Raw genomic sequence first — 115,343 nt, 5'->3', positions numbered from 1 at the left:
CCCACCAGATACAAGCCCATCGACATCTTGCCCTTGCGGTCCTCGCCGATCGCCTCAGCGAGCGTGGCATTCTTCGGGTGGTTCGAAATCAGCCGACGCGCCAGGAACGAATAGGCCGTGGCGCACATCAGCAGCACGAAGCCGTAGGCGGCGGTCGGCGCCGTTTCGAAATGATTTTCGCCCATCCAGCCGGTCACGAAAGGCACCAGCGACAGCCAGAACAGCAGGTGCAGGTTTGCCCAGAGCACGCCGCCGCTGACTTCCTGCACGGCGTGCAGCATGTGATGGTGATTGCTCCAGTAGATGCCCACGTAGATAAAGCTGAGCACGTAGCTCATGAATACCGGCCACAGCGGCACCAGGGCGCCGAAGTCGGGGTCGTGCGGGATCTTCAGTTCCAGCACCATGATCGTGATGATGATGGCGATGACGCCATCACTGAAGGCTTCCAGCCGGTTTTTCCCCATGGGAGTACCTCAAGAATTGATGTTTCGGACATAATGCCAGCATGTCCGAACCGACTCCCGCACCCGACAACGATCCGCTGATCGCGCAGCTGGACCAGATCGCCCAAGGCCTGGCCCAGACCTTCGCGCCATTCTGCGAAGTGGTCGTGCACGACCTGCGCGACCCCGAGCAGGCGATCCTGGCCATTCACAACAATCTCTCCGGCCGCTCGCCCGGCGATCCGGCCACCGAGCTGGGGCTGGCGCGCATTGCCGACAGCGACTACCCGCAGATCGTGGCGAACTACGCCAACCGCTTCGCCGACGGACGCCCGGCCAAGAGCACCTCCATCGGCATCAAGGATGCGCAGGGCAAGTACGTGGCCGCGCTGTGCCTGAACGTGGACATGTCGCTGTTCCGCTCCATGCAGGCGGCCCTGCAGCAGTTCGGCGCCACTGGCACGGCGCCGTTCCAGGAATCGCTGGACCCGGCCAATGCCGAGGCGATCCGGCGGCGCATCGACCAGTACGCGGCCGGGCTGGCCGCCTCGCCGCAGTTGCTGAAGGCGGAGGACCGGCGGGCGCTGATGCGGGAGTTGAAGGCTGCCGGGTTTCTCGAGGTGCGCAGGGCGATGGAGATCGCGGCGGCACATCTGGGGATTTCGCGGGCGACGGCGTATAACGATGTGAAGTGAGCCTGGCGGTGTGCGGGCCGCGCGAATGGTGGCGCGGCAAGCGGGAGCCGGCGGCGGATGAAGCATCGGTGTCCGACATCATTTTCCTTTGGAAAATGGTGTGGGACACCGGTTTTCTCATGAGGCATTGGCAAGCGCCAAGGAAAACCGGTGTCGCACACTTTTTCCGGGAAACGCACCCGGGAAAAGTGTCCGACACCAGCGGACGCCCATGGAGGATGAAGCATCGGTGTCGCCGCGGGCTACATCAAGCCTCGCGGCCCGGGAAATGAAACATCCGAGGCAGCGCCCGCTCCTTCGGGCGCGTGTTGGGCTCACCCGCCGGGTCCACCTCCATCAGCGGCGCCATGTAGTCCCACCACCGCTTCATGACCGGCTGCCCCGGCAGCTCGCCGATCGGCGCGCCGTCGCGTACCTTCAGCACGGCGAACAGCGACAAGGTGTCCTCGTCCAGGAAAATCGAGTAATCGAAGATGCCCGCGTTGTCGAGCGCCTCGGCGAGGTCGGGCCACAGCTCGTCGTGTCGGCGCCTGTACTCCTCCACCACGCCGGGTTTCAGCTGCATCTTGAATGCCTTCGTTGTGTAGCTCATTGGATCGCCATCTTCTTCAGTTCCGCGGCGGCCTGCATGAAGCCGCCGACACCATAGTTATAGCTCGACGACGGCCGGTAGTATGCCGGCTCGGCACCCGTCTGCTGGATGCCGCCCAGGCGGCCATCCGCGTAGATATGCTTCGTGACCAGCGCCTTCCACGCCTTTTCGATCACCGGCCGATACGTTTTCTCGTCCAGGTAGCCGTTGTTCACGCCATAGGCCATGCCATGGATGAACATCGCCGCGCCCGACGTTTCGGCCAGCGGCCACGTCTTCGGATCGAGCAGGCCGGCATGCCATTCGCCGTTCTCGTCCTGGATCGACGCCAGTTTGGCCGACATCTCGCGCAGCTGCTGCACGTAGAACGGCCGGTTCGGATCGTTTTTCGGCGTCAGCTCCAGCACCTTGGCCAGGCCGGCCATCACCCAGCCCTCGCCGCGCGACCAGAAGATCTTCTTGCCGTTCGGCTCGCGCTTGTCCGGCGCCTGGTAGGACGTGTCGCGCGCGAACAGGTGTTCTTCCTTGTCGTACAGCAGGTCGTAGGTCTTCTTCCACTGCTCGTGCACGTAGTCGGCGTATTTCTGCTCGCCGGTGGCCTGCGCCATCTTCAGCCACACGGGCGGCGCCATGAACAGCGCATCGCACCACCACCACGGCAGCCGCGGGTCGCCGGGGCGCAGCGTGTCGAGGTCGATCAGCACGTCCAGGTACTTTTTCAGCACGGCGATCTTTTCCGGGCTCGGCTCCTGCAGGTACAGCTCCAGGTACATCTGGCCGATGCTGATGTCGTCCGCATTCGGGTACTGGCCGGCGCGCAGCGTCCAGTCGAATTCCTTGCCAAGCTTCTGCATCGCGTTGCGGTACTTCGGATCGCCGGTGGCCTTCGACGCATCCATGAAGCCGGCATAGGCCACGCTCGCGGTCCAGATCTGGTCGGTGTATTCCATCGTGCGGCGCAGCTGCCAGTCGGCCACCTTGCGCAGCACCTTGTCGATGTCCTTTTTCGTGATGGCCGGCGACAGGTCGGTGGCGAGCGGGCCCGCATCCTCGGGCGCGTCGCCGAACTTGCGGCGGATATCCTTGTCGATGATCGCCTGCATTGCCGGAGTCGGCTGCGGGTAGTCGTACTTGGCTTCCTGCGCATGCAGCGTGGTGGCGGCGCACAGGGCGAAAACCGCAACGGCGAGGGTCTTGAAGCGTGGTGTCATGCGATGTTTCATGATTTGTCCTGTTCTTCAAAGCTCTTCTTGGAGGGGTCTTCCTTCACGGGGCGGGGCTGCACGACGAAACTGCCTTGCGGAAGGCCGCGCACCGCGCCGCCGTCTTCCATCTCGACCGGCTTGCCCAGCGCCAGCTTCACGTCCGCGAAGGTCCAGTCGGCCACGTCGTGGATATGGCCGCCCTGCTGGGCCTCGATGTCGAGGTTCTTCAGCGTGAAGCGCATGGCCGGCTTTTGCTTGTAGCTGTCCACCTCGAACGCCGTCTTTGCGCCCGTGGCCTTGATGTTCCAGATCTGCACGTCGCGCAGCTGGGCCATCCCCTGCTCCTTCGGCACCGGCGTGGCCAGCACCTTCCAGTACGGCGGAACGTCCTTCGCGTCGTCCGGGATCTTCGCGTAGCTGTAGCTGGGGTTCCAGTTCATCGTCACGCGCAGCACCACCGGCGTGCCCTTCATCGTGAAGTCGTGCAGGCGGATGTCTTCGCCGTAGCCGCCGCGCGTGTGCGCCGACTTGAACAGGATCCCGACCGGCACCTTGTCGAGCACCGTGATGTTGTAGGCCTCGATATTGCGGAAGCCGCCCGAGGTCTCGCTGCCGAACGTGAAGCCGGCCGCGCCGGAACGGACGATCGAGTCGCGCACCACCACGTCTTCCGTGCGCCGTGCAACCCGCAGGCCGTCGGAATCGCGGCCGGCCTTCATGCACAGCGCATCGTCGTTGACGTCGATGTCGGCGTTCTGCACGAGGATCTTGCGCGAGGAATCGATGTCGATGCCGTCCGTGGACGGGCCGAGGCCATCCTGGTTGTTGCGGATGATGACGCCGTCGATGGTCACGCCTTCCGAATAGCAGATGTGCACGGTCCAGAAACCGGCGCGCTTGAGCAGCAGGCCGCCGCCCAGCTTTACGCCCTTCGAGTCGAACACCTGGATCAGGCGCGGGCGCTGCGCGTCGTAGTCCGAGGCCCAGCGCAGGCCGCGCGGCTCGTACTGCTTGCGAAGGGTCCAGTAGCTGTCCCAGAACACCTTGCCGTCGCCGTCGATGGTACCCTCGCCTTCGATCTTCGCGTTGTTTTGTCGATAGACGTTGACCAGCGCGGCCGGCCATTTCATCTCGATGCCGGCAATGCGCGTGGGCAGGACTGGATAGTCCTTGATGTTTTGCGAACCCAGCAGGGTGACGCCCTTGTCGACCCTCAGCGTGACGCCGCTCTTCACGAAGATCGAGCCGGTGAGATAGGTACCCGCGGGGAATGTGACGGTGCCGCCGTTCTTGGCCGCGGCGTCGATCGCGGCCTGGATGGCCCTGGTGTTCAGGGTCTTGCCGTCGGCTTTGGCGCCGTATTTCGCGACGCTGAAATCGGCGGCGTGGGTGATGCTGAACGCGGCTGACAGCATGAGTGCTGCGAGCGCGCGTAGCCATCTGGTCATGGGTCTCCTCCTGTGTTTTTATAGGTGCAGCCAGCCTGGTGTCAGACACCTTTTTCCGGTACCGGAAAAAGGTGTCTGACACCGGTTTTCTCATGCGCTCGCAACAGGGCTCCAGGAAAACCGGTGTCAGACACCATTTCCCCACGGGGAAATGGTGTCTGACACCGATGCGACCTCGGGGTGCTGCTACGGACGTGCCAAGGCCCGCCCGCGAAGCGGGCAGGCTTGCCGACAAGGATCAAACGATCCCGCTGCTGCTCGCGCCAGCCTTGGCAGGGCGCCGCTCGGCGGCGCCGTCGCGGTAGCCGGACGAACGGTAGGCGGCCACGGGGTCGGCCGCGCCGCCGGCGCGCACGCGGGCCATGGCCAGGATCGGCGACACGTCGGTGCGGTAAGCCTTCTTCAGCGTTTGCGCGGCATTCAACACGTCGTTCGATTCCTGGAACGCGCGCAGCGCGTTGCGGTCCACCAGCGCCGCTTGCACGAAGGCGCGCTGCACTTCCACGGCGGAGGACATCAGGCTCTCGATCGGGTCCGTCACATTGTGCGACTGGTCCAGCATGTAGGCCGGCGAGAAGTTGTCGCCGTTGCTCGCGCTGCGTTGCGCGGCGTCGGCCAGCTCGTTAAACACGAGGAACAGCTGGAACGGGTTGATCGAGCCGGAATCCAGGTCGTCGTCGCCGTACTTGCTGTCGTTGAAGTGGAAGCCGCCCAGCTTGCCGAACTGCGCCAGGCGCGCCACGATCATCTCGATATTCGTGTTCGGAGCATGGTGGCCCAGGTCGACCAGGCATTTCGCCTTCGGGCCCAGTTCCTGGGCGCAGGCGAAGCTGGTGCCCCAGTCGGCGATCGTGGTGGCGTAGAACGCCGGCTCGAACAGTTTATGTTCGATGAACACGTTCCAGTCCGCCGGCAGCGCGGCGTAGATGTCGCGCATGCTGTCCAGGTAGCGTTCCAGCGAACCGCGCAGGTTGTGCTGGCCGGGGAAGTTGGCGCCGTCGCCCACCCACACGGTCAGCGCCTTCGAGCCCAGCTTCCGGCCCAGTTCGATGCAGTCGATATTGTGCTGCACGGCTTGCGCGCGCACGGCGCCCGACTGCGCCGTGAGGCTGCCAAATTTGTACGTCTGTTCCTGGCCCTGCTGGTCCTGGAAGGTGTTCGAGTTCACGGCGTCGAAACCCAGGCCGTAGCCGTCGGCCAGTTCCTTCAGCGCTGCCGGATCGTCGGTGCGGTCCCACGGGAAGTGCAGCGACACGGCAGGCGTGGCGCGCGTGAGCTGGTTGATCACCGCGCAGTCTTCCATCTTCTCGAACACATTGCGCGGCTCGCCACGGCCCGGGAAACGGGCGAAGCGCGTACCGCCCGTGCCCGCGCCCCAGCTGGGTACCGCAACCGCGAAGGTGCCGGCCAGCGCCGTCAGCTGTTCTGTGTCCACGCCGCGGCGCCCCAGCATGCCGCCCAGCGCCTCGTAGTCGGCCTGCAGGTCGGCCTGTTGCTGCGCGTTGTGTTCGGCGACCAGGTTAATGTCGATCACCGGGTTTTTAATGTCAGTCATGTTCGTCTCCTTCAATGCGCCCGCCGCGTGCGAGCGCGGCGGGATTGTCTTTATTCTAAGCGGTGATCAGCGGGTGAACGCACCGGCGTTGCCGGCATCCACGTTCAGCACGTTGCCGGTGCTCTTCGCGGCCTTGTCGCTGGACAGGAAGTACACGGCTTCGGCGATATCTTCCGGGAGCACCGAGCGCTTCAGCATGCTGCGGTCGCGGTAGAACGCTTCCACGTCGTCCGCCTCGATCTTGTTCGATGCGGCGCGTTCCTGCTTCCACTTGCCATCCCAGATCTTCGAACCGCGGATGACGGCGTCGGGGTTGACCACGTTGACGCGGATGCCGTGCGGCGCGCCTTCCAGCGCCACGCAGCGCGCCAGGTGGATCTCGGCGGCTTTCGCGGTGCAGTAGGCCGATGCGCCGGCCGAGGCAACCAGGCCGTTCTTCGAGGCGACGAACACCATCGAACCGCCCAGCTGCTGCGTCTTCATCATGCGGAAGGCGGCGCGGCTGGCCAGGAAGTAGCCCTTAACCAGGATGTCCTGGTTGCGGTCCCACACTTCCAGCGTGGTGTCTTCCAGCGGTGCCGAGGAAGCGATGCCGGCGTTGGAGATCAACAGGTCCACGCCGCCGAAGCGCAGCGCCGATTCCGCGAACACGGCTTCCACTTGCTCTTCGCTGGTGATGTTGCCCGTGATCGTGGCCACGTTGTCCTTGCCGGCCACCTTTGCCAGGGAGCTTTTCGCCTCCTCGAGGGCGCCGCCGTCGATGTCGGTCAGCAGCACGCAGGCGCCTTCGGACAGCAGCTGCTTCGCCACCGCCTGGCCGATACCGCCGGCGCCGCCGGTGACGACAGCGATGCGGCCGGCCAGCGACTTCGGCTTGGGCATGCGCTGCAGCTTGGCTTCTTCGAGCAGCCAGTATTCGATGTCGAACGCTTCCTGTTCCGGCAGGCCCACGTACTTGTCGACGCCGTTCGCACCGCGCATCACGTTGATCGCGTTGACGTAGAACTCGCCGGCGATACGGGCGGTCGCCTTGTCCTTCGCGAACGACAGCATGCCCACCCCCGGGATCAGGTAGATGATCGGGTTGGCGTCACGCACTGCCGGCGAATTGTCGCGCTTGCAGCGGTTGTAGTAGGCCGTGTAGTCGGCGCGGTAGGCTTCCAGGGCGGCGTCCAGGCCGGCGGCCACGGCGTCGAAGTCGGGCCTGGTCGGGTCGAAGTCGACGACGAACGGACGGATCTTCGTGCGCAGGAAGTGGTCGGGGCAGGACGTGCCCAGCGCGGCCAGCGGTTCCAGGTCCTGCGAGTTGACGAATTCCAGGATCGTGTCGGAATCCTCGAAGTGGCCCAGCTTGTATTCGGTCTTGCTGATCTTGCCGCGCAGCAGAGGCATCAGTTTGGCGGCGAAGGCGGCGCGCTCGGCGGCCGGCAATGGCTGGTACTTCTGGCCGCCGAACACCGGCTGGGCGATGTTCGCTTCCAGCCATTCCTCGGCGCGCTTGATGATCGCCAGCGTGGTTTCATACGCTTCCTTGGCCGTGTCGCCCCACGTGAACAGGCCGTGGCCTTCCAGGATGATGCCCTTCAGGTGCGGCTGCTCGGTCGACAGCTTTTCCAGGTCCAGGCCCAGGTCGAAGCCGGGGCGCTTCCAGGGCAGCCAGCCCAGCACGCCCTCGAAGATCTTTTCCGTCAGCGCGCGGCTGTTGGCGGTGGCGGCGATGGCGATCACCGAATCCGGGTGCATGTGGTCCACATGCTTCTTGTTGATGTAGGCGTGCAGCGGCGTGTCGATTGAGGCGGCGCGCGGGTTCAGGTTGAACGTGCAGTGCGGCAAATAGCCCACCATCTCGTCTTCGTGCTCCAGGCCGCGGTAGCGGTTCTTCAGGGCGTGCAGCTTGTCCAGGTACAGCGTCGAGAAGCCGTCCAGCTTGATGCTGCCCAGGTCGCCGCCCGAGCCCTTCACCCACAGTACTTCGACCTCTTGACCCGTCAGCGGGTCTTCCATCATCACTTTGGCGGACGTGTTGCCGCCGCCGAAGTTGGTGATGCGCAGGTCCGAGCCCAGCAAATTGGAGCGGTACAGCAGCAGCTCCGGTTCGCTCATCGTTGCGGCCTTCGCGTCATCCCACAGCGACGTGATGGGCTGTTTCTGCTTCGGTTGGTTCATGTGGTCTCCATCGTTGATTTGCATTCGGTTTTGTCCCGCGCCCGGGCCGTGATCGTTTCGCGGTTCGCGTGATCAAGCCGGCGGAACAAGCGGGAGTCAGTAGAAATCAGGGGCCCCAGGGGTGTCAATGCACAAGCGATCAACATCGTGACCAAGAATGAATTAATCATATGGTTGATCGGTTTGAGCAAAACGTGACAAGCAAATTTGGAAAAAATCACACATATGATTACAGGGTGATTGACCTAAGGCTTTCTTAAGGGTTAGCCTTGCCATTAATAAATAGACCACGCACGGCATCCGCCGCGCAGTAGGATCACGACAAGGAGACGGAAACATGGTGAATCACAAGCGCCGTAAACGTTTGCTCAAACTGCTCGCCGAGCACCAGACCGCGAGCGTCCCTCAACTGGTCGAATGGCTGAGCGCTTCCCCCGCCACGGTGCGGCGCGACATCAGCTGGCTGGCCGCGCGCAACCTGCTCACGCGCACCCGCGGCGGCGCGGCCAACCTGGCCCAGAAAAAGCGCAACCTCACCCTCACCAGCGAAACCTTCGAGCACAACATCCAGTGCTTCGCGGACCGCAAGCGCGCGATTGCCCGCCATGCGGCCGGCATGTGCGAGGAGGGCGAAACGATCGTCATCAACGGTGGCACCACCACGTTCATGATGGCGGACTTTCTGGTCGACAAGCACCTGAAGATCCTCACCAACTCTTTCCTGATGGCCGAGCGCCTGCTGCTGTCGTCGGAAAACGAAGTGATCCTCCCGGGCGGCAAGGTGTACCGTGAGCAGAACGTGATCCTTTCGCCGTTCGACAACGACATCACCCAGCACCATTACGCGGCCAAGATGTTCATGAGCGTGTACGGCCTGTCGCTGCTGGGCCTGATGGAAGCGGACCCGCTGCTGATCCAGGCCGAGAAGCGCCTGATCGGCCAGGCCGAGGAATTGATCGTGCTGGCGGACAGCTCCAAGTTTGCCAAGAAAGCCGGCCTGATCCTGTGCGGCCTGGATCGCGTGTCCTGCGTGATCACGGATACCTATGCGTCCGACTCCGCCGTGCAGCTGCTCGAGCAATCCGGCGTGAAGGTCGTGACCGTGGCCCCGGAGCCCGTGCCGAGCCAGGTCGCCTCCATGCAGTTCTCGCACGGCTTCGACCTGTCCGCCAATTCGCTGTTCCACCCGGAGGCTGCACATTGAAACGCAAGACTTTTATCTGCGCGGCGCTGATCGCCGCGTTCGGCGTCACCGGCATCACGGGTTGCGGCGACAAGGGTAGCGCTCCGGCCGCCGGCGAAAAGATCAGGATCGCGATGGTCGTGAAAAGCCTGGGCAACGGCTTCTTCGACGCGGCCCACACGGGCGCCAAGGAAGCCGCCGCGCAGCTGAAGGACGTGGAGATCATCTATACGGGGCCGACCACGCCGTCGGCCGAGGGCCAGATCGAGATCGTCAACTCGCTGATCAGCCAGAAGGTGAATGCGATCGTCATCTCCGCCAACGATCCGAACGCGCTGGTGCCGATCGCCAAGAAAGCCATGCAGCGCGGCATCAAGGTGGTGTCCTTCGACAGCGGCCTGGCGCAGGAAGGCCGGCTCATGCAGCTCAATCCCTCGAACGCCGAACTGATCGCCCGCAAGCAGCTGCAGATGGCGGCCGATTCGATCGGCGGCGAAGGCGAGATCGCCATCCTTTCCGCCTCGGCGCAGGCGACGAACCAGAACATCTGGATCGAGCAGATGAAGGCCGAGCTGAAGAAGCCCGACTTCGCGAAGCTCAAGCTCGTGACCGTTACCTACGGCGACGACCAGTCCGACAAGAGCTACCGCGAGGCGATCGGCCTGCTGCGCAGCTACCCGAACCTGAAGGCGATCATCGCGCCCACCACGGTCGGCATCGTGGCCGCCTCGAAGGCCGTGGTCGACGAGAACGTGGTCGGCAAGGTGTTCGTCACGGGCCTGGGCCTGCCTTCGGAGATGGCCGGCCACGTGAAGTCGGGCGCCGTGAAGGAATTTGCGATCTGGAACCCGATCGACCTGGGCTACGCGGCCACCTATGCCGCGTATGACTTCGTCAAGGGCGCGCCGGACGCGAAGGCGGGCGGCAAGATCGCCGCGGGCCGCATGGGCAGCATCGCGATCGACGCGAAGGGAGAAGCCGCGATGGCCGAACCGTTCACGTACAACCGCGACAACGTCGACCAATTCGCGAAGATTTTCTAAGCCATGCAAGAGACCAAGAACACCCCTGCCGGGAGCACGATCCCGGCAGGTGAGCCCGTCCTGCGCCTCGAGGGCATCTGCAAGCGCTTCGGCGGCATCACGGCGCTGAACAAGATGGCGCTCACGGTGCGCCCCGGCGAAGTGATGGCCCTCCTGGGCGAGAACGGCGCCGGCAAGTCCACGCTCGTCAAGACGTTGACCGGCATCTACCAGCCGGACGAAGGCACCATCACGCTGAACGGCCAGCCGGTGCGGTTCGCCAATGCGCAGGACGCGATGGAAGCCGGCATCACGGCCGTGCACCAGGAAAGCGTGATGTTCGACGAGCTCACCGTGGCCGAAAACATCTACGTAGGGCGCCAGCCGCAAAAGGGCGGCCGCATCGACTGGGGCCGCATCGAGAAGGAAGCCGAGGCATTGTTTGCGCGCCTCGAGGTACCGCTACCGGTGCGCACGAAGGTGAAGGATCTGTCGGTGGCGCAGCGCCACTTCGTGGAAATCGCCCGCGCCCTGTCGCAGGATGCGCGCGTGGTGATCCTGGACGAGCCGACCGCCGCGCTGTCGCAGCGCGAGATCGGTGAGCTGTACCGCATCATCAACCAGCTGAAGGCCGCCGGCACGGCGATCATCTTCATCACCCACAAGTTCGACGAAATCTACGCGGTGGCCGATCGCTACACGGTGCTGCGCGACGGCCAGTACATCACCGAGGGCGTGCTGGCCGATATCACCGAGGGCGAGCTGGTGGCGCTGATGGTGGGCCGCGCCGTGACGCAGGCTTACCCGAAGGCGGACGTGACGCCGGGCGCCACCCTGCTCGAAGTGAAGAACTTCTGCCACCCGACCGAATTCGACGACGTGTCGTTCTCCCTGAGGAAGGGTGAAATCCTCGGCTTCTACGGCCTGGTGGGCGCCGGCCGCTCCGAAGTCATGCAGGCGCTGTTCGGCCTGACGAAGCCTTCGCGCGGCACCGTCACGATCGAGGGCAGGCAGGTGAACATTTCCTGCGCGGCCGACGGCATCGCCCATGGCATTGCCTACGTGCCCGAAGACCGCCAGCACCAGGGCGCGCATCTGACGATGCCGATCCTGCACAACATCACGCTGCCGATCCTGGACAAGCTGGGCTGGTTCCTGCGCGGCCGCAAGGCGAAGCGGGAATCGCTGAACGTGGCGCGGCTGTACAGCGAGCAGCTGGAGCTGAAGGCGCACCACCTGCGCCAGAACGTTGCCGAACTCTCGGGCGGCAACCAGCAGAAAGTCGTACTGGGCAAGTGGCTGGCCACGAACCCGAAAGTGATCATCCTGGACGAACCCACGAAGGGCATCGACATCGGCTCCAAGGCCGCGGTGCACCGCTTCGTCGGCGAACTGGTCAAACAGGGGCTGTCGGTGATCCTCGTGTCGTCCGAACTGCCCGAGGTGCTGGGGTTATCCGATCGCATCGTGGTGATGCACCAGGGCCGCGTCGAGCGCGTGTATGCGCGTGGCGAGGCCACACCGGAGAATGTTTGCGCGGCGGCCTCGGGCGCCGTGCTGGAGGAGGCGGCATGAAGGCCATGAAACGTGAATTGCTGCTGGCGGCGTCGATCGTCGTGCTGATCATTGCCGTGGGCCTGCGGGCCCCGGTGTTCATTACCGGTGCGAGCCTGGCGAACCTGCTGACGGACAGTACCCTCCTCATCATGCTGGCGCTGGCGCAGATGCTGGTGATCGTCACGCGCGGCGTGGACCTGTCGGTGGCGTCGAACCTGGCGCTGTCCGGCATGGCGGCCGCCCTGCTGGCGTCGCACAATCCCGACCTGCCTCTGCCGGTGATCGTGCTGGCCGCCGCCGCGCTCGGGCTCGTGCTGGGCCTCGTCAACGGCTACCTGATCGGCTACCTGGACTTGCCGGCCATCGTCGTCACCCTGGGCACGATGAGCGTGTACCGGGGCATGGTGTTCGTGCTCTCCGGCGGCGCCTGGGTGTCGTCGCACCAGATGCCGGAAGCGTTCATCGCCTTCCCGCTCGCCCGATTCCTGGGCGTGACCAATCTCGTGTGGATCGCTGTCCTGGCTGTGTTGGCCGCGTGGTACCTCGCGGGCCACAGCCGCTTCGGCCGCGACCTGTATGCCGTCGGCAATGCGCCTTCGTGCGCCCGCTACGTGGGTATCCCGATGGCGAAGCGCCTGCTGTGGACCTACGGGATATCCGGCCTGGTGGCCGGCGTGTGCGGCTACCTGTGGGTGGCGCGCTACGCGGTGGCTTACACGGAGATCGCCTACGGCTTTGAATTCACCGTGATCGCCGCGTGCGTGATCGGCGGCATCAATATCGCCGGCGGCACGGGTTCCGTGGCCGGCGCGGTGCTGGGCGCGCTGTTCCTGGCCGTGATCGGCAATGCGCTGCCGGTGGTGAAAGTGTCGCCGTTCTGGCAAAGCGCGCTGACGGGCGCCGTGATCCTCGTCGCCGTGCTGATCAATGCCCGCGACCGCAAGAAGGAAGGCCGGCAGATCCTGCCGCTGCATCTCGAAAATCATTCCGCCCGGAGTGCCGCCGCGTGAATACCATGACCGCCACGACCAATCCAACCAATCCATCGCCATCGACCGGCGGCTCGCGCTACACGATCCTCGACCAGCCGCGCCTCGGCATCAAGGGTGTGCTGGGCAGGTGGGAAACCCTGCTCGCCCTGCTTCTCCTGCTGGCGATCGTCACGAACGGCATGCTGCTGCCGCACTTCCTCGATCCGTACAACCTGGCCGACAGCACGTTCAACTTCAGCGAGAAGGCGCTGATCGCGCTGCCGATGGCCCTGTTGATCATCTGCCGTGAGATCGATATCTCGGTGGCCGGTACACTGGCCTTGTCTTCCGTGGCGATGGGACTGGCGATGAACGCCGGGTTCCCGCCCGCCACGCTGCTGTTCGTGGCGCTGGGAACGGGGGTGATCTGCGGCACGCTGAACGGCGTGCTGGTGACGCGCTTCGGCCTGCCTTCGATTGTCGTCACGATCGGTACCGTGTCGCTGTTCCGCGGCCTCGCATCCGTGGTGCTGGGCGACAAGGCCTTCACCGGCTACCCGCAGCTGATGACGGATTGGGGCCAGGGTTACTTCTTCGACTTCATCCCCCGCGAATTCGTGATCCTGCTGGTGTTTGCCGCCCTCTTCGCCTTCGTGCTGCATGCCACGCGCTGGGGCCGCCGCATCTACGCGATCGGCAACAACCCCATCGCCGCGCGCTTCTCGGGCATCGAGGTGGACCGCTATCGCCTGACCCTCTTCATCCTCACCGGCGCCATGGCCGGCCTGGCCGCCTTCCTGCTGACGGGCCGCATCGGCAGCACGCGGCCGAATATCGCGATGGGCTGGGAGCTCGAAGTGATCACGATGGTGATCCTCGGCGGCGTCAGCATCGCCGGCGGCGCCGGCACCATCGGCGGCGTGATGCTGGCCGTGCTGACGCTGGGTTGCGTGACATATGGGCTGTCGATGGCCAATATCCCGGGGATCTACATGACGATCGTGATCGGGCTGCTGCTGCTGGTGACCATTGCCCTGCCGCGCCTGCTGCGCGGGAAGAAGGTGGCGAAATGAGCGCGGGTGTAAACAACATCGTCGTCCTGGATATCGGCAAGACCAACGTCAAGCTGGCGCTGATCGATGCCGGCGGCAAGCAGCTGGCCGAGCGGCGCAAGCCGAACACCGTGCTGCGTGACGGCCCGTATCCGCACCACGACACGGAAGGCATCTGGAACTGGATGCTCGATACCCTTCGCGAATTCGCGGCGACCGCGCCGGTACGCGCGATCGTACCAGTGACGCATGGCGCCACGGCGGCGCTGGTCGACGACGCGGGCCTGGTGCTGCCGGTGCTCGACTACGAGTTCGAGCCACCCTCCTCGCAAGCTGCCGAGTACCTGGCCCAGCGGCCGGGGTATGACACGACATATTCGCCGTCGCTGCCGGCGGGCCTGAACCTGGGGCGGCAGCTGGCCTGGCTGGCTTCCGCCTACCCTGCCGACTTCGCGCGCACCAAACATATCCTGATGTATCCGCAGTACTGGGCGTGGCGCCTCTCCGGCGTGGCCGCGGGTGAAGTGACGTCGCTCGGCTGCCATACGGACTTGTGGCAGCCGTCGCGCCAGCAGTATTCGCGGCTGGTGGAGCGGCTCGGCTGGCACGACCTGATGCCGCCGCTGCGCAATGCGTGGGATGCCTTGGGCCCCGTGCTGCCCGCGCTGGCCGAGCGCACCGGCCTGCCGGCCGATTGCCAGGTCATCTGCGGCATCCACGACAGCAATGCCTCGCTGTTGCGGCACCTCGACGCCGATGGCAGCCACGCCGCGCCGCCGGCCATCCTGTCCACCGGCACGTGGGTGATCGCCGCCCTGCCCGGAGGCCAGCTCGACGGGCTGAAGGAAGCGTCGGACATGCTGGCCAATTGCAGCGCGCTGGGACAACCGGTACCGTGCATCCGCTTCATGGGCGGGCGCGAATTCGGCGCACTGGCCGGCAATGACGCGGCGCCATGCAGCGTGGCGGACCTGCAGCAGATCATCGACCAGGGCACGTACGCGCTGCCCGCGTTCGCCGAAGCGGGCGGCCCGTTCGCCGGGCGCAAGGGTTCCGTGGTCGGCCCCGCGCTGCCGACGGACGCCGAGCGCACCGCGCTGGCCACGCTGTACTGCGTGCTGATGAGCGACTGGTGCCTGACCGCGCTAGGCTCGGCGGGCGACATCGTCGTCGAAGGCAGCTTCACGAACAATCCCCACTTCGCCCCGCTGCTCGCCGCCCTGCGCCGCGGCCAGCAAGTTACCGTCACCGACGACGCCAGCGGCACCACCAGCGGCGGCTGGATGCTCGCCAACTGGGGCACCGCCCCCACCGTGCGCTCGCACCCCGCCGATCCCATCGCCTTGCAGGGCTGGCCGCAATACCGCGAGCGCTGGCTGGCGCTGTTGCAGGAAACCCGGTGACAGGCACCGCCTTTTTTGAAACATTTCCTGCTCGGCCGATCCGCCTGGTGTCAGACATATTTTCCGGGCACTTTTCCGGAAAATGTGTCTGACACCGGTGTTCCTTTGAGGCATCGGCGAGCGCATGAGAGAACCGGTGTCGCACACCTTTTCCCGAAAGGGAAAAGGTGTGCGACACCAGGCGGATATTCCTACTGCGGTGGTATGAGGTTGATGCGCGTCGCCGTGTCGCGGTCGGCAGAGAGGATGCCGCCCTCTTCCTTCAGTTCGACGACCTGAATGCTGCTGCGCCGCTGCTCCGGCCCGTCGAGCTTTTCGGTGCCGGCGGTGCGGCCGGGGTGGGTGAAGTAGAACAGGAAGGCCCGGCCGCCGCTCACCACCACGTCCGGGTGGCCGCCGATCACGCCATCGTCGAGGCCCTTGCCGGGCGCCTGCAGCAGGTTGTTCGCCTGCCGCTTCCATGTAACCGCATCGTCGGAGCGGTACACGCCCAGGCCGCGCCACACGTCGGTAATCATCCACCACGCGCCGCGCCACTGGAACACCTTCGGGCCTTCGCCGGCCTGGTCGCCGACAACCTTGCCCTTCAGCGTCCACGTGCGCAAATCGGTACTGTCAGCGGCCCAGATCGACTTGCGATCGAGCTCGTTGTTGTACCACATGCGCCAGCCGCCGCCGGGCAGCGCGACGACGGCGGCGTCGATCACGCTGTCCGTGGCCAGCTTCAAAGGCTGTGCGTCGCGCCAGGCGCGCAGGTCGTTGCTGGTGAGATGGACGATGCGCCGCGGGTGCTTCCAGTCCGTGAATACGCCGGGCACCACGGTGAGATACATATGCCACTTGCCGTCCGGCCCGCGCACGATGTCGGGCGCCCAGTGCGTGGATTCGCCTTGTCTACCTTCACCGCCGAATTCGGGCGGCAGCTCGATGTCGGCATTGCCCACGTACTGCCACGTGGCGCCGTGGTCGGCCGATTCGGCGATGCCGATGCGCGTGCCGTGCACCCAGGCGATGGCCGGCAGGCCGGGCGTGTTGGCGCGGCGTGCGGTGTAGAACATCCACCAGCGCTTGCGTTCCGGGTTCCAGACCACCACAGGATCGGCCGCGCCATCCGTGAGCGGATCGCGGAACAGCGGCTTCGCCGCCACTTCGCCCTTGTCGGGGACAGGCGCGCCAAAGTCCGGCGTGCCGTCGGCCCGCCAGCCAATCACCTGGGCACGCGTGTGCCGGTCGGGATTGCGCAGCGGTTCGCCGACGATGTCGCGGTAATTGCGCGCATGGTAGACGAGGATGTCGGTCTTCCCATCGGGCGTGGTGGTGAATGAATTGTGGCCCGGCCCGTACTGGCCGTTCACCGCGCTGCTGGCCAGCACGGGCCGCGGCGACTTCGTCCACGACTTGCGGTCCAGCAGATTGGCGCCCACCGGCGCGGTCAGCATGCCCAGCGCGTAGTTCGCATCGGTGGCCGAAGCGGAATACGTCATGAACACGCGGCCGTTCTTCACCAGCACGGCCGGCGCCTCGTTGACGGCATGACCGGCCTTCTCCCAGTCGTATTCCGGCTCGGTGAGCAGCACGGCCGGGCCGGAGATCGACAGCGGCGTATCCATCGGCGCAATGTAGATGTCGGTCTGCTTCCTGCCGCCGTCCTTCGGCCGCTGCGTCCACAGCAGGTAGCGCTTGTCGTTCAGCGCAAACGTGGTGGCATCCAGCGCGAACGATTCCCAGCCGGTCTTCAACTGGCCGCGCTCCTTCCACGGCCCGCGCAGCGGGTCGCCAGACTCGCATTCGAGCACGTACAGGCGGATTTCCCAGATCGCGTCGGCGCGGCCGGCCGTGAAGTAGATGTACCACTTGCCGTCGATCCTGTGCAGTTCCGGCGCCCAGATGTGCGCGCCCATCTCGCCCTTGTCATGCTTGCGCCAGACGGTGTGCACCTCGGCCTTGCCCAGGTCGTCGAGCGAGCGGGCACGCCGCACTTCGATGCGGTCGTACTCGGGCACCGTGGCCGTGTAGTAGTACCAGCCATCCGGTTGCAGGGTCACGTGCGGGTCGGCGCGCTGCTTCACCAGGGGATTGTCGAATTCCGGCGCAGTGGCGGCGAAAGCCGCGCAAGGCGCCCCAAAAAGAAAAAGCGCCGCCAGTGCGGCAGCGCTTTTGAGTGAGACCTGTCTCGTCATTGTTAGAATTTGTACGATGCGCTCAGGAAGTAACGGCGGCCCGCGAAGGCGAGTTCGTTGACGCGGAACGGATCGCCGGCATCGGTGATCTGCTCCTGGTCCGTCAGGTTCTTGCCTTCGACCGAGAACGTGAGGTTATCGTTATACCGGTATTGGAACTTCGCGTCCAGGAATCCGGTCTTGTTCTGGAATACCGGGTTACCCGACACGTCGTTGTTCCCCGTGAAGAAGCGGTCGCGGTAGGTGTAGGCCACGCGGGCGTTGAACTTGCCCAGGTCGTACCACACGGCCGCGTTGTAGCTGTTCTTCGACAGGCCTGGGTACGGCAGCACGGTACCATCGAGCACGTTCAGGCGCTCGGTGCCCGGCGAATACTTGTACGTCATGCGCGTGTAGTTGCCATCCACGCCGAAGCCGGACAGCCAGCCGGGCAGGAAGGTCAGCGCCGTGCGCGCGGTCAGTTCGATCCCCTTCGTTTCCGCGCCTTCGCCGTTGACCGGCTGTGTCACGTCATACCTGGAGCCGTCCTTGAACAGGTCCACGCCCCTCACCACCGTCTTTTCGAGGATGTAGCTGGTGATCTTCTTCTTGAACAGCGCCAGGCTCACCTGCGAATCCTGGTTCGGGTAGTACTCGAACGACAGGTCCAGGTTCTTGGCGCGGAACGGTTTCAGGTTCGGGTTGCCGGCCGTGCAATCGTCCTCTCCGTCACCGCCGAACAGGTTGCTGCCGCTGCCCGCGATACAAGTGGCGTTCGGCGCCAGCAGGTCGATGCGAGGACGGGCCATCACCTTGCCGAAGCCGGCGCGCACCAGGAATTGGTCGGGGATCGCCCACATCATCACGTTCGCGCTGGGCAGCCAGTCGTGGTACGTGTTGTCGACGGTGGCGACGCTGTTCGACAGCACGAGGTCGGTGTAGCCGGTCGTGCCGCTGCTGGTGGCGACGCGCACCCGCTGGCTGCGCGAACCCGTGGAGATGTCGCGGGTGCGGGTATAGCGCACGCCGATATTGCCCGAGATGCCGCGGTCGAACAGTTCCGTGTCGAAGTCCAGGCGGGCGTAGGCTGCCTGGGTTTTCTCGCGCACCTTCCATGCCGGGATTTGCGCGTACGTCTGGCCGTCGCTGCCGGGCGCGTTGTACAGGTATTGCTGGTTGAAGTTCGACGTGTCGAAGTTCGGCGCGGCCGCGGCGTAGTTCGGCGACAGCCACGACGACGGCATGCCGGAGACGCCATCGAAGCCCTTGAAGAACGTGCCCGGGGAGCGCTCGGAAATCGACTGGATCAGCGACGCCATCTGCTGCGCGTTGATGTAGTTGGTGGCGTTGAACTGGCTCATGAACGCGAACTTGTCCGGCGCGCGGTTCACGCCGGCCGGCGCCAGCGGGTCGAAGACCAGCGTCTGGTTGATGTTCGACCCCACGACCGTCACGTCGTCCGCCGCCGAGTTCAGGTTCGCGCCATTGCTGGCCAGGTAGCCGCCGCCGTTGTAGCGCTTGCCGGCGGTATCGCGCGCCTGGGCGCCGAACCACAGCTTGCTGAAGAACGGAGAATCGAGCTTGTATTTCAGGTCGATCTTGGCCTGGTCTTCCCGGTTGGTGGTTTCATACGGGCGGTACTGGAGCTGCACCTGCGTGTAGGCGCCCGGGTTTTCCGGGGAATACGCCTGCGGGAAGTCGAAGTGCGGCAAGCCCTGCTCGTCCAGCGAGACGCGCAGGCCCGGCGCGTTCTGCGTGATGACGATGCTGTTCGTGTTGTTCGTGTACAGCGACTTCGACGTACCCAGCAAGCCCTCGATTTCCCACTTGCCCTGCTTGTAGTTGAAACCGGTGGTGCTGTACTTCGAATCGATGTCCAGTGCGAAGTCGCGCGCCGACGAGCTGAATGCGCCCTGCCCGCCCTGCCCGGCCGAGTACAGGCAGTTGCCGACCGTGTACTGCGTGACGTGGTGGTTCTCGACGATGACGCCTTCTGGGGTCGTCGTGGTGGACGCCGCCGTGCAGGTGCCGCCAGACGGTACGCCGGCCGCGTTGTAGGTGGGTGCGTTGCCGGCATTGGCCAGGCGGCTCACATTGCCCAGTTCCGTGCCGAAGTTGCGATCGTTCAGCCGCTGTTCCTGCTTGTTGTGCTGGTAGCTCACGTAGGCATTGAAGCTCTTCGAGAACTCGTACTGCGCGGTCAGCTCCGCCGAGGAGCGCTTGTGGTCGCGCGTCCAGATGCCGTAGCGGGGAATGCCCGGCGAATAGTCGTTCCACTGGTTCGTGCAGGCGGTGCGCTGATCGGCCGACAGGCCGGCGGCGGTGGCGCAGCTGGCCTTGTCGGCAATGGCCGCCACGGCCGGGTCGCGGCTCACCACGGTGCGATCGGCCGAGAAATCCCAGTCGCGCAGGAAGCGCCACGAGGTATTGCGGGCGTAATCCTCGCGGGTGAGAACCTTGTCGTAGACGATGTTGGCCATCAGGCCCAGCTTGTTGTCCAGGAAGCGGTCGGCGGCCAACAGGGTCAGGCGCGGCTGCACGCCGCCGCGGCTCGACGACCGCTCGGCCGAGACGGTGGTGGCGATCGTGCGCTTCTTGAAGTCCAGCGGCTTGCGTGTCTTGATGCTGACGGTGCCGCCCACTCCGCCTTCGGTCATGTCGGCCGTAACGCCCTTGAACACGTCGATGGAGGCGATCAGCTCGGAAGCCAGCTCGCGCAGCTCGGCACCCCGCCCCGCTTCGCCATTCGTGCCGAGCACGGACATGCCGTTGATCTCCACACGGTTCAGGTCCGGCTCGACGCCGCGGATCGCCACCTGCGAGCCTTCGCCGAACGAACGCGACAGCTGCACGCCGGTGATGCGCGACAGCGCCTCGCCCACGTTCTTGTCCGGGAACTGGTTGATGTCCTCGGCGATGATCGAGTCGGACACGGTAGCGTTGCGGATCTTGCGGTCGATCGCGGAAGCGACGGACTTGCGGGTGCCGACCACGGTCACCACGGCGCCCGAGTCGACGGCCGGTGCGGGGGCTTCCTGTGCCGAGGGAGTTTGCTGCGGGGTGGGTGTCTGCTGTGCCAGCGCGGCGTTGGCCGCCAGCATCGAGGCGGCAATGGCAAAGACGGTCCTGCGGTCCAGGCGGCCGGGCGCCCGCACCTTGTTCGAGTGCTTCGTCACTTCTGATCTCCTCCGATTGTCGGCCGGGCTTGCTGGCCGGATGCGTCACTATTTTTTTGCCATTCTATGTGACTCATCCTTTTGAAAAATCGCGCGCAGGCAAAGAATCAAAATGATGATTAAGGCCTGGTTTTGATCAATGAAGTGAGCAGTTCGCGCACGATGGTGCGCAGCAGCATGGAAACGCTCCCTCCGCCAAATTACTCATGAAAAACAGGTATGTACGCGTGTCAGCGCCCCGCCTGGGGTGGCGTGCGTCAGGGCACCGCGTGCGAGACGTCGGCCAACGTCGCGCGCCGCCCCGGGGGATGAAAGCGGACCGCGGCCACTACAACGCCAAGGCCACATCGATCTGCCCAGTCGCGGGCAGCGTTTCCGGGTGACCAGCGATGGGCCCCTCGCTTCTGTCGAGCCGGAAGTCACTTTGTGGTCTGCTCGCCGGCCGACCGACGGTAAGAATCGGATCCTGCTTCGAGACGGTGACCAGCGCCTGCGCCATGGTCGCAACCTGCTGCCCATCGACATACCATGCGTGCGAAGGGAAGCGCGATCCATTGCAGACAAGGCGATAACCGGCCGTATTCGAGACCAGCGCGAATTCCTGCCATACCCACGGGACATGGACGGGAGAGCCCGCCTTTTCCACGCCCAGCTTGTCCGTGTCCGGCCCCGCCCGGAACTTGATCAATGCGTTCACGATCACCTTGTCCCCCTGCTTCAACGTGATGCTCGAGCAGGGGTGCAGCCGTGCCGGCACGATCGCCGAGAGCACGCTTTTCTCGCCGGCTGAAAAGTCGGATGGGCCCGGCACCCAGCCTCCTGCGAACGAATTGATCTTGTTGTTGTCGAAGGGCGGCGTGAAGCCCGGGTCCTGGACCGTTTCGGTAATCCGGCCGCCGGCATCCAGGTCGATCACGCAAGCCTGCACCGCCCGGTATTGCCGGCTGCGCACGAACGCACTGATCGAAGGAATCTTCGTTTCTGGCCTGGGATTGGCCGTGGCCACCAGGCCCGTGATCACGGCCTGTGGCCAGCTGAACAACGCACCGACCAGGTTCGACAGCCAGATCTGCGGCAGCGGCGCGCGGTCGATCCAGCTGATACATGCAACAGCAACTTTGGCGCCCATGATGAGTCCTCCGTCCGGCTGTTTTCAGTCTAGGCAGCGGTACCCCGGAAAGCCATCTGATCAGTGTAAGTTCATGCGACGCCGTTGCGCTGCCAACACAGGCGGCGCGCACTGCCACCGAGCGGTCGCGGCGCAAAAAAAAGCCCGCGGCTCTTGCGAGCGGCGGGCTTTCGGTAAAGCAGCCTGAGCTTACGCGCTTTCGCGGGAAGCCTTCTTGCGCTCGTGTTCCTTCAGGAAGCGCTTGCGCAGGCGGATCGATTTCGGGGTGATCTCGACCAGTTCGTCGTCCTCGATGAATTCCACCGCGTATTCCAGCGACAGCTGGATCGGCGTCACCAGGCGAACGGCTTCGTCGGTGCCCGAAGCGCGCACGTTGGTCAGCTGCTTGCCCTTGATCGGGTTCACGACCAGGTCATTGTCGCGCGAGTGGATGCCAATGATCATGCCTTCGTACACCGGGTCGTTGTGCGACACGAACATGCGGCCGCGGTCCTGCAGCTTCCACAGCGCGTAGGCGACGGCCTGGCCATCGTCCTGCGAGATCAGCACGCCGTTGTGGCGGCCGGCCAGTTCGCCCTTGGTGTTGTCGACCGGCGCGTAGGCGTCGAACACGTGGCTCATCAGGCCCGTGCCGCGCGTCAGCGTCATGAACTCGCCCTGGAAGCCGATCAGGCCGCGGGCAGGAATGCGGTACTCGAGGCGCACGCGGCCCTTGCCGTCCGATTCCATGTTCTGCAGGTCGCCACGGCGGCGGCCCAGTTCTTCCATCACGCCGCCCTGGTTCACTTCTTCCACGTCGACCGACAGCATCTCGTACGGCTCATGGCGCACGCCATCGACCATCTTGAACACCACGCGCGGACGCGACACGGCCAGCTCGAAGCCTTCGCGGCGCATGTTTTCCAGCAGGATCGTCAGGTGCAGTTCGCCGCGGCCCGACACTTCGAAGATCGTGTCGTCGTCGGTCGGTGCCACGCGCAGCGCCACGTTCGACTTCAGTTCCTTTTCCAGGCGGTCGCGCAGCTGGCGCGACGTGACGAACTTGCCTTCGCGGCCGGCCAGCGGCGACGTGTTGACCATGAAGTTCATCGTCAGCGTCGGCTCGTCGACGGTCAGCATCGGCAGTGGGTCGATCTGGTCGGGCGAGCACACGGTCGAGCCGATGCCGATTTCCTCGATACCGTTGATCAGCACGATGTCGCCGGCCACGGCTTCATCGACCAGCACGCGTTCCAGGCCCTTGAAGTTCAGCACCTGGTTGATACGGCCCTTGATCGGGGTTGCGCCCGGACCGTCGACCACGACCACGTCCTGGCCGGCCTTGATGCGGCCACGCGAGATGCGGCCGATGCCGATCTTGCCCACGTAGGACGAATAGTCCAGCGACGTGATCTGCATCTGCAGCGGGCCGTCCGGATTGTCGTCGCGCACCGGCACGTATTTCAGGATCGCTTCGAACAGCGGCTTCATGTCGCCGCCGCGCACGGATTCGTCCAGGCCCGCGTAGCCGTTCAGGCCCGATGCGTAGATGATCGGGAAGTCCAGCTGCTCGTCGTTGGCGCCCAGCTTGTCGAACAGTTCGAAGGTCTGGTTGATCGCCCAGTCGGCGCGCGCGCCCGGACGGTCGATCTTGTTCACCACCACGATCGGCTTCAGGCCCAGGGCCAGCGCCTTGCGGGTGACGAAGCGGGTCTGCGGCATCGGGCCTTCCTGCGCGTCGACCAGCAGCAGCACGGAGTCGACCATCGACAGCACGCGTTCCACTTCGCCGCCGAAGTCGGCGTGGCCCGGGGTGTCGACGATGTTGATGTGCGTGCCTTCGTACTCAACGGCGCAGTTCTTCGACAGGATCGTGATGCCGCGCTCCTTTTCGAGGTCGTTCGAGTCCATGACGCGGGTGTCGACCTGCTGGTTTTCCCGGAAGGTACCGGACTGGCGCAGGAGCTGGTCCACGAGGGTCGTTTTGCCGTGGTCGACGTGTGCGATGATGGCGATGTTGCGAATTGCGCGTTTAGTATTAGACATGGTCGTTGTGTTTGCAGTAAAACTGGGAGGCGCCGGAAATTGAGCCTCGAAGCTGAGCCTTGTTGCTGAGCAGGCGCCCCCGGCAGGTGCGGATGCACTGAACCCACTAGTATAGCATGGGGTTGTGACAGCTCAAAGACAGCATTCCATATGTGACCTGGCCAACTGAACGCCCATTGCCTTAATGGCATGCTTGCGCGATTGACCTGGAAACCGATGAGCGATCGAACACCCGACCTGGCCACCGTCTTCGGCGGCCTGCCCGCGCCCTACCTGCTGCTGGCCCCCGACTTCACGATCGTGGAGGCCACGAACGCCTACGTGCGCGCGAACGGCACCACGCGCGCGGAGCTCATCGGCCGCGATGTGTTCGACGTGTTCCGGCAGCATGGTTCCGATTCGCACAAGAATACCGCCACCCTGGCGAACCTGCGCGCCTCGCTGCTGCGCGTGCTGGAAACGAAGGCGCCCGACGCGATGCCGGTGCAGCGCTACGACATTCCCGTGCAGGGCCGGCCCGGCGAGTTCGAGGAAAAGTACTGGAATCCGGTGAACTCCCCCGTGCTGGACGACGCCGGCAACGTGGCCTACATCGTCCATTATGTGAAGGACGTGACGGCGCGCGTGCGCGGCAGCGCGCGCAAGGAAGCGCTCGTACGGCTCACCGATGCCTGGCGCGACCTGAGTTCGCCACGCGAGATCGTCTTTACGGCGCTGAAGGTATTGGGCGAACTGCTGGGCGTGAGCCGGGTCTCCTACGGCCGCTACAACGATGCCACGGATACGCTGTATGTGGGCCCCGACTGGTGCGCGCCCGGCATTCCCTCGCTCGAGGGAACGGTAAAACTGCGCGACTTCGGCAGCTTCGTCGACGAGATGATGCAGGGCCAGGCGGTCGTGGTGGGCGACGTGGCGCAGGACCTGCGCACGATGGCGCATGTCGAACCGTTCCGCCGCCACCACGCGCGCTCGTTCGTCGACATTCCCATCATCGAACATGGCCGGCTGAAAAGCATCCTGATCGTCAGCGACACGGCGCCGCGCCGCTGGGCGCCGGACGACGTGGCCCTGATGCGCGAATTCGCCGAGCGCACGCGCACCGCCAGCGAGCGGGCGCGCAGCATGGAGGCGCTGACGACGAGCGAGGCGAAGTTCCGCATCATCACCAACGCGATGCCGCAGATGGTGTGGTCGACGCTGCCGGACGGCTACCACGACTACTACAACGAGCAATGGTACGAATACACCGGCGTGCCGCCCGGCTCCACGGACGGCGAGGCATGGAACGGCATGTTCCACCCGGACGACCAGGAACGCGCCTGGGCGGCCTGGCGCCACAGCCTGGCAACCGGCGACGTATATGAAATCCAGTACCGGCTGCGCCACCGCTCCGGCGAATACCGCTGGATCCTCGGCCGCGCCCTGCCGGTACGCGACGCCACCGGCCGCATCGTGCGCTGGATGGGCACCTGCACCGACATCCACACGCAGAAGCTGGCCGAGGACGCGCTGCGCGAGGCGGCCGCCCGCAAGGACGAGTTCCTGGCCATGCTGGCGCACGAGCTGCGCAACCCCCTGGCGCCGATCGGCACCGCCGCGCAATTGCTGAAGGCGGGGCTGAGCAATGAGAAGACGCGCGTGGCGGCCAGCGACATCATCACCCGGCAGGTACGGCACATGGCCCACCTGGTGGACGACCTGCTCGACGTGTCGCGCGTCACGCGTGGCCTGGTGCAGCTGAACATGGCGGACCTGGACCTGGTGGAAGTGGTGGCCAGCGCCGTCGAGCAGGCGCTGCCGCTGATCGACGAGCGCCGCCATGCGCTCGACCTGCACCTGCCGGACCACCCGGTGGGCGTGCACGGCGACCGCACCCGCCTCGTGCAGGTGATTGCCAACATCCTCAACAACGCGGCCAAGTACACGCCGCCCGGCGGCCGCATCGCGCTGCATCTCGACACGCCGGACAGCAATGCCCGCGTGACCGTGCGCGACAACGGCAACGGCATCGCGACCACGCTGCTGCCGCACATCTTCGACCTGTTCATCCAGGGCGAGAGGAATTCCGACCGCGCCCAGGGCGGGCTGGGGCTGGGACTGACGCTGGTAAAAAGCATCACCGCGCTGCACGGCGGTTTCGTGACGGCGCACAGCGACGGCCTGGGGCTGGGCAGCGAATTTACGATCAACGTGCCGCTGCGTGGCGTGGTGCCGCCGCTGGCGCCCGGCACCGCGGCCATGGTGCCGCCGCCGGTCGTGCGGCCACTGCGGCTGCTGGTGGTGGAAGACAATCCCGACGCGGCCGGCGTGCTGGCCGAATTGCTGCGCTCCGAAGGCCACGACGTGGCCGTGGCCGAGGATGCCGAAGCCGCGCTGCGCCGCGCCGACCTGGCCGCGATCGACACCTTCATCCTCGACATCGGCCTGCCGGGCATGGATGGCTACTCGCTGGCGCGGCACCTGCGCGCCGATCCTGCCACGGCCGGCGCCACCTTGATCGCGCTCACCGGCTACGGCCAGCCCAGCGACCGCGCGCAATCGCATGCCGCGGGGTTCAACCGGCATTTCGTGAAGCCGGCCGATCCGGCGGAACTGTTGATGGCGTTGCAGGCGGTGTGACCGCGCGCAGCCGGGCAACGCGTGCGTAGCCGAACGCCCGCTATCGCTCGTCCCGGCGCTACCGGCGGGGGCCGGCGGCGTCGATCCATCGCGCAAACGGCTCCGGCGACTGGCCCGGCAGCAGGTAGAACACCTTGCGCGTCCCATCCCAGTGGGCGCCCAGCTTGCGCGCAACGTCCCAATCGTCGCCGTTCGCCCTGAATTCGGTGCGCAATGGCGCGCTGCCGCGCTGGGCATTGCGTTTCAGTGCCGCTTCCGCCTGCTGCTTGTCCCTGTCGAGCTGCATGCGCTTCACGAAGGGGCTGCGCAAGGCAGGATCGCGGGGGCTGATGAGCGTGAGCGCGCCGATCGCGCGGGTGATCGCCACATAGAACAGGTTTTCCTCTTCGCGGCGATCGCCGCCGCTGGCGGGAAACTCGGCCGCCTCGAGGAAAGGCAAGACCACGTGCCCGAACTCCTTGCCCTTGGCGTGATGGACGCGGTCGAGCTGGAACACGTGCCGGTGCCGCTTGCCCTCGGCATACCGGTCGGCTGCCGCGATCCAGTCGGAGAACTGGCGCAGGTTCAATCCCATGTCCTGCGCGGCCTGGATGAAGCCGGCAATCGAGCGGCGCACGACACGTGCCTCGTGCGGATGCACGTACAGGCGGCTGGCCAGCGCCTCGATGTCCATCATCGCGCACATCTGCCGCAGGACCACGTCGGCGGGCGTGTCGGCGGCCGCCTGGCGCAGGTAGGCGATCACCCCGGCCATGCGCTGCTTGACGTCGCCCGCCACCACCTGGTCCAGCTTGGCCAGCAGGGTCAGCGCGCGGTTGCGCATGGTCGCCAGGAGCACCTGTTCATCGATGACCAGCGCGCTGCGTTCCAGGTAGCCGACCATCGTCGTCGCATCCTCGACCACTTCCGCCACCGCGCGCCTCAGCGCCGAATCGGGCCGGTCGGCCAGCGCGGCAGCGAAATCGAGCAAGCCGGCCAGGTGCTGCCGCAGGGCGCCCAGCACCTGGCCGGCCGGCTGGCTGCGCGCGGCCAGCAGCAGGTCGTCGACCACGCGCGCCACCTTGTCGCGCACATCCTTCGACGCCGCCTCTTCGACCCGCCCCGAGAACAGCCATGTGAGCGCGACGGGTTCTTCGATGACCGCCTGCCGCATCCGGGCGACATCCTCGTCGGGCCCGAAGCTCACTTCGGCGAAGAGTGTCACCGCATCGAACACGGCGCCCCGCTTGGCCGGGGCCGTGGCGGCAAAGTCGTCCAGCGCGATGGCGATCATGCCGCGCAAGAAAAGGATTTCGTCGCGGTCGAGATAGCGCGGCATCTCAAGCGTGCGGTAAGGCAGGCCGGCCTGCATCAAGGCATTCTCGATGTCGATCGCATGATAGGGTTCGCGGACCAGTATCGTGCAATCGTCGGCCGGCTTGCCGGATTTCGTCCATTGCTTCAGCGCCGCGACGACCTGGGCGGCGCAGCTGGCTTCGTCCGGCCCGTAATGCAATTCGCGGATTTCGGTGTGCAATGGCAGCAGCGAATCGGCCGGCTTGTCCTTGAATGCCCCGGCGGCGCGCGCCAGGTGGGGGCCGTGGCGGAAGCTGTACGTCAGCGGATACGAGGCCGTTCCCGGAAAGGCGGCAACGAAGCGGCTGCGCATGAATTCATCGCTCGCGCCATGGCGCGAATGGATCACCTGGTCGATATCGCCCGCGCCGATGAAATACGTGTAGCCCTTCACGATCAGGTGCTGCAGCAGGTGGAACGATGCCTCGTTCAGGTCGTGCAACTCGTCGCACAGGATGATGCGCGCGCGCGGCAAGCCGTCCCGGACCGACGGGTCCGCGTCCAGCATGCAGGCAAGGTCGTACGTCGCGTCGAACGGACCGCGGAACAGCACCTCGCCACCGCGCAGGCGGATCTGCTCGTACTCCTTGATGGTCAGCGCGGTCGGATAGCTCACGCCCAGCGCTTCGCTGACTTCGTCTTCGCCAAGGCCTTCGAGGTCCGCTTGCAGTGCCAGCGTCGCTTTCAGTTCCAGCTGGGTGAGGAAGAACTGGCTCAGCGCGCGGGTGGACGCATCCGTCACCAGGTAGTCGATCCTGTCGCCGTACGTATCGCTGACCTGCTGCAGCGCCTCGTGGAAGTAAGGCTTCAGGTCCTTGACGTGTTCGATATGCGTAACCTGGCGTCGATCGAGATCTTCCAGGGCCTGGGCGGAAAACTCCTCGAAGGTTGCGATGCGCAGCCGTGAGGCCACGGCCGCCTGGATGCCGACTTCGACCAGGCGCCGCTTCAGCACATCGCGCGCTTCGGGGGTGAAGGTCAGGGCCTGGATATCTTCCGGTGGCAGCCCGCGGGCCAGCGCTTCGCCGATGCGCAAGGCCAGGGTCGTCGTCTTGGCCGCGCCGGCGTTTGCCCGGATGACCACGATGCGGTCGCGCGATAACTGGATCGCGGCCTGTTCATCGGTGGGGAGGAAGTTCCTGGGAACGAAGCGTGGTGTCTCGGAGGGCGTCATTGGATGGCCATTCACTTGTTCTGGTTATCGGTTGTCGGCAGCGGCGGGGCGATGATTTCCTTGACTTCAACTTCCAGGGTGTGACCCCAGCGTTCGTGTCCAGCCACCGGTTTCCCTTCGCGCTCGCCTGTGCCTCATGAATAAACCGGTGCCAGGCACCGATGCTTCGTGGGCTGCGGGCGGCTATTGCGCCGCGGCGATCAGCCGCTCGGGCTTCAGGATCGCCCACTGCTCGAACAAGCCGGTCCCGAGCAACCGATCGTCGGCATACACCCGTACGCGGCCTTCGTATGGTGCCGGCGTCACCACCTCCGGCTCCTTGCCCAGCGGCAGCCGCTGCCCTTGCAGGAAGCGCTTCGCCAGTTCGGCGGTGAGCACGATGCTCGGGAACGACGACAGCAGCGCATCCACCGGTGCCAGCAGGGACAGGGGCGCGGCATGGGCCTGCAACGCTTCCAGCGTGACCATGTTCGACGCCTTCAGCGTGCCGACACCCGTGCGCCGCAGCGCGTTCAGGTGGGCGCCGCAGGCGAGGGCGGCGCCGATGTCCTCGCCCAGCACGCGGATATAGGTACCCTTGCTCACCGTGGCTTCCAGCTTCAGGAACGGCGCCTCGTAGGACAGCAGTTCAAGCTTGTGGATCACCACGTTGCGCGCCTCGCGCTCGAGCGTGATGCCGGCGCGCGCGTACTCATACAGCGGTTTGCCGTCGCGCTTCAGGGCCGAATACATTGGCGGCACCTGCGCGATCGGGCCGCGGAAGCGCGCGAGCACCGCCTCGATTTCCTCGACCGTGATGGCAGCGGGATCGCGATCGAACGCGGGATCGGCCGCGACGGCCTGCCCTTCGGTATCGCCCGTGTCGGTGCGCACGCCAAGGTGCACCGTCGTCACATAGGTTTTATCGGCTTCCAGCAGGTCTTGCGAGAACTTGGTGGCCTCGCCGAAGCACAGCGGCAGCAGGCCCGTGGCGAACGGGTCCAGCGTGCCCGTGTGGCCCGCCTTCTTCGCGTTCAGCACGCGCTTGGCCTTGATCAGCGCATCGTTGGACGACAGGCCCACCGGCTTGTCGAGCAGCAGCACGCCGTCGACGAGGTCGCGCGGCCGCTTCACCTTCACTTCGGTCATTCTTTGTCTTGCTCTTGCTGTTCTTCGTAGTCGGCGGCGCGCGTGGCGTTCGCCTGGTCGATCAGCGCCGACATCGCCATGCCGCGCGAGGCGCTCGTGTCGTGCACGAAGTGCAGCTGCGGCAGCGTATGGATGTGCAGGCGCTTGCCGAGCTGGTTGCGCAGGTAGCCGGCGGCGGCGTGCAGGCCGGCCAGCGTGTTCTTCACGGACTCGGGATCGTCCTTGAGCATCGTGAAGTAGATCTTCGCGTGCGCATAGTCCGGCGTGAGCTGCACTTCGGCGATGGTCAGCATGCCCACGCGCGGGTCCTTCAGTTCGAAGGCGATCAGTTCGGAAAGGTCTTTCTGGATCTGGTCCGCCACGCGCAGGCCGCGCTGGGGAATCGATTTGCTGTGTTTTGCCATGATGTTCTACCAATATGAAAATGGCGGGTGGCGCCCGCCTCCGCTTCACGCGGAGGGGGCGGCACCCGCCACCATGTTAATCCTTGTCGCATAAAGGGCTCGAGAAACCGTAGCGAGCGGCAGCAGGTCTGGTCGAGACGCGCAGCTGTACTTTAGTACAGCGAGCATCGCAGACCAGAGCTGCAACGCGCAGTAGGTTTATCGGGCCCTTTTACAGGGTACGTGCCACTTCTTGAATTTCAAAGACTTCCAGCGTGTCGCCCACCTGGATGTCGTTGTAGTTCTTCAGCGACAGGCCGCATTCGAGGCCGGCGCGCACTTCCTTCGCATCGTCCTTGAAGCGCTTGAGCGAGTCGATCTCGCCGGTCCACACGACGATGTTGTTGCGCAGCAGGCGAACCGACGAGGTACGCTTGACCACGCCATCGGTGACCAGGCAACCCGCGATCGCGCCGACCTTCGACACCATGATGACCTGGCGGATTTCCACCTGGCCGGTGATGTGCTCGCGCTTTTCCGGTGCCAGCATGCCCGACATCGCCGCCTTCACCTCTTCGATCGCGTCGTAGATGATGTTGTAGTAGCGGATGTCCACGCCGTTGGCCTCGGCCAGCTTGCGCGCCTGTGCATCGGCACGGGCGTTGAAGCCGATGATGACCGCCTTCGACGCCGTCGCCAGGTTGACGTCCGATTCCGTGATGCCGCCAACGGCCGCGTGCACGATCTGCACCCGCACTTCGGAGGTGGACAGCTTCTGCAGCGAGCCCACCAGCGCTTCCTGCGAACCCTGCACGTCGGTCTTGACGATCAGCGGCACGTTCTTCACTTCGCCTTCGGCCATCTGGTCGAACATGTTCTCCAGCTTGGCGGCCTGCTGCTTGGCCAGCTTCACGTCGCGGAACTTACCTTGACGGAACAGGCCGATCTCGCGCGCCTTGCGCTCGTCCGCCATCACCATGGCTTCCTCGCCGGCGGCCGGCACTTCGGTCAGGCCCTGGATCTCGACCGGAATCGACGGACCGGCTTCGGCGATCGCCTTGCCGTTCTCGTCCAGCATCGCACGCACACGGCCGTACGACGAACCGGCCAGCACCACGTCGCCGCGCTTGAGCGTACCGGACTGCACCAGGATCGTGGCGACCGGGCCGCGGCCCTTGTCCAGGCGGGCTTCCACCACCAGGCCGCGGGCCGGGGCTTCCACCGGCGCCTTCAGTTCCAGCACTTCGGCTTGCAGCAGCACGTTTTCCAGCAGCGTGTCGATGCCCTGGCCCGTCTTGGCGGACACCGGCACGAACGGCGAATCGCCGCCGTATTCTTCCGGCACCACGCCTTCGGAGATCAGTTCCTGCGTCACGCGTTCCAGGTTGCCGCCCGGCTTGTCGATCTTGTTGATCGCCACGACGAGGGGAACACCCGCCGCTTTCGCGTGGGAGATTGCTTCCTTCGTCTGCGGCATCACGCCGTCGTCCGCCGCCACCACCAGGATGACGATGTCGGTCGCCTTGGCACCGCGGGCACGCATCGCCGTGAAGGCTTCGTGACCCGGGGTATCCAGGAACGTGATCATGCCGCGCGGCGTATCGACGTGGTAGGCGCCGATGTGCTGCGTGATGCCGCCGGCTTCGCCCGACGCGACCTTGGCGCGGCGGATGTAGTCCAGCAGCGACGTTTTACCGTGGTCGACGTGGCCCATCACCGTGACGACCGGCGCGCGCGGGGTCGACTCGTACTCGGTGTGCTCGCCCTGGTCGGCCAGCAGCGCTTCCGGATCGTCCACCGCCGCGGCGAAGGCCTTGTGGCCCATTTCCTCGACGACGATCATCGCCGTTTCCTGGTCCAGCACCTGGTTGATCGTGCACATCTGGCCCAGCTTCATCAGCTGCTTGATCACTTCGGATGCCTTCACGGCCATCTTGTGTGCCAGCTCGGCCACGGTGATCGTTTCAGGCACGTGCACGTCCTTGACGATCGCCTCGGTCGGCGCCTGGAAGTTCGATTCGCGGTCGTCGTGGTGCGAGTTGCGGCCACGGCCACCACGGCCGCCGCCCGCGCGCCAGCCATCGCGGCCGCCCGTTGGCGCGGCATTGCCACGGCCTTTCATGCCGCCACCCGGCGCGCCGCGCTTCTTGGCGTCGTCGCTCCAGGTCGAGGACACATTGGCCGACTTGATCGACTTGCGATCGCCCGGCTTCTTGTCGTCCTTCTTGTCGGTGGTCGCCGGCTGCGCGCCCGCGGCCGGCTTCTTGTCCGCCGGCTTGTGCAGCGTGCCTTCCGGGGCCTTCGGCTTGACCGGCGCGGGCGCCGGTTCCGGCGCCTTGATCACGCGGCGCGGCTGCGCCATCATGGCCTTGATCTGGGCCACTTCGTCGGCCACGGCCTTGCGGGCGCGCTCGGTGGCGGCCGCGCGTTCGGCGGCTTCCTTGGCGGCTTGCTCGGCCTTCTTCTTGGCTTCTTCCGCTTCCGCGGCGCGCTTCTTGTCGGCCGCTTCCGCATCGGCGCGTTTCTGCGCGTCGATGGCACCGGCTTTCTCGGCGGCGGTCTTCTCGGCCTTCTCGGCGGCGGCTTTCGCCGCTTCCTCGTCGGCACGGCGACGGTCTTCCGCTTCTGCAGCAGCGGTGGCCTTCGCTTGCGCTTCCTTCTCCGCTTCCAGGCGCGCCAGGCGCTCCTGCTTTTCGCGCAGTTCCGCTTCCTGGCGAGCGATCAGCTCGGCCTGGCGGCGCGCCTCTTCCTCGCGGCGGGCGATTTCAGCCGGGTCGATCACCGGTGCCGCGGGTGCGGCATTGGTGGTCGCTGGCAGGTCGTCGCGCTGCACGAAGGTGCGCTTCTTGCGCACTTCAACCTGGATCGTGCGGGTCTTGCCGGAGGCATCGGCCTGCTTGATCTCGTTGGTTTCCTTGCGCGTGACGGTGATCTTCTTCTTTTCAGATTGACCAGCCGCGCCGTGCGTGCGGCGCAGGTGCTCCAGCAGCTTGTCCTTATCATCTTTCGACAATGGATCTGACGCCGAGCTCTTCTCGACGCCGGCAGAACGCAGCTGCGTCAGCAGCAGGTCTGCAGGCATCTTCAGTTCGGTGGCAAATTGGGCTACGTTGTTACTCGCCATTCAGTCCTCTTTTCTATGTGTCGCGTAGATGATAATTAAAAGCGTGGCTGGTGTGGTGACCCGGGCGCTCAGGCCTTGGCCGCCTCGGCCAGCGACCATGCCTTGGCCTGCAGGGCCTTGGCGCGGTCGTCGTACTTGGCATCGACCAGCTTCATTTCATCGTCGGTCACATCTTCAAATTCATTTTTAATCAGTTCAGTCGCACGGTCGGTCGACAGGGCCAGGATGGCGCCGAACTCGTCATACGCCAGGCCGGCGAACTGTTCCAGCGTCTTGATGCCCGCCAGACCCAGCTTGCCCGCCGTGATGCGGTCCATGCCTTCCAGGCCGACCAGGCCTTCTTCCATGCCTTCCAGGCCTTCTTCCGATGCGATCGCCTCCGTGACCAGCGCATCGCGGGCGCGGGTACGCAGTTCGTTGACGGTCTCTTCGTCGAATGCCTCGATCTCCAGCATCTCGGAGATCGGCACGTAGGCGATCTCTTCCAGGCTGCTGAAGCCTTCCTCGACCAGGATGTCGGCCACTTCCTGGTCCACATCGAGCTTTTCCATGAACAGTCCGCGCACCGCGGCCGTTTCCTGGGCAGCCTTGTCGGCCGATTCCTCGGCCGTCATGATGTTGATCTTCCAGCCGGTCAGCTCGGAAGCCAGGCGCACGTTCTGGCCGGAACGGCCGATCGCGATCGCCAGGTTTTCCTCGTCGACGACGACGTCCATCGCGTGCTTGTCCTCGTCGACCATGATCGACGACACGTTCGCCGGCGCCAGTGCGCCGATCACGAACTGCGCCGGGTCTTCGGACCACAGCACGATGTCCACGCGCTCGCCGCCCAGCTCGCCGGTCACGGCCTGCACGCGCGAACCGCGCATGCCCACGCAGGTACCGATCGGGTCGATGCGCTTGTCGGCCGTGTAAACGGCGATCTTGGCGCGCACGCCGGCATCGCGGGCGGCGGATTTAATTTCCAGCATGCCCTGTTCGATTTCCGGCACTTCCAGCTCGAACAGCTTCATGATGAATTCCGGCGCGGTGCGCGACAGGATCACCTGCGGGCCGCGCATATTGCGGTCCACGCGCAGGATGTAGGCACGCACGCGGTCGCCGATGCGCAGGTTTTCCTTCGGGATCATCTGGTCGCGCGGCAGGCGGGCTTCGATCTTGCCGGATTCGACGATCGCATCGCCGCGTTCCATGCGCTTGATCGTGCCGGTCACCAGCGCGTCGCCGCGCTCGAGGAAGTCCTGCAAGATCTGTTCGCGCTCGGCGTCGCGCACGCGCTGCAGCACGACCTGCTTGGTGTCCTGGGCGAAGCGGCGGCCGAATTCAACCGATTCGATCGGTTCTTCGATGTATTCGTCCACTTCGATATCGGGGATCTGCTCGCGCGCTTCGAACAGCAGCACTTCCTGGTCGGGCAGCTGCAGGCCGGCTTCGTCGGGCACCACGTGCCAGCGGCGGAAGGACTCGAATTCGCCGGAATCGCGATCGATCGAGACGCGGATGTCGACTTCGCCTTCATAGCGTTTTTTCGTGGCTTGCGCCAATGCGAATTCGAGCGCGCCGAATACCACGTCCTTGTCGACGTTCTTCTCGCGCGCCAGCGCATCCACCAATAACAAAACTTCGCGACTCATGCTTTGCGGCTCCTAAAATCCACCTGTGGCACCAAGCGTGCCTTATCCATATCCGCGAGCGTGAAATTCAGCACCGCAGGACCATCTTTACTTTCAAATTCAATACCCAGCTGGTCACCCTCGGGTGCCTGCAGGATGCCCTGGTAGGACTTGCGGTTCGCGGTGCCCGGGATCGCCATGCGCAGCTTGACGATCGCCTCGTGGCCGGCGAAGCGCTCGAAGTCCGCCAGCTTGCGCAATGGCCGGTCCAGGCCGGGCGACGAGATCTCGAGCCGTTCATACGGCACGTTTTCCACCGTCAGCACGTGCGACAGCTGGTGGCTCACCGTGGCGCAGTCCTCCACCGTGATCGGGCCCTTTTCCTCTGCGTCCGCCGCAGGGAAGTCGATGTACACGCGCAGCAGGCCGCGCTCGGCGCGCTCGAAGTCGACCAATTCATAGCCGAGACCCGCGACGGTCTTCTCAATCAGTTCCGGCAGTTGCAAAGGAAAATCTCCAGATCAGGTCCGGCGGCGACTAGCCTGCACGAACCCTTTAAAACATTTCACCAAAAAAAAAATGGGCAACTGCCCATCTTTTTGTCATTCCAGCCAGATGAAAGCACTCTCAGCAAACCAACCCTGCGAAATGAACTTTTACTAGGCTGCTTATTATAACGGCTGATTGATTTCGCTGCAATGCCGCATAGGCAAAGCGGACGCCGTTACAACAGTGTCAAGGTTGGTATTTTGGCTGCTGAGGTGATTCCAGGAGAACCTGTGTCGCACACCATTTTCCTGGGGAAAATGATGTTCGACACGAGTGCTCAGCCGCCACGGCGGCGCCGACAGCTTGGTGTCGGACACCTTTTCCCACTGGCGGGAGAAGGTGTCCGACACCGGTTTTCTCATGCGCAGGTCACCGATATAAGGCTCTTGCGCAGGAATTCAAGCACAGTTCCAGTCTCGGCCTTGCAAGGCCGAGCCGTCCGCAGGCGCGGAGCAGTGCTCCGCGAATTCCCTGTCCCTCCCCAGTCTCGGCCTTGCAAGGCCGAGCCGTTCCGCAGGCGCGGAGCAGTGCTCCGCGAATTCCCTGTCCCTCCCCAGTCTCGGCCTTGCAAGGCCGAGCCGTTCCGCAGGCGCGGAGCAGTGCTCCGCGAATTCCCTGCTTCACCCCTTACGCCTTCTCGGCATCCCGTGATCCATCGCCCCACCCCGCGGCTGCCCGCCGCGGCGCGGCTGCTGGCCGGCGAAGCCGAACGTGGTCTGCAGCGGATCCGGCTGGCGCGGGGCGCGGCCCTTACCCTGCTGGGGACGGCTGCTGCCGCCCTGGTCGCCGATGCCCGCGCGGCCCACACCGCCACCCTGGCCACGGCCGGGACGGCCCACGCCGGCGCCGCCGGCGCCGAAGTAGCTGCCGGCACCGCCGCCATTGCGGCCGCCCTTGGCCGGCTGCGGGAACGGATCGGCGTTCTTGTTGGAAATATCCATGCGATTGAAGTTCGGCTCGCGCTCGCGGTTGCCGCGCTTTTCGCCGCGCTCGTTGCCGATGCGTTCGCCGCCCTTGCCCTTCGGCTCGCCACTGGCCACCTTCTTCTCGACACCCACGGCGGCCATCAGGTCGCGCACGGTGTTTTCTTCCATCTCTTCCCAGCGGCCGCGCTTCAGGTTCGACGGCAGCGTGAGCGCGCCGTAGCGGGTGCGGATCAGGCGGGAGACCGTCAGGCCCACCGCCTCGAACATGCGGCGCACCTCGCGGTTGCGGCCTTCGCCGATCACCACGCGGTACCACTTGTTGACGCCTTCGCCGCCGCCATCGGCGATCTTGGTGAATTGCGCCGGGCCGTCTTCCAGCTCGACGCCGGCCAGCAGTTTCTGGCGCATGCCTTCTTCCAGCTCGCCCAGCGTGCGCACGGCGTATTCGCGGTCGATGTTGTAGCGCGGGTGCATGAGACGGTTCGCCAGGTCGCCGGACGTGGTGAACAGCAGCAGGCCTTCGGTATTGAAGTCCAGGCGGCCGACGGCCAGCCATTTACCCACTTTCATTTGCGGCAGGCGGTCGAACACGGATGGACGGCCTTCCGGATCGTCGTGCGAGACGATTTCGCCGGCCGGCTTGTGGTACACGAGCACGCGCGGCGGCTTCTTCGAGACTTTCCGCTGAATCAGTTTTCCGTTGATGCGCACCGCGTCGGTCGGCAGGATGCGCTGGCCGATGTGCGCAGGCTCGCCGTTCACCGACACGCGGCCGGCAACGATCAGCTCTTCCATGTCGCGGCGCGAACCCAGGCCCGCCTCGGCCAGCACCTTGTGCAGCTTCGGTGCGTCGTCTTCGGCCGTCAGGTCGCGGCGCACCGGCTTTTGCTGGGCCTTGCCGCCGCGCGCGCCGTCTTCCTGGTCGAACGCCTCGGAGGTGACGAAGGAGAACACGGCATCGGCTTCGTTCAGCTTGCCGTTGCCGCCGGGGCCGCGCTGGGCGCCCTTGCCCTTGCCGCCACGCGCATTCTGCGCATTGCGCTCGTTGCGGCCGCCTTCGGCACGTCCACCTTCGGCACGTCCACCTTCGGCGCGACCGCCTTCGGTGCGACCGCCTTCAGTGCGGTTGCCTTCAGTGCGGTTGCCTTCGGTGCGGTTGCCTTCGGTGCGGTTGCCTTCGCGCCCTTCACGACCGGCTGCATTCCGGTCGTTACGGGTGTCGTTACGCTTCTTGCCGTTGTTGCGGCCACCTTCCCGGCGCTGCTCCTGCGGCGCGGCATCGGCAGGCACCGGCGCCGACTCGGATGCAGGTGCGGGCTGCTCGGCCGGTTGCGCTTCGATTGGTGCCTGTTCCGCCTTCTGCGCGTCGCGCAGTGCGCGCTGCTCGCGCATCTGGCGCGGACCGCGCGGCGCACGCGCTTTCCCGGGGGCCGGCTGCTCGTCGCCGGCAGGTTGCGCTACCGATGCGGCAGATGCAGCGGCAGATTCGGCGACAGGCGCAACGGCCGCGGAGGCTTCCGCTGCTGGAGTGGCCGCCTCGGACGCCACTTCCGCCTTCGGCTTGCGGGCGCGCGGCTTTTTCACGGCGGGGGCTTCCTCGGCCGCGGCTGCCGGCGCGGCGGCTTCGGCGGCTGGCGCCTCGGCGGCGCTCGCGGATTCGGCCTTCTTGCGGGTGCGCTTCGGCTTGGCGGGTGCCTCGGCCGCCGGTGCTGGCTCGGCAGGAGCAGCGGCGGCCGGAGTGGCGGTGGCGGGGGTGGCGGCGGCAGCAGCCTCGGCGGCGATCTGCGCCTTGGTGCGACGCTTCGGCTTCACGGCCGGTTCGGCCGGCGTGCCGGTCTCGGAAATGTTCTCAGTGTTGTTCATGCGTGTTTTCTTGCGTGGGCTCAGCGTCAGGCGCCTGCACCGCGCCTGTGGCGGATGCTTCCCCGGGCGCTACATTGTCAGTGACATCGGCGGCATGCGCCGCCTTCTCGAAATTCTCCTGCAGCGCCGCTTCGAGCATCTCGATCGAATTGGCGTTCTGCGTATCGCTGATTTGCTGCAAAGGCGGCAGCTGGGCCAGCGACTGTAAGCCCAGATCATCCAGGAACTGCTTCGAGGTGCCGAGGAGCGCCGGGCGGCCCGGCACGTCGCGGTAACCGACGGTGTCGACCCAGCCGCGGTCTTCCAGCATGCGGATCGTCTGCGAATTCACGGCCACGCCGCGGATTTCCTCGATGTCGCCCCGCGTGACCGGCTGGCGGTAGGCGATGATCGCCAGCGTCTCGAGCGTGGCCCGCGAATACTTCTGCGGCTTTTCCGGGTTCAGGCGATCCAGGTATTGCTTCATCTCGGGCCGGCTCTGGAAGCGCCAGCCGGAGGACAGGTTCACGAGTTCGACTCCCCTGCCCTGCCAATCCTGCCGCAACGACTCCAGCAGGCCGCGGATTTCATCGCTGCCGAGGCCTTCGTCCAGCGGCCGCCCGGCCTCGTCGACATCGACGAACAGCTTCTTCAGGCTGTGCATCGGCAACGGCTCGCGTGCGCATAGCAGTGCGGTTTCGAGGACTTTCTTCGCCTCAGCTGTATCCATATGCCAACAATGTGGGCGCCCTGCCCGGCGTACGAAATACCGGCGAACCGCCGGCGGATGGCCGGCGATTCCGGGGCGTGAAGACCACCCGGGGCGTCAGATCAAATAAGGTCAACGATGGAGAGAAGTGTTTTCAAGACCTGAAAACCTTGTCGGCCTTCCCCGGAAGAGTTGCGGGATCGGGTGGCGCCGTTTCATCCAATGACGGGCATTGTACTCCATAAAAGCGTGCGCAGTGCAATTCGCACGCCTATCGTGGCGGATCCGTGTGATGGACGAGTGTAACTGCGCAGTTTAACCGATCAAGCGGCCAACCGCTCGGCCAGGATGGCGGATACGCCCAGGAAAGCCGGATACTCCGCGGTGATCACATAGGTGGGAATGCCCGACAGGTACTGGCGGAAGCGGCCCTTTGCCTCGAAGCGGGCACGGAAACCCGATTTGTCGAAGCGCTCGCCCAGTTTCGGTACGATGCCGCCGCCGATATAGATGCCGCCTTGCGCACCCAGCGTGACGGCCAGGTTGGCGCCGATCGTGCCCAGCATGCCGCAGAAGGCTTCGATCGCCTCGTCGCACAACGCGCAATCGCCAGCCAGCGCGCGGCGCGCGATCTCGGCCGGGGTCAGCGCCTCGGCCGCGAACTTGCGGTAGTCGGCCAGCGCGCGATAAATCAGTTCGATGCCGGCGCCGGACATCAGCCGCTCGGCCGACACGTGCTCGAATTCGCGCCAGGCGAATTGCAGGATCGCCACTTCGGTCTCGTTCACCGGGGAGAAGCTCACGTGACCGCCCTCGGACAGCAGCGCCGTCCAGCCGGAGGCAGACGGGATCAGGCCCGACACGCCCAGGCCCGTGCCGGCGCCGATCAGGCCCAGCGGCGTTTCCGGCACGGCCGTGCCGCCGCCGACCTGGCGCTTGTGCGCGCCCAGGAAAGGCAGGGAACGGGCCAGCGCCGTGAAGTCGTTGACCACGGCCAGCACCTCGAAGCCGCACTCCTGGCGCATGCCTTCGATCGAGAATTCCCAGTGATGGTTCGTCATGCGCACGTAGTCGCCGGTGACCGGGTTGGCGATGGCGATCGCGCCATGGCGCACGGCGGGCGCCGCGGCAGCCACGTCCGGCAACGCCAGGTAGGCTTGCAGGGCGGCGGCCAGCGTGGGGTACTGCGCCCCGGCCAGCACATGGATGTGGCTCACCTGCCCCGGCGCCACTTCCAGCGCGAAGCGTGCATTGGTGCCGCCCACGTCGGCTAGCAGCCGGGGCCCACCCGGGTATGCGGAAACGAGGATCTGCGGGGTGGGAGTCGACATGGCGTTCATGGCAGGCGAGGAAAAAGGTGAAGCCCAATGCTAGCGGATTTCTTGGCGAATGCGCAAGAGCTGTCATGTAGTTTGGGTACAAAGACACCCGCCCGTGTACGATTGCTGCAAATATCTCGCAGTAGTATGACTACTAGACCCCTTTGTTGCCATGTGGGGAATGGCCGCCCGCGACACCGGTCTTCCCATGCCAGCACCGATAACGCGTCAGCGCGGCCCCTCCGCCGCGGGAATCTGCTCCCCCACCACCACCGTCTCCCCCGCCCGGAACGCCGAGTTATATGCCTCCAGCCCGCCATGCAGCGGCCTGGCCAGCGTGTACCCATGCTGGTGCAGCTGCTTGGCGATGCTGGCGGCCGTCACATCGTTCGGGCAGCTGCAATAGACGACGATGTGACGGTCGCGCGGCAGCGCGTCGAGCAGGCTGGCCAGGTTGCCGTCCACGGGCAGCGCGCCCGGCGCCGGCGGGTCGAGCTGGCGGGCGGTGGCGCTGCGGGCGTCCACCAGCACCGGCTCGTGGCCAGCGTCGAGCAAGGCGCGCAACTGCTCGACATTGATGCGTTCCGTCTGCATGGCGCGCTGGAAGCGGCGCCGCTCGATGTACTTGAACAGCACGAACAGCGCCAGCAGCGTGCCCAGCACGGCGAGCGCGGTGCCGCCCATCGTCGAGAAGATTTCCAGCACCTCGTCGATGTTCTTGTTGAAATACACGCCGATCAGGATACCCGTCAGGCTCCACAGCAGGCCGCCCAGCAGGCTGAACGACAGGAAGACGGGCAGCCGCGTGCCCATCGCGCCGGCCATCGGCGGCGCGATCGTGTTGAAGCCGGGGATGAACTTGGCCACGATCATCGACTTCACGCCCCATTTCCTGAAATTGTCCTCGGTCTGGGACACGCAATAGTCGGGTGACAGCGAGATGCGGCACAGCACCTTCAGGATGCGCTTGCCGTAGCGGCGCCCGGCGCTGAACCAGAACATGTCGGCCAGCACGCAGCCCGTCAGTGCCACGGCCAGCACGCCGGCCAGCGGCGTGCCCCCGTTCATCGCCAGCGCGCCCGACACGATCAGCACCGGGTAGGCGGGAATCGGCGCCCCCATCTGCTCGACCAGGACGACGATGAAGACGATCAGCACGCCGTATTCCTGCAACAGATAGATCAAGTTCGCCATAGTTCCGCCATCATAGTTCCGCCATCTTACTCCACGCCACGGGGATATGCCGACAACAGGCGGCGGGTGTACGGATGTTGCGGGTCGCGGTACAGGGTGTCGGCATCAGCCATTTCCACCACGGCGCCGTCCCGCATCACCATCACGCGGTCCGAGATGTACTTCACCACCGCCAGGTCGTGCGAGATGAAGATGTACGACAGGCCGAACTCGTCCTGCAGGTCCTGCAGCAGGTTCAGCACCTGGGCCTGCACCGACACGTCGAGCGCCGACACGGATTCGTCGCAGACGAGGATTTCCGGCCGCATCGTCAGGCAGCGCGCGATCGCGATGCGCTGGCGCTGCCCGCCGGAGAATTCGTGCGGATAGCGGTGGAACGCCGCCTCGGGCAAGCCCACGCGCGCCAGCAGCGCCAGGGCCATGGCGACCCGCTCGCCATCGTCATGCCCGATGCGGTGCAGCCGCATCGGCTCCAGCAGGATCTGCCCGACCGTGAAACGCGGGTTCAGCGAGGCATAGGGATTCTGGAAGATGACCTGCATGCGCCGTTTATACGGATGGAATTCCCGCTCCGGCAGCGCCAGCAGGTCGCGCCCCTCGAACAGCACGCTGCCGCCGGTCGCCCGGTGCAGCCGCAGCAGCGTGAGGCCCACCGTGGTCTTGCCCGAGCCGGATTCGCCGACCACGCCCAGCGTCTTCCCGCGCAGCAGCTGGAACGACACATCCTTCACGGCCTGGAATTCGCGCTTGCCGAACAGCCCTTCGCGCGTCCAGAAGCTTTTCTTCAGGTTGCGCACGTCGAGGATGATATTGGACGACTGCGCGTCATCCGGCCCATAGCCGCGCGTGCGCTGCGGCACCGCCTCGGCCTGCGCTCCCTGTTCCATGTAGTCGGCAATGACGGGCAGGCGGAACGGCCGCGCATGCAGCGACGGCCGGCAGTGGAGCAGCGCGCGGGTGTACAGGTCGCGTGGAGCGCCGAAGACCTGCGCCGCCGGTCCCGTTTCGCGGATCTCGCCGTGCCGCATCACGATCACGTGGTCGGCGATCTCCCCCACCAGCCCCAGGTCGTGCGTGATGAACAGCACGGCCATGCCCCGCTCGCGTTGCAGGCGCGCGATCAGCTCCACGATCTGCTGCTGGATCGTCACGTCCAGCGCGGTGGTCGGCTCGTCGGCGATCAGCAGCTTCGGCTCGCACGCGATCGCCATGGCGATCATCACGCGCTGCTGCTGGCCGCCGGACATCTGGCCCGGATAGCCATCGATCTTCGCCGCCGGATCGGGAATCCCCACCTCTTCCAGCAATTCGAGCGTGCGCGCACGCGCCTGGCGCCGGCTCATTCCCAGGTGCCGGCGCAGCACTTCGCCCACCTGGAAGCCGACCGTGAAAACCGGATTGAGCGAGGACATCGGCTCCTGGAAGATCATCGCGATATCCCGGCCGCACAGCGCGCGGCGCTCCGCGGTGGACAGGCGCAGCACGTCGTGGCCGTCGAAGCGCACCGTGCTGGCCGGGTCGATCAGCGTGGTTTCCGCCGGCAGCAGGCCCATCACCGCCAGCGAACTGACCGACTTGCCGCTGCCCGACTCGCCCACCAGCGCCACCGTGGCGTTGCGCGGGATGTCGAAGGAGATGCCCTTCACGGCTTCGACCGTGCTGCGCTTGTCGACCTTGAAGGCGATGCGCAGGTTTCTCACCTCGAGCAACGGGGCGCCCATCATTTCACCTTCGGATCGAGCGCATCGCGCAGCGCGTCCGCCAGCAGGGAAAATGCCGTCACCAGCACGGCCATCGCGCCGGCGGCCGCCGCCAGCTGCCACCACTTGCCCAGCAGGAGTTCGTTCTGCGCCTCGTTGAGCATCGAACCCCACGACACCACGCCGGCCGGCACGCCGAAGCCGAGGAACGACAGGATCACCTCGGCCTTGATGAAGCCGACGACGAGGATCGACAACTGCACCAGCGCCACGTGACTCACGTTCGGGAAGATGTGCACGAACATCTTGCGCCAGGCGGAGGCGCCGATGGCATCGGCCGCCAGCACGTATTCGCGCGCCTTGTGCCGCAGGTATTCGGCGCGAATCAGGCGGTACGGTCCCGTCCAGCCGGTCAGGCCCAGGATCAGCACGATCGTCGCCACGCCCTTGGCCTGGAGCACCGCCGCCACCGTGAGGATCATCAGGATCGAGGGAATGGCCGTGAACACGCTGTACAGCCATTCCAGCGCATCGTCGACGACACCGCCGAAGTACCCGGCCAGCGCGCCCAGCAGCGTGCCCAGGCCGACGGCCACGAAGGCGGCCACGAGCCCGACGACGATCGACGTTTCGGCGCCCTTGACGGTTTTCAGGATCACGTCGTGCCCCCACTTGTCCGCGCCGAAAGGCAGCGTGGGCCGCCGCTCCGGCGCCGCGCCGCCGCCGGGCGGTGTGGCACGCAGCGAGTCGATATCGGCGGCCAGCGGGTCGAAGGGATTGGCACGCGGGGGCAGCGCGGCGGCCGCCGGTCCCGCGCCGGCCGGTACCGCGGCGCCGAGGAACGACGGCGGCGCGTAGTTGACGCCCACCTCCCGCTCCCAGTCCCCCGCCACCAGCCCGGCGGCCGACAGCGCGACCAGCAGCAGCCAGCCGCCGACAATCGCCAGCGCCGCCATCGCCAGCCGGTCGGCCCGCAGCCGGCGCCAGGCAAGCATCCACAGACCGGCGGAGTGCGCAGCCGTCATGCCGCCTGCACCCGCGGGTCGACCGCCCGGTACAGCAGGTCCGCCGACAGGTTGAACACCATCGTGGCGGCGGCCACGTAGACGGTAATCGCCTTGATGACGGGGAAGTCGCTGCGCTCCACCGCCAGGATCACTTCCCGGCCGATGCCGGGAATGCCGAAAAAGCGCTCCAGCAGGAAGGCACCGATCAGGAGCGCCGGGAGGCTGGCCATCACGTGCGTGATGATGGGAATCGCTGCGTTGCGCAGCACGTGCACCCACATCACGCGCCGTTCCGGCAAGCCCTTGGCGCGGGCGGTGCGCACGTAATCCTGGTTCGCCTCGTCCAGCACGAAGCTGCGGTACAGCCGCAGGGTGGGCGCCACCGACACGGCCAGGCCGATCAGGATCGGCAGCGGCGCATAACGCAGCAGGTTTTCCGCCAGGCTGTCGCCCCAGCCCTGCACGGGAAACAAGCCGAGCCGGTAGGCCAGCCCGTACTGGAACACGATGATGTAGACGAGGATCGAGACCGACATGGCCGCCGTGCAGGCCACCATCACGGCCCGGTCCGTGAGCGAACCGCGCACGAAGGCGATCGCCAGCGCCAGGGCAATGCCGATCAGGGTTTCCAGGACCGTGAGCGGCACCAGCACCGTCAGCGACGGCCCCAGGCGCGAGGCGATGATATGGCCGACCGGCTCGCCGGTGGCCCAGCTCTGGCCGAAGTCGAAGGTGACGATCTGTTTCAGGAAGATCAGCAACTGCACGTGCCAGGGCTCGTCCACGCCCAGCTGGCGGCGGATGTTGGCGATCGCCTCCGCGCTCGACATCTTCCCCGCCAGCACATAGGCGGGATCGCCCCCCACCCAGTTGAACAGCACGAACACCAGCAGCACGACGCCCAGCATGGTGGGCACCATCTGCCACAGGCGGCGCAGGATGAATGAGGGCATGGGCGGGCCGGGAATCGGAAAACCACACGATAGCGCAAAAGCTTGCAGTACGGCAGCGCTAACGGATACGAGGGTTTTCGCCGAATAAAGTTTCTACACGCAAAGTATCGTGCTGAAGTGTATCAATTCATCCACATTGCAGCTTTCAGTCGCTGTTTCATTAACGAAATTTCACGATCGGCGACGATCAATACAAAAGCTACCAAGATAGGAAAAATCCCGACGTTTCGATGTGTGCCCGCCATCGTTGCGATGCTTTCCACGGCGTTTCATGACGACCGGGCTGACAATTTTCTGTTTGACCGTCCCGTCCGCCCGATGCTTACATGCTCGTTCAAGGAAGCCCGGGGCTTCCTGGACGCGAGCAACGGAACACGCACACAACGCAAGCTTTTGTGGCTCATCGGAAATTAATTGTGGAGGTAGCACCCATGGTAGAGAAAATGATGGCTCGTTCGGTTCGCCTGTTATTCACGGGCGGTATCGCGGCCACGCTGGGCATGGCAGGCACGGCCGCGGCCCAGGACAACACGAATATGCAGCGCGTGGAAATCACGGGCTCGAGCATCAAGCGCGCCACTGCGGAGACCGCGTCGCCCGTCCAGGTGATCGGCCGCGAGGAACTGCTGCGCTCGGGCAAGAGCACGGTCTCCGAATACCTGCAAACCCTGACCGTCGACGGCGCGGGCTCGCTGCCGACCGGCTTCGGCAACGGCTTCGCCGCCGGCTCCACCGCGATCTCGCTGCGCGGCCTGGGCGCCACCTCCACGCTGGTGCTGCTGAACGGCCGCCGCATGGCGCCATTCGCCCGCGCCGACGACGGCCAGAAGAGCTTCACCGACCTGTCCACGGTGCCGATGCAGATCGTCGAGCGCATCGAGATCCTGAAGGATGGCGCCTCCTCCACCTACGGCGCGGACGCGATTGCGGGCGTGGTCAACATCATCCTGCGCAAGGACGTGCAGGGCCTGGAATTCAAGGCCGACACCGGCTGGTCGCGCTATGACGACGGCAAGCAGAACAAGGCCTCGGTCACGTTCGGCAAGGGCGACCTGGACGAAGACAAGTACAACTGGGTGGTCAACGCCGAGTACATGCAGTCCGACCGCATCCAGAACAGCGACCGCAAGGGCCGCGCCTATATCGGCAGCGGCGACCTGCGCCCGTACGGCTTCCCGATCGGCACGCAGTTCGCCGGCGGCTACATCAGCGGTACCAACAACGCGAACGCATCGCTCGTCGGCGCCATTCGCAATCCGGTGACGACGAACTACGTGTCGCTGCCGGGATGCTCCACGCTCTCCGCCACCGCCGACCAGACTGGCGCGAACGGCGGCTGCCTGCATTACCAGGACCAGTGGCGCGACATGCAACCGGAGATCGAGTCGATCAACCTGTACACGAAGGGCACGCTGCAGATCAATCCGGCGACCCAGGCCTACATGGAACTGGGCTATTCGAAGCGCTCGACCGCCTTCTCGATGACGCCGCCGTCCATCACGCCGACCGTGGCCTTCCCGCCGAACGCGCAGACACCGCAGGGCTTCATCAGCTACGGCAACCAGAACCTGATGGCCGCCTCGCACCCGCAGAACCCGTTCGGCGCCCCGGCGCGCGTGCGCTACCTGGCCGGCGACATCGGCGTACACGAGCGCAATGCCGACAATGAATTCCGCCGCTTCGTCGTGGGCGTGAAGGGTGCGCTGGCCGGCTGGGACTACGATGCAGGCTACACCTATTCCGATTCGAAGCTGGACCTGCTGTACACGAACATGCTGAACATGAACGTGCTGACGCAGGCGCTGGGCAACCCGGCATCGCAGTACTTCCCGTACTACATCGGCACGGAAGCCTACCGCAACCCCGCTTCGCTGTACCAGGCCCTGGTGGTCAACGCCATGTCGCATTCGAAGACCAGCCTTGCCGTGGTCGACTTCAAGGCATCGCGCGAACTGCCGATCGCCCTGCCGGGCGGTAACATCGGCCTCGCGATCGGTGCCGAGCACCGCCGCGAGAAGGTGTCGAACCCGTCGCTGGCCGGTTCCGAGAACGGCTCGATCAACTCGAGCTACGTGGCCGCCTTCGGCGACTCCAAGGTGTCGGCCGTGTACGCCGAGCTGCTGGCGCCCCTGCTGAAGACGCTGGAACTGTCCGCCGCCGTGCGTTACGACAAGTACGACAACTTCAACTCGACCACGCCGAAAGTGGGCCTGAAATGGACGCCGACCCGCACGTTCGCGCTGCGCGGCACGTACACGGAAGGCTTCCGCGCGCCGGGCGCCGCCGAAGGCAGCAGCTCGTCGCAATCGACCGGCACCTCGACCGTGATCGACCCGATCCGCTGCCCGGGCGGCACGCCGGCCGCCGGCGGCGCCACGGCGACGGACTGCGGCATCCCGGTCGCGGCCGTCAAGGTCGGCGATCCGAACCTGCAGCCGGAAACGTCGAAAGGCATGACGCTCGGCCTGGTGTGGGACCCGTTCGAAGGCACCTCCGTGGCGCTGGACGGCTGGAAAATCAAGCGCGAGAACGAGATCAACCCGCTGCCGTACAACGAAGCGGCCGCACTGCCGACCGCGATCCGCAACGACAACAACCTGGTGCAGAACGGCCAGGTGATCCCGAACTCGGGCACGCTGATCCTCACGCAGGCACCGTACCGCAACTCGAGCTACACCGAAGTTTCCGGCGTCGACCTGGACATCAGGCAGCGCCTGCGCCTGGGCGACTATGGCCGCGCGACCCTCGGCCTGGTGATCACGCACGTGGCATCGTGGAAGCGCCATGAAAGCGCCACGACCGTGTACCAGTACGCCGGCACGCACGGCAACTGCGACACGTCGAACTGCGCGGGCACGCCGAAGAACAAGGTCAATGCTTCCGCTTCGTGGGACATCGGCGCGTGGAACTTCACGGGCAACCTGAACTGGCGCGACAGGATGAAGAACATCTATTTCGAGGGCGGCCTGTGCGCTTCGACGCTGGCCAACGGCCAACCGGGCACGAAGGATTGCGAAATCGCCTCGTTCACGACGCTGGACCTGTCGACCCGCTTTAACGTGAGCAAGAACTTCACGCTGTTCGCTTCCGTGAACAACGTATTCGACAAGATCGCTCCGCTCGATCCGCTGACTTACGGCGGCATCAGTTACAACCCGATGGATGCGTCCGGCGCGATCGGCCGCTACTTCAAGGTAGGCGCGAGCTACAAGTTCTTCTAAGCCGGTCCGGGGATATCAAGGCAAGGCGCTCCGCGAGGGGCGCCTTTTTTGTTGCGTGCTTGCCACAATGAAATGTAAAAAGCGCATGTCGACGCATACGTGACGGCAGTTGCAGTTAGCGCCAGATGAGCGATTTTGTAAATATTTACGGACAGAAAGAACTTTCCTTCGATACATTGACAGAAGGAAATGTCAAGCCGTCACATCTCGTTACAAAGGCTTGGCCAGTTTAACGATTGACGGCTCGGTGCCCGCGGTGGTCTCATCGCCTCCCTGGAGGAACCAACCGGCGTTCCTCCACCTGGGAGCCAAGCAGCACACAAAGCACACACGGCGAAGGCGCACGTCGCTTTCCGGCCGCACGCTTGCGCTCGCTGAACCACTTTTGGAGGCTGTAATAATGATGGAAAAATTGATGGCCCGCTCGGTCCGCCTGCTGTTCGCGGCTGCCGGCATGAGCGCCGCCGCAGTACCCGCCCTTGCACAATCCGACGCGCCGATGCAGCGCGTGGAGATCACCGGCTCCAGCATCAAGCGTGCTACCGCCGAGACCGCATCCCCGGTCACCGTGGTCAATAGCGATGAACTGCTGCGCTCCGGCAAAGCCACCGTCGCCGAATACCTGCAAACCCTGACCGTCGATGGCGCCGGCTCCCTGCCGACCAGCTTCGGTTCCGGCTTCGCCGCCGGGTCCACCGCGATCTCGCTGCGCGGCCTGGGCGCCACGTCCACGCTGGTGCTGCTGAACGGCCGCCGCATGGCGCCGTTCGCCCGCGCCGATGACGGCCAGAAGAGCTTCACCGACCTGTCCACCGTGCCGATGCAGATCGTCGAGCGCATCGAGATCCTGAAGGATGGCGCTTCCTCGCTGTACGGCGCCGACGCGATCGCCGGCGTGGTCAACATCATCCTGAAGAAGGACTTCACGGGCCTGACCGTGCGCGGCGAGACCGGCTGGTCGCGCTACGACGATGCCAAGCAGAACAAGGCCTCGATCACCTACGGCCAGGGCGACCTGGACGAAGACAAGTACAACTGGGTCGTCAACGCCGAATACAGCCAGAGCGACGAGCTGAAGGCATCCGAACGCGCCGGCCGCGACTGGATCGGCCACGGCGACATTCGCCCCTGGGGCTATGGCCTGCCTACGCAGTACGCGGCGGGCTATATCAGCAACGGCGCCGCGTCGCCCTCGCCGACCGGCTCGCTGCTGAACCCGGCCACCGGCCAGTACGTTTCGCTGCCGGGTTGCGCGCAGTTCTCGAATTCCGTGCAGGGCGACCCGCGCGGCGGCTGCGTATGGCACCAGGACCAGTTCCGTTCGATGCAGCCGCAGATCGAATCGCTGAACCTGTACACCCGCGGCACCTGGCAGATCAACCCGAACCTGCAGGCGTTCACGGAACTGGGCTATTCCGAGCGCAAGACCTCGTTCACGATGACGCCGGGCTCCACCTCGTCGACGATCGTGTTCCCGGGCGCGAACGGCGGCCCGAACCAGCTGATCAACTACGGTTCGACCATCCTGATGAATGCGGCGCACCCGCAAAACCCGTACGGCCAGGACGTGCGCCTGCGCTACTCGATGTGGGACGTGGGCCCGTCGGTACGTAACGCGAAGAACGCGTTCAACCGCTTCGTGATCGGCCTGAAGGGCACGAACGCTGGCTGGGACTGGGAAACGGGCTTCACCCGCTCCGAGTCGAAGCTGGACCTGGCGTGGACGAACATGGTCAACATGAACGTGCTGAAGGATGCGCTGTCCAACCCGGCCAGCCAGTACTTCCCGTACTACATCGGCACGGAAGCGTCGAAGAACTCGCCGGCGCTGTACGACGCGCTGCGCCGCACCGCGACGTCGCACTCGACCACCCGCCTGACCACCGTGGACTTCAAGGCTTCCCGCGAACTGCCGGTGGCACTGCCGGGCGGTAACATCGGCCTGGCGATCGGCGGCGAACACCGCGAAGAGAAGCTGTCGAACCCGAGCCTGTCCGGCTCCGAGAACGGCTCGATCAACAGCAGCTACACGGCCGCGTTCGGCGACTCGAAGGTGTCCGCCGTCTACATGGAAGCGCTGCTGCCGGTGTGGAAGACCGTCGAGGTGACGGGTGCGGTGCGCTACGACCACTACGAGAACTTCAACTCCACCACGCCGAAGCTGGGCATCAAGTGGACGCCGCTGAAGACGTTCGCGCTGCGCGGCACGTACACCGAAGGCTTCCGCGCGCCGTCCGCCGCTGAAAACAGCACACTGTCGCAGGCTGTCGGTTCGGCCTCCGCGCAGGATCCGGTGCGTTGCCCGACCGTCAACGGCGTGCCGACCGCACGTCCGGGCGCGAGCCAGGGCGATTGCTCGATCTCCATTTCGTCGATCAAGGTCGGCAACCCGAACCTGCAGCCGGAAGAATCGAAGGGTTACTCGCTGGGCATGGTGTGGGATCCGTTCGAAGGCACCAGCCTCTCCATCGACGCGTTCAAGATCAAGCGCGAGAACGAGATCAACCCGGTGTCGTACGCCGAGGCGGCGCTGTCGCCCACGGCTGTGCGCAACGACAACAACCTGCGCGACGCGAACGGCAATGTGATCCAGAATTCGGGCACGCTGCTGGTGGTGGAAGGCGCGTACCGCAACTCGTCGTTCACGACCGTGGAAGGCGTGGACGTGGACATCAAGCAGCGCCTGCGCCTGGGCGACTACGGTCGCGCGACGCTGGGCCTGACCTGGACCCACATCCGCAAGTTCCTGCGCGCCGAATCGGCCACGCTGCAGTATGAATTCGCCGGCACGCACGGCAACTGCGACACGTCGAACTGCATGGGCACGCCGAAGAACAAGGTCAACGTGACGGCTTCGTGGGACGTCGGCGCCTGGAACTTCAGCGCGACCGCCAACTGGCGCGACAGCATGAAGAACATCCGCTACGAAGGCGCGCCGTGCGCATCGCAATTCGCGAACGGCACGGTCGCCCCGGGCAACTGCGAGCTGGCCTCGTTCACGACGGTCGACCTGTCGACCCGCTTCAACGTGAGCAAGAACTTCACGCTGTTCGCCTCCGTGTCGAACCTGTTCGACCGCGTGGCACCGCTGGACCCGCTGACCTACGGCGGCATGAGCTTCAACCCGCTGGACAACTCCGGCGCCGTGGGCCGCTACTTCAAGTTCGGCGCACAGTACAAGTTCTTCTAACTCCCGTTAGCAGCACAGCAAGCGGCCCCTCGCGGGCCGCTTTTTTTTTGTGCCTTTCACACAACAGGGACAGTCCCCGATTTTTTACAACACTCTCACAACAGGGACAGTCCCCGATTTTTTACAACACTCTTGTCGCGTTAACACAACGGGGACAGTCCCCGCATTTTTGCCACACTTTCTATGGCATCTAGACAACACCTCAAACAGTACATCTATGAAATATATAAAGATGTAGCTACAAATCCTTTCGTACAGACTTTGTCTATTTGACAAAGTCTTGGCAGAACTCGGTCACTTCCGCTTACGTATGCCAAACAAAAATTGACAAAAAGCACGGCTGGATGGTTTGATACGGCCCCCTGTGATTATTTGTGAGAATTGCAGGGGCTAGTGGTCACTGTAAAACAGTTACTTCCAGTTGCAGCACGGGCTGCTCCGGCCTCCGCCCTACCCGAGCGGCGGCCGTTTTGTCGTTCGCAATAACCTGAAAGAAGTTTCATGATTGAGAAAGTATTGTCTCGCTCCCTGCGCGTGATGTTCGCGGGCAGCCTGGCGATGGGCATGCATGCCGCGACCGCGCAGGAAGCCGAGCAGCCCATGCAACGTGTTGAAATCACCGGCTCCTCCATCAAGCGTATCGCCGCCGAGGCATCGCTGCCGGTGCAATCCTTCTCCCAGAAGGACATCAAGAAGACCGGTGTCACCACCGTTACCGATTTCATCCAGCAGATCCCGGCAATGCAGGGCTTCACCGCCGCGGCCCAGTCGGTTGGCGGCGGTGGCGGCGGCATCACCACAGCATCGATCCACGACATCGGCGAGCAGTACACGCTGGTGCTGTTGAACGGCCGCCGCATCGCGCCGTCCAACTCGGGCACCACGATCGACCTGAACTCGATCCCGCTGTCCGCCGTGGAGCGCGTGGAAGTGCTGACCGACGGCGCCTCCGCGCTGTACGGTGCCGACGCCATTGCCGGTGTCGTCAACTTCATCCTGAAGAAGGGTGCTTCCGACTGGCAGATCGATGCCAAGTACAACAACCCGGAACGTTCGGGCGGTGCATCGAACTCCGTTTCCATCTCGAAGGGCTTCGGCGACATCGATGAAGACGGCTACAGCGTGTTCTTCTCGGCCAGCCACGACGAGCAGAAGTCGCTGAAGGCTTCGCAGCGCGATTTCGCCAAGAGCGGCTTCATCAACTTTACCGATCCGGCGACCGGCCGCGACCTGATGTTTGCGACGGGCTCGTCGCGTGCGCTGCCGGCCAATGCCGTGGTGCGCTACAACACCTACGACGCCAACGGGAATGTAACCGCCAACTCGGTCACCCTGAACCCGTATGCCCTGGCGCACAACGGCGCCTGCGCGCCGCTGAACTACAACATCTACGACGATGGCAGCTGCGTGTTCGACTCGTCTTCGACCATCGAGATCAATCCGGAAACGAAGCGTGACGGAATCTTCAGCTCCGGCGAGCTGAAGCTGGGCGGCACCGGCTTCAAGGCGTTCTACGACCTGGCCTTCACGAAGGCCAATGTGCGCTCGTCGATCGCTCCGGTCCCGGCGCAATTCTCGATCGCCAAGGATTCGGCGCTGTACAACAAGTACGTGCTTCCTTACCTGAGCGCCGAGCAGGCCGCCGGCGTGACCTCCGTGGCCGCGAACTACCGCCTCATGGACATGGGCAACCGCACGTACGACTACGGCACCAAGGCTACCCATGTCGTGGCAGGCGTCGAAGGCGCCGCGTTCGGCTGGGACCTGAACTCCGCGTTCACCTGGTCGCGCAACCGCCAGCAGCAGGACCTGGTCAGCGGCTTCCCGCTGGCCGCGAAGTTCAGCGCCGCAGTCGGGGCCGGCCAGCTGGATCCGTTCAGCTACGGGCTGGGCGAAATGCCCGAATCGATGCGCAATACGCTGCTGGGCACCGGCTTCTCCGGCAAGTACCAGACCCAGACCATCATCATGAAGGGCTGGGATGCGCGCGGTTCGCGCGAGGCCTTCAAGCTGCCGGGCGGCACGGCGATGCTGGGTGTAGGCGTCGACTACCGCGACACCAACTACCACTCGGACTACGAGCAGGTCGCCGAAGATGGCGCCATCCTGACTGAAAGCAGCGGTATCGACAGCGGTTACCACCGCGCGAATACCGGCGCCTATGCCGAGCTGATGATGCCGCTGACGAAGAAGCTGGAAGTCACCGCCTCGGCCCGTTACGACCGTATCGGCGCCACCAAGGACAACAACGGCGGCAAGACCTACGGCGACACCGAAAGCGCCAGCACCTGGAAGCTGTCGGGCAAGTTCTCGGCCACGAACAACCTGATGTTCCGCGCCGCCGCCGGCACCGGCTTCCGCGTCGCGACGATGCAGGAGATCGCCGGCATGCAGGAAGACTGGGGCGTCACCGCCGGCACCTACCGCTGCCCGCTGGCCGGCACCAGCCACCCGCTGGCGTCGTACTGCAACGCTGTCACCCGTACGCAATTCGAGGCATTCCGCGCAGGTAACCCGAACCTGGCGCCGGAAAAATCGAAGCAGTGGTCGATCGGCACCGTGTGGGAACCCCTGACCGGCCTGTCCCTGGCGCTGGACCTGTGGAACGTGGAAATCCGGGACCAGGTGAGCGACGTGGCGGAATCGCAGATCTTTGCAGATCCGGCCAAGTATGGGGACCTGTACACCACCAAGTACCAGAGCGCGACGAACTCGAACGTGCTGGCGATCATCTACGCGCCGATCAATATCGGCAAGACGGAAAACCGCGGCATCGACTACGACCTGACCTACAAGATGAACGTGTGGGGCGGCCGCCTGACGAGCCGCCTGGCCGGCACCTACCTGCTGCGCTCCCGATACACGGAGCCGGGCACAGACAACGTCTGGACGACCAGCCTGAACCGTTACGGCATCGATGACGAGGTGAGCTTCCGCCACGTGATCAAGGCGTCGACCTCGTTCGAGACCAAGCAGCTCACGCACACACTGACCGCTTCGTACCGCAACGGCTACGTCGACAAGGCCTGGACGGCCGACGACGGGACCGTGATCGTCGCCGGTTCTCCGGGCGTGTACGCGGACGTGACGCTGGACGTGCCGAGCTACACCACGTTCGACTACCAGGTGGCGTACCGCCCGATGGCCAATGTGGAAATCTCGGCCGGCATCCTGAACCTGTTCGACCGCAACCCGCCGTTCTCGCTGCGTAACGCCGGTTCGCACCAGATGGGCTACAACCCTGCCTACTCCAGCGCGCTGGGCCGGCAGCTGTACCTGTCCGGTTCCTACCGCTTCTGATGGCCTGACGGCCCCAACGAAAGCGGCGCCTCGTGCGCCGCTTTTTTTGTTGCGTATCTGGTACGGGGACTGTCCCCGATTTTTTACAACACCCGCTGTTGTAAAAATTCGGGGACTGTCCCCAAAGTTTATGTTGTTTATTCGCCCTTCAGGCGGCGCTGGCGCACGGCGTCGGCGAGTTGTTCCAGCACTTTTTCGCTCGTTTCCCAGTCGATGCAGCCGTCGGTGACCGATTGGCCGTAGGTCAGTTCCTTGCCCGGCACCAGGTCCTGGCGGCCGGCGACGAGGTGGGATTCGACCATCACGCCGACGATGCGCGTGTCGCCGCCGGCGACCTGGCCGGCGATGTCGGCGCAGACGGGCACCTGGTTTTCCGGTTTCTTCGAACTGTTCGCGTGCGAGGCGTCGATCATCAGCCGGGCGGCCAGGCCGTGGCCGGCGATCGCCTTGGCGGCTTCCTCGACGCTGGCGGCGTCGTAGTTCGGCGTCTTGCCGCCGCGCAGGATGATGTGGCAATCCTCATTGCCGCTGGTGGACACGATCGCTGAGTGGCCGCCCTTGGTCACGGAGAGGAAGTGGTGCGGCTGCGAAGCGGCCTTGATGGCCTCCACGGCGATCTTGGTGTTGCCGTCGGTACCGTTCTTGAAGCCCACCGGGCACGACAGGCCGGAAGCCAGCTCGCGGTGCACCTGCGATTCCGTGGTGCGGGCGCCGATCGCGCCCCAGGCGATCAGGTCGGCGATGTACTGCGGGCTGATCACATCGAGGAATTCGGTGCCGGCCGGCAGGCCCAGTTCGTTGATGTCGCGCAGCAGTTCGCGCGCCATGCGCAGGCCGTCGTTGATGCGGAAGCTGTTGTCCATGTACGGGTCGTTGATCATGCCCTTCCAGCCCACCGTGGTGCGCGGCTTCTCGAAGTACACGCGCATCACGATTTCCAGGTCCGCGCTCAGGCGCTCGCGCACCTTGATGAGGCGCCGCGCATACTCCATCGCCGCCTTCGGATCGTGGATCGAGCAAGGGCCGATCACGACCATCAGACGGTCGTCCTGGCCGTGCAGGATGCGATGCAGCGCCACGCGCGCCTCGGACGCCGTGGCGGAAGCAGCTTCGGTGCAGGGGAATTCGCGGATCAGGTGCGAGGGGGGCGTCAGTTCCTTCATCTCGCGGATGCGCAGGTCGTCGGTGCGTTGCATGGTGCTCTCCTGGAAAAATGCGGCTTGGACAATGTCTTGGCAAAAGTGCAGGTAAAAAAAAACCGCCATCACTGGCGGTCTTTTTGTATCTGCTGGACTCGTTCGCTGTTGCTTTCGCTTACGTGCACCGGCCTGTACTCAACCGCCTGGAGGCAGGGAGCCAAAAGTAAAAAAAGCCGGTAAAGAAAACGAAGCGGTGCATGGAACCAATCCCTATGTGTTGAGTTCACTATATCAACAAGATCTGAGGTTTGGCAAGACATTGTTTGGGAGCTGGCGTGGCTGCACGCCCTCCTTGCCCAGCGGGCCGCAGCCGGGATGGAACGGTTCGAAACATTGCGATGTGTGTCGCGGCAGGCCTACCGGTCACGTCCGGAATGGTGAAATCGTCGCGATACCGGTTTAAAGATGACACCTGCGATGAAGAGACGAATATTGCCGCTAAGTATCAACGATGCAGCGCTTTCGCAACGCTACAGCGCCTAAGTATCATTATTTAAGCAGAATTTAAGTATTCTTCCCGGCGTTTCTCTTTATCTCAACAGGCGGAGCCGAGATTACCCTCAAGAAATGGCAATATACCTCAAATGTGTACCCACCCTGCCGAAAGGCAGATTGGAAGGCGCGAACGGCAGAGTTACACCGATCGCCAAGGCATACGCTCAAGATAACCAAGATCTACCAACTTCTTACATAGTAATTCCATCCTCTTCCAATTCACCATCGAGCACGCCTAAGCTCGAATATATCCATCATTTTCCCAAGAGTATCGCCAATTCCAAGACGGATATATCTCCCTGGCACTAAAGGGCGTGCCTTGTTGCGCACATGAGACATTACAGTTTCGCAAATTCTTTAACTCCTATATAACTTTCCTCTCTCACGAAAACATTGGACACCTTTTCCGGAGATATAACGATGAAACCAATGAAAATACGCGCTGTTCCGGGCGTACTGCGACGGGCCTTCCCCATCGCGGCACCGCTCTTGATGACGGTGCTGTCGGCCCACGCGCAAACCACCACCACGACTCCCCAGACCGGCGCGCAACCCATCCAGCGCGTCGAAATTACCGGTTCGAACATCCGTCGCGCGCAAGCCGAAACGGCTTCCCCGGTGCAAACCGTGAACCGCGCCGATATTGAAAAGTCCGGCAAGACCACCGTGGCCGAACTGCTGCAGACGCTGGCGGTCGACAACCAGGGTTCCGTGCCGACCACGTTCGGCAACGGGTTCGCTTCCGGCGCTTCCGGCATCTCGCTGCGCGGCCTTGGCGCCGCTTCGACGCTGGTGCTGCTGAACGGCCGCCGCATCGCGCCGTACGGCTTGGCCGACGATGGCCAGAAAGTGTTCGCCGACCTGAACATCATTCCCGCCGAAGCCGTCGAGCGCGTCGAGATCCTGAAGGATGGTGCGTCCGCGATCTACGGTTCGGACGCCATCGCCGGCGTGGTCAACGTCATCCTGCGCAAGGATTACGTGGGCACCAGCGTGCGCGTGTCGCAGGGCCTGTCGAACGAGAGCGACGGCGGCGATACCCGCCTGTCCGTCACGCACGGCGTGGGCGACCTGGAAACGGACCGCTACAACTTCCTGTTCTCGGCCGAATACGGCAAGAAGCGCGAAATCTGGAACCGCGACCGTGCCGGCCGTGGCGCCGTCGGCCGTGGCGACCTGCGCGACTTCGGTTTCTCGGCACAGGAATTACTCGGTGGAACGGGTGCGATCGTCAATGCTGGACAGGCCGGCAGCTCGATCATCGGTAACGTTCTCGATCCGACGCCGCCCACGCTCGATCCGGCAACAGGCGAACCCATCCCATCGACAGTCGGCCGTTACTGGAGCCGCGACAGCACCGATCCGAACAATCGCTTCGCACGTACCTTCCCTGGCGCACGCTGCGCGAACCTGACGAACTATCCGCAAGGCGACCCGTTGGGCGGCTGCCTGACGGACGCCACCCAGCAGTACAACCAGATCCAGCCGCGCCAGGAAACGCTGAACCTGTTCGGACGCGGCACCTTCCAGCTGAACAACGACTGGCAGGCTTACGTCGAGCTGAACGGCTACCACAGCGATTCGGAATCATGGACGACCCCATCGGGCGTCAGCGCCAGCGTGGGCTATCCCGGCGGCCCGGTCAACAATGCAACGGTGTCGCTGGGCGCCACGCACCCCGACAATCCGTACAACGCTGCCGCGCGGGTGCGTTACCTGGCATGGGACGTGGGTCCACGCACCAGCGCTATCGAAACGAACTTCGTACGCGCAGTGGCCGGCCTGAAGGGCCAGGCGGCAGGCTGGGACATCGATACCGCCGTGCTGTTCTCGCAGAGCAAGACGAAACGCGACCAGAACGGCTACCTGCAACGCGACGTGGCCTTCGCCCTGCTGAACCCGACTGCAGCCAACGTTGCGGCCGCGCGGGCCGGCAGCGCCGCTTATGCCGCCCTGCCAGCCGGGACTTACTGGCGCATCGGCGAAAACGCGCCGTTGAACTCGCAAGCACTGTACGACGCCCTGTCGCCAACGATTTCCAACGACGCCACCACCAGCATCGCCGTGGCCGACTTCAAGGCTTCGCGCGAATTAGGCCAATTGCCGGGTGGCGCGCTGGGCCTGGCCGTGGGCGCGGAATTCCGCCACGATGAAACCGAACTGGAACCGACGCAAGGCACCGAACGCGGCAACATCATCGGCCTGGGCTACTCGGCCTATGAAGGTCAGCGCAACTCGGCGGCGCTGTATGCCGAAATGCTGGCACCCGTGCACCGCACGTTGGAATTGTCCGCCGCGCTGCGCTACGACCACTTCAACGACGTAGGCAACTCGTACACGCCGAAGGCGGGCTTCAAGTGGACGCCGGTGCGCAGCTTCGCCCTGCGCGGCACGTTCGCCCGCGGTTTCCGCGCACCGAGCGCCGCCGAGAACGGTCGCGGCGGCTTGGCGGCTTACTCCACGTCGGACGATCCGGTCCGTTGCGCCCTGGGTGTCGAGGTTGCGTGCTCGTCCACTTCAGTGGCCGTGATTACGTCGCCAAACCCCAACCTGTCACCGGAACGGTCGAAGAGCTACTCGCTGGGCTTCGTGTGGGATCCGCTGCCCCGCACCAGCATCTCGCTCGACGCCTGGCAGATCAAGCGCAAGAACGAGATCAACCAGGAAACGACCGAAGCGGCGATTGCTGCGGGCAATGTGGTGCGTGACCCAGGTTCCGCAGTGTCGCCGAACGATCCAGGCCAGATCCTGGCCGTGCTGACCAACTACATCAACTCCGCGTCGACCAAGGTCAACGGTGTCGACCTGGATGCACGGACGACGTTCCAGATGGGCGACGCTGGTTCGCTGACGGCCGATATCAAGTGGACGCACCTGTTCAAGTTCGAGCGCACCGATGCGGAAGGAGCCACCGTCGACTTCGCCGGCACCCATGGCAACTGCGACGTGACGAATTGCATCGGCACGCCGGATGATCGCATCAACCTCGGCCTGACGTGGGACCGCGGTCCACTGCGCCTTTCTGGCGTGGTGAACCATCGCGGCAAGTTCGACAACACGGAGTACAAGGATGCCGGCGAGTGCGCATTCGCCTTTGCCGATCATTCCGACGCACCGCGTGGTTGCAAGATCAGCTCGTTCACGACGCTGGACCTGACCGCCCGCTACCGCTTCACGAACAAGGCCGAACTGTTCGCCACGATCCAGAACGTGTTCGACAAGGAACCGCCGCTGGATCCGCTGACCTACGGCGCGGCTGGCTACAACCCGCTGGACTACGCCGGCGCGCTGGGCCGTTACTTCCAGGTGGGCATGCGCTACACGTTCTAAGCGACATCCCTGCAACAAAAATGGGCCTCCGGGCCCATTTTTGTTGTGATGTCGCCGGCCCTCGGCGCACCCGGCAGGGCACCGGCAAGCCAGCGACTCCCCTTAGAGGTATATTCCACATAGACGAGTATCAGCGTGCCGGGGCAAAGCGTCGGATGATCGCCTTCGTCGTTGGTGCGCTGCCCTGCCGTTGCGGCTGCAGCGACGCAAGGTACCATTCCGGCCGCTCGTTTTCCTTGCCATTGAGCGCAGACACGTAATCGACGATCGACTGCGCATCGGCCGATTCAACCACGACCTCGCCGACTTCTCCCGATTGGGCATAGCTGAAGGACAGCAGGGCAACACCCGGCATATCCGCGCCCTCCAGCGTGGCAAAGACGCGATGCCATGGATAAGCCAGTGTGTCCGAGATAGCCTGCAGTCTTGCACGCTCGGCCGCTTGCTCGGGTGTTTCGCGGTCGGCAGCTTCCTGTTCCTGCTGCAAGCGCAGGACGCGTTTTTCTTCCTCGGCCAGGGCCGCAATCTTCGAGTCCAGCGCTTCGCGCTCGACCGTATACTGGGCGAACAGCACCAAGGCGGCCAGCGACGTGACAATGCCGGGCACCCATCGCCACCGCGACGGTCGTTGCGGCACGAATTCCAGTGTCAGCCGCACGCCGCGCTCTCCTTGTCAAACATCAGGTCGCGAAAGTCGGCATGACGCGCGTGCCGCAGATAATCGCCAGGTGCCAGCAAGCGGTCCATCAGGCCATCCAGGATCCATGGAACCGCGCGATACGCGAGGATTAGCAGCTCACCCGCGGCGGCACTGTCCTGATTCAGGGTAAGACGCTGCACTGCGCGCTGCAAGGCTCCCGGCTGTCCATCGTGCGGCAAGGATGCGGCAGCCACGATCTCACCGCCCTCAAACGTGAAACAGTTCAATGCGTCCCTTTCGATTGCGAGTAGGGTTCGCTGCCCAGTGCCCGCGAGTGCCTTCTCCGTCAAATTCGCCAGCACCGCGCCGAACGGGCGCACCGACACCAGCTGCAGTTTGTTGGCAAGCGCAAAAGCTTCTGCCGCAGCGACGGCGTCGGCCCTCACGGCAGCGGCCACCAGCTTTCCGCGGCGGCGGTCATGGTCGCAGGTAAATCGCCAGCGGGCCGCGTCGAGGCCAAGCTCGTGCGCCAGCTTCGCGCGGCCGACCGCGTCGATGTCCGCTGCCTTCACGCCGTCCGGCAAGTCGAAGACGCCGAACCGGCACAAGCCGGCTCCGGCATAGACATGAAGAGGCGCCGCGCGCCAGCGCCCGCGGGGTACCGCGCACGGTGCCTGCAAGCTGCCGCTGCCGGGCAGCCAATCCCAGGCTGCCAGGTCGACTGTCTCGTGCCGCAACGGAGCGCCCGAGCGAACGCGAAGCATTGCCTCGGTTCCCGACAGGTAAAGATGCAAGGATTCATTCATGTGCGATCACCCGGTCGATTTCCTCCAGCGTAGTGGTACCCGCCGCCACCAGTTCGAGCGCGCGCACCGCAAGCGGCGTGACGCCGAGGGAGTGGGCGTGGGCCTTGATCTCGCGCACGTCCGCCCGGCGCAGTGCCATCGCGCGCAACGCGTCGTCGAACGGCAGGACCTCGGCGATCGCGTGCCGGCCCTTGTAGCCGGTACCCCGGCATTGGTCGCAACCCGTGCCTTGCGCCGGTGTGGCCACCGTTTCCGTCAATCCCGCCGCGGCGAGCCGCTCGCGCAACGCCTCGCTGATATCGGCCGGGGCGCTGCATGCCGCGCAGTTGCGTCGGATGAGCCGCTGCGCCACGACGCCGTTCAGCGCGGCCATCAGGCTGTACATGTCCAGCTGCATGTGCGCGAAGCGGCTGATCACGTCGTAGACGCTGTTGGCGTGCACGGTCGTGAACACGAGATGCCCCGTCAATGCCGCCTGCACGGCAATCTCCGCGGTTTCACTGTCGCGGATCTCGCCAACTAAAATCTTGTCCGGATCATGGCGCAGTATCGAGCGCAAGCCCTGCGAGAACGTCAGGCCCTTCTTCTCATTGACGGGAATTTGCAGCACGCCAGGCAGCTCGTACTCGACGGGGTCTTCGATAGTGATGATCTTTTCCTGCACCGAGCGGATTTCCGCGAGCGCGGCATACAGCGTGGTGGTCTTGCCGCTGCCAGTCGGGCCTGTAACGAGCAACATGCCATGGGGCCGGCGGGCGAGTTTCCTGATGCGCTCACGCGCGTCGACATCGATGCCGAGGCTGACCAGCGAAATCTCTTCGGCATTGCCGCGCAACTGCCCCTTGTCGAGCAGCCTGACTACGGCGTCTTCGCCAAAGATGCTCGGCATGATCGAGACGCGGAAGTCCAGCTCGCGGTCGCCCAGCGTCACGCGGAAGCGGCCATCCTGCGGAACACGGCGTTCCGCGATATCGAGCTGGGCGAGCACCTTGATGCGCGAAATGACTTCCTCGGCACGCACACGGTCCGCCAGTTCGACAGTCGGCACCAGCACACCGTCGAGCCGCAACTTGACGTGCACGCCCTGCCGGTCGCATTCGAAGTGGATGTCGCTCGCGCCGGAGCGCCAGGCGTCATAGATGGCCGCATCGACGAAGCGCACCACGCTGCTGGCGCTGCGCTCGATCGTTTCGATGCTGATCACGTTCGTGATCGCATGCGAGCCCTGCCCCTCCTGGGCGCCTCCCGACCGCAGGTCGGTGGATGCCTTGACGCGGCGCTGCGCACCGTCGAGCACAGCGAGAATGGCTTCGCGGTCGGCCCAGGCAACCGTAGGGTAAGCTCCGATACGGTCACCGAGCCAGCCGAGCAGCCGGTCATTCCACGGATCGGCGGCGGCGAAGCATGGTCTTCCGTCGATCCGCAGCGGCAGCACCCCGCGGGTGCTGCAATCGGTGAAGCCAAGCAGGGAGAAATCGGTGGTTGCCTCTTCCAGAGCTCCCAAGGTCATGAATGGAACACCTAGCTGCGCTTCGGCGATGCCTGCCAGGGAATCGACGGAGCAACCCGCGGCGAGCGCAACCTGCCTGGCCAGCGACTCCTGGCCCCCTTCCCGCCTTGCCTTGCGCAGCAGTTCACTCAAATCGATCGTCATAAGCCTCCAGCCAAATCGAATACGGGCATGTACATCAGGATGATCAGCGCGCCGATCAGCAAGCCGACCAGCATCAGGATCACCGGTTCCGCGACCCGGGTCGCCCGTTCGATAAACAATGTGAAATCGTTGCGATACGTTTGCGCGATCATGCCCAGCACGTGGGACAGGTTGCCAGACCGTTCGCCCACTTGCAGCAAGCGCAGCGTCACCGTGTCGGTCAGGCCGCAATCGTCGAACGCCTTGCTGAGGCGCTGCCCCTCGGCCAGCCTGGTACGCGCCCGGTCCATCTGCGCGCGTAACGCATCATCGAGGGCGAGATTCTGGGCCAGCGGCATCGCATCGTTCAGCGTGAAGCCGCCTCGCAACAGCATCGCCATCGTCTGATACAGGCGGGCCAGCTGGTACAGCCGGACATGATGCCGGATGATGCGCACCCTGATCAATAGTCCCAGCACCCTGGTCTGCAAGGAACCGCGCAGGTAGCCGCGCACCAGCAGCGCCGCCCCCACGGCCAGACCGAGCGCCACGGCGCCCAGGTGAGCATCGAAGAACCGTGCGACACCGATCAAGAGCTGGGTCGATAGGCTGATCGAATCGGAAAAATCCTCGTACACGCGGGCGAAGCGCGGGACCACGTACGCCAGCATGAAGAGACACACGAGCATGCCGAATGCAATCACCAGCACGGGATAGATCGCCGCGGTCACGAGCTTGCGGTTCAGGTCCCGCGTGACCCGCTCATAGGCGATGTACTCATCCAGTGCCGCCTCCAGGCCGCTGCTGCGCTCACTGGCCCGGATCGATGCCACGAGCAGGGGCGAGAATGGATGCCGGCACAGCTGCAAGGCGGACGACAAGGCCTTTCCTTCGGCCAGCAAACCTCGCAAGTCGCCCAATACCGCGCGCTTGTAGCCGGGTCCCTCCTTGTCGTGCAATGTTTCGATCGCCTCCACGAGCGACATGCCGGATACCAGCAGGGTGCGCAGCTCGTCGCAGAACAGCACGGCATCGATTGTCTGCCTGCGCGCACGCAGCCCCGTCCAGCGCGCGCGCACGGGAAGGACGTCGAGCACGACGTTCCCCTGCGCTTCCAGCGCGGCACGCACCGCATCGGCATGTTCGCCTTCCGCCGCGACGGTCGTGACCGTGCCCGATGCCGCATCGAAGGTCCGCACGGTAAAGTGCAGGCGTTCGTTCGCTGTCATGGCGTTTCCTTCCGCGGGACGTATATGAATTTCCAGTCCATGTATCGCTGGCCGGCAACCGTGGCGCCACCGGGCAGCACTTGGGCAGCCTTTCGCAGCGGCTCCAGTTCACTTTTGCTGTACACCCCCATGATGCCGCCATCAGGGGCCTGCACGGTGGCGAAGGCCTGCCGCGTCACCGGGTCCCGGTACAGCTGTCGCAGGTGCCGCGTCGCCTCGACGAAGCGCCGGTCGTCCACCAGCTCGTCCAGCTTGGCCGGATACTTGCGCTCGGCGCCGGGCGAGCGCAGGTAGTATTGCTCGATCGCGCGCGCATAGGCATCACCGACGAGCAGCAACTCCCGTTCGCGATCGCGCCGCGACACGCTGCTCCAAGTTTCTCCCAACGCGGCCAGGCCGATACCGAAGATGGCCAACGCCGCCAGCACCATCACATAGGTGAAGCCGCCCGAACGGGCATTACCAGCTGGCATAGTCGGTCCCATCCCGCCCCTTCCCGGGGGCGCCGCTGCGCACGTCGAATACCTTGCCCATCTCCTTGCGGGCGGGTGGCACCACGACCCAGGTATCGTCCTTGTCAGTGATGGGGTCGACGGGAACGCGGCGCAGGTAGCGGCGCTCGGCAAGCTCTTGCAGCGATTCCGGGTACCGGTCATGGTCGCCGAAATACTTGTCGACGGCATCGCGCATCTGCAGCAGGTCTTGCCGAAGCACCGTTTCCTTCGCCTTGTCGACGTGGCCGAAGTAGCGCGGCACCGTCAGCGACAGCAACAGGCCGATCAGCGCCATCACGACCAGCAGTTCGATCAGCGTGAATCCACGCGTCTGCCTTACCATTGGCTGTACGGCACGCCATTCATGCCGACCTCGCTCGAAGTGGAGTGCACGTCATAGACATCCGCCCCCGGCTGCGGCCTGTCGGGCGGCGATGCATAGCTGCGCAAGCCCCAGCTCCGCTCCGCCGCGACATCCTGCGGCGCGAACGGATCGCGCGGCACCCTGCGCAGGAAATAGATACGGCCGGCGCCCGGCTTGCCGGTGTTCTCGACACCATCGACCAGCACCGCAAGAGCGGGCGGATAACCGCTTGGCGTGACGGTTCCGATCAAGCCCCGATCGTGGGCGTTCTTGTATCCGTCGATGGCCTGGCGGATTTCCCAGAGCGCGGCCTTCAGCTCGCGCTCCTTGCCACGCTTTGCGCTCAGCTCGACGAGCGGCATGGCGGCGGCCGCGAGAATGCCCAGCAGCGCCATGACCACGAGCATCTCGACAAGCGTGTAACCGCCGGCTGGCGCGCGCCGCACTTATCTCACCTTTACGGTCAAGGGTTGCGGCAACGGCAGCGAGGGGAGCTCGGCGCCGTCGACCTTCGCGGAATCGAGGCTGACGTGGGCCTCGCCGGGTGCAAGGGCCTTGAACCGGAACCGGGCGACGGCGCCGCCGCCCGCCACGCCGTCCGCGCTGTTACGCATCACTGCGATCGCTGCGAGGCCCTGCTGCTGGTCGAGCGTTTTCGTCTGGCTCAAGCCGCCGTTCTGTGCGAAGAAGTCTCCGGCTTCGGCTTCTTCAACTTGCAGCAGCTGCGCGGGAAAGCGCAACTGAAGCGGCATGCCGCGCACCTGCAGCTGCGAGTCGATCGCCACCTGCACCTCGAATGTCGCGCCGACCGCGACCTCGGCCGGCCCGTTGAGCGACAGGTTCACGGGGCCCGCGCCCGCGCTTGCCGCGGCGGGACTCGCCTCGACCGAGGGTTCGATACCAGCCGCAGGCGTGACCGGCGGTGCCGTGGACGCCGCCGTCTCCTGCTTGCGCGGTGCCACCGCGGCCAGCGGTCGGCTGCGGACCTCGTTTTCCGTTCCCGACCAGAGCTCCGTCTGGTTCAAGTCTGGACGGCGCACATTACGCACGATCCGTGGCGTGACGGACAGTACGATCTCCGTGCGCTGGCCGTCGTCGCGCTGGGAAGCGAACAGACGCCCTACCATCGGCAAGTCGCCCAAGCCAGGGACGCGGTTCGCACTCATGCGCTCCTCATTGCTGATCAAGCCGGCGAGAAGCTGCGTTTCCCCGTCTCGCAGACGCAGTACCGTGTTCGCGCTGCGTGTGCCAATCTGATACACCAGCGAACCGCTGGCGGTCTTGATTTCCCGAACCAGCGAACTGACTTCGAGCGCCACCTTGATCGCCACCTCGTCGTCCAGGTGAATATTCGGTTCGACATCGAGCTTCAGGCCCACGTCCACGTACTGGACGGATTCCGAGATAAACCCGCTGTTCGTGGCATTGCCCGTGGTTGTGATGACCGGCAGCTTATCGCCAATCATGATCTTCGCCTTTTCCCTGTTGCGGGCGCGAATCCTGGGGTTGGCAAGGATGTTGACGTCGCCGACATCGCGGTGCAGGTTCAAGGTCACGTCCGGCAAGCCGATACCGATCGAATTGCTGTTCAAACTGCCCACGTTACCGAGCGTGAAGCCTTTGCTGCCCGTCGGCGGAATCGGCGTCAGCGTGAAGCCGTCCGGATATTTGATGCCGAGCTCCGTCAGGCTGGAGCGCTTCACCTCGAGCACTTCCACTTCCATCAGCACTTCCGATTCGGGCAGGTCGTGCAAGGCGATCATGCGTTCGGCCAGCCGCACCGTCTGCGCGCTTTCCCTGATCATGACCATGTTCAGCTTCTCGTCGACGAACGGCTCGCGCACCTTCAGCATCGATTTTAGAAGGCTCGCCGTCTGCTTTACGTCGGCATTGGTCAGGTAGAAGGCGCGCACCACCAGGTCTTGGTACTCCTTCAGCTTATCCGGAGTACGCGGATAGATCATGACGGTCGTGGCGTCGATGACCTTGTATCCAAGCTGGTTCGTGGACGTCAGCAATTCAAGCACGTCGGGCAGGCGGCTCTGCTGGAGAAACACGGTGGTCTGGATATCGGAGCGGACATCCTTGTCGATGACGAAGTTCACACCGCAATTGCGCGTGATGACTTCCAGCACCGTGCGCAGGTTGGCGTTCCTGAAGTCGAGGGAGATCGGCCTCGTCTCCGAAAGCTGGACCGCTTCCGCTTCAGCCTGCTTGGCGTCCAGTTCCAGCCGGCGCTGAAGCGCAAGCAATTCCGCGTTGCGCGGCTCATCCTTCAAGGCGTTCTCGATGACGATCGACGCGCGCTCGACGAAGCCGTTACCAATCAGCTCGCGCGCGCGGGACAGCGCCACGCGCTGCCGGGCGTCCCGCTCGATGTCCAGCAATATCGCGCGGGCCCGCTCGGCGTTCGGCTTGATTTGCAGCGCCCGCCGCGCCCGCTCTTCCGCCCCACGGGAATCCCCGGCGGTGCGCGCGGCATTGGCCTCGGTCAGCAGACGCGAGACAGCGGCGTCTTCCGCACTGACAAGCCCGGATTTCAAGGTGACGTTTTCGGGATAGCGCGCCAGCCCTTCCCTGTAAAGCTTCAGCGCCTGCTCGTATTCGCCGGCGCGGAATGCTACCTGCGCATCCTCCCGGATCGCTTGCGCGCCGCAGCCGGCCAGCACGACTGGCAGCAATAGTGCCGCGACGGCGCGACGGCATTCTTTCATGTAACGCAAAGACTGGCTCCCTCGATTTACCGCTTACTCATTGCTGCTTATTCCGCCGCCCGGGTATCGATGACGGTGCGCGTATCCAGCGGGACATAGTTGACCACGATTTCCGTGTCGCCGATCGACTCGACCTTGAAACCGCCGTCCAGTTCCATGCCTTGGGTGATCGGGACCAGCGTGTCGTCGCGCGTGAGGTACGTGATGAGCTTTCCGTCTGGGCCGGCCATGCGGCCGAAGTAGCGGAAGGGGAAGACTGCCGCGACTGGGGCGGGCGTTTCGGCTGGGGATGGCGGAGGTGGCTCGGGTGTGGGTGATGACGTTAAATCAACAATCTTGAATGGGTCTACGCCGGTTTTCGCGAACGGTTCTCGTTGATGAGTGCCGGCCTTGTTCTTCGAAATCGCTGCTGAATGCACTACAACTTTGGTCAGCGTCGCCGCCTCCTCAGATTTAGTTGCTGAATCTCCGCTACTCTTAAGCAAAAAGATTGAAGCAACGGCAAGCAGCACTGCCCAAGGCAGCCACGCTTTAGTACGAGTCATTGTCGGGGGTGTAGTAGAAAGTCAGCTGTGCTTCCGAATCAAGAACGGCATCACTCCCCGCACTGCGACGAATCGATAGCGAATTTAGGGCCAACTGGTGATTTCCCTTCAATAGCCCTGCGTAGAAGTCTTTAATTGCTTTATAGTTTCCTTTCAAGCGTACATTCATCAAAAGGCCGCGGTGCGATTCCTTATCTCCTTCAGCAGAAGGAGAAAATGATACCTCTTGAAAATCAACATTCGCTTCGGTGCCGGCTCTAAATAAGCTGTAATTGAGCCTTGTCGCACTAGCATCATGTCTGTCTCGCATAGACTGATGAGTAGTCTCGTCGATAGAATAAACGCGTATTTCCGAGATCCGGGACCGTACATTCCCGAGCAGGTCTAATTCTTTTTCCAACTTACCCATTTTTAGCACGCAAACAAGCATGATGCTCAAGCCAATAAAAAAAAGGCCTGCAGGCAAGAATTTATAGTTAGTAGTATTAGTGCTTGACATTAGTAGTCGAGAGAGAACGGGGAAAATCATTCATACGGCTACGCCAGAGTATTCATTGCTGAGACTCAAGAGCCATCTTCTGACAGCTCCCTACGCCTTCAACGACAGCCTGCCAATGTCACGCCCCGTCTCATTCTTGAGACGCAATCAACTCATCTCATTGAAGAAATACCGAACTTGCCTCAGGCAAAACCGCCATCACTCTTCGAAGTTGGTTTCGCCAACTCGTCTAGCAGGCTGTCCTTGATCTTCTGGATAGACTCTTCCGTGCTCGCACCATATTTCTCATTAAGCGCGTTCGCCAAATGCCGCGCGACATCGGCCAAGATTGTTCCCCAAGCCTCTGTCTCGGGGATACCCATTCCATCCTGATACATCCCAACTTTCATTGAACAATGTAGTTTGCGCTCTGCAATCCACACACGCAGCATTTCCACAGAATTTTCATCCCTTAGTGCAGCGGGTGGAATCGGACGTTCATTCATAGTAAACCTTCCTGCTTAATTAAGGTTGTTAGAGACCAGGCGGCGTAATTCCTCGTTCACCCCATTTGGTCTCACGGACTTCATTTCGACGATTGTCGAGATTTCTGACACCGCCATGATCATTAATCGCTTGCTGCTCCTTGTTTCGGCGCTCATCACGATTTCCTTTATCGTATTCCCCAACGATCCGCGCCCCCTCTCGATCGCGTCCATCTGTCTTATCACGCTTTCGTTGATCAAGGTTATCGGTGGAGCCAATGTAATCCTTTCCGGAGCTTGTTTTTTCACCTGGTACGCAATAGATGCATCCTTTATCGGATTCCTGTGTACCTGGTGTGCCCGCGTCACTAGCAGCGTCTGCTGTATCTCCTCCACTGTCTGCAGCCGCGGCGGCCATCAACTGAACCGCCTTCCAGACCAAACTATTTTTGGTCATCTGCTCGTTGTACCATTTTACCGCGTTTGTTGCAGCCGCTCGGATGCGTTGCCCCATCTTCTTCTCGTTCCACGATCTCACGAGCGTCTCGAGCGGCGCGTTGAGACCCGTATTCCGCGGCACAACCATTTGCTGCATTGCATAGCCGGCCTCCGGCCCCATCAGCACGGTCAATCCGAGCGGGGTAGAGACCGGTGGTGGCGGCTTTGGCGCCGAAATAATGACTTGCTGTATGTGACCGCTGGGATCCACAGCATTGGTCGGCCCATTGCCAACGTAGCTGTAACGATTAAGGTCCTGCGTATTGAACCGATCTGGAACGATCGTATCAGGGCTCAAGAAGCGGCCGAGTGCTGGGTGATACACCCGTGCATTCATGTGCACCAGCCCCATATTTCCGAGATCCAGGCTTTCGTGACCAGTGAAGCCCCGATCAGTGCTAGCCGGCTGGATCAGGTTTGTCGGATCGGCCGCAGCCGTGGTTGCGTTGCGACGATCCCCCCAGGCATCGAAGGCCATGCGTTCCATTGCAGCGCCAGACGCGTCCGTGACGACGTTCGTCGAACCAAGACGATCTGGGTGAATATACCGAACGTTTTCGGTCCCATTGCTCAAGCGGGTTTGGACAGCCACCTGGCGCCCGTCCGCCTGCAGGTAATGCTTGTACTGTGTCAGTCCTGTCTGGGTGTCGATTTCCTTTTCGAACTCACCGCCGTTCACGTAGAACGTCGTTACCGATCTTGTCGTATCGGTCCACGTTTGCTTAACGCGCTGGTGATCGGCTCCATATAAGAACGTCGACGTGCTTTTACCTGAAGGTAGGGACGGCGTAGCCTTGGTAATAGCCGACGGCATGTTGAAGCTCATCCACGTCACCGTGAACTGCCCACCAGAACTCAGGTTGCCATTGTCGTCATAGAGATAGCTGGGGGCGGTCACGCCATCAACCGTCCCACTGATGCGCGTGACGGCGTGGGGCCGCTTTGCACCTGCCGTGGGGTAGGTATAAGTACCGAGCCCTGTGCGCGTGACTATATTGCCGATCGCGTTATACGTCGTGGAAGTGGATACCGTCACGCCGGCCGAGTTCTTCACGGTTGCCGTCTTCAGGCGATCGAGCGTGTCGTAACTGAAGGTGTCGATCGTATTGACGCCACTCTGCCGCTCTTCCTTTACCTCCAACCGACCGAGAGCATCATATTGGTAGACGTGATTCTGCAGGGCGAACGGAGCTGCCCCCGTGCCGGACTGAAGCGTGAGCAAACGATTCATCAGCGGATCGTATGTACGCATGCCAACTACTGAATTGCCGAACTTCTCGGTAGTTGTAGATCCGGCCGCATTCTCGCTGGTCTTGGTCCACAAGACTGCGCCCGTCGAGTTATTGCTAATGCTCTGCAAATGACCCGTAGCGGTGTAGTTGTACTTCATCGCAAACGGCGAAGCGAAGCCTGATACTGCCGGCGAAGTACGGGTAGCCAAGCGCCCCGCCGCGTCGTAGGTGTAGCTCGTTGCATAATCTACGTCGATATGCTCAGTAATACGTTCCTGGCGCCCCAGGCTGTCATAAGCGATGCGTCGGAAATAACCGTTCGTCGACGTGCTCTCGCACAGCTTGCCCACTGATTTCGCGCAGGCCGCGCCGGCGGCGTTCGTCTCGTAGAACCACTTGCTATCCTGGTCGGGCTCGAGGCGTCTCTTCATCCTGCCCAGCAAGTCGTAGGTGTACGTAGTCTTTTGAAGTTTCGCGTCCGTCTGCGTGATTCGCTGGCCGAGGTTATCGACGGTATAGGTCCAGGTACCCAGATCCGGATCGATCAACTTCTTCATTCGGCCGCGAAGATCGATCTCACGGCTAGTTATATTGCCAACGTAGTCGGTTCGTTTGACCTCATTTCCCCAATTGTCGTACTCGTAAGTAGTCGTGCTGCTATCGGCACTACCTTCGGCATCGATGACCGACACTACCTTCTCTTGGCTATTGCGCGTTATCGCAGACTTCACACCCTTGTAGTTTGTCGTCGTAACCTTTCGGCCAGCGTAATCGGTCCTGACTGTCGTATTGTCGGGTGCCGTGACAAGATAAGCTCGGTCGAGCACATCATAGTCATATCGCGTGCTACCTGCTGGCGAGCTACCGGCAAAGTACGGCGTATAGTCTGCGCGCAGCCTGCCGAGTTTGTCGTATTGGCGCCTGTGCAGTACTTCTTTGCCAGACAGGCTGGTGGTCACGACCATGACAGAGCGGCCGAGTATGTCGAAGTACTCGCGTGACGGGGGCTCGACTACCATGCCCGTTGCCGGGACCGTAGTCTGGCGCGTTGCGCTATAGGCCGAGTACGGAACGCAAGATACGCAGCGATTGTATGTTCTGGTGGTCACGGTACCGTCGGGATTGGTCTGGGTCAGCATGCGGCCGAACGCATCGTACGTCCACGACGTCTTCAAGGTATTCGCGTCGGTAAGACTGCTGCGCGATCCAAAGCGCCAGTCGTAACTGATAATTTCTTTGTGACCCAGTGCGTTCGTGATCGAAACCGGTCCCCGGCCTCTGAGGTCGTAGTCGTAGGTCACTTCGGTACGGGTTTCGATATTCGCACCGCTGACGGTCCTGGTTTTCAGATTTCCGAATACGTCGTAGACATAATCCGTCACCAGCCGCAGATCCGTCACGCCAAGGTTGCCATTGTTGGGCTCGATGACGTGCTGCTTGACCATACCAAGACCAGGGTTGCTCGTGTGATAGGTCTTCGTTTCGGAACGCACGCTGTCCGCACGGCCAGGAGCCTTGCTCGTCAAGGTGATCGTCGAAGGCTGACCGAGGATCCAGTTTGTCGTGTCGTTGTTATATACGACGGCCATGCTGCGGCTGTAGCCGTCGGCCGTACCACTTGCGTCTTTCCAGATAGTGGACAACAAGCCGATGTTGCCGTACGCATCGATGTTCGCGAGGGGGCTCAGCGTTTCAACCCAATTGAGGAACGAACCATCAGGGTTGTAGGTTTTGCTGACACTCGAGACCTGATGAATCTTGTACGGCGCCGTGCTGGTCGCACTGTACTGCGTTGCGATATCGCTGACGGTAACGCTGCCATTCTTTGTCAAGACGCGGCTGACCAAACCCGTGTACGGGAAGTTTTGCAGGAACTCGCTGCGCACCGTCAGGCCGGATGCGTCGTTGCGCGTCATCGCAGCGAAGCCGAGCGGGCCCCTGCCCTGCTGATGAACACGAGCTGCCTCGTACTTGTAAGTGTGCTTTCGTTCCGCGCCGTTGCCATCGGTCAGCCTGAGCGCTGATACGACATGGTCTGGCACCATCACATCTGCAACGGGGAATACGCTACCCGTGCCACGCATATAAACCGCCGGGTTGAATGGGTACGAATACTCAAAAGTCGACGTGGCGCCAAGGCCATCCTTGATGCTGAGCACGACGTCGGTAGGGATTGCTTGGCTTGCAACGCAGAAGTTATCGGACGCGTTATCGCTGGTTCCCCACGTGCAGTCATCCACCCGGCCATCGCCAGTAGCATCCACCAGTCGCGTGGCGTCGGCGTAGACAAATGTCGTCTCACCCGAGAAAGTGCCACCAGTCGAGTGCGCGCATGCGGATCCACCTGCAACTAGAGAGCGGCAGAAGTCGGCATTTCCGTCATCATTCACGTCCAGCCACGAACGGTACGTATCGAACGGCGCAAGGGAGCCCCTGCCGATGTCCATCGTCGCGGAAGTGACAGTGGCACCGAAGCCGGTGCCGGTAGCCAGCGTGCACTCGGTCCTGCCTTTTCCTTGGTCAGCGCCCTGCTGCGTGATGGGTGCGTCCGGAATCACACGACAGAAATCATCAAGGCCGTCTCCATTTACGTCCGTCCATGCACGGCCATCCCGGTCACCGATATTGATCGGGCCAGTCGACATTTCCGCGCCGAAGCCAGAGGGTGTCCATTTGCGGCAACGCATGACGTTGCCATCCAGGCGGCAGAATGATGGGATGTTATCCGAGGTCAGCGATACCCAAGCAAAGCGAAGTGTTTGGCAACTAGAGCCCCTACAGGTCTCTACCGGAATCACGCCAAGATCCTGTGCGGCTCCCCAAGCGGTGCCCGAATACAGGAAGCAAGTCATTCGATACGGGTTGGAACTCACTCCTCCGTTGCGCATGGCGCAAAAGTCGACGCGGCCGTCACCGTTGACATCCTGGAAGAACTGAATATCTCCTGCTGCGTATGGTCCTGGCGCGCTGACAAACGACTCTCTTGGCTTGGTCGGTCCAGTGATGGAGCAGGAGTTCCCCTGGCAAATATCAGTGAGGCCGTCGCCGTTGAAGTCAAGGAACTCAAGTTCCACAGAAGGCGCGTCGAAATTACCCAAGTTAAGTGCGACCGGCGCGGCACCGTTCGGCTGGGTCATCCCGCAATAGAGTCTGGAAGTCATATATTCCTCGCCCGCGCCCATCCGTCCAATCTGTACGCAATGCTCTGGAACGCCGTCGCCATTAAGATCGACCCAGTGAGAACGGATCTTGTCTTCCAGATTCGCATCCAGCGCACCAAATTGCTCGGTGAACCCCGGATAATTGATGCGTCCGCCCTTGGTCCCAGAGGTGCTTTCCCAAGTTAAAGTCGTCGCGGGCTTGCATGCCGACGTTGTCTCGCCATCGCATTCGCTGATCGAGACCAGTCTGCTTCTGGATGTACTTTGGCTATATTGATACCCGAAGTTGTAATACTTAACATTTGTGAAGGTGCCGGCACCTGCCAAATCGGAGGCGATCAGAATCCGGGCAAGTCGATTGCTGACCTTGGCCTGCCCCCCGGACAGGTACGATACCTCGGCATCAGTACGGGAAGTGTCATAAATAAACACGACCGTATTTGTTTCTGCCGACCCGTTTGAAGCATTACCCGTGTAGCTTATTTGCGAAACAAGCGGCACTCCGGAGGGCGTTGCCAAATATTTGACGGAATAAGAGTTCCCGCGTGGATCCGTTGAGCGGCTTGCAAACCATGCCATAGCGGACGAGTGTCCGGTGAGAATCATTCTTCCGCCAATGAGGTTCCCGAACTCAATCTTCGTTCCATCGCGAAGATACGCTATGAAATACTCTGGGCCACCGTTAACGCTGCCCATGGCCGTGATTTTAGAATAGTTATCCTGTTCGATCCTATACTCGGAACCGCTTGCCCCATACGTACCGTTCACTAGGATCAACCGCTGACCATCGAGGCAGAACTTATCGTTCGCAGACATGTCGATAGCGGCGTTGGCGCCATCATGTGCGATATCACGGGTGCAACGGGTAATGCTGCTAAGTCCAGCAAGGGTCCATCCGACGCCAAGCGGACCGTTTCCATCGCTGCTGTCGTAGTTCAGACTAAGTTTCGGTGCGAAATTGGCAACGCCTGGAGGGAGAACCAAGGGGATATTGAATTCAGCGCGACCGAGCACCGAAACGTTTGCTTGTCCGTCGATAGTTCCCGGGTATCCCTTTTCCGTTCCCACCAGTGGGCCAGCTGCAGGAGTACTCGGCAAAACAGTGACGGTGGCAGTAGCCGAAGAACCAACGGCATTGTCATCGTCCGTCGCCTTCACCTGAATCGTGTAGGTGCCAGCAGCGGTCACGTTGAAGCTTGCGGAGTATGGCGGCGCGGTCAGGGTGCTGACAGCTGTACCGTTGACGAAGAACTGCAGATTCTTGATGGTGCCGTCGCTATCCGATGCGGATGCGCTCATCGATAGAGTGGTCGGTAATGGCGAATCGATTACCGTGCCACTAGCCGGAGACTGCAGCGTTACCGTTGGAGCGGTGTTGGCTGTCGCCGCAGTCACAACGAAATTGTATGTGGAGGAATAGCCGGTGGCACCGAGATTGTCTTCAGCCACCGCCTGGATCGAGTAGGTGCCTGCCGCTACGTTAGTCCAGGCATAGGTATACGGGGCCGTCGTCAAGGCCGCCAACTCCACGCCATTCCGGTAATAGCGTACTCGGGCAATGGTCCCATCCGAGTCGGACGCGGTAGCGGACAACGTGATCTTGCCGGGCGCCGTCGTAGTGGCGCCACTGGTCGAGAGAGTAACCGTTGGCGATGCGTTCGTCGGCGCCGTGACGGTCAATGTGTAGGGGGCGGAAGTGGCCTCTGCGCCGGCATTATCCCTAGCGACAGCGGTAAATCGGTATGTTCCTGCCGCGAGACCGGTCGCGTTATAGGTATAGGGCACGGAAGTCGAAGTTCCGACCTGTGCTCCATCCCTTAGAATACGAACTGAGGAGATGCTTCCATCCACATCCGAAGCATTGGCAGTGATCGTGACGCCGCCTGGCGCGACTGTGTCCGGGCTGCTGGGGGCGAGTGTTACCGACGGCGGAGAGTTGGCAGGCGGGCTGATCGTTACTGAAACCGGTGTCGACGTACCTGTCTTTCCATGGATATCGTACGCCCGAGCGGTAATCGAATACGTCCCTGCCGGAACATTTGTCCAGGTGTAGGTATAGTTCCCGTAAATGCGATAACTTGTCAGCGGCGTGCCATTGGCGAGAAATTCGACAGAATCCATTCCGCCAACGCTGTCGGTTGCCGTCGCACTCATTGTGATCGTTCCAGGCGCCGACGCCTTCGTTGCCGAAGCACTTACCTGGACTACCGGCGCGTCGTTAGCCACCACTTCAATCCATACAGTTCGGGTAGAACCGGCTGCCGCGCCGATGTTGGACCCATTGTCGAATGCCCTTGCACCAATCGAATGGAATCCAACGCTCAAGCCTGTAATCGTATAAGAGAAGTCCCTGATCGGGATGTCATATTCGTCCGCGGTTCGAGGACCAAGGGCAGCAGTGCCGACCAAATTACCGTCCACGTATATCTCGACCTTCTCGACGTAGAACGAATAAGCATCGCCGATCGAGTTGGTCACCACATTCCCGCGCGCCACACCTGAGACTGCGATAGCGGCTCCTTCAACATAGGAGTTGCCACCCGAAGGGGTCATGGGATTAATTGCCGGAGCTTGGCATTGCCCGCTGATACATCCCGCATGCGCTATTGGGACAAATGGCGCATACAACGCACAAAGCAACGCCAACTGCATCACGAGTGACGTCAAATGCGTCCACAAGCGCGAATGCTGACCGGCCATACTCCCCCCGAGGATTTTGATGTGATTAATCGTTCAACTCTACAGTACGACCTCTGCCGTAATACTCTCCGATTGTCACATGCTGGGTATTTATCCCGGAGTGTTGCTTTTTTGAGAATTTCATGTTGAAAAGTCCTGAAAACTCGCCTCGGTTCGCGTACTTCCTGTAGCAGAGCAAACATTCCGTGGCAAAGTCAGGTTGCAAGCATCAATTCATACGATGCAGAGCAAAAAGAACCGTCAACTGTTTGTATAGGAGCCCTGAACCATGGAACAACCGCACAGCAGCCACCGTTGGACCCACCCGTTCTGTCGTCGCCTGGGTATGAGCCTGGCTGGCCTGCCGATCGCGCTGGCGCCTCTCGCTGCCCACGCCCAACAAGCCGAGGAAGGCCAGATGGCCCGCGTCGAAATCACCGGCTCGTCGATCAAGCGCATCCAGACCGAAACCGCCACGCCGCTGACCGTGTTCCGCGCCGAGGAATTCGTGAAGCAGGGGCTGACCACAGCGCAGGAAGTGCTGGACCGGATCCCGTCGAACCAGAGCAGCTTCGGCGCGGCCAACGCCGTGGGCGGCAATGCCAGCGGCTTGCCGACGGGCGGCCAGGCCACGGCCGACCTGCGCGGACTGGGCGGCGACAAGACGCTGGTGCTGCTGAACGGCCGCCGGCTGGCCACCCACCCCTACGATGGCGCCAGCGTCGACCTGAACCTGATCCCGGTGGCGGCGCTGGAACGCGTGGAAGTGCTGCGCGACGGCGCTTCGGCCATTTATGGCACGGACGCGATCGGCGGCGTGATCAACTTCATTACCAAGCGGGCCGTGGACCGTGCCACCATCGCCGTGGAAGCCACGTTCCCGGAAGAGACGGGCGGCCGCGAGCGGCGCGCCAACGTCACGGTCGGCGGCGGCGACCTGGAACGCGACCGCTGGGCCATGCTGGGCGTGTTCGACTACCACAAGCAGGATGTGCTGACCTCGCAGCAGCGGCCGTTCTCGGCCACCGGCGTGATCCCCGAACGGGGCTTGAACGAGACCTCGGGCACGCCGTTCCCGGCCAATTACTTCGACCCCGTCACCGAGGTCGCTGGCAACCCCGGCTTCGCGACGGGCTGCGATGCGCCGCTCTCGGTGCCGCGCGCCAGCGACGGCACCTGCCGGCAGGATTACACGCGCTTGATCGACAACATTCCGGAGCAGGAACGCATCACCGCGTACGGCAGGGCCAGCCGGAAAGTTGGCACCGACCACACGGCGTCCGTCGAGTTGCTCTATTCGGTGAATAACGTCATGTCGCGCACCGCGCCGCCGCCGCAGACCGGCCTGATCTTGCCGGCGTCGAGCCCCTACTACCCGGGCAATGCCGGCGGCGTGCCGGCCCAGCCGGGGTTGTCCGGCGAACCCCTGAACGTGAGCTGGCGGCCGACCGAGGCGGGGCAGCGCCAGATCCAGTCGAAGGGCCGCGGCACCCGGTTGGTCGGCTCGCTGGAAGGCATCATCGCCGGCTGGGATTACGAGGGCGGGCTGTCCTGGTCGGAGAGCCGGTCCGAGGAAAACTTCACGGGCGGCTACGTGCAGGACGCCAGCTTCGCCGCAGGCGTGCTGAACGGCATACTCAACCCGTTCGGCATGCAGAACGAGGCGGGCCGCGCCTACCTGGCCACCACGGCACTGCGCGGTCGCGTGCAGGACGCCAAGAACCAGCAGACCGCGTTCGACTTCAAGGCCAGCCGCGAACTGTTCGACATGGCTGGCGGCAAGTTCGCCGTGGCCTTCGGCACCGAGCTGCGGCACGAGAAGGCGGACTTCAACGTCAACCGCGACATCGCCGGGCAGGCGGCGAGCTCGGGCCTCTCCGGCTCGCTGTCGAAGGATGGCAGCCGCACGATCCAGGCGGTGTTCGGCGAAGTCAGCGCGCCGTTCCTGAAGAACCTGGAAGCGTCGCTGGCCGCCCGCTACGACCACTACAGCGATGCCGGCAGCACGTGGAACCCGAAAGCTTCGCTACGCTACCAGCCACACCAGACCGTGGTGCTGCGTGGTTCGGCCAGCACGGGCTTCCGCGCCCCCACGCTGTTCGAGAAGAACGCCCCGCTGTCACGCAACGACACGAGCAACAGCTATAACGACCCGATCCTGTGCCCCGGCGGCGTGCCACAGCCGGGCGCAAATCCGCTGCGCGACTGCGACCTGCAACAGTTCAAGCTGCAAGGCGGCAACCCGGATCTGAAGCCGGAAAAATCGCGCACCTTCTCCGTTGGCGCCGTATTCGAGCCGGTGCCGGCCCTCACGCTGGCGATCGATTACTGGGACATCCACCTGCGCGACAAGATCGGCGCGCTGCCGGAACAGACGATCTACGGCAACTTCGACAAATACCGCGACCGCTTCCTGCGCTTCCCGGACGGCTCGCCGAACGCCATCTGGGACTTGAACGAAAACCTGGGCAAGGTGGAGACGGACGGTATCGACGTCAGCCTCACCGCGCGCACGCCGAACCACAGCTGGGGTGGACTGACGTTCACGCTGGACGGCACCTGGGTGCACAGCTACAAGTACCAGAACGAGCGAGACGGCGAGTTCATCGAGAACGTGGGCCGTTACGCGGACAACTACGTGGTATTCCGCTGGCGGCACAACGCGGCGCTGACGTGGCGCTCGGGCCCGTGGAGTGCCACGCTGGCCCACAACTTCAAGACACGCTATGACGACCAGAACCTCGTCGACGCGCAATACTTCAACCGCGTGTCGTCGTACAGCCTGGTGAACCTGTCGGGCACCTATACCGGCTTCAAGAACATCACGCTGACGGCTGGCGTGAAGAACCTGTTCGACAAGGAGCCACCGTTCTCGAACCAGGGCACGGTGTTCCAGAAGGGGTATGACCCGCGCTATACCGATCCGATCGGGCGCGCCCTCTACCTGCGGGGGGCGTACACGTTCTAACTGCAACGTTGCCCGGAAAACGGGGACAGACCCCATTTTCTGGGCAATATTTCCTGGGAAATGGAGTACGTCCCCATTTTTCAGGAAACAAAAAAGGCGCCGGGAGGCGCCTTTTCTTCGAGCGGAGCGGGGGTTACGCGGTGCCGCCGACGGTGACGCCGTCCAGGCGCAAGGTCGGCTGGCCGACGCCCACCGGCACGCTCTGGCCTTCCTTGCCGCATACGCCCACGCCCGGGTCCAGCTTCATGTCGTTGCCGATCATGGAGACGCGGTTCAGCACGTCCGGGCCGTTGCCGATCAGGGTGGCGCCCTTCACCGGGTAGGTGATCTTGCCATTCTCGATCATGTAGGCTTCGCTGGCCGAGAACACGAACTTGCCGTTCGTGATGTCGACCTGGCCGCCGCCGAAGTTCACCGCGAACAGACCGTTCTTCACGGACGCCAGGATTTCCGCCGGGTCCTTGTCGCCCGCCAGCATGTAGGTGTTCGTCATGCGCGGCATCGGCAGGTGGGCGAACGATTCGCGGCGGGCATTGCCCGTCACGGGCATCTTCATCAGGCGCGCGTTCATCGTGTCCTGGATGTAGCCGCGCAGGATGCCGTCCTCGATCAGGGTCGTGCACTGCGTCGGGTTGCCTTCGTCGTCGATGTTGAGCGAGCCGCGGCGGTCCGGCAGCGTGCCGTCGTCCACCACCGTCACGCCCTTGGCTGCCACGCGCTCGCCGATGCGGCCGGAGAACGTGGACGACCCCTTGCGGTTGAAATCACCTTCCAGGCCGTGGCCGATCGCCTCGTGCAGCAGGATGCCGGGCCAGCCCGGGCCCAGCACCACGGTCATCGGGCCGGCCGGGGCCGGGCGCGAATCGAGGTTGACGAGGGCGCCCTTGACGGCGTCTTCCGCATACTGGGTGAGCAGCTCGTCGGTGAAGTAGCCGTAATCGTAGCGGCCGCCGCCGCCGGACGTGCCCATCTCGCGCCGGCCGTTCTGCTCGACGATGACGGTGACCGATACGCGCACCAGTGGGCGGATGTCCGCCGCCAGCACGCCGTCGCTGCGCACCACCAGCACCACGTCGTATTCGCCGGCCAAGCCGGCCATCACCTGCACCACGCGCGGGTCTTTCGCGCGGGCGATCTTTTCCACGCGCTCGAGCAGCTTCACTTTCGCCGCCGCGTCCAGCGACGCGATCGGGTCGTTCGGCAGGTACAGCGAGCGGCCGCCCTGCTGGGCCAGGCTGCCGGCCACCTTGATCTTGCCGGAGCCGGCGCGCGCGATCGTGCGCGTGGCCGCGGCGGCGTCGAGCAGGGCGGCTTCGGAAATCTCGTCGGAGTACGAGAACGCCGTCTTCTCGCCGGACACGGCGCGCACGCCCACGCCCTGGTCGATCGAGAAGCTGCCCGTCTTCACGATGCCCTCTTCCAGGCTCCACCCTTCGTTCTTGGTGAACTGGAAGTACAGGTCGGCATAGTCGACCTTGTGCGTGAACATGGTGCCCAGCGTCTTGATCAGCTTGGCTTCGTCCAGGCCGAACGGCGTCAGCAGCACATCGCGCGCGACCGCCAGCGAGGAGAGGTTCGGTTCGAATGGTTTCATCTTGGTAATCCCGATCTATGACTGGGTGTCATTGTAGTGGATAGCGAGCATGCCTGCCTCGGCCTTACATCGTCCGGTGGCGGAGGGCCGGCAGCTTCTGCCGCACGCTGGCGATCAGTTCATGATCGATGAGCCCGCCAACAACACCCTCGCCTTCCTCGATGATGGCGCGCACCTCGCCCCACGGGTCGATCAGCTGGCTGTGCCCCCACGTGCGGCGGCCGTTGACGTGGGTGCCGCCCTGGGCCGAGGCCAGCACATAGCACTGGTTCTCGATTGCCCGCGCGCGCAGCAGCGTGTCCCAGTGGGCGGCGCCGGTGGTGTACGTGAACGCCGCCGGCACCACGATCAGGTCCACCGGCCCCATGGCGCGGAACAGTTCCGGGAAGCGCAGGTCGTAGCAGATCGCCATGCCCACCTTGCCCGCGTCCGTGGCGACGGTACCCACGTGCTTGCCCGGCACGATGGTGCGCGCCTCGTCGTAGGACTCGCTTTCGTTGGCAAAGCCGAACAGGTGGATCTTGTCGTAGCGCGACACCTGCTCGCCGGCCGGGTCGAACACGAGCGTGGTGTTGAGCACCTTGCCCGCCTCGCCGGAGACCAGCGGCAGCGTGCCGCCGAACAGCCAGACGCCGTGCTCGCGCGCCAGCTCGGCCATCGTGCGCTGGATGATGCCGCTGCCCAGTTGCTCGGCCACGGCCACCTTGTCGGTGTCGGCGCGGCCCATGATCGGCCAGTATTCGGGCAGCACCACCAGGCCGGAGCCCGAGCCCGCCGCCTGGCCGACGAGGCGGCGGGCGGTGGCGATATTCTCTTCCACGTCGGGCGTGGAAACCATCTGGACGGCGGCAACGAAGTTGGCAACGGCGGTCATCATGTCCTCACTGGGTTCGGGTGGCTTTCGACAATTCCGGGGTGGCGATCCGGTTGTTATCCAATTTCGTGATGACGGGCGATTTCCACGGCCCCGTCACCTGCATCTGGTACGTGAGCGCCTTCATCATCGGCTGCGACAGGAACAGCTGGGCCAGGTAGCTGCCCAGCCCGATCACGGGGTTCACGGCCAGCGCATACACGAGCGGCGCCGTGCCGAAGTTCAGCTCGGGAATCACCACCACGTGCAGGTTGGTCGACTCGTTGGCGATATCGGCCGAGCCGGCCATCAGCACGGTGGCCTGCACGCCGTGCATCTTGAGGTTCTCCGTCTTCACGATGCCGCCATCGATCACGGCGTTCGCGGTGATCCCGTCGAACTGCAATCCCTGCGAGAACACGTCGTTGAAGTCGAACTTCAGCAGCCGCGGCAGCGCCTGCAGGCTCAGCACGCCCAGCAGCTTCGCCGCTCCGGGGTCCTGCTTCAGGAACTGGCCCTTCTCCACATTCATTTCCAGCTTGCCGGCCAGCGTGGGGATGTCGAGCGAATACGGCAGCCCCTTCCAGGCGATGTCGCCGGACAGCTTGCCCTTGCCGCCCCTGACCGTGTCGGCGAAGCCGAAGCGTTCCAGCAGCTTGCCGGCATCGGCGATCTCCAGGTTGAAATTGAGCGCGCTGTCATGGCGCCCGCCCTGGCTGACCCAGCGGCCGGTGCCATGCAGCGCACCGTCGGCATTGACGAGCGCCAACTTCGACACGCGCCACTCGCGTGACGACGTGATCAAGGCATTATAGGCCTGCAATTCCAGGCTTCCCAGCGGCCGGTTGAACAGCTCGAACCGTTCGGCCACGATGTCGAGCGCGGGGATCGCCGGCGAGCTGGCCGAGCGTTCCAGCATGTCCTTCACGTCGCCGGCCGCCGATTCGGGAATGATCAGGCTGGACAGCCGGGCCGTGACCTTGCCCAGCCCGCGCCCGGTCGGCGATTCGGCCCACGTGATGTAGCCGTTCGCCTGTTTCGAATCGATGCTGGCCTGCCAGGCGCCGCCGCGGTGCGTGGCGCCCAGCACCACGCTGTCGAGCTTGCGGCTGGCCAGGATCATCTCGTCGGCCCGGGCCGCCATCATTTCCGGCACGATGTACTGGGTCAAGCTCGGCGCTTCGCCGGCACCCGCCGCGTTGGCGCCGCCGGCACCGCCAATGTCGCTGGCCAGTGCCATCCAGTCGTCCACGTTCAGCGATTTCATGTTCACGTTCAGCGCCATGCCGCTGTCCGGCTCCGGCGCCGGCGTGTTGACGCCGATGCCGCCGCGCACCAGCTGCCACGGGCCGCGCTCCTGGCCGTGGCTCTGCCGCTGGCGCTGCCAGGCGCCCGCCACCACGTTGCCGATCGACAGGTGAATATCGTCGCGCGCCAGGCCGGCTTCGTTAGTGGCCGCGCCATTCAGGACGAAATGCACCGGCAGCGCGTCAGCCGCTTCCTTCTTCAGCGGTGCCGGCAAGTCGAGGCCCACGCCCGTCAACAGCGATTCCACCACGACCTGGTACTGGTGGTTGTGCGCCGTGATCAAGCCGTTGTAGCGGGTGCTGCCGCTGATGTGGCTGGCCAGGCGCTGCATGGCCGGTGCCGGCCACGTGCGGCGCAAGCCCTCCGCCGTCATGGTGCCGCCGATGCGCACGGCGATGGTACCGTCGCGCTGCGTGCCGCCGCTGACCAGGAGCTGGCCGCCGAGCAGCGTGCCGTTCAAGCCGTTCAGGTTCACGCCCCGCTCGTTGAATTCGACCTTGCCGGTCGTGAGCAGCACGGTCGGCATGTCGTTCCATAACGTCACATCGTTGCCCTGCAATTGCAAAGTGCCGTTCACCTTGCTTTCACGGATACGGTTCAGGGGCAGGTGCAGCTTGAGCGCCAGTTTTGCATTGCCGCTCGCCGTGGTCTGGTCGGTGAAGTGGCCGATCCATTCGAGTACGGGGCTGTTGGCCACGTAGCGCAGGTAATCGCTCATCGCGCCGGCCGCGTTGCCGTCGATCTCGAGGATGCTGTCGTGGTGGATCAGGTCGGCAATGACGGCCTTCACGTCGGCGAGATGGACGTTGCCGGTCTTGGCCGTGTCGGCGCGGATTTCCATGCGCGCCCGTTCGAACGCGAAGCTGCCCTGGATCTGCTCGGCCTGCGGCCACATGGGCGACGTGCCGTTCGGCGCGAAGTGGGCCGGTTCGTAATTCAGCCGGCCGTCCTGGATGCGGCCGGCGATGCGGAACTCGCCCTCCCTGAAGCCGGGCGTGTCGGCCGCGAACGGGAAATGCGCCAGGTCGCCGGCCAGCCGCAGGGATACGTCGTGGGCGCTTCCCGCTTCCAGCGCGCCGGTCAGCCAGGCCTTCAGGTGCGGCGGGGTGGCGATCGGCAGGTAGCGGCCGATACGGTTGATGACGAAGGCATCGAGCTTGCCGGTGATGTCGGCCACGCCCGGGCCGGCCAGCTTGCCATCCTTGCCGGCCGGCAGCCGGTGCGTGCCGCTGATGGAACCGGTCAAGCCTTCCTGGTCGAATTCCAGCTGGCCCAGGTCCACGCGCAGGCCTTGATCGTCACGCGACCACGAGGCATCGACCAGCAGCTTCCTGAAGGGCATCGCACGGGTTTCGAACCAGGCCGGCATGTCGAGCACGAAGCCGGGCGCGTCCAGCACCAGGCTGCCACCGCTGTCGCGCGCATCGAGGGTGCCCGTCAGCCGCTCGAAGCCGGGCAAGGCAGGGATGGCCGGCAGCGCCGGCGCCCTGCCATTGGCCGCTACGGCCGGACGCGCGGCCAGCGCGGCCATGCCCAGCTCGCGCAAGTCGGCCCGCACACGCCACGCGGCCGGTGCCGACAGCGGTCCCTGCCACTCGGCACGCAGGTTTTCCACGCGGCCGCGCGGCGCCAGGTCGGCCAGGAGGCCGCGCTGCGCGGCAGGCAGCGGGAAGCGCGTGGCCAGCTCGGCCAGCGCCTTCAAGTCCAGCGCCGGGGCCGTCACTTCGGTGCGCCCCGGGTGGGTCTTCGTCGCCGGCGTGGTGCGCTCCGCCACGGTGGTGGACGCCAGGGTTGCCCCATCGCGTGTGCGCAGCGCGAGGTTGGTGACGCTGGCGCGGTGGCCGTAGATGCCGAACGGCGCATCGCGGTCGGCACCGCGGGGCGCCTTGTCCTCGCTGAAAGCCAGCCGGCCGGACAGCGCCGCCACGTCCAGCCGCGGCAGCCCGGCGCCCAAGGTGGCCGACAGGTCTTCCAGCGCCACGTCGGCCGTCACGCCCGTCAGGCGCGCGCGGTCGATATCGAGCCAGGCGCGCAGGCTGCCGCGGCCGGAAGCAAGTTCGTGCGGATACGGCAGGTGCGGCTTCCAGGCCGCCAGGTCGGCGCCGCTCATGGCCGCGTACAGCGTGCCGCGCCACTGCTTGACGTCGGCCGCATGCTGCGTGAACGCCGGCTGCTTGAAGTCGGCGCGAATGTCGAGCTTGCCGCCCAGCGCGCGCGGCGGCGCGGCCGTGGCGCCCAGCCGATGCCGGCGCCAGCCGTTTTGCAGCAGCACATTCACGTCCTGCAAGGCCAGCGGCTCGGTGCCGCGCAGCGCATCGGTCCACACCACGCGTCCCTCGCGGATGACGACCTCGCGCTGCCCCAGTAGCCAGTCGGCGCCGCGGCCATCATCCTTGCGGCTCGGGTCGACCAGGATGCCGGCGACGTAGAGCTTGCCGTCGGGCTGGCGCCGCACGTCCAGGTCGGGGCGGATCAGTTCCAGCGATTCGAAGCGCACGTCCAGCGTGGCCAGGCTCCACCACGACAGCGTGGCCGATACGCTGGGCAGCCGCAGCGCTTGCTGGCCGGCGCTGTCGCGCAGCACCACGTCGCCCAGGAACAGGTTCGGGCGCAGGCCCGACCAGGACGCGTAGATGCGGTCGATCGTCACGGGATTGCCGGCGGCGCCGCTGGCGAGGCGCTCGATATCGCCCTTGTAGCGGTCGATGTTCGGCAGCACGGCCCAGCGCAGCGCGAGGAACAGCAGCGCCAGCGCGAAATACACGACCAGCACCAGCTTGATCGTGAAGCCGAGCACGTGGTGGGTGGCCAGGTTGCACAGGCGGTAGGCGGCCTGGAGGCGATGCCAGCGCGCCACCAGCGGCGTCTCGCCTTCCAGCTCTTTCTCTGCCGTTTGTTCCGTTAACACTCGAGTCCCTGGCCCGTTGCTGGTTATGCCCAGCAGCAACAATAAATATCGGTTCGTCACGCCCAGGGCGTAGGAGGTGCCCATTCTACCCCAATGCCCGGTTAAACTAGGCCGCACAAGGCTGACCATTACACAACGTTACGAACTCTTTTCATGCCCTCCCCTGTGACCGATTCCCGCTTCTACCAGCGCTGGCTTGCCGCCGCGCCCGACCGCCAGGCCAAGATCGATGCTTTGGTACAACAGCCGCTGGACGGCGCCGACCTCGATGCGCTGCTGGCGGCGGAACGCGAGGGCAATACGCTGCCGCTGGCGCGCGGCATGCGCCGCCTGCGCAACCTGCTGATCGCCGGCCTGATCCGGCGCGACCTGGAGGGCCGGGCGGACCTGAACGAGGTGGTAACGGCCGTGACGCGGCTGGCCGATTTCGCGATCCGCACCCACCTGGCCGAGATCGATGCCGAGATGCGCGCCGCGCATGGGGTGCCGACCGGGTCCGAGTCGGGCGTGCCGCAGGAACTGATCGTGCTCGCGATGGGCAAGCAGGGCGGCTTCGAATTGAATGTATCTTCCGACATCGACCTGATCTTCGTCTATCCGGAAGATGGCGACACGGTGCCCACGGCCCCTGGCCAGCGGGTGCTGTCGAACCACGAGTATTTCGTGCGGCTCGGTAAAAAACTCATCGCCGCGATCGCCGAGATCACCGAGGACGGTTTTACGTTCCGCGTCGACATGGCGCTGCGCCCGAACGGTGGCTCGGGTCCGCTGGCGGCCAGCCTGGGCATGGTGGAGCAATACCTGATCGTGCAGGGTCGCGAGTGGGAACGCTATGCGTGGGTGAAGGCGCGCGCGGTCACGGGCCGCGCCGAGGATATCGCCGCGCTCGAAGCGATCGTGCGGCCGTTCTGCTTCCGCCGCTACCTGGACTTTGGCGTGATCGATGCGATTCGCACCATGCACGCACAGATCCGCGCCGAGGTGAAGCGGCAGGAGCGCCTGCACCCGGAGCGCAGCCACAATGTGAAGCTGGGCCGCGGCGGCATCCGCGAGATCGAATTCCTGGCCCAGGTGTTCCAGCTCATCCGCGGCGGGCGCGACCCGAGCCTGCGCGACCGCTCCACCCGCGCCACCCTGCGGCAATTGCCGGACAAGGGCCTGCTGGCCGCCGACATCGTCGAACGCCTGCTGGATTCCTACACCTTCCTGCGCAACCTGGAACACCGGCTGCAATACCTGGAAGACGCGCAGACGCACACGCTGCCGCCCAACGATGCCGACCGCGAGACGGTGGCGCGCTGGATGGGCCTGCCCGACGCGGCAACCCTGATGAGCGCGCTGGAAGAGCACCGCCGCTTCGTGGCCGAGCAATTCGACGCCATGTTCGCCTACAAGGCGGGCGACGAGGAAATCGACCCGGCCACCAGCAACGAATGCGCGGACCCGGACAATATCGAGGCGATCGAATCGCGCTTCGCCAGCCTGGGTTACGACAACCCGTCCGCCGCGGCGCGCCGGCTGATCGCCACGTGGCAGGCCCCGCGCGTGCAGTCGATGCCGGAAGCGAGCCGCCAGCTGCTCGTGCAGCTCATCAACGGCGCCCTGCCCCGCATCGCGCGCGCGGCCGAGAACAACCCGGTCGGCACGCAGCTGGGCACCTTGGGCCGCCTGCTGGAATTCCTGGAAGCGATCGCGCGGCGCTCCTCCTACCTGTCGCTGCTGACCGAATATCCGCACACGCTGGAACGGGTGATCGACATGATGCACGCGAGCGCCTGGGCCGCCACCTTCCTCACGCAGCACCCGATCCTGCTGGACGAGCTGCTGGACGACCGCATCCGCAACGCCGTCTTCGACCCAGAGACGCTGGCGCAAGACCTCGACGGCCAGCTGGCCGTGTACGAAGGCGATACCGAGCGCCAGCTCGACATCCTGCGCGAAGTGCACCACGCCCAGCTGTTCCACCTGCTGGCGCAGGACCTGGCCGGCGACCTGACCGTGGAAAAGCTGGCCGACCACCTGTCCGCGCTGGCGGACGTGATCGTGGCCGCGGTCATTCGTGCGGCGTGGCAGACCGTGGCCAAGCGGCACCGTGAAGTGCCCCGCTTCGCTGTCATCGCCTACGGCAAGCTGGGCGGCAAGGAACTGGGCTATGTATCCGACCTGGACGTGATCTTCCTGTACGACGACGACGACCAGGAAGCGCCCGGCCTGTACGCCAAGCTGGCGCAGCGCTTCATCACGTGGATGACCACGCACACGTCGGCCGGCATCCTGTTCGACATCGACACGGCGCTGCGGCCCGATGGCGCCAGCGGCATGCTCGTGTCGTCCGTGGGCGCGTTCGAGCGCTACCAGAAACAGTCGGCCTGGGTGTGGGAACACCAGGCCTTGACGCGCGCCCGCTTCTGCGCCGGCGACACGGCGATCGGCCAGCGCTTCGAGGAAATCCGCTGCGAGGTGCTGCGCCAGCCGCGCGTGACCGGCGAGGAATTGAAGAAGGAAGTGCTGGCGATGCGCCGCCGCATGCACGATGCCTACCCGAGCCGGGCCGATACCTTCGACCTGAAGCAGGATGCCGGCGGCATGATCGACATCGAATTCATCGTGCAATACCTGGTGCTCCAGCATTCCGGCCAGCACCGCGAGCTGACGGCCAACCGCGGCAATATCGCCCTGCTGCGCATGTGTGCCGACCTGGGCCTGATCGACGCCACGCTGGCGACGCAGGTGGGCGATGCCTACCGCGCGATGCGCAAGCTGCAGCACCAGATCCGGTTGCAAGGGGGGGAGCAGTCGCGCGTGGATCCGCTGCGGGTAGCGGTGCATGCCGAGAACGTGCGGCGGTTGTGGAGCGAGATCTTCGGCAGCGGAACCGGCTGATGCGCGCCTACATTTACAAATATTCAATAACAGAATATTATGAAAATGTTGTATGTAACATGAAAGTAACAATTAACTTTAAAATACTGTTGACGTAGGTTAATTCGGCGTTGTCATATGGAATATCGTCCTGTGCAGAGCGCAGGGCGGTTTGTGACAACTCTGGAGAAAACCTGATGAAAGAAACCACCCTGTCCCGCTCGGTGCGACTGATCTGCGCCGCGGGCCTGGCCGGTGCGCTGGCGATCCCGGCCGCGGCTCAGCAAGCGGATCAACCGATCCAGCGCGTGCAAATTACCGGCTCGGCGATCAAGCGCATCGACGCGGAAACCGCCGTGCCCATCACCGTCGTCAAGATGGACCAGCTGAGGGCGGAAGGCATCACCACCGTCGAGCAGGTGCTGTCGACCGTCTCGGCCATGCAGGCCACGCAGGGCACCAGCCAGGTCGTGGGCCTGGGCACCGGCGGCGCTTCGTTCGCGGACATGCGCGGTATTGGCGAGAACAAGACGCTGGTGTTGCTGAACGGCCGCCGTCTCGCCAACAATGCCTTCGACAGCTCGGCTCCCGACCTGAACATGATCCCGTTCGCGGCGATCGAGCGCGTGGAAGTGCTGCGCGACGGCGCCTCGTCGCTGTACGGCTCGGACGCCGTGGGTGGCGTGATCAACTTCATCACCAAGAAGGACTTCACGGGCGGCGTGGTGACGGTGGGCGGCGACTCGCCGCAACACCCGGGCGGCCAGAGCGTGAACAGCAATATCGGCCTGGGCTTCGGCGACCTGGACGCGGATGGCTGGAACTTCTTCGCCATGGGCGACTTCCAGAAGCAGCGCGCCATCGGCGGCCTGGATCGCGACTTCAACAAGCGTTACGCCGGCGGCCTGTCGGGCAGCACCAGCCCCGCCAACTACTACCAGGACGGCGATTCAGGCAACCCGGCCGCGCCGAACTGCACGAGCGCGCCGAACCTGGTGTCCGACGGTACCAGCTGCAAGATGACGACCTCCAGCTTCGTCGACTACGTCCCCCGCTCCGAGCGCGCCACGGGCCTGTTCAAGGGCACGCTGAAGCTGCCGAACAACCATGAACTGGGCCTGGAATACCTGATCAGCCGCAGCAAGGTGGAAAGCGCCATCGCGCCGGTGCCGTATGGCGGCCTGATCATGAACCGCACGCTGGCCAACGGCGCGTTGAACCCCTACTACCCGGGCAATCCGGGCGCGATCACGCCGAACATTCCGCTGGACCCGACCTTCGTGGGCGAAGGCCTGCCGGAAGGCGCCCAGCCTGGCTACATCAACGTGATGTGGCGTAACCTGCCGGGTGGCCAGCGCGCCGACGAGAACATCAACCGCCAGCAGCGCTTCGTCGCTTCGCTGTCCGGCAATATCGCCGGCTGGGATTACCAGACCGCCCTCTCGTACAACGAGAACAAGGTGAAGGTGAACCTGAACGGCTACAGCAATGGCGACATCATCACCCAGGGCGTGCTCGACGGTGTGATCAACCCGTTCGGCGAGCAGACCGCGGCCGGGCTCGAGCTGATCCAGTCCGCTGCCCTGAACGGCAATATCCAGAACGCCAAGGGCACCACCAAGACCTTCGACGTGAACGCCAGCCGCGAACTGGCCGACTGGTTCGGCGCCGGCCGCTCCGCCGCGCTCGCCATCGGCGGCGTGGCGAGCCGCGAAAGCTTCGTGATGGCGTCCAATACGCCGTACGCGGAGAAAGTGGTGGCCAGCACCGGCATCGACCCGACCGCCTACAACGCAGGCTCGCGCAATGTGTACGCCGCGTACGCCGAGCTGAACGTGCCGATCGTGAAGACGCTGGACGTAACTGCCGCCGTGCGCTACGACAAGTACAGCGACTTCGGCAACAGCACCAATCCGAAGTTCAGCTTCCGCTGGCAGCCGGCACCGGAAGTGCTGGTGCGCGGCTCTTACTCGACGGGCTTCCGCGCGCCGTCGCTGTACGAGATCAATGCTTCGCAGACGTACACGAATACCTCGACCCAGAACGATCCGGTGAACTGCCCGAACGGCACGCCGATCCCGGGCAAGGGTTCGGCCACGAACTGCCGCGTGCAGTTCCAGAAGCTGCAAGGCGGTAACCAGAACCTGGATCCGGAAGAGTCGAAGAACGCCACGCTGGGCATCGTGTTCGAAGGCGTGAAGAACCTGACGCTGTCAGCCGACCTGTGGGCGATCAAGCTTGAACACCAGATCGACAGCCTGTCCGAGGACGACGTGTTCGCCGACGGCGTGAAGTACGCGGCGCTGTATCACCGCAACCCGGCCGGCAACCTGTCGATCGACGGTTCGCAGTGCGTAACGCCGACCAACTGCGGCTACGTCGACCTGCGCACGCAAAACCTGGGCAACATCAAGACCCATGGCGTGGACCTGGCAGCCCAGTACCGCCTGCGCACCGATGCGTTCGGCACCTACAACTTCGCGCTGAACAGCACCTGGGTGCACGGCTTCAAGTACCAGACGTCGCAGGGCGGCGAATGGATCGACCGCCTGGGCGCCTACCGCGGCATCGGCCCCGTGTTCCGCTGGCAGAACACCGCCAACGTGCGCTGGAACCTGCGCCAGTTCGGCGCGGGGCTGACGGCGAACTACAAGTCCGGCTACCTGGATGCGGACAACGGCTACGACGAAAACCACCGTGTGCCGTCGTACACGACGTTCGACGGCTACCTGTCGTGGACGCAGCCGAAGGGCTACGCCATCACCTTCGGCGTACGCAACCTGTTCGACCGCGAACCGCCGCTGTCCTACCAGGAAGACACCTTCCAGGCCGGCTACGATCCGCGCTTCGCTTCGGCGATCGGCCGCACCTACTACGTGCGGGCTTCGTACAGCTTCTAAGCCAGCAGCGGGACAGTCCCTGTTGTAAAAAATCGGGGCGGTCCGGCGCCCCGGCTGTCCCTGTTGTTAGGATGTGACTTCCACTGTTGTAAAAATTCGGGGACAGTCCCCGTTGTAGAAGCGAGACGTAAAAAAGGCGCCGGAAGGCGCCTTTTTGCTTTGCTGCGGGAGCGGATTACTTGGCGTTGAACAGCGCGACGGTGGTGTCCAGCATGCGGTTCGAGAAGCCCCACTCGTTGTCGTACCAGGACGAGACCTTCACCAGGCGGCCGGAGACTTTCGTCAGCGTGGCGTCGAAGTTCGACGAGGCCGGGTTGTGGTTGAAGTCCACCGAGACCAGCGGGTCGGTGTTGTACGTCAGGATGCCTTTCAGGGCGCCTTCCGAAGCCTGCTTCATGATCTGGTTGATTTCATCCACGGTCGTGTCGCGCTTGGCGATGAACGACAGGTCGACGATCGACACGTTGATGGTCGGCACGCGGATCGCGTAGCCATCCAGCTTGCCGTTCAGTTCCGGCAGCACCAGGCCGACAGCGGCGGCAGCGCCGGTCTTGGTCGGGATCATCGACTGCGTGGCCGAACGGGCGCGGCGCAGGTCTTCGTGCATCACGTCGGTCAGCACCTGGTCGTTGGTGTAGGCGTGCACGGTGGTCATCAGGCCGTTTTCCAGGCCGATGGCGTCGTTCAGCGGCTTGACCAGCGGGGCCAGGCAGTTGGTCGTGCAGGAAGCGTTCGAGATCACGGTATCCGACGCCTTCAGCACGCCTTCGTTCACGCCGTAGACGATCGTCGCGTCCACATCCTTGCCGCCCGGTGCGGAGATGATGACTTTCTTGGCGCCGCCCTTCAGGTGGGCCGAAGCCTTTTCCTTGGTCGTGAAGAAGCCGGTGCACTCCAGCACCACGTCCACGCCCAGCTCGCCCCATGGGATTTCAGCCGGGTTGCGCTGCGCGAACACGCGGATCTTGTCGCCGTTGACGATCATGAAATCGCCGTCGACTTCCACCGTGCCGTTGAACTTGCCATGCGCCGTGTCGTAGCGGGTCAGGTGCGCGTTCGATTGCGCGTTGCCCAGGTCGTTGATCGCAACGATCTGGATGTCCTGCTTCTTGCCGCCTTCGTAGAAAGCGCGCAGGACGTTGCGGCCGATACGGCCATAACCGTTGATAGCTACCTTGATCGTCATTACATGTACTCCTGATTAAAGAAAAATGGTTCTTATTATGCAACACCCCGCGATGTACGCGGGGTGTCTTGAAGTTCTTTATGCAGCGATGACAGACTTGGCTTTTGCAACCACGTTTTCCACCGTGAAGCCGAAGTGCTTGAACAGCACGCTGGCCGGAGCGGATTCGCCGAAGGTATCGATACCGACCACGGCGCCTTCCAGGCCCACGTACTTGTACCAGAAATCGGTCACGCCGGCTTCCACGGCCACGCGCGGAATACCTTTACCCAGCACGCTCGCCTTGTAGGCGGCATCCTGGCGGTCGAACACGTCGGTGGACGGCATCGACACCACGCGGGCCGGGATGCCTTCGCTCTTCAGCGCGGCGGCGGCGCCCACGGCCAGCTCGACTTCGGAACCGGTGGCGATCAGCACCACTTTCGCACCGGCTTCGTCGGACAGGATGTAGCCACCCTTGGCGATGTCGGCGATGGCCTGTTCCGAACGCTCGTGGAACGGCAGGTTCTGGCGCGAGAAGATCAGCGTGGTCGGGCCGTTCTTGCGCTTGACGGCTTCACCCCAGGCGACCATCGATTCGACGGTGTCGGCCGGGCGCCAGTTGTCCAGGTTCGGGATCAGGCGCAGCGAGGACACGTGTTCCACCGACTGGTGGGTCGGGCCGTCTTCGCCCAGGCCGATCGAGTCGTGCGTGAACACGAAGATCGAGCGCTGCTTCATCAGCGCGGCCATGCGCAGCGCATTGCGGCTGTAGTCGGAGAACGTGAGGAACGTGGCGCCGAACGGGATGTAGCCGCCGTGCAGGGCCACGCCGTTCATGATGGCACTCATGCCGAACTCGCGCACGCCGTAGTTGACGTGGTTGCCCGGCTTGCCGGAACGGATGTTGGTCGATTCCTTCCAGTTCGTCAGGTTCGAGCTGGTCAGGTCGGCCGAACCGCCCAGGAATTCCGGCAGCACCGCCGACAGGGCCTGGATCGCGTTCTGCGATGCCTTGCGGGTGGCGATGGTTTCCTTCTTCTCGACGCAGGCGCGGATCGCGGCTTGCAGCGTTTCGTCGAAGTTGGCCGGCAGGTCGCCGTTCATGCGGCGCTTCAGCTCGGCGGCTTCGGCCGGGTAGGCGGCGGCGTAGGCGTCGAACTTCGTGTTCCATTCGGTTTCGAAGGAAGCGCCCTTGTCCTTGAAGTTCCAGGCGGTGGTCACTTCTTCCGGGATCACGAACGGCTCGTGGCCCCAGCTGATGTATTCGCGCACGGCGGCGATTTCCTTGTCGCCCAGCGCGGCGCCGTGCACCTTGTCGCCACCCTGCAGGTTCGGCGAACCCTTGCCGATCACGGTCTTGCAGCAGATCAGCGTCGGCTTGTCGGCCTTCTTCGCCTGCTCGATGGCGGCGTCGACGGCGGTCACGTCATGGCCGTCCACGTCGCGGATCACGTTCCAGCCGTAGGCTTCGAAGCGCTTCGGCGTGTCGTCGGTGAACCAGCCTTCCACCTTGCCGTCGATCGAGATGCCGTTGTCGTCGTACAGCGCAATTAATTTACGCAAACCAAGTGTGCCGGCCAGCGAGCACACTTCGTGCGAGATGCCTTCCATCAGGCAGCCGTCGCCGACGAACGCGTAGGTGTAGTGATCGACCACGTCGTGGCCAGGCTTGTTGAATTCGTTCGCCAGCAGCCACTCGGCCAGCGCCATGCCGACCGCGTTGGCCAGGCCCTGGCCCAGCGGACCCGTGGTGGTTTCCACGCCCGGCGTGATATCGACTTCCGGGTGGCCCGGGGTCTTCGAATGCAGCTGGCGGAAGCCGCGGATGTCGTCCATCGACACGTCATAGCCGGACAGGTGCAGCAGCGCGTAGTGCAGCATCGAGCCGTGGCCGTTGGAGAGCAGGAAGCGGTCGCGGTTGACCCAGTCCGGATTGGCCGGGTTGTGGCGGTGGTGACCGCTCCACAGCGCGACGGCGATCTCGGCCATGCCCATCGGCATGCCGGGGTGGCCGGAATTGGCTTTCTGGACGGCGTCCATCGCCAGCGCGCGGATCGCGTTGGCCATCTGGGTGTGGGGAAGCTTAGCGTTCATATCAGTTGGTGCGGGAGGTTGGGGATTCCGGGGGCTACAGGCTGTTCCAAGCTGATGACCGACGATGACCATGCTGAAACTGCCTTGGCTGCGTAGCCCGTTATTTTACCAGAGGCCGGGGCCGCAGCTTAAAATCAGTGCATTTTGACCTATCCCAATTGCCATGCCACGTTTTTATCTTGACGAACCTCTAACACCGGGCCAGCTGGTGGAACTGCCGCCCGAGGTGGCCCACCACATCCATGTCGTGCGCCTGGTGCCGGGCGATGCCGTGACCGTGTTCAACGGCACCGGCGGGCAGTACGACGCGGTATTGACCGAGGTCGGCAAGAAACGGGCGACGGCCGAACTGCGCGCGTTCGACGCGCGCGATGTCGAACTCCCCTATGCCATCACGCTGGCGCAGGGCCTGCCGGAAGGCACGAAGATGGACTGGATCGTCGAAAAGGCCGTGGAGCTGGGCGTTGCCGGCGTGCAGCCGCTGGCCGCGCGGCGCTGCGTGGTGCGGCTGTCCGCCGAGCGGGCGCAGAAGAAGCTGGAGCACTGGCGCGGCATCGTCGTGGCCGCTTCCGAGCAGAGCGGGCGCAACCTGCTGACCGCGGTCGCGGAACCGGCCGAGTTCCGCGACTGGATCGGTACGCCGGCCGCCGGACCGCGGCTACTGCTGTCGCCGCGCGGGACGTCGTCGCTCACGCAATGGGCGCGGGAGAATGGTCCGCAGGCCGTGACCCTGATGATCGGCCCGGAAGGCGGTTTCACCGACGAGGAAGAGGATGCAGCCGTGCGGGCCGGCGCCGTGATGGTGTCGATGGGGCCGCGGGTGTTGCGGACGGAGACGGCCGCGCTGGCGGCCGTGGCGCTGCTGGGCGGAGTGTGGGGTGGCATGTAGACCGGCTCGTTGGCCGCGGAACACCTGCGTCTGACACCATTTCCCGACGGGAGATGGTGTCAGCCACGGGTTTTTCTCCGCCCCAGACTGAGATTTCTACCTGCCTCAGAACGAATAACTCGCCCCGATACTGAAATACCGCCCCACCGCCCCCGCCTGGTGCAAGGTCGCGTTATACGCCGTCTGCGCCGTCGCATTCCCATAGGTCGCCACGTCGATCGGCGGCTGGCGGTCGAAGGCGTTCAGGATCGAGGCCTTGATCGTCAGGTTCTTGTTCACGCGGTAGACGGCGTTGATGTCGGTCGACATGAACGAGCGGATCTTGCAGTATTCCGGCGGCGTGCCGTTCGGGTTGTTGACGAAGTAGGTGCGGCCGCCCACCCCCTCGGCACTCTCCGAGCAGTCGTTGTAGCCCAGTGAAGGGTCCAGGCCGCTGTAGGAACCGACCCAGTTGAGCGTGCCGGTCAAGGTCAGCGGTCCCTTCTCGTAGCCCAGGGTGAGCTGGGCGCGGTTCTTCGGATTGCCCGTGTTCCCGGACACGACGGATGGACCATGGGTGCCGGCCAGCTCGTACTCGTTGCCCAGCTGCTCGAGCCTGTAGCTGATCATGTGGTTGAAGCTCAGCTGCGCGCGGAAGTTGCCGATGTCGCCCGCGTTCCACCGGTAGCTCAGGTCCAGTTCCACGCCGGTGGTCTTCACCCCGCCGGAGTTCACATACGACGACTGGGCATAGGCGATCGTGCCGACCGGCGGCAGGCCGGTGACGAGGCCGCCATTGCCGTCGGCGATGTCGATCGGGGCCACGGGGTTGCGCACGAAGTTCGGTTCGAAGTCCGGCAGGCCGGATTCCGTATTGATCTGGTTTTTCACATGGATGCTGTAGTAATCCAGCGTGGCGCTCAGGTTGCGCACCGGTTCCAGGATCAGGCCCAGCGTGAACGACTTCGATTTTTCCGGCTGCAGGTCCGGGTTCGTCGTCTGCACGAAGGCAGGCACGAACGCGCAGGCCGAGGGCACGTTGCCGGCCGTATCGCGGTTGCCGTCCGCGCACAGGATCGGGTCGTCGATCGCGTTGAACGAGAACGTGGACGACGAGATGCCCGCCTCCGCCGCGTTCGGTGCCCGGAAGCCGCGCGCGAACGTGCCGCGCACCGTTACGGCCGGGTGGGCCTTCCACTTGAACTTCGCTCCCGGCGTGAACGAATTGCCGTAGGTATCGTAGTGGTCATAGCGCGCGGAGGCACTCAGCTCCAGGTTCGGCAGCGGCAGCGCGTTCAGCTCGGCGAAGGCGGCCGTGTTGGTCTCGTCGCCGAACACGTAGGCGGCGCCGTTGCCGACGATGCCGTTGGCCAGCAAGTCCGGCGGCGGCGCGTTCAGCTCTTTCTTGTACCACGACACCCCGGCGGCGAACGTGAGCGGTCCGCCGCCCGGCAGGCGCGCCAGCTCGCGCTGCGCATGCGCCTCCACGAACGTGAGCTCCGATTCGGCTTCGTTGCCGAACGTGGGAGCGATGGCCGCCATGTCCGCGGCGGAGTTGCCGCCCAGCGGGTTGAACGGGTTGCTGGCGCGGCGCAGCGCATCGTACAGCGCCACGCGGTTGACGAAGTTGTTGTAGACCGATTCGGTCTTCACCTTCGAATAGCCGGCGGCCGCGCCAATGTCCCAGCCGGCCCAGGTGCCGTTCAGGTCGGCGGCGAGACGCGTCGCCGTCGATTCATTGTTCTCCTGGCCCGCCGAGCCCAGGCCGGGAATGAAGCCATACAGGCGGGCCGGGGCGCCCAACTGGTTGAAGCCGCCCGCCGGGATCAGCACGCTCGGCACGCCGTTCACGATGCGCGGCGGCTGCCCAGGCACGAGCGCCGTATTGCCGCCGAACGCATTGGTGGTGGTGTAGGCGACGCCGTTCGTGAGGCCCCGGCCGTTGGTGCTTTCGCGGCGGAACAGCGACGCCTTCAGCGCCAGCGTCCAGTCCTCGCCCAGTTTCTTCGTGAAGCCGGCCAGCACGCTGAACTTGTCCGAATCGGGCTGGATATTTGCCACCTCGTCGCGCACCGCGCACCCGCCCGCCCGGTACTTCAGGAAGTTGCAGGTGGGGTCGAGGAACTGATAGCTGGCCGGGTTGTTGACGCCGGTGGCCGGGTTGTACAGGAAGGGACTGCTGGCGGCGGTCAGGAAGCTGTTGCTCTCGTTCGGGATGCCGCGCCGCACGGACAGGCCGCCGCGCGTCGTCCAGTCGCCGCTGGCCCAGCCGTATTGCTCGCGCTGGTGCACCTTGATCGCGTCGGCATGGCGGTACTCGGCGCTGACGTAGGCGTTCCAGCCATCCGTATCGATGTCGCCGATGCCGCCGGTGGCCGTCACCTTTTGCATCTTACCGCCGCCGTGCTGCGAGTTGCCGACTTCGGCACTGGCGTTGAAGCCCTTGAATTCCTTCTTCAGGATGATGTTCACGACGCCGGCCACGGCATCGGAACCGTACAGGGCGGACGCGCCCTCCTTCAGCACCTCGATGCGCTCGACGGCATCGAACGGGATGGCCGACACGTCGACGAACTGGCGCTGCGAGTCGTCCGACAGCGGGTACGGGGCCATGCGGTGGCCATCGACCAGCACCAGCGTGAGCCCGACGGATAGGCCACGCAGCGACACGCCGGAAGCGCTGGAAGCGAACGCGCCTGAGAAACCCGTGCCCAGCGCGCCCTGGCCGTTGGCGGACAAGTTGCTGAGCACTTCTGCGATCGATGTCTGGCCCGAGCGGGCAATGTCGGCCGCGGTCAGGATCTGGATCGGGCTGGGGGTTTCCTTGTCGGCGCGGCTGATCAGCGAGCCGGTGACGGTGACGCGCTGCATGGGCTGCTGGTCGGAAGCGGCGGGAGCGGCGGGAGCGGCAGGAGCGGTGGGAGCCGTATCTTGTGCCAGCGCGGAGAGCGCGGGCAGAGCGGCGACGGCGCCAAACGCTAGCGCCAGCGACCGTGCGAGAACGGTGGGATTGGCCATCATGGTTCCTTGGTGAGCTGGCCTCGCCATGCAGACGGTCCGTCGGGATCGCCGTGCCGGAAAGGCTTTGTTTATCGTGCCCCCGCAAACTGCGCGGGGACGACTCGCTCGGAAGACCAGTGGCTGTTGTTGTTCATTTCCGAAAGCGTCATCAAAACACGCCTCGAAATGCAATGTCAAATTGAAAACATTGGTATGCAGCACACTTGCAACAATAGGGCTGCTGTTCCTTCTGCGTGGCTGAAGATTGCCTGGAAAGTGGTATCAGTGGCAAACCCGGGTGTTCCAAAGTCGTCTGCGGACAGATCGTTCCCGCTGCGGAAGGTGGCAATCTGCTCAATAGAACACGCTTGCGTCGGCGGCGCTACTTCATGATGGCAATTGGCAAGACACCGACCGAGGCAGAGGCAACAGCGAATGCAACAACCGCTACGAAGAGAATTCCGTAGAGAAGAATGATCGGCGTCGAATGAGAGATTGAGAAAGCAACCAACGCCTCCTTCGGTCGTCGGCCGAGCAACAAAGGGACTATAAAAAGCGTCAATATAGTAAGAACACTGCCTCCCCCAACTCCAATTGCGAATCCCCGCCAATCCGAGGTCGCAAAAATCCCTCTGCTGTACAGGACGAACGCACAGACGAAGCCCAAGGCAAAGCATCCATTCGCAAGCCAGATGGCAAGCCTGTTCTCCTCTACCAGAATGCGAGCGCTTTTGATCCCGCATACCTCAGGCACCCAACGTCGAAGAAGAGCACACAGGCCGACGGCTAGAACGCCACCCAACGCGCCACTGATGAATGGCCGCAACACTTCAAATTCCATGAATTATTCCCGACTGTTGTCCCTATCCTTGCTTTACTCCTACGGAGTAAAGCCGGCTTCAGCCACGAAGAGTTCGAGCGCCTGCCAGCCCGATTCCCCTACCATATTTCTACTGTGCTGGCGCATCCACGATGATTTCCCTCTTCCGGAGGTTAGTGAACTTGTGCTACCCCAGCGAAGCGCCTTTCCCAAAGAGCCAAGCCAGCATCCGCCACCAGCAATGCCAGTTCCTGCCAGCCCGGGCCTTTCTTCATCACTACCATATCGGCCCGATCGTAGCCACCCACGAGTCTGACGCTACTAGCAAGAAAATAGACATCCATGAATTCCTGCTCGCGAAGGCTTCGGACGAAAACATCGATCAGTCCGGGATCCTGGCTATCCAGGCGCAAGACCCCGTCCCGATGGTTATAAAGCACCCCTGCACGCGCCATGGCCGTATAGAGCGACACAAACTTCCTCTCGCCAGCCAGGTATGTATCCAGATGCCCATTCTCCAGCGCCATCGAATAAGACATGACCTGACACTCGCCTGCTTCCCGCTCGGTCAGCACGTGATCGAACAAGGAGATGAACCCGAAGACGTTCGATACGTCCTTTTCGCACAGTTCATCGTCCAAGTCAGGAAAGAATTCCTTGCGAATACACTTCTCGTTATCGTCCATCTTCACTTTCATGTCACCCGTCCTTGTCGACCGCCCAGCTCAGCTCAAATCTTTTCGAGGGCTTCAAAGCCGGCTTGTCGCGCTTCCCTTCAGCGAGATCGGGGCTTGGACCGGATTCAGCTCGACTCAGAATCCCTGCATCGAAATTTCAATCGATAGTTCGTGTTTGTTGTCTGGGACCCAGCACAAAGCAACATGTTCGAAGCACGGCTACTGCTCGAACTTGATATTACCTCCACTCTCACACAGCAACTTCAGTCGAGGCCCTGCGTATCTCGATTGATACCGCGTGAGTCTCGATCGAACTGACGCCATGACGCAGTCCGCCCATGCGAGAAATTCCTCATCTTTCGACCTCTCCACGCCGTTTTTATCATAGTAACGCGCCGAGTAGTAGGCGCGCCCTCCCCGCACGATTTGCCCATCAAGATACGAGCAATGGAATTCTATGACAGGGTTGATAGTGGGATCTATGGCCCAGTAATGCTGGGCACCAACGAAATTCAAGACAATTTTCGAAACATCCTCCGGCCGGGCGATAAAGTAGTACAGCCAACGTTTCGCATTCTCCGCATGATTCATTGTATCGATGAGCCTTGGAAATGCGCTCTCTGAACGGATTTGAACAATGACAAAGTCACCGCATCGAGAGGTAATAGCCGCCTCGATATCCGCGATGTCCTCGGGAGTAACATAGAATTGTGTTTGTCGAGCCATAATCTTCACCTGCAGCAGTTTGATTCGGCACCTCGCCCAAACCTGGCGTAACCAGACTAGCCAAGAGCTGACGACCTCTTCGGATCGCAATTTCGACTACGTGGAACAAGTCGCTGGGCAAATATCGGAAGAACTACGATTGGATTGTCGAGCAGACCGATGGCGATCCGCATCGATGCCAAGGGCACGGATGGAGCAAGCATCCTATCCACCATGCTCAACTGTAGGAGTCTTTGGACGGATTAGCAAGCGACGGAGAAGCCGGGAAACACGTGAGAGCGATATGCCGAGCCCAAAACGGCTCGGCGAGGCAAAAAGATCGAGCGAAATCCCGCAACCGTGTGCGAGAACGGTATTGGAATGCCGCTTTGGAAAGAGATGGAAAGTGCTACAGGGGGCGACGATACAAGGCGCCGAGGCGGTGCCTGGCGTCGGACGAAATTACTCGTCCTTCATTCCTCGGACCACAGCTTGCCCGCCGTGGCCCAATGCTCGCGCTTGATCTCATGCAGAATGATGTCGACCGATTCAGGCGTGGCGCCCAGCGTCTCGACGGTGGCTTCGGTGATGGCCTTCACGAAGGCGCGCTTTTGTTCCGGGGTACGGCCTTCGAACAGTTGGACGTTAATCGTTGGCATGGTGCTCGTTTCTGTGTGGGTTGAGGATCAGGTACGGTATTGCGGGCTGGCCGCGTTCAGGCGGCGCAGCAGCGACGGCCATTCGAGCGCGCCTTCCGGCGCGCCGTCGCCCACCAGTTGCGCATGCGCCTTGATGCACGTCGCTTCCGGCGGCTGGACCAGCGGCACGCCGGCTGCCTGCGCCTTGAGTTGCGCTTCGCAGGCACGGTCGAGGGTTTCCATCAGCACGAAGGCTTCGGGAATCGTGCGGCCCACGGCAAGGGTGCCGTGGTTACGCAGCAGCATGGCAGGATGGCTGCCCAGGTTGCGCACCAGGCGCTCCTGCTCGTCCTCCATCATCGCGATGCCTTCATAGTGGTGATACCCCAGTTCGCCGTAGAAGCGCAGCGCATAGGGCGACAGCGGCAGCAGCCCGCCTTTCTGCATGCCGACGGCGATGCCAGCGAGGTTATGCAGGTGCATCACGCAGGCCGCGTCGGGGCGGGCCTTGTGCACGGCGGCGTGCAGGCGGAAGCCGGACCGGTTCACACTGTATTGGGACTGGCCGACGATATTGCCGTCGCCATCGACCTTCACCAGGTTCGAGGCGCGCACTTCATCGAAGCGCATGCCGAATGGATTGATCAGGTAGTGGCCCGGCTCGCCCGGCACGGCGGCGGAGATGTGGGTGTAGATGCCGTCGTCCCAGCCTTGCAGCGCGCACAGCCGGTAGCAGGCGGCGAGGTCGACACGGGTTTGCCATTCGGCGGGGGAAATGATGCCGGGGCGGGCGAGTGCGGCCTGGGCGGGGGGCGGGAGTCTGTCCATGGCGAGAGCGTAACAGGCAGTGCGCCTGTTATTCAATACGCCCGATGTACACGCTGTATGTATGGCAGGTATGCCAGCGCAGCCAATAAAAAAACGCCGGCGCGAGCGCCGGCGTTCTTACTACAACATCACACCATCAGAAGCGGTGGTTGTATTCCACGCCGAGGCGTACGGCACGCGGCGTCGTGTAGCTGATCACGCGACCGTAGGTCGGCAGCACGTCGGTCGTGTAGTCCACGTTCTGCGTTTCGCTGATCGTTTGCGCGGTCTGCTTGTTAAACACGTTGAACACGTCCAGCTTGACAGTCAGGCCCTTGACGAAGGCCGGACGGTACATCACGTTTGCATCCAGGCGAACATCCCAAGGCAGCTTGCCGTAGGAACCGCGCGGAGCGCGCTTGCCGTCGCAGTAGAAGTACACGGAACCGTAGTCATAGTCGCCGTCGATGTCCGGAGCCTGACCGAAGCAGCTGCGCGGACGGCCGGAAGCAGCCAGGAAGTTACCGCCAACCATCCATTCCGGGGTGACTTCGTAATAGCCGAAGGCCTTGATCTGGTGCTTGCGGTGGTTCGGCAGGAGGCCGTAGGAATCCACCATCAGCTCAGGCGTATCCCAGGTCGAGGTCGCGGCTACGTCGGTCTGTGCATTGTCCGAACGGGTCTGGCCTTCCGTGTTACCACGGCTGCGCGACCACGTGTAGTTGATGCGGCCATACCAGCCGTTGCTCAGTGGGTGCTCGGCGAACAGGTCCACGGCAGCGTAGGTACGCTTGGCTTTCTCGAAGCCCAGCTCGGCCGCCGTCAGCGTGACCGTTTCGTACTTCTTGCCGTCGCCGGCGAAGTCGATCAGGAACGTGTTGTCCTTGCCTGGATTGAACGAAGCGCAGCCATAGTGCAGGCCGGAGGAATCGATGCCGCGAGCATCAGCCCACGCGTAGAACGGACGTGCATCGCACTGGTCGTCGATCGTCGCCTTCAGGTCGCGGTAGGTCGCCTTGGCACCAACGGTCAGCGCCGGGGTGATGACCTGCTCGAAGCCCAGCGTGATCTCATCCTGGTAGGTTGGCTTCATGTCGCGTGCCGCCACCGAGTTGATGTCCTTTTCCTGGCCAAGCTCGTTGTTGGTCGAGTAGACGCCGGAAATCGGATTCAGGCCGGTCGGCAGACCGAACTGATCGGTACCCGTGTAGGTGAACTGCTGGCGGGTGAACGTGGAGCGGCTGGCGCCACGGACGGCCAGGCGGGTCGGGATCTGCAGCGCATAGCGGCCGGCGCTACCGAACACTTTCAGCGAAGCGTCACCCTTCACGTCCCACGATGCGTTCAGGCGCGGGGAAATGATGTCCTTCGGCTCCAGAAACACCTTGCCGTCGCCGTTCAGGTTCTGGAAGCCTTCCTTGCGGATACCGGCGGTGACCAGCACGTCCTTCGTGACTTGCCAGCGGTCTTCCAGGTATTGCGCATCCTGTTTCGACGAGGCGCTGGTGAGCGAGTTGAACAGTGTCTTCGTGACGTAGTAACCTTGTGTCCCTAAGCCACCGCCGCTGGCGACGGTAACCATTTGCCCGCCGAAGTTGCGCGGCGTGTTCGGGCTGCCCGTGCGCTGGTAAGTCCACAAGCCGCCACCGCCATACACGTCGCCAGCGTTAGCGGACGTCAGCGTGTTGTTGTCGAGGCCGAAGCGCAGGGTATGGTCACCCAGCTTGTATTCCAGGTCCAGGCGCTTCGAGCGGATGCGGCTCTCGGATTCGCCAGCCGACACCAAGCCGTTCAGCACTTGCGGGCTGGAGTAGTTCAGGCCCGGATAGCGCGTGTTGCTGTTCGAGCTGACCTGGAACAGGTCGCCCGGCGCGTCTCCTACCGCGTGATACTTGGCGTAGTTCGGCGTCTTCGATTCCCCGTACAGCGCGGACACGGTCAGGTTCTCGCCGATGTTGCCGACGTAGCGCAGGACCTTCACGTCGCCGCCCACCGAAGGGTTGTAATCTTCGTTGTTCTTGTAGGTTTGCGAGCCGGTCAGCTTGCCGCGCGTGTTGGTCGCGTAGTCATACGCATACAGTTTGCGGTCGGTCTTCGCCTCGTCGCCAATGAACGTCGCTTCGATGCGATGATTGTCGGTAATGTTCCAGTCGAACTTGGCCAGGTAGCGAGTCGTCGTATCGTCGTCCTCTTCATAGCCCAACGTGTCCAGGTTGGCTGCCGTGCGGATGCCAAGCACGAAGTCGTCTTCAGCCCTGCGCTGTTCGGCCGCGATGAACATGAACAGCTTGTCCTGGATGATCGGGCCGCCCACGTAGGCGCCGTAGATCTTCTCCGTGCGCTCGCGGTTGCTGAAGCGGCGGTACAGCGTGCCGTCGGTTTCCTTGTTGAGTTCCGCACCCGTGTTGCCGTAGTACAGGTCGCGGTAGCTAGCGCGCCACGAGCTCGGCTCGATGCTGACGGTGCCACCCGTTTCCCACGTATTCGTACCGCTCTTTGTCGTGATGTTGACGACGCCGCCCACCGAACGGCCGAACTCGGCGCCGAAGCCGCCGGTCAGCACCTGTGCCTGCGCGATGGCGCCGAACGGCAGTTCGGAAGCGCCCAGCTGCGTCAGCGGGTTGGTGACCGGGAAGCCATTGATGTAGTAAGCATTCTCGGAAGCGCCGCCACCGCCGAACGATGCGCCCGCGGCATAGCGGGAGTCGGCGCGGGTGGTGTTCGGTGCCAGCTGGATGATCGAGGAAACGCTTGGCTGGATCGGCAGGCGGGCCAGCTCCTTGGCGGTGAAGGTGGCGCCGTTGTTGGACGTGGATACGTCGATGCGGCTGCGGCGGCCCGTCACTTGCACAGCGGTAATGCCAGCGGCGGGGAAGATCGCTTCGACGCCCTGACCGGCCAGGACTTCGAGTTGCGTCGTACCGGCGGCATTACCACCTTTTTGCAGTGTAACGGTGTAGTTACCGATCGGCAGGCTCGTGACACGGAAGCTGCCGTTGGCATCGACCGGGGCCGTACGCGTCAGGTTTGTGTCGTTGTTCTTTAAGAGCACCGAGTCGCCCGTGCCGGGAGCGACCTTGCCGAACACAACGCCTGCCGCGTTCGACTGCGCCATCACTGTCGGCGCAACTGCCAACGACAGTGCGCCTGCCGTGAACGCTACCTGGAGCGCACGGGCCAGAACAGTTTTTCTCAACATTCTTGTATTTCCTCATTTAATAAGCTTGTTCGGTAACTAAGCTTCGGCGAAACCGTTTTGGCGGATCCGCCAGCACCGGCACAGCTCTGTTTATATATGTCCCAACAATTCCTGCCGAACCGCCTTTTGGACGGCTCCACCGAACACCCGTTGAGCTAAGCCAACAGCAGTCCGATGGCAAATATGACCATACGGTTAATTGGGGTGTCAATTCGGAAAGAATGGTTTGCGGCTGGGATACAACAGTTGAGCTCGAAACCATCCAGAAAGGCGCAGATGTGGTGCGATTCCTGTCCGTTCCGGGGCGTGCACCATTGTGGGACGCAGTGTTCGCCTGACTGCGCCATGAGGTCGGAGTACAATGGAGGGTTACCGTGCGCCGCCTCCATCGCCGTCGCACCTGCCCGACTTCTCGAAGAATTGCCATGCTCCGTCTAAACGAAATCAAACTGCCGCTGAATCACGAAGAACCCGCCCTGAAGGAAGCGATCCTGCAACGCCTGGGAATCGGCGCCGAGGATCTCGTGCAATTCACCGTGTACAAGCGCAGCTACGATGCGAGGAAAAAAGCGCAAATCGTGCTGATCTATTCCGTGGACCTGGAAACCACCGATGACGCGGCCGTGCTCGCCCGCAACGCGCGCGACGTTCACCTGATGCCGTCGCCGGACATGGAATACAAGTTCGTGGCCCAGGGCGTGAACCCTGACGGCCGCCAACCGCGGCCGGTCGTGATCGGCATGGGGCCGTGCGGCCTGTTCGCCGCCCTGATCCTGGCGCAGATGGGCTTGAAGCCGATCATCCTCGAGCGTGGCAAGACGGTACGGGAGCGCACGAAGGACACGTTCGGCTTCTGGCGCAAGCGCGTGCTCAATCCTGAATCGAACGTACAGTACGGCGAAGGCGGCGCGGGTACGTTCTCGGACGGCAAGCTGTACAGCCAGATCAAGGACCCGCGCCACCTGGGCCGCAAGGTGCTGACCGAATTCGTGAAGGCGGGCGCGCCGGAAGAGATCCTCTACGTCTCCAAGCCGCACATCGGCACCTTCCGCCTCGTGAAGATGGTGGAAGCGATGCGCGAGGAGATCGTCGCGCGGGGCGGCGAGATCCGCTTCGAGCAGCGCGTGGTCGATTTCGACATCGAGGAAAAGAACGGCGAGCGCCAGCTGCGCGGCCTACTGCTCGCTTCCGGAGAGCGCATCGCGACGAATCACGTGGTGCTGGCGATCGGCCACAGCTCGCGCGACACGTTCCAGGTGCTGTACGAGCGCGGCGTGTACGTGGAAGCCAAGCCGTTCTCGATCGGCTTCCGCGTAGAGCACCCGCAATCGCTGATCGACGTGTGCCGTTTCGGCCCGAATGCCGGCCACCCGATCCTGGGCGCGGCCGACTACAAGCTGGTGCACCACGCGAAGAATGGCCGCGCCGTGTACAGCTTCTGCATGTGCCCGGGCGGCACCGTGGTGGCGGCGGCGTCCGAACCGGGCCGCGTGGTCACGAACGGCATGAGCCAGTATTCGCGCGCCGAGCGCAATGCCAACAGCGCAATCGTGGTGTCGATCGGCCCCGAGGATTATCCGGGCGGGCCGCTGGCCGGCATCGAGTTCCAGCGCCGCCTGGAAGAAGCGGCGTTCAAGCTGGGCGGCGAGAACTACAACGCACCCGGCCAGCTGATGGGCGACTTCGTGGCGGGGCGTCCGTCCACCGAGTTCGGCGCCGTGGTCCCCTCATACAAGCCGGGCGTGCACCTGACCGATCTGGCGACGATCCTGCCGGACTTCGCCGTCGAAGCGCTGCGAGAAGCCTTTCCGGCCTTTGACAAGCAGGTGCGCGGTTACTTCAAGCACGATGCGGTGCTGACGGGCCTGGAAACGCGCACGTCCTCGCCGATCCGTATCAAGCGGCGGGACGACGATTTGCAGAGCCTGAATACGCGTGGGCTGTTCCCGGCCGGGGAAGGCGCGGGTTATGCGGGCGGCATTCTTTCCGCCGGCGTGGATGGCATCAAGGTGGCAGAGGCGGTGGCGATGTCGATGGCCGCCGTGGACAAGGCGTAGGCGCTAGCCGAGCCTTGGTGTCGGTTTTCTCGCGAGGCGGTGGCAACTTGCGGCGAACCAATCGGTATCAGGACGGGCAACGGCAAGCGCATAGGAAAACCGGTGTCGTACACCTTTCCCTGCGGAAAAGGTGTACGACACCAAGGCCTGCCGGTTTTCTCATGAGGCGTTGGCGAGCGCTGAAGAACACCGGTGTCGAACACCAAGCCCCGGCTGCCGGCGGGTGCTAATCTTCCTTCGCCCCGTCGATCCCCAATTCCGCAATCTTGCGCGTGATGGTGTTGCGCCCGATCCCCAATCGCACGGCCGCATCGTTCTTCCGCCCATGCGTGTATTTCAAAGCGGTGCGGATCAGTGCCGATTCGAACTGACGCCCCAGCACATCCATCACATCCTGCTGCCCATCGGAGAGCATGGTAGCGGCCTGCAACTCCAGCAGCGACAGCCAGCCATCCGGGCCCGGCGCGGCCGGGGCGACAGCGGCGGCCACCGGCGCATGGTGCGGCGTGGGCACCGGCAGCTCGGGCGCGGCCTGCATGGCGCTCTGCCCTTCGGACAGTTCCAGCGGCAGGTCCTTCACCTCCACCGTCTGGCCCGGCGCCATCACGGTGATCCAGTTGCACAGGTTTTCCAGCTGCCGCACATTGCCCGGCAAGTCCAGGCTTTGCAGGAAGGCCAGCGCGGCGTCGCTCATGCGCTTGGCTTCCACGCCGAGCTGCCGGGCGCTTTGCACCAGGAAGTGGCGCACCAAAATGGGGATATCCTCCCTGCGTTCGCGCAGGCTGGGCAGGCGCAGGCGGATCACGTTCAGGCGGTGGAACAAGTCTTCGCGGAACAGGCCGTCGCGCACGCGCTGTTCCAGGTTCTGGTGCGTGGCCGTGATCACGCGCACATTCGCCTTCAGCGGCTGGTGGCCGCCCACGCGGTAGAAGTGGCCGTCGGAGAGCACGCGCAGCAAGCGCGTCTGCAGGTCGAACGGCATGTCGCCGATCTCGTCGAGGAACAGGGTGCCGTTCTCGGCCTGCTCGAAGCGGCCGCGCCGCGTAGTCTGCGCACCCGTGAAGGCGCCGCGCTCGTGGCCGAACAATTCCGACTCCAGCAGATCCTTCGGGATCGCCGCCGTGTTCAGCGCGATGAATGGCTGCTGGGCGCGCGGGCTGTGCTTGTGCAGCGCGCGAGCGACGAGTTCCTTGCCGGTACCCGATTCGCCGGTGATCAGCACGGTCACATTCGATTGCGACAGGCGGCCGATGGCGCGGAACACTTCCTGCATCGCCGGCGCCTGACCGAGGATCTCGGGCGTGTCGGCCGGGCCGGATTCCACGCTGGCCTCGCGCAGGCTTTCATCGAGGGCGCGGCGGATCAGTTCGACGGCCTTGTCGATGTCGAAGGGCTTGGCCAGGTATTCGAAGGCGCCGCCCTGGAACGCGGCCACGGCCGAATCCAGGTCGGAGAAAGCGGTGATGATGATGACGGGCAGGCCCGGCAGGCGCGACTTCACCAGCGACAGCAGGTCGAGGCCGGAGTCGCCCGGCATGCGGATGTCGGAAACGAGCACCTGCGGTGTCTCGTAATCCAGCGCGGCGATCGCATCGCGCGCATTCGCAAAACTCTTGGTGGCGAGGTTTTCCCGCGCCAATGCTTTTTCCAGTACCCAGCGGATCGATTCGTCGTCGTCGACAATCCAGATTGGCTTCATAAGTAATGTGCTTCCCGCAATTTGGATTCATCAGGCACTCGAAAACCTGCTGCGCGTTGCACTTTCAGCCTGCGATGCTCCGCAGTGGCGGACCAACCGTACGTCCGTACGGTTGCGCTTCTCGACTGAAATTGCTGCCGCTCGCGACGGTTTTACGAGGGCCTATCAGGGACTTCAGCCACCCTGCCCCACCGCTTATGGCAAAGGCAGCAGGATGCGGAAGTCCGTAAAGCCGGGCCTGCTCTCGCATTCGATGACGCCCATGTGCTGGTGCACGAAGGTTTGCGCCAACGTCAAGCCCAGGCCGCTGCCGCCATCCCTTCCCGATACCAGCGGGTAGAAAATGCGGTCGCGGATCTGGGGCGGAATGCCCGGTCCGTTGTCGATGATATGCAAATCTAATGCCAGGTTATAACGGACCTTGGCCAGGGTCACCTGGCGAGCCACGCGCGTCTTGAACGTGATCTGCGCGTCCCCCGTTTCGATGCGCTCGGCCAGGGCCTGCGCCGCGTTGTGGGCGATGTTCAGCACGGTCTGGATCAGCTGTTCCTTGTCGCCGCGGAACTCGGGCAGCGAAGCGTCGTAGTCGCGCACGATCGCCAGGCCGGTGGGAAACTCGGCCAGCATCAGGCTGCGCACGCGCTCGAGCACTTCGTGGATGTTGACGTCGCCCACGATGTGCGGCCGGCGGTGCGGCGCGAGCAGGCGGTCGACCAGCGTCTGCAGGCGGTCCGCTTCCTTGATGATCACCTGCGTGTATTCGCGCAGCTGCTGCAGGTGCAGCGGCGGCAATTCCATTTCCAGTAACTGGGCGGCGCCCCGGATGCCGCCCAGCGGATTCTTGATCTCGTGCGCCAGGTTGCGGATCAGTTCCTTGTTGACCTGGCTCTGGTCCAGCAGGCGCTCCTCGCGGTCCAGCTTCATCTGCTGCACGGTCTCGCGCAGTTCCAGCAGCACGTTGCCGTCCGGCTCGTCCATCGCGCTGGCGATCGTGTGCACGTGCAGCGGGTCGCGCCCTGGGCGCTCCAGCGTCAGTTCCTGGCGCAGGTCGGAGAACTTGTGGGCGCGCGCCTGCGCGATCACATGTTCCAGTTCACTGGGGTTGGAAAACAGGTCGCACAGCCGCTGGCGGGACAGCGCCTTCAGCGAGCTTTCCAGCATGTTCTCGGCCGCCGCGTTGGCGAAGGCGATGCGTCCATCGCGGTCGACGATCACCACCGCCGAGGCCAGCAGGTCGAGGCCCGCGAGCGTGTGCGAACGCGGGATGGCGCCCGCCGCCGCAGCCGCGGCACGGGCGATATTGGTCACAATTTTCATCGTATGTTCGCGATCTCGCGCTGTAACGCTTGTACGTTCAGTTCCGAGCGGGCGATGGCGTCGCGCAGGCTGGCCACCCGCTCCTGGTACTTGGCGTAATTGCGCTCGTCGCCGCGCCGTTCCGGTTCGCCGTTGTTGTACTCACGGCGCAATTCGCCAAGCTTCTGCATTTCGGCGTTCAGTTCGTCGGTCAGGATCTGGCGGCGGTCCGCGTCGCGGGCCCTTTGCTCGGCCGTATCCACGCGCGGGAACGACGACGGCGCGGCGGCGCGGGGCGCCGGGCTGGCTGGCGCCTTCGCACGCGGCGCGGCCAAGGGCTCCGCGGCGCGCGGCGGCGGCGCGGGAATGGCCGCGTTCGGCAAATCCAGCAGCACGCAAGCCTTGCCGCGGATCTGGCGGTCCGTGTATTCCTTGCGCCCTTCGGCGTCCGTGCAGCGGTAGATCTGCGCCTGGGCAGCAGCCGTGGCCGTGAGCAAAACCAGTAACAACGAGCAGCGTGCGATCATGCCCCGACTATACAACAACCGAAAAAAAACGCGGGGATGGCTGATGCCCTCCCCGCGCTGTTTGCTACCGGCCTGTTTTCTCCGGCAGCGTCGCCATTACAGCGAGTAGTACATGTCGAATTCGACCGGGTGCGTGGTCTGGCGCATGCGGGTCACTTCCGTCATCTTCAGTTCGATGTAGGCATCGATCATCGAATCGGTGAACACGCCGCCGCGGGTCAGGAACTCGCGGTCCTTGTTCAGGTGATCCAGCGCTTCTTCCAGCGAGGCGCAGACGGTCGGGATCAGCGCGTCTTCTTCCGGCGGCAGGTGGTACAGGTCTTTCGACGCTGCTTCGCCCGGGTGGATCTTGTTCTGCACGCCGTCCAGGCCGGCCATCATCAGGGCGGCGAAGCACAGGTACGGGTTGGCCAGCGGGTCCGGGAAGCGCGTTTCGATGCGGCGGCCTTTCGGGTTTGCCACGTGCGGGATACGGATCGATGCGGAACGGTTGCGTGCCGAGTAGGCCAGCTTCACCGGCGCTTCGTAGCCAGGCACCAGGCGCTTGTACGAGTTCGTGCCCGGGTTGGTGATCGCGTTCAGCGCCTTGGCGTGCTTGATGATGCCGCCGATGTAGTACAGCGCGAAGTCGGACAGGCCGGCATAGCCGTCGCCGGCGAACAGGTTCTTGCCGTCTTTCCAGATCGACTGGTGCACGTGCATGCCCGAGCCGTTGTCGCCCACGACAGGCTTCGGCATGAAAGTGGCGGTCTTGCCGTAGCTGTGGGCCACGTTCCAGATCACGTACTTCATGTTCTGCGTCCAGTCGGCGCGCTCGACCAGGGTCGAGAACTTGGTGCCGATTTCATTCTGGCCGGCGCCCGCCACTTCGTGGTGGTGCACTTCGACCGGGATGCCCATCGATTCGAGGATCAGGCACATTTCCGAGCGCATGTCCTGGAACGAGTCGACCGGCGGGACCGGGAAGTAGCCGCCCTTGACGGTCGGACGGTGGCCGCTATTGCCGCCTTCGATGTCCTTGTCGGTCGACCAGGAAGCTTCGTCGGAGTCGATCTTGACCATGGCGCCGGACATGTCGATCTTCCACTTCACGGAGTCGAAGATGAAGAATTCCGGTTCCGGGCCGAAGTAGGCGGTGTCGCCCAGGCCGGAGGATTTCAGGTAGGCTTCGGCGCGCTTGGCGATCGAGCGCGGGTCGCGGTCATAGCCCTTGCCGTCCGAAGGTTCGATCACGTCGCACTGCATGAACAGCGTGGTCTCTTCGAAGAACGGGTCGATGTTCGCGGTGGACGGGTCCGGCATCAGGATCATGTCGGATGCTTCGATGCCTTTCCAGCCTGCGATGGAGGAACCGTCGAAAGCGTGGCCGCTTTCGAACTTGTCGATATCGAAGTGGGACACGGGCACGGTGACGTGCTGCTCTTTACCACGGGTATCGGCAAAACGGAAATCAACGAATTTGACTTCGTTGTCTTTGACCATCTTCAGGACTTCTTCGGCGGTGCGTGCCATTACTTATCTCCTAAGTGAAAAGGGCTGCCGTCACATGACTCCATGGTGCGGCGGAAACTCGCCTACCTTAATGCATGAACTGTGCCAGCGTAAAGCTACTATCGATATGCGGCGAGTTACATTGATCTTGCTCCCTACGGAAACTAAAATCGTCCGTACGGAAACGCTCGGTAAAACGCACCAGAATTGCGCACCGACTCAGCTGCCCGATTTTGGTGCAAGTGGAATATTTTGCACCAGATTTGGGCGATGCGCCCCAAAATGTGGCATTAGTGTCCAGCTGAAATTTTAAGCAGACGACCTGCTGCCGACGATGAATACAGATCCCGAGGATTTAACGCCAAATGAGCACCGACGACATTCTTGAGCGCGCCCGCGAGCGCGGCAATGGCCTGCCCTATGCTGGAGCGGTCACGCCCCAGGAAGCACACGAGCTGATCCAGGGTAACCCGGCAGTACGCCTCATCGATGTGCGCACCAATGCCGAGCGCGACTGGGTCGGGCGCGTGGCGGTCAATGACGCACAGCATGGCGCCGTGCAATGGAGCACCTATCCGGGCGGCGTGCCGAATCCGGAGTTTATCCAGCAGTTATCCCAGGTGGCCGGCAAGGACGATGTACTGCTGTTCCTGTGCCGCTCGGGCGTGCGCTCGCGGCACGCCGCCAAGCTGGCCACCGAGAATGGCTTCGCGAACAGCTTCGATATCCTGGAAGGGTTTGAAGGGGACAAGGATGCCGAGGGGCATCGCAAGACGGTTGGCGGGTGGTGCAAGGCGGGCTTACCCTGGGTAGGCGCTTGATAGATGAGCCCGTGTCTCGTGGTGCCAGGCACCGCGAGACACGGGCTCGACTGTAGAAGCGATGTTGTTCGCCTAACTGCACCCATCTCGGTGCAAACAGGCGTTACCACGCTTGAGCTCGTGTCCCACGGTGCCTGGCACCAAGGGGACACGAGCTCAGCCGTAAAGCTTACAGCGCGTACGTCAGGCGCGCGTACACGAAGCGGCCGGAGCGGCCGAACGGCGAGTAGTTCGTGAACGGGGCGTTGCCGGTCGCGTTCAGGTTGGCCGGGTAGGCGTCCGGATATTGGTCGAACAGGTTTTCGGCACCCACTGCGAGCGACAGCGACTGATTGATCTTCCAGCGCCCTTCCAGGTCCACCAGCGTTTTCGCCGACATCGTGTGGTCGAGCGCCGGCGTCGTGCCCGGCGTGAGGATCTTGCCGTAGCGCGTGGCGCGCAAGGTGGCGCCCCACGGGCCCAGGTTCCAGGTGCCGCTGGCGGTGTACTTGGTCTTCGGCGTGCCCTGCTCGAAGGTCAGCACGTTGACGCGGCCGAACAGCACCGGCGGCGGCGACAGCGCGGCCAGCTCGGCCGTCTGCGGCACCTTATCCACGCTTGTGTCCGTGTAGTTGCCGGCCACGGTCAGGTCGAACCGTCCGGCCGCGCCCAGGTTCCATGGATAGTTCAGCACCACGTCCACACCCTTGGTGGTGGTGTCGACGCCATTGATGAAGAAGCGGCCGCCGCTCACGCCCGGGAAGCCGTTCGCGGTCAGGTAGTTGCGCACGTTATCCTGGGTGAGGTTTTCGGACAGCACGATGCGGTCGCGAATCTCGATGTGGAATGCGTCGATGGTCAGGCTGCCGCGGCCAAGCTTCGTCACCGCGCCCAGCGAGAAGTTGGTGGACTTCTCGGCATCGAGCGGTTTTGCGCCCAGCGCCACGGCGGCCGGTGCGGTCGGCTTGAACGTGGTCAGGTCGAACGGCACGCCGTTGATGAAGTTGGTGGCGGTGGACGTGAAGTTCTGCTGCTGCATCGACGGTGCGCGG

General features: G+C 63.9%; 71 protein-coding genes and 1 pseudogene (2 of these 72 only partly in view). 18 read left to right on the top strand and 54 right to left on the bottom strand.

The genetic code is table 11. The features are described from left to right. Positions 1-467 (bottom strand): annotated as a pseudogene (locus V6Z91_RS13985) (TMEM175 family protein) (its annotated part extends 91 nt beyond the left edge of the window); the annotation flags it as partial. Positions 468-508: 41 nt separating this feature from the next. Here V6Z91_RS13985 and V6Z91_RS13980 point away from each other — a divergent pair. Next, entirely contained in the window at positions 509-1,141 is a 633-nt protein-coding gene (locus V6Z91_RS13980) for a PAS domain-containing protein (protein ID WP_338771273.1), read from the top strand. A 247-nt stretch (positions 1,142-1,388) separates the two neighbouring features. On the opposite strand, the gene V6Z91_RS13975 is transcribed toward V6Z91_RS13980, so the two are convergent. The 5 genes from V6Z91_RS13975 to V6Z91_RS13955 all read right to left on the bottom strand — a co-directional run bounded on the left by V6Z91_RS13975 (position 1,389) and on the right by V6Z91_RS13955 (position 8,107). Beyond that, positions 1,389-1,733, bottom strand: coding sequence for an L-rhamnose mutarotase (locus V6Z91_RS13975; protein ID WP_338771270.1), 345 nt, complete (start codon positions 1,731-1,733; stop codon positions 1,389-1,391). Further along, positions 1,730-2,956 carry a glycoside hydrolase family 88 protein gene (locus tag V6Z91_RS13970; protein ID WP_338771268.1) on the bottom strand — a complete coding sequence of 409 codons (1,227 nt, stop codon included), beginning with the start codon at positions 2,954-2,956 and terminating at the stop codon, positions 1,730-1,732. Before V6Z91_RS13970 ends, V6Z91_RS13975 begins: the two co-directional genes overlap by 4 nt. Next, positions 2,953-4,386, bottom strand: coding sequence for a glycosyl hydrolase family 28 protein (locus V6Z91_RS13965; RefSeq protein ID WP_338771266.1), 1,434 nt, complete (start codon positions 4,384-4,386; stop codon positions 2,953-2,955). The genes V6Z91_RS13970 and V6Z91_RS13965 overlap by 4 nt, the downstream gene beginning before the upstream one ends. A 238-nt stretch (positions 4,387-4,624) precedes the next feature. Beyond that, positions 4,625-5,941 carry an L-rhamnose catabolism isomerase gene (rhaI, locus tag V6Z91_RS13960; RefSeq protein ID WP_338771264.1) on the bottom strand — a complete coding sequence of 439 codons (1,317 nt, stop codon included), beginning with the start codon at positions 5,939-5,941 and terminating at the stop codon, positions 4,625-4,627. A 66-nt stretch (positions 5,942-6,007) separates the two neighbouring features. Further along, positions 6,008-8,107, bottom strand: a complete 2,100-nt coding sequence (locus V6Z91_RS13955) for a bifunctional rhamnulose-1-phosphate aldolase/short-chain dehydrogenase (RefSeq protein WP_338771261.1) — start codon at positions 8,105-8,107, stop codon at positions 6,008-6,010. A gap of 337 nt (positions 8,108-8,444) precedes the next feature. Between V6Z91_RS13955 and V6Z91_RS13950 the strand changes: the two genes are divergently transcribed. The 6 genes from V6Z91_RS13950 to V6Z91_RS13925 are packed head-to-tail and all read left to right on the top strand — an operon-like array spanning position 8,445 to position 15,295. Further along, entirely contained in the window at positions 8,445-9,311 is an 867-nt protein-coding gene (locus V6Z91_RS13950; protein ID WP_338771258.1) for a DeoR/GlpR family DNA-binding transcription regulator, read from the top strand. A 53-nt stretch (positions 9,312-9,364) separates the two neighbouring features. Then, entirely contained in the window at positions 9,365-10,333 is a 969-nt protein-coding gene (gene rhaS / locus V6Z91_RS13945) for a rhamnose ABC transporter substrate-binding protein (RefSeq protein ID WP_338771844.1), read from the top strand. A gap of 3 nt (positions 10,334-10,336) precedes the next feature. Continuing rightward, a complete protein-coding gene (locus V6Z91_RS13940; RefSeq protein WP_338771255.1) occupies positions 10,337-11,887 on the top strand; it encodes a sugar ABC transporter ATP-binding protein in 1,551 nt (516 codons plus the stop codon). Continuing rightward, entirely contained in the window at positions 11,884-12,879 is a 996-nt protein-coding gene (locus tag V6Z91_RS13935; protein WP_338771253.1) for an ABC transporter permease, read from the top strand. The genes V6Z91_RS13940 and V6Z91_RS13935 overlap by 4 nt, the downstream gene beginning before the upstream one ends. 5 nt (positions 12,880-12,884) lie before the next feature. Continuing rightward, on the top strand, positions 12,885-13,913 hold the full coding sequence (locus tag V6Z91_RS13930; RefSeq protein ID WP_338771842.1) for an ABC transporter permease: 1,029 nt from the start codon (positions 12,885-12,887) through the stop codon (positions 13,911-13,913). Continuing rightward, positions 13,910-15,295: an FGGY family carbohydrate kinase gene (locus V6Z91_RS13925; RefSeq protein WP_338771251.1), complete on the top strand. Its 1,386-nt coding sequence runs from the start codon at positions 13,910-13,912 to the stop codon at positions 15,293-15,295. The genes V6Z91_RS13930 and V6Z91_RS13925 overlap by 4 nt, the downstream gene beginning before the upstream one ends. Positions 15,296-15,486: 191 nt before the next feature. Here the strand turns inward: V6Z91_RS13925 and V6Z91_RS13920 are convergent, their stop codons facing one another. The 4 genes from V6Z91_RS13920 to typA all read right to left on the bottom strand — a co-directional run bounded on the left by V6Z91_RS13920 (position 15,487) and on the right by typA (position 23,784). Further along, complete coding sequence (locus tag V6Z91_RS13920; RefSeq protein ID WP_338771248.1) at positions 15,487-17,364, bottom strand: family 43 glycosylhydrolase; 1,878 nt, start codon at positions 17,362-17,364, stop codon at positions 15,487-15,489. Between the two features lie 113 nt (positions 17,365-17,477). After that, a complete protein-coding gene (locus V6Z91_RS13915) occupies positions 17,478-20,630 on the bottom strand; it encodes a TonB-dependent receptor (RefSeq protein WP_338771245.1) in 3,153 nt (1,050 codons plus the stop codon). Positions 20,631-20,958: 328 nt separating this feature from the next. Then, a complete protein-coding gene (locus V6Z91_RS13910; protein ID WP_338771242.1) occupies positions 20,959-21,759 on the bottom strand; it encodes a hypothetical protein in 801 nt (266 codons plus the stop codon). A gap of 189 nt (positions 21,760-21,948) precedes the next feature. Next, the gene (gene typA / locus V6Z91_RS13905) at positions 21,949-23,784 is read right to left on the bottom strand and encodes a translational GTPase TypA (RefSeq protein ID WP_338771239.1); all 1,836 of its coding nucleotides are present in this window, start codon (positions 23,782-23,784) and stop codon (positions 21,949-21,951) included. A gap of 216 nt (positions 23,785-24,000) precedes the next feature. On the opposite strand from typA, the gene V6Z91_RS13900 reads away from it, so the two are divergent. Next, positions 24,001-26,403 (top strand): ATP-binding protein, encoded by a 2,403-nt coding sequence (locus tag V6Z91_RS13900; RefSeq protein ID WP_338771237.1) that lies wholly within the window; start codon positions 24,001-24,003, stop codon positions 26,401-26,403. 58 nt (positions 26,404-26,461) lie between these two features. On the opposite strand, the gene V6Z91_RS13895 is transcribed toward V6Z91_RS13900, so the two are convergent. From V6Z91_RS13895 to V6Z91_RS13830, 14 genes are all read right to left on the bottom strand, one after another. After that, positions 26,462-28,927, bottom strand: coding sequence for a 3'-5' exonuclease (locus tag V6Z91_RS13895; protein WP_338771235.1), 2,466 nt, complete (start codon positions 28,925-28,927; stop codon positions 26,462-26,464). Positions 28,928-29,095: 168 nt separating this feature from the next. After that, positions 29,096-30,040 (bottom strand): tRNA pseudouridine(55) synthase TruB, encoded by a 945-nt coding sequence (truB, locus tag V6Z91_RS13890; RefSeq protein WP_338771232.1) that lies wholly within the window; start codon positions 30,038-30,040, stop codon positions 29,096-29,098. After that, the gene (gene rbfA / locus V6Z91_RS13885; protein ID WP_338771229.1) at positions 30,037-30,444 is read right to left on the bottom strand and encodes a 30S ribosome-binding factor RbfA; all 408 of its coding nucleotides are present in this window, start codon (positions 30,442-30,444) and stop codon (positions 30,037-30,039) included. The genes truB and rbfA overlap by 4 nt, the downstream gene beginning before the upstream one ends. Positions 30,445-30,655: 211 nt before the next feature. After that, a complete protein-coding gene (infB, locus tag V6Z91_RS13880; RefSeq protein ID WP_338771227.1) occupies positions 30,656-33,547 on the bottom strand; it encodes a translation initiation factor IF-2 in 2,892 nt (963 codons plus the stop codon). Between the two features lie 68 nt (positions 33,548-33,615). Further along, the gene (gene nusA / locus V6Z91_RS13875; protein ID WP_338771225.1) at positions 33,616-35,181 is read right to left on the bottom strand and encodes a transcription termination factor NusA; all 1,566 of its coding nucleotides are present in this window, start codon (positions 35,179-35,181) and stop codon (positions 33,616-33,618) included. Beyond that, on the bottom strand, positions 35,178-35,666 hold the full coding sequence (rimP, locus tag V6Z91_RS13870; protein ID WP_338771223.1) for a ribosome maturation factor RimP: 489 nt from the start codon (positions 35,664-35,666) through the stop codon (positions 35,178-35,180). Before rimP ends, nusA begins: the two co-directional genes overlap by 4 nt. Before the next feature lie 663 nt (positions 35,667-36,329). Beyond that, positions 36,330-38,498, bottom strand: coding sequence for a 23S rRNA pseudouridine(2605) synthase RluB (gene rluB / locus V6Z91_RS13865; protein ID WP_338771221.1), 2,169 nt, complete (start codon positions 38,496-38,498; stop codon positions 36,330-36,332). Next, entirely contained in the window at positions 38,485-39,207 is a 723-nt protein-coding gene (gene scpB / locus V6Z91_RS13860; protein WP_338771219.1) for an SMC-Scp complex subunit ScpB, read from the bottom strand. The genes rluB and scpB overlap by 14 nt, the downstream gene beginning before the upstream one ends. Before the next feature lie 302 nt (positions 39,208-39,509). Next, positions 39,510-40,526: a glucokinase gene (locus tag V6Z91_RS13855; RefSeq protein ID WP_338771216.1), complete on the bottom strand. Its 1,017-nt coding sequence runs from the start codon at positions 40,524-40,526 to the stop codon at positions 39,510-39,512. Positions 40,527-40,733: 207 nt separating this feature from the next. Further along, the gene (locus V6Z91_RS13850) at positions 40,734-41,699 is read right to left on the bottom strand and encodes a VTT domain-containing protein (protein WP_338771213.1); all 966 of its coding nucleotides are present in this window, start codon (positions 41,697-41,699) and stop codon (positions 40,734-40,736) included. Between the two features lie 26 nt (positions 41,700-41,725). After that, on the bottom strand, positions 41,726-43,420 hold the full coding sequence (locus V6Z91_RS13845; RefSeq protein ID WP_338771839.1) for an ABC transporter ATP-binding protein: 1,695 nt from the start codon (positions 43,418-43,420) through the stop codon (positions 41,726-41,728). Next, complete coding sequence (locus tag V6Z91_RS13840; protein ID WP_338771211.1) at positions 43,420-44,424, bottom strand: ABC transporter permease; 1,005 nt, start codon at positions 44,422-44,424, stop codon at positions 43,420-43,422. The genes V6Z91_RS13845 and V6Z91_RS13840 overlap by 1 nt, the downstream gene beginning before the upstream one ends. Next, positions 44,421-45,359, bottom strand: a complete 939-nt coding sequence (locus V6Z91_RS13835; protein ID WP_338771210.1) for an ABC transporter permease — start codon at positions 45,357-45,359, stop codon at positions 44,421-44,423. Before V6Z91_RS13835 ends, V6Z91_RS13840 begins: the two co-directional genes overlap by 4 nt. A 122-nt stretch (positions 45,360-45,481) precedes the next feature. After that, a complete protein-coding gene (locus tag V6Z91_RS13830) occupies positions 45,482-45,622 on the bottom strand; it encodes a hypothetical protein (RefSeq protein ID WP_338771209.1) in 141 nt (46 codons plus the stop codon). Between the two features lie 180 nt (positions 45,623-45,802). On the opposite strand from V6Z91_RS13830, the gene V6Z91_RS13825 reads away from it, so the two are divergent. From V6Z91_RS13825 to V6Z91_RS13815, 3 genes are all read left to right on the top strand, one after another. Next, the gene (locus V6Z91_RS13825; protein WP_338771207.1) at positions 45,803-48,580 is read left to right on the top strand and encodes a TonB-dependent receptor; all 2,778 of its coding nucleotides are present in this window, start codon (positions 45,803-45,805) and stop codon (positions 48,578-48,580) included. Positions 48,581-48,995: 415 nt separating this feature from the next. Then, entirely contained in the window at positions 48,996-51,770 is a 2,775-nt protein-coding gene (locus V6Z91_RS13820; RefSeq protein ID WP_338771205.1) for a TonB-dependent receptor, read from the top strand. Positions 51,771-52,286: 516 nt separating this feature from the next. Beyond that, positions 52,287-55,070, top strand: coding sequence for a TonB-dependent receptor (locus tag V6Z91_RS13815; RefSeq protein ID WP_338771202.1), 2,784 nt, complete (start codon positions 52,287-52,289; stop codon positions 55,068-55,070). A gap of 137 nt (positions 55,071-55,207) precedes the next feature. Here the strand turns inward: V6Z91_RS13815 and aroG are convergent, their stop codons facing one another. Continuing rightward, positions 55,208-56,266, bottom strand: coding sequence for a 3-deoxy-7-phosphoheptulonate synthase AroG (gene aroG / locus V6Z91_RS13810; protein WP_338771200.1), 1,059 nt, complete (start codon positions 56,264-56,266; stop codon positions 55,208-55,210). Between the two features lie 918 nt (positions 56,267-57,184). On the opposite strand from aroG, the gene V6Z91_RS13805 reads away from it, so the two are divergent. Further along, positions 57,185-60,094: a TonB-dependent receptor gene (locus V6Z91_RS13805; RefSeq protein ID WP_338771198.1), complete on the top strand. Its 2,910-nt coding sequence runs from the start codon at positions 57,185-57,187 to the stop codon at positions 60,092-60,094. Between the two features lie 130 nt (positions 60,095-60,224). On the opposite strand, the gene V6Z91_RS13800 is transcribed toward V6Z91_RS13805, so the two are convergent. From V6Z91_RS13800 to V6Z91_RS13745, 12 genes are all read right to left on the bottom strand, one after another. Beyond that, positions 60,225-60,752: a hypothetical protein gene (locus tag V6Z91_RS13800; RefSeq protein WP_338771196.1), complete on the bottom strand. Its 528-nt coding sequence runs from the start codon at positions 60,750-60,752 to the stop codon at positions 60,225-60,227. Continuing rightward, positions 60,743-61,540 (bottom strand): hypothetical protein, encoded by a 798-nt coding sequence (locus V6Z91_RS13795; protein WP_338771195.1) that lies wholly within the window; start codon positions 61,538-61,540, stop codon positions 60,743-60,745. The genes V6Z91_RS13800 and V6Z91_RS13795 overlap by 10 nt, the downstream gene beginning before the upstream one ends. Then, on the bottom strand, positions 61,533-63,194 hold the full coding sequence (locus V6Z91_RS13790) for a GspE/PulE family protein (RefSeq protein WP_338771193.1): 1,662 nt from the start codon (positions 63,192-63,194) through the stop codon (positions 61,533-61,535). The genes V6Z91_RS13795 and V6Z91_RS13790 overlap by 8 nt, the downstream gene beginning before the upstream one ends. Next, positions 63,191-64,402, bottom strand: coding sequence for a type II secretion system F family protein (locus V6Z91_RS13785; protein ID WP_338771191.1), 1,212 nt, complete (start codon positions 64,400-64,402; stop codon positions 63,191-63,193). The genes V6Z91_RS13790 and V6Z91_RS13785 overlap by 4 nt, the downstream gene beginning before the upstream one ends. Continuing rightward, positions 64,399-64,887, bottom strand: coding sequence for a type II secretion system protein (locus V6Z91_RS13780; RefSeq protein WP_338771189.1), 489 nt, complete (start codon positions 64,885-64,887; stop codon positions 64,399-64,401). The genes V6Z91_RS13785 and V6Z91_RS13780 overlap by 4 nt, the downstream gene beginning before the upstream one ends. Further along, entirely contained in the window at positions 64,862-65,239 is a 378-nt protein-coding gene (locus V6Z91_RS13775) for a prepilin-type N-terminal cleavage/methylation domain-containing protein (RefSeq protein WP_338771186.1), read from the bottom strand. The genes V6Z91_RS13780 and V6Z91_RS13775 overlap by 26 nt, the downstream gene beginning before the upstream one ends. Continuing rightward, positions 65,233-65,706: a type II secretion system protein gene (locus V6Z91_RS13770; protein WP_338771185.1), complete on the bottom strand. Its 474-nt coding sequence runs from the start codon at positions 65,704-65,706 to the stop codon at positions 65,233-65,235. The genes V6Z91_RS13775 and V6Z91_RS13770 overlap by 7 nt, the downstream gene beginning before the upstream one ends. After that, positions 65,707-67,974: a cohesin domain-containing protein gene (locus tag V6Z91_RS13765; RefSeq protein WP_338771837.1), complete on the bottom strand. Its 2,268-nt coding sequence runs from the start codon at positions 67,972-67,974 to the stop codon at positions 65,707-65,709. 47 nt (positions 67,975-68,021) lie between these two features. Further along, positions 68,022-68,519 carry a hypothetical protein gene (locus tag V6Z91_RS13760; RefSeq protein ID WP_338771182.1) on the bottom strand — a complete coding sequence of 166 codons (498 nt, stop codon included), beginning with the start codon at positions 68,517-68,519 and terminating at the stop codon, positions 68,022-68,024. Beyond that, complete coding sequence (locus V6Z91_RS13755; protein WP_338771180.1) at positions 68,506-69,018, bottom strand: hypothetical protein; 513 nt, start codon at positions 69,016-69,018, stop codon at positions 68,506-68,508. The genes V6Z91_RS13760 and V6Z91_RS13755 overlap by 14 nt, the downstream gene beginning before the upstream one ends. Positions 69,019-69,200: 182 nt before the next feature. Further along, a complete protein-coding gene (locus V6Z91_RS13750) occupies positions 69,201-69,503 on the bottom strand; it encodes a DUF5076 domain-containing protein (protein ID WP_338771178.1) in 303 nt (100 codons plus the stop codon). Between the two features lie 28 nt (positions 69,504-69,531). Continuing rightward, the gene (locus V6Z91_RS13745; protein ID WP_338771176.1) at positions 69,532-76,851 is read right to left on the bottom strand and encodes an Ig-like domain-containing protein; all 7,320 of its coding nucleotides are present in this window, start codon (positions 76,849-76,851) and stop codon (positions 69,532-69,534) included. 547 nt (positions 76,852-77,398) lie between these two features. Here V6Z91_RS13745 and V6Z91_RS13740 point away from each other — a divergent pair. After that, positions 77,399-80,020, top strand: a complete 2,622-nt coding sequence (locus tag V6Z91_RS13740; protein ID WP_338771173.1) for a TonB-dependent receptor — start codon at positions 77,399-77,401, stop codon at positions 80,018-80,020. Positions 80,021-80,153: 133 nt separating this feature from the next. On the opposite strand, the gene tldD is transcribed toward V6Z91_RS13740, so the two are convergent. The 3 genes from tldD to V6Z91_RS13725 all read right to left on the bottom strand — a co-directional run bounded on the left by tldD (position 80,154) and on the right by V6Z91_RS13725 (position 86,683). Beyond that, a complete protein-coding gene (tldD, locus tag V6Z91_RS13735) occupies positions 80,154-81,614 on the bottom strand; it encodes a metalloprotease TldD (protein ID WP_338771171.1) in 1,461 nt (486 codons plus the stop codon). A 64-nt stretch (positions 81,615-81,678) separates the two neighbouring features. After that, complete coding sequence (locus tag V6Z91_RS13730; protein ID WP_338771170.1) at positions 81,679-82,491, bottom strand: carbon-nitrogen hydrolase family protein; 813 nt, start codon at positions 82,489-82,491, stop codon at positions 81,679-81,681. A 4-nt stretch (positions 82,492-82,495) separates the two neighbouring features. Further along, positions 82,496-86,683, bottom strand: coding sequence for a YhdP family protein (locus tag V6Z91_RS13725; RefSeq protein ID WP_338771169.1), 4,188 nt, complete (start codon positions 86,681-86,683; stop codon positions 82,496-82,498). A 153-nt stretch (positions 86,684-86,836) separates the two neighbouring features. Here V6Z91_RS13725 and glnE point away from each other — a divergent pair, with 153 nt between their 5' ends. Continuing rightward, positions 86,837-89,566 carry a bifunctional [glutamate--ammonia ligase]-adenylyl-L-tyrosine phosphorylase/[glutamate--ammonia-ligase] adenylyltransferase gene (glnE, locus tag V6Z91_RS13720; RefSeq protein WP_338771167.1) on the top strand — a complete coding sequence of 910 codons (2,730 nt, stop codon included), beginning with the start codon at positions 86,837-86,839 and terminating at the stop codon, positions 89,564-89,566. Between the two features lie 176 nt (positions 89,567-89,742). Continuing rightward, on the top strand, positions 89,743-92,445 hold the full coding sequence (locus V6Z91_RS13715) for a TonB-dependent receptor (protein ID WP_338771166.1): 2,703 nt from the start codon (positions 89,743-89,745) through the stop codon (positions 92,443-92,445). Positions 92,446-92,620: 175 nt separating this feature from the next. Here the strand turns inward: V6Z91_RS13715 and gap are convergent, their stop codons facing one another. Both gap and tkt read right to left on the bottom strand, forming a co-directional pair. Continuing rightward, positions 92,621-93,631, bottom strand: coding sequence for a type I glyceraldehyde-3-phosphate dehydrogenase (gap, locus tag V6Z91_RS13710; RefSeq protein WP_338771164.1), 1,011 nt, complete (start codon positions 93,629-93,631; stop codon positions 92,621-92,623). 78 nt (positions 93,632-93,709) lie between these two features. Beyond that, positions 93,710-95,707, bottom strand: a complete 1,998-nt coding sequence (gene tkt / locus V6Z91_RS13705; protein ID WP_338771162.1) for a transketolase — start codon at positions 95,705-95,707, stop codon at positions 93,710-93,712. A 163-nt stretch (positions 95,708-95,870) separates the two neighbouring features. Between tkt and V6Z91_RS13700 the strand changes: the two genes are divergently transcribed. Then, positions 95,871-96,596 carry a 16S rRNA (uracil(1498)-N(3))-methyltransferase gene (locus V6Z91_RS13700; RefSeq protein ID WP_338771161.1) on the top strand — a complete coding sequence of 242 codons (726 nt, stop codon included), beginning with the start codon at positions 95,871-95,873 and terminating at the stop codon, positions 96,594-96,596. A gap of 105 nt (positions 96,597-96,701) precedes the next feature. Here the strand turns inward: V6Z91_RS13700 and V6Z91_RS13695 are convergent, their stop codons facing one another. From V6Z91_RS13695 to V6Z91_RS13665, 7 genes are all read right to left on the bottom strand, one after another. Then, positions 96,702-99,596 carry a TonB-dependent receptor gene (locus V6Z91_RS13695; protein WP_338771159.1) on the bottom strand — a complete coding sequence of 965 codons (2,895 nt, stop codon included), beginning with the start codon at positions 99,594-99,596 and terminating at the stop codon, positions 96,702-96,704. 361 nt (positions 99,597-99,957) lie between these two features. Beyond that, positions 99,958-100,416: a hypothetical protein gene (locus V6Z91_RS13690; RefSeq protein WP_338771157.1), complete on the bottom strand. Its 459-nt coding sequence runs from the start codon at positions 100,414-100,416 to the stop codon at positions 99,958-99,960. A 152-nt stretch (positions 100,417-100,568) separates the two neighbouring features. Next, positions 100,569-101,093 (bottom strand): hypothetical protein, encoded by a 525-nt coding sequence (locus V6Z91_RS13685; protein WP_338771155.1) that lies wholly within the window; start codon positions 101,091-101,093, stop codon positions 100,569-100,571. Between the two features lie 198 nt (positions 101,094-101,291). Further along, positions 101,292-101,798 (bottom strand): hypothetical protein, encoded by a 507-nt coding sequence (locus tag V6Z91_RS13680; protein ID WP_338771152.1) that lies wholly within the window; start codon positions 101,796-101,798, stop codon positions 101,292-101,294. 452 nt (positions 101,799-102,250) lie between these two features. Continuing rightward, complete coding sequence (locus V6Z91_RS13675; RefSeq protein WP_338771151.1) at positions 102,251-102,436, bottom strand: 4-oxalocrotonate tautomerase; 186 nt, start codon at positions 102,434-102,436, stop codon at positions 102,251-102,253. 27 nt (positions 102,437-102,463) lie between these two features. Then, the gene (locus tag V6Z91_RS13670) at positions 102,464-103,243 is read right to left on the bottom strand and encodes a class II aldolase/adducin family protein (protein ID WP_338771149.1); all 780 of its coding nucleotides are present in this window, start codon (positions 103,241-103,243) and stop codon (positions 102,464-102,466) included. Between the two features lie 136 nt (positions 103,244-103,379). Beyond that, entirely contained in the window at positions 103,380-106,421 is a 3,042-nt protein-coding gene (locus V6Z91_RS13665) for a carboxypeptidase regulatory-like domain-containing protein (RefSeq protein WP_338771146.1), read from the bottom strand. Positions 106,422-106,846: 425 nt separating this feature from the next. Between V6Z91_RS13665 and V6Z91_RS13660 the strand changes: the two genes are divergently transcribed. Then, positions 106,847-108,478 carry an NAD(P)/FAD-dependent oxidoreductase gene (locus V6Z91_RS13660; protein WP_338771144.1) on the top strand — a complete coding sequence of 544 codons (1,632 nt, stop codon included), beginning with the start codon at positions 106,847-106,849 and terminating at the stop codon, positions 108,476-108,478. Positions 108,479-108,704: 226 nt separating this feature from the next. On the opposite strand, the gene ntrC is transcribed toward V6Z91_RS13660, so the two are convergent. The 4 genes from ntrC to glnA form a co-directional block, all read right to left on the bottom strand. Then, positions 108,705-110,177 (bottom strand): nitrogen regulation protein NR(I), encoded by a 1,473-nt coding sequence (gene ntrC / locus V6Z91_RS13655; RefSeq protein ID WP_338771143.1) that lies wholly within the window; start codon positions 110,175-110,177, stop codon positions 108,705-108,707. A gap of 195 nt (positions 110,178-110,372) precedes the next feature. Then, positions 110,373-111,494, bottom strand: coding sequence for a nitrogen regulation protein NR(II) (glnL, locus tag V6Z91_RS13650; protein ID WP_338771140.1), 1,122 nt, complete (start codon positions 111,492-111,494; stop codon positions 110,373-110,375). Next, the gene (locus V6Z91_RS13645) at positions 111,491-112,000 is read right to left on the bottom strand and encodes a DUF4124 domain-containing protein (protein ID WP_338771139.1); all 510 of its coding nucleotides are present in this window, start codon (positions 111,998-112,000) and stop codon (positions 111,491-111,493) included. The genes glnL and V6Z91_RS13645 overlap by 4 nt, the downstream gene beginning before the upstream one ends. Before the next feature lie 96 nt (positions 112,001-112,096). After that, positions 112,097-113,512 (bottom strand): type I glutamate--ammonia ligase, encoded by a 1,416-nt coding sequence (glnA, locus tag V6Z91_RS13640; protein ID WP_338771137.1) that lies wholly within the window; start codon positions 113,510-113,512, stop codon positions 112,097-112,099. A gap of 344 nt (positions 113,513-113,856) precedes the next feature. Between glnA and V6Z91_RS13635 the strand changes: the two genes are divergently transcribed. Beyond that, a complete protein-coding gene (locus V6Z91_RS13635; RefSeq protein WP_338771135.1) occupies positions 113,857-114,312 on the top strand; it encodes a rhodanese-like domain-containing protein in 456 nt (151 codons plus the stop codon). Between the two features lie 169 nt (positions 114,313-114,481). Here the strand turns inward: V6Z91_RS13635 and V6Z91_RS13630 are convergent, their stop codons facing one another. Then, positions 114,482-115,343 carry the 3' portion of a TonB-dependent receptor gene (locus V6Z91_RS13630; RefSeq protein WP_338771133.1) on the bottom strand. 1,631 nt of this gene lie beyond the right edge of the window, so the window shows 862 of its 2,493 coding nt (coding positions 1,632-2,493); the start codon falls outside the window, past its right edge; the stop codon is at positions 114,482-114,484.

This window comes from Massilia sp. METH4 (genome assembly GCF_037094685.1).
Taxonomy (GTDB): domain Bacteria; phylum Pseudomonadota; class Gammaproteobacteria; order Burkholderiales; family Burkholderiaceae_D; genus Rugamonas.
The sequence above is the reverse complement of the archived record's forward strand: the minus strand, read 5'-3'. Positions and strand labels throughout refer to the sequence as shown.

Bases quoted from the DNA above. Each gene is read 5' to 3' on its own strand.
- V6Z91_RS13980 (WP_338771273.1), top strand. From the start codon at position 509: ATGTCCGAACCGACTCCCGCACCCGACAACGATCCGCTGATCGCGCAG.
- V6Z91_RS13975 (WP_338771270.1), bottom strand. From the start codon at position 1,733: ATGAGCTACACAACGAAGGCATTCAAGATGCAGCTGAAACCCGGCGTG.
- V6Z91_RS13970 (WP_338771268.1), bottom strand. From the start codon at position 2,956: ATGAAACATCGCATGACACCACGCTTCAAGACCCTCGCCGTTGCGGTT.
- V6Z91_RS13965 (WP_338771266.1), bottom strand. From the start codon at position 4,386: ATGACCAGATGGCTACGCGCGCTCGCAGCACTCATGCTGTCAGCCGCG.
- rhaI (WP_338771264.1), bottom strand. From the start codon at position 5,941: ATGACTGACATTAAAAACCCGGTGATCGACATTAACCTGGTCGCCGAA.
- V6Z91_RS13955 (WP_338771261.1), bottom strand. From the start codon at position 8,107: ATGAACCAACCGAAGCAGAAACAGCCCATCACGTCGCTGTGGGATGAC.
- V6Z91_RS13950 (WP_338771258.1), top strand. From the start codon at position 8,445: ATGGTGAATCACAAGCGCCGTAAACGTTTGCTCAAACTGCTCGCCGAG.
- V6Z91_RS13940 (WP_338771255.1), top strand. From the start codon at position 10,337: ATGCAAGAGACCAAGAACACCCCTGCCGGGAGCACGATCCCGGCAGGT.
- V6Z91_RS13935 (WP_338771253.1), top strand. From the start codon at position 11,884: ATGAAGGCCATGAAACGTGAATTGCTGCTGGCGGCGTCGATCGTCGTG.
- V6Z91_RS13930 (WP_338771842.1), top strand. From the start codon at position 12,885: ATGACCGCCACGACCAATCCAACCAATCCATCGCCATCGACCGGCGGC.
- V6Z91_RS13925 (WP_338771251.1), top strand. From the start codon at position 13,910: ATGAGCGCGGGTGTAAACAACATCGTCGTCCTGGATATCGGCAAGACC.
- V6Z91_RS13910 (WP_338771242.1), bottom strand. From the start codon at position 21,759: ATGGGCGCCAAAGTTGCTGTTGCATGTATCAGCTGGATCGACCGCGCG.
- typA (WP_338771239.1), bottom strand. From the start codon at position 23,784: ATGTCTAATACTAAACGCGCAATTCGCAACATCGCCATCATCGCACAC.
- V6Z91_RS13900 (WP_338771237.1), top strand. From the start codon at position 24,001: ATGAGCGATCGAACACCCGACCTGGCCACCGTCTTCGGCGGCCTGCCC.
- truB (WP_338771232.1), bottom strand. From the start codon at position 30,040: ATGACCGAAGTGAAGGTGAAGCGGCCGCGCGACCTCGTCGACGGCGTG.
- rbfA (WP_338771229.1), bottom strand. From the start codon at position 30,444: ATGGCAAAACACAGCAAATCGATTCCCCAGCGCGGCCTGCGCGTGGCG.
- infB (WP_338771227.1), bottom strand. From the start codon at position 33,547: ATGGCGAGTAACAACGTAGCCCAATTTGCCACCGAACTGAAGATGCCT.
- nusA (WP_338771225.1), bottom strand. From the start codon at position 35,181: ATGAGTCGCGAAGTTTTGTTATTGGTGGATGCGCTGGCGCGCGAGAAG.
- rluB (WP_338771221.1), bottom strand. From the start codon at position 38,498: ATGAACAACACTGAGAACATTTCCGAGACCGGCACGCCGGCCGAACCG.
- scpB (WP_338771219.1), bottom strand. From the start codon at position 39,207: ATGGATACAGCTGAGGCGAAGAAAGTCCTCGAAACCGCACTGCTATGC.
- V6Z91_RS13855 (WP_338771216.1), bottom strand. From the start codon at position 40,526: ATGAACGCCATGTCGACTCCCACCCCGCAGATCCTCGTTTCCGCATAC.
- V6Z91_RS13850 (WP_338771213.1), bottom strand. From the start codon at position 41,699: ATGGCGAACTTGATCTATCTGTTGCAGGAATACGGCGTGCTGATCGTC.
- V6Z91_RS13845 (WP_338771839.1), bottom strand. From the start codon at position 43,420: ATGGGCGCCCCGTTGCTCGAGGTGAGAAACCTGCGCATCGCCTTCAAG.
- V6Z91_RS13840 (WP_338771211.1), bottom strand. From the start codon at position 44,424: ATGACGGCTGCGCACTCCGCCGGTCTGTGGATGCTTGCCTGGCGCCGG.
- V6Z91_RS13835 (WP_338771210.1), bottom strand. From the start codon at position 45,359: ATGCCCTCATTCATCCTGCGCCGCCTGTGGCAGATGGTGCCCACCATG.
- V6Z91_RS13825 (WP_338771207.1), top strand. From the start codon at position 45,803: ATGATGGCTCGTTCGGTTCGCCTGTTATTCACGGGCGGTATCGCGGCC.
- V6Z91_RS13820 (WP_338771205.1), top strand. From the start codon at position 48,996: ATGGCCCGCTCGGTCCGCCTGCTGTTCGCGGCTGCCGGCATGAGCGCC.
- aroG (WP_338771200.1), bottom strand. From the start codon at position 56,266: ATGCAACGCACCGACGACCTGCGCATCCGCGAGATGAAGGAACTGACG.
- V6Z91_RS13805 (WP_338771198.1), top strand. From the start codon at position 57,185: ATGAAACCAATGAAAATACGCGCTGTTCCGGGCGTACTGCGACGGGCC.
- V6Z91_RS13795 (WP_338771195.1), bottom strand. From the start codon at position 61,540: ATGAATGAATCCTTGCATCTTTACCTGTCGGGAACCGAGGCAATGCTT.
- V6Z91_RS13790 (WP_338771193.1), bottom strand. From the start codon at position 63,194: ATGACGATCGATTTGAGTGAACTGCTGCGCAAGGCAAGGCGGGAAGGG.
- V6Z91_RS13785 (WP_338771191.1), bottom strand. From the start codon at position 64,402: ATGACAGCGAACGAACGCCTGCACTTTACCGTGCGGACCTTCGATGCG.
- V6Z91_RS13780 (WP_338771189.1), bottom strand. From the start codon at position 64,887: ATGGGACCGACTATGCCAGCTGGTAATGCCCGTTCGGGCGGCTTCACC.
- V6Z91_RS13775 (WP_338771186.1), bottom strand. From the start codon at position 65,239: ATGGTAAGGCAGACGCGTGGATTCACGCTGATCGAACTGCTGGTCGTG.
- V6Z91_RS13765 (WP_338771837.1), bottom strand. From the start codon at position 67,974: ATGAAAGAATGCCGTCGCGCCGTCGCGGCACTATTGCTGCCAGTCGTG.
- V6Z91_RS13760 (WP_338771182.1), bottom strand. From the start codon at position 68,519: ATGACTCGTACTAAAGCGTGGCTGCCTTGGGCAGTGCTGCTTGCCGTT.
- V6Z91_RS13755 (WP_338771180.1), bottom strand. From the start codon at position 69,018: ATGTCAAGCACTAATACTACTAACTATAAATTCTTGCCTGCAGGCCTT.
- V6Z91_RS13750 (WP_338771178.1), bottom strand. From the start codon at position 69,503: ATGAATGAACGTCCGATTCCACCCGCTGCACTAAGGGATGAAAATTCT.
- V6Z91_RS13740 (WP_338771173.1), top strand. From the start codon at position 77,399: ATGAGCCTGGCTGGCCTGCCGATCGCGCTGGCGCCTCTCGCTGCCCAC.
- tldD (WP_338771171.1), bottom strand. From the start codon at position 81,614: ATGAAACCATTCGAACCGAACCTCTCCTCGCTGGCGGTCGCGCGCGAT.
- V6Z91_RS13730 (WP_338771170.1), bottom strand. From the start codon at position 82,491: ATGATGACCGCCGTTGCCAACTTCGTTGCCGCCGTCCAGATGGTTTCC.
- glnE (WP_338771167.1), top strand. From the start codon at position 86,837: ATGCCCTCCCCTGTGACCGATTCCCGCTTCTACCAGCGCTGGCTTGCC.
- V6Z91_RS13715 (WP_338771166.1), top strand. From the start codon at position 89,743: ATGAAAGAAACCACCCTGTCCCGCTCGGTGCGACTGATCTGCGCCGCG.
- gap (WP_338771164.1), bottom strand. From the start codon at position 93,631: ATGACGATCAAGGTAGCTATCAACGGTTATGGCCGTATCGGCCGCAAC.
- tkt (WP_338771162.1), bottom strand. From the start codon at position 95,707: ATGAACGCTAAGCTTCCCCACACCCAGATGGCCAACGCGATCCGCGCG.
- V6Z91_RS13700 (WP_338771161.1), top strand. From the start codon at position 95,871: ATGCCACGTTTTTATCTTGACGAACCTCTAACACCGGGCCAGCTGGTG.
- V6Z91_RS13695 (WP_338771159.1), bottom strand. From the start codon at position 99,596: ATGATGGCCAATCCCACCGTTCTCGCACGGTCGCTGGCGCTAGCGTTT.
- V6Z91_RS13690 (WP_338771157.1), bottom strand. From the start codon at position 100,416: ATGGAATTTGAAGTGTTGCGGCCATTCATCAGTGGCGCGTTGGGTGGC.
- V6Z91_RS13685 (WP_338771155.1), bottom strand. From the start codon at position 101,093: ATGAAAGTGAAGATGGACGATAACGAGAAGTGTATTCGCAAGGAATTC.
- V6Z91_RS13680 (WP_338771152.1), bottom strand. From the start codon at position 101,798: ATGGCTCGACAAACACAATTCTATGTTACTCCCGAGGACATCGCGGAT.
- V6Z91_RS13675 (WP_338771151.1), bottom strand. From the start codon at position 102,436: ATGCCAACGATTAACGTCCAACTGTTCGAAGGCCGTACCCCGGAACAA.
- V6Z91_RS13670 (WP_338771149.1), bottom strand. From the start codon at position 103,243: ATGGACAGACTCCCGCCCCCCGCCCAGGCCGCACTCGCCCGCCCCGGC.
- V6Z91_RS13665 (WP_338771146.1), bottom strand. From the start codon at position 106,421: ATGTTGAGAAAAACTGTTCTGGCCCGTGCGCTCCAGGTAGCGTTCACG.
- V6Z91_RS13660 (WP_338771144.1), top strand. From the start codon at position 106,847: ATGCTCCGTCTAAACGAAATCAAACTGCCGCTGAATCACGAAGAACCC.
- ntrC (WP_338771143.1), bottom strand. From the start codon at position 110,177: ATGAAGCCAATCTGGATTGTCGACGACGACGAATCGATCCGCTGGGTA.
- glnL (WP_338771140.1), bottom strand. From the start codon at position 111,494: ATGAAAATTGTGACCAATATCGCCCGTGCCGCGGCTGCGGCGGCGGGC.
- V6Z91_RS13645 (WP_338771139.1), bottom strand. From the start codon at position 112,000: ATGATCGCACGCTGCTCGTTGTTACTGGTTTTGCTCACGGCCACGGCT.
- glnA (WP_338771137.1), bottom strand. From the start codon at position 113,512: ATGGCACGCACCGCCGAAGAAGTCCTGAAGATGGTCAAAGACAACGAA.
- V6Z91_RS13635 (WP_338771135.1), top strand. From the start codon at position 113,857: ATGAGCACCGACGACATTCTTGAGCGCGCCCGCGAGCGCGGCAATGGC.